This window comes from Loktanella sp. 3ANDIMAR09, from assembly GCF_001420005.1.
In the GTDB taxonomy this organism is placed as follows: Bacteria; Pseudomonadota; Alphaproteobacteria; order Rhodobacterales; family Rhodobacteraceae; genus Loktanella.
Window position 1 is genome coordinate 1 of sequence record NZ_LJAK01000001.1, and the last position, 112,726, is coordinate 112,726.

The 112,726-nt window shown below is 62.4% G+C and carries 117 protein-coding genes and 1 tRNA gene (1 of these 118 cut by a window edge); 42 read left to right on the forward strand and 76 right to left on the reverse strand.

The features are described 5' to 3' along the window. Window positions 1-126: 126 nt before the first annotated feature. Together AN189_RS00005 and msrP are read right to left on the reverse strand one after the other, a co-directional pair. On the reverse strand, window positions 127-768 hold the full coding sequence (locus AN189_RS00005; protein WP_056029134.1) for a sulfite oxidase heme-binding subunit YedZ: 642 nt from the start codon (window positions 766-768) through the stop codon (window positions 127-129). After that, window positions 768-1,670 (reverse strand): protein-methionine-sulfoxide reductase catalytic subunit MsrP, encoded by a 903-nt coding sequence (gene msrP, locus AN189_RS00010; protein ID WP_056029137.1) that lies wholly within the window; start codon window positions 1,668-1,670, stop codon window positions 768-770. Before msrP ends, AN189_RS00005 begins: the two co-directional genes overlap by 1 nt. Window positions 1,671-1,964: 294 nt before the next feature. Between msrP and AN189_RS00015 the strand changes: the two genes are divergently transcribed. Continuing rightward, window positions 1,965-2,447 (forward strand): fasciclin domain-containing protein, encoded by a 483-nt coding sequence (locus AN189_RS00015; protein WP_056029140.1) that lies wholly within the window; start codon window positions 1,965-1,967, stop codon window positions 2,445-2,447. A gap of 67 nt (window positions 2,448-2,514) precedes the next feature. Here AN189_RS00015 and AN189_RS00020 read toward each other — a convergent pair whose 3' ends face one another. The 3 genes from AN189_RS00020 to AN189_RS19455 all read right to left on the reverse strand — a co-directional run bounded on the left by AN189_RS00020 (window position 2,515) and on the right by AN189_RS19455 (window position 7,084). Then, complete coding sequence (locus tag AN189_RS00020; RefSeq protein ID WP_172794822.1) at window positions 2,515-3,246, reverse strand: M48 family metallopeptidase; 732 nt, start codon at window positions 3,244-3,246, stop codon at window positions 2,515-2,517. A 124-nt stretch (window positions 3,247-3,370) separates the two neighbouring features. Next, the gene (gene clpB, locus AN189_RS00025) at window positions 3,371-5,974 is read right to left on the reverse strand and encodes an ATP-dependent chaperone ClpB (RefSeq protein ID WP_056029143.1); all 2,604 of its coding nucleotides are present in this window, start codon (window positions 5,972-5,974) and stop codon (window positions 3,371-3,373) included. Between the two features lie 186 nt (window positions 5,975-6,160). Further along, window positions 6,161-7,084, reverse strand: a complete 924-nt coding sequence (locus AN189_RS19455; protein WP_216597712.1) for a hypothetical protein — start codon at window positions 7,082-7,084, stop codon at window positions 6,161-6,163. 149 nt (window positions 7,085-7,233) lie between these two features. On the opposite strand from AN189_RS19455, the gene pyrF reads away from it, so the two are divergent. Both pyrF and AN189_RS00040 read left to right on the forward strand, forming a co-directional pair. Further along, on the forward strand, window positions 7,234-7,941 hold the full coding sequence (pyrF, locus tag AN189_RS00035; RefSeq protein ID WP_056029149.1) for an orotidine-5'-phosphate decarboxylase: 708 nt from the start codon (window positions 7,234-7,236) through the stop codon (window positions 7,939-7,941). Window positions 7,942-8,064: 123 nt separating this feature from the next. Further along, window positions 8,065-8,277, forward strand: a complete 213-nt coding sequence (locus tag AN189_RS00040; RefSeq protein WP_056029152.1) for a hypothetical protein — start codon at window positions 8,065-8,067, stop codon at window positions 8,275-8,277. Between the two features lie 112 nt (window positions 8,278-8,389). On the opposite strand, the gene AN189_RS00045 is transcribed toward AN189_RS00040, so the two are convergent. The 14 genes from AN189_RS00045 to AN189_RS00110 all read right to left on the reverse strand — a co-directional run bounded on the left by AN189_RS00045 (window position 8,390) and on the right by AN189_RS00110 (window position 19,821). Beyond that, window positions 8,390-8,659: a hypothetical protein gene (locus AN189_RS00045; RefSeq protein ID WP_056029155.1), complete on the reverse strand. Its 270-nt coding sequence runs from the start codon at window positions 8,657-8,659 to the stop codon at window positions 8,390-8,392. After that, window positions 8,659-9,549 (reverse strand): SPFH domain-containing protein, encoded by an 891-nt coding sequence (locus AN189_RS00050; RefSeq protein WP_056029158.1) that lies wholly within the window; start codon window positions 9,547-9,549, stop codon window positions 8,659-8,661. The genes AN189_RS00045 and AN189_RS00050 overlap by 1 nt, the downstream gene beginning before the upstream one ends. Window positions 9,550-9,840: 291 nt before the next feature. Next, the gene (gene pufX / locus AN189_RS00055) at window positions 9,841-10,083 is read right to left on the reverse strand and encodes an RC-LH1 core complex protein PufX (protein WP_056029161.1); all 243 of its coding nucleotides are present in this window, start codon (window positions 10,081-10,083) and stop codon (window positions 9,841-9,843) included. 12 nt (window positions 10,084-10,095) lie between these two features. Next, window positions 10,096-11,025, reverse strand: a complete 930-nt coding sequence (pufM, locus tag AN189_RS00060; protein WP_056029164.1) for a photosynthetic reaction center subunit M — start codon at window positions 11,023-11,025, stop codon at window positions 10,096-10,098. Window positions 11,026-11,038: 13 nt separating this feature from the next. Continuing rightward, the gene (gene pufL / locus AN189_RS00065; protein ID WP_056029167.1) at window positions 11,039-11,872 is read right to left on the reverse strand and encodes a photosynthetic reaction center subunit L; all 834 of its coding nucleotides are present in this window, start codon (window positions 11,870-11,872) and stop codon (window positions 11,039-11,041) included. A 95-nt stretch (window positions 11,873-11,967) separates the two neighbouring features. Further along, entirely contained in the window at window positions 11,968-12,135 is a 168-nt protein-coding gene (gene pufA, locus AN189_RS00070; RefSeq protein WP_056029170.1) for a light-harvesting antenna LH1, alpha subunit, read from the reverse strand. Between the two features lie 12 nt (window positions 12,136-12,147). Beyond that, window positions 12,148-12,306: a light-harvesting antenna LH1, beta subunit gene (pufB, locus tag AN189_RS00075; protein WP_056029173.1), complete on the reverse strand. Its 159-nt coding sequence runs from the start codon at window positions 12,304-12,306 to the stop codon at window positions 12,148-12,150. Between the two features lie 108 nt (window positions 12,307-12,414). Continuing rightward, entirely contained in the window at window positions 12,415-12,636 is a 222-nt protein-coding gene (gene pufQ / locus AN189_RS00080; RefSeq protein ID WP_056029176.1) for a cytochrome PufQ, read from the reverse strand. Next, entirely contained in the window at window positions 12,633-14,084 is a 1,452-nt protein-coding gene (bchZ, locus tag AN189_RS00085; protein WP_056029179.1) for a chlorophyllide a reductase subunit Z, read from the reverse strand. The genes pufQ and bchZ overlap by 4 nt, the downstream gene beginning before the upstream one ends. A gap of 109 nt (window positions 14,085-14,193) precedes the next feature. Then, window positions 14,194-15,792 carry a chlorophyllide a reductase subunit Y gene (bchY, locus tag AN189_RS00090; protein ID WP_253279516.1) on the reverse strand — a complete coding sequence of 533 codons (1,599 nt, stop codon included), beginning with the start codon at window positions 15,790-15,792 and terminating at the stop codon, window positions 14,194-14,196. After that, entirely contained in the window at window positions 15,785-16,789 is a 1,005-nt protein-coding gene (locus AN189_RS00095; RefSeq protein ID WP_056029182.1) for a chlorophyllide a reductase iron protein subunit X, read from the reverse strand. The genes bchY and AN189_RS00095 overlap by 8 nt, the downstream gene beginning before the upstream one ends. After that, on the reverse strand, window positions 16,786-17,721 hold the full coding sequence (gene bchC, locus AN189_RS00100) for a chlorophyll synthesis pathway protein BchC (protein WP_056029185.1): 936 nt from the start codon (window positions 17,719-17,721) through the stop codon (window positions 16,786-16,788). The genes AN189_RS00095 and bchC overlap by 4 nt, the downstream gene beginning before the upstream one ends. 100 nt (window positions 17,722-17,821) lie before the next feature. Beyond that, the gene (locus AN189_RS00105; protein WP_056029187.1) at window positions 17,822-18,949 is read right to left on the reverse strand and encodes a methyltransferase; all 1,128 of its coding nucleotides are present in this window, start codon (window positions 18,947-18,949) and stop codon (window positions 17,822-17,824) included. After that, complete coding sequence (locus AN189_RS00110) at window positions 18,946-19,821, reverse strand: polyprenyl synthetase family protein (protein WP_056029190.1); 876 nt, start codon at window positions 19,819-19,821, stop codon at window positions 18,946-18,948. Before AN189_RS00110 ends, AN189_RS00105 begins: the two co-directional genes overlap by 4 nt. 88 nt (window positions 19,822-19,909) lie before the next feature. On the opposite strand from AN189_RS00110, the gene crtD reads away from it, so the two are divergent. Continuing rightward, window positions 19,910-21,382 (forward strand): 1-hydroxycarotenoid 3,4-desaturase CrtD, encoded by a 1,473-nt coding sequence (gene crtD, locus AN189_RS00115; protein WP_056029192.1) that lies wholly within the window; start codon window positions 19,910-19,912, stop codon window positions 21,380-21,382. 71 nt (window positions 21,383-21,453) lie between these two features. Next, window positions 21,454-22,293: a carotenoid 1,2-hydratase gene (gene crtC / locus AN189_RS00120; protein WP_056029195.1), complete on the forward strand. Its 840-nt coding sequence runs from the start codon at window positions 21,454-21,456 to the stop codon at window positions 22,291-22,293. On the opposite strand, the gene AN189_RS00125 is transcribed toward crtC, so the two are convergent. From AN189_RS00125 to AN189_RS00155, 7 genes are all read right to left on the reverse strand, one after another. After that, window positions 22,290-22,922, reverse strand: a complete 633-nt coding sequence (locus AN189_RS00125; RefSeq protein WP_056029198.1) for an ATP-binding cassette domain-containing protein — start codon at window positions 22,920-22,922, stop codon at window positions 22,290-22,292. The genes crtC and AN189_RS00125 overlap by 4 nt on opposite strands. Next, complete coding sequence (locus AN189_RS00130; protein ID WP_056029201.1) at window positions 22,915-24,624, reverse strand: ABC transporter permease; 1,710 nt, start codon at window positions 24,622-24,624, stop codon at window positions 22,915-22,917. Before AN189_RS00130 ends, AN189_RS00125 begins: the two co-directional genes overlap by 8 nt. A gap of 58 nt (window positions 24,625-24,682) precedes the next feature. After that, window positions 24,683-25,876 carry an ABC transporter substrate-binding protein gene (locus AN189_RS00135; protein ID WP_056029204.1) on the reverse strand — a complete coding sequence of 398 codons (1,194 nt, stop codon included), beginning with the start codon at window positions 25,874-25,876 and terminating at the stop codon, window positions 24,683-24,685. Continuing rightward, a complete protein-coding gene (locus AN189_RS00140; protein WP_056029206.1) occupies window positions 25,873-26,496 on the reverse strand; it encodes a CDP-alcohol phosphatidyltransferase family protein in 624 nt (207 codons plus the stop codon). The genes AN189_RS00135 and AN189_RS00140 overlap by 4 nt, the downstream gene beginning before the upstream one ends. Before the next feature lie 93 nt (window positions 26,497-26,589). Further along, entirely contained in the window at window positions 26,590-26,937 is a 348-nt protein-coding gene (locus tag AN189_RS00145; RefSeq protein WP_056029209.1) for an antibiotic biosynthesis monooxygenase, read from the reverse strand. Continuing rightward, window positions 26,934-28,946, reverse strand: a complete 2,013-nt coding sequence (locus AN189_RS00150; protein WP_056029211.1) for a hydantoinase/oxoprolinase N-terminal domain-containing protein — start codon at window positions 28,944-28,946, stop codon at window positions 26,934-26,936. The genes AN189_RS00145 and AN189_RS00150 overlap by 4 nt, the downstream gene beginning before the upstream one ends. A gap of 167 nt (window positions 28,947-29,113) precedes the next feature. Beyond that, the gene (locus AN189_RS00155; protein ID WP_056029214.1) at window positions 29,114-29,554 is read right to left on the reverse strand and encodes an NUDIX domain-containing protein; all 441 of its coding nucleotides are present in this window, start codon (window positions 29,552-29,554) and stop codon (window positions 29,114-29,116) included. Between the two features lie 25 nt (window positions 29,555-29,579). On the opposite strand from AN189_RS00155, the gene AN189_RS00160 reads away from it, so the two are divergent. Next, entirely contained in the window at window positions 29,580-30,833 is a 1,254-nt protein-coding gene (locus tag AN189_RS00160; protein ID WP_056030600.1) for a DNA polymerase IV, read from the forward strand. 9 nt (window positions 30,834-30,842) lie between these two features. Here the strand turns inward: AN189_RS00160 and AN189_RS00165 are convergent, their stop codons facing one another. Beyond that, window positions 30,843-31,703, reverse strand: coding sequence for an N-formylglutamate amidohydrolase (locus tag AN189_RS00165; RefSeq protein ID WP_056029217.1), 861 nt, complete (start codon window positions 31,701-31,703; stop codon window positions 30,843-30,845). A gap of 130 nt (window positions 31,704-31,833) precedes the next feature. Between AN189_RS00165 and AN189_RS00170 the strand changes: the two genes are divergently transcribed. The 3 genes from AN189_RS00170 to AN189_RS00175 all read left to right on the forward strand — a co-directional run bounded on the left by AN189_RS00170 (window position 31,834) and on the right by AN189_RS00175 (window position 33,463). Beyond that, window positions 31,834-31,908, forward strand: a tRNA-Val gene (locus AN189_RS00170). 80 nt (window positions 31,909-31,988) lie between these two features. Then, window positions 31,989-32,114 carry a type B 50S ribosomal protein L36 gene (ykgO, locus tag AN189_RS18660; RefSeq protein WP_083484190.1) on the forward strand — a complete coding sequence of 42 codons (126 nt, stop codon included), beginning with the start codon at window positions 31,989-31,991 and terminating at the stop codon, window positions 32,112-32,114. Between the two features lie 134 nt (window positions 32,115-32,248). After that, window positions 32,249-33,463, forward strand: coding sequence for a hypothetical protein (locus AN189_RS00175; RefSeq protein ID WP_056029220.1), 1,215 nt, complete (start codon window positions 32,249-32,251; stop codon window positions 33,461-33,463). 21 nt (window positions 33,464-33,484) lie between these two features. Here AN189_RS00175 and AN189_RS00180 read toward each other — a convergent pair whose 3' ends face one another. From AN189_RS00180 to AN189_RS00240, 13 genes are all read right to left on the reverse strand, one after another. Further along, entirely contained in the window at window positions 33,485-34,987 is a 1,503-nt protein-coding gene (locus AN189_RS00180) for a peptidoglycan-binding domain-containing protein (RefSeq protein ID WP_056029223.1), read from the reverse strand. A 10-nt stretch (window positions 34,988-34,997) separates the two neighbouring features. Beyond that, on the reverse strand, window positions 34,998-36,194 hold the full coding sequence (locus tag AN189_RS00185; protein WP_056029225.1) for a phenylacetate--CoA ligase family protein: 1,197 nt from the start codon (window positions 36,192-36,194) through the stop codon (window positions 34,998-35,000). A gap of 139 nt (window positions 36,195-36,333) precedes the next feature. Then, window positions 36,334-37,161 (reverse strand): ABC transporter ATP-binding protein, encoded by an 828-nt coding sequence (locus AN189_RS00190; RefSeq protein WP_056029226.1) that lies wholly within the window; start codon window positions 37,159-37,161, stop codon window positions 36,334-36,336. A gap of 78 nt (window positions 37,162-37,239) precedes the next feature. Continuing rightward, a complete protein-coding gene (locus AN189_RS00195) occupies window positions 37,240-38,523 on the reverse strand; it encodes an ABC transporter substrate-binding protein (RefSeq protein ID WP_056029227.1) in 1,284 nt (427 codons plus the stop codon). 73 nt (window positions 38,524-38,596) lie between these two features. Next, window positions 38,597-39,673, reverse strand: a complete 1,077-nt coding sequence (locus AN189_RS00200; protein WP_056029229.1) for a branched-chain amino acid ABC transporter permease — start codon at window positions 39,671-39,673, stop codon at window positions 38,597-38,599. After that, the gene (locus AN189_RS00205; protein ID WP_056029232.1) at window positions 39,674-39,862 is read right to left on the reverse strand and encodes a hypothetical protein; all 189 of its coding nucleotides are present in this window, start codon (window positions 39,860-39,862) and stop codon (window positions 39,674-39,676) included. After that, a complete protein-coding gene (locus AN189_RS00210; protein ID WP_056029235.1) occupies window positions 39,849-40,844 on the reverse strand; it encodes a branched-chain amino acid ABC transporter permease in 996 nt (331 codons plus the stop codon). Before AN189_RS00210 ends, AN189_RS00205 begins: the two co-directional genes overlap by 14 nt. An 11-nt stretch (window positions 40,845-40,855) precedes the next feature. Continuing rightward, window positions 40,856-41,674, reverse strand: a complete 819-nt coding sequence (locus AN189_RS00215; RefSeq protein WP_056029238.1) for an ABC transporter ATP-binding protein — start codon at window positions 41,672-41,674, stop codon at window positions 40,856-40,858. A 67-nt stretch (window positions 41,675-41,741) separates the two neighbouring features. Next, a complete protein-coding gene (locus tag AN189_RS00220; RefSeq protein ID WP_056030603.1) occupies window positions 41,742-43,700 on the reverse strand; it encodes an AMP-binding protein in 1,959 nt (652 codons plus the stop codon). 214 nt (window positions 43,701-43,914) lie between these two features. Next, window positions 43,915-44,754 carry a YdiY family protein gene (locus AN189_RS00225; RefSeq protein ID WP_083484191.1) on the reverse strand — a complete coding sequence of 280 codons (840 nt, stop codon included), beginning with the start codon at window positions 44,752-44,754 and terminating at the stop codon, window positions 43,915-43,917. Between the two features lie 243 nt (window positions 44,755-44,997). Then, window positions 44,998-47,769: a formate dehydrogenase subunit alpha gene (fdhF, locus tag AN189_RS00230; protein WP_056029244.1), complete on the reverse strand. Its 2,772-nt coding sequence runs from the start codon at window positions 47,767-47,769 to the stop codon at window positions 44,998-45,000. A 98-nt stretch (window positions 47,770-47,867) separates the two neighbouring features. Continuing rightward, the gene (gene yaaA / locus AN189_RS00235; RefSeq protein WP_056029247.1) at window positions 47,868-48,641 is read right to left on the reverse strand and encodes a peroxide stress protein YaaA; all 774 of its coding nucleotides are present in this window, start codon (window positions 48,639-48,641) and stop codon (window positions 47,868-47,870) included. A 72-nt stretch (window positions 48,642-48,713) separates the two neighbouring features. Beyond that, a complete protein-coding gene (locus AN189_RS00240) occupies window positions 48,714-49,397 on the reverse strand; it encodes a YafY family protein (protein ID WP_056029250.1) in 684 nt (227 codons plus the stop codon). Between the two features lie 72 nt (window positions 49,398-49,469). Between AN189_RS00240 and AN189_RS00245 the strand changes: the two genes are divergently transcribed. After that, entirely contained in the window at window positions 49,470-50,087 is a 618-nt protein-coding gene (locus tag AN189_RS00245; RefSeq protein ID WP_056029253.1) for a glutathione S-transferase family protein, read from the forward strand. Here AN189_RS00245 and recQ read toward each other — a convergent pair. Continuing rightward, window positions 50,084-52,123: a DNA helicase RecQ gene (gene recQ, locus AN189_RS00250; RefSeq protein WP_056029256.1), complete on the reverse strand. Its 2,040-nt coding sequence runs from the start codon at window positions 52,121-52,123 to the stop codon at window positions 50,084-50,086. The genes AN189_RS00245 and recQ overlap by 4 nt on opposite strands. 128 nt (window positions 52,124-52,251) lie before the next feature. Here recQ and AN189_RS00255 point away from each other — a divergent pair, with 128 nt between their 5' ends. Then, window positions 52,252-52,896, forward strand: a complete 645-nt coding sequence (locus AN189_RS00255; RefSeq protein ID WP_056029259.1) for a histidine phosphatase family protein — start codon at window positions 52,252-52,254, stop codon at window positions 52,894-52,896. A 57-nt stretch (window positions 52,897-52,953) separates the two neighbouring features. Continuing rightward, a complete protein-coding gene (locus AN189_RS00260) occupies window positions 52,954-54,003 on the forward strand; it encodes a saccharopine dehydrogenase (RefSeq protein WP_056029262.1) in 1,050 nt (349 codons plus the stop codon). A 60-nt stretch (window positions 54,004-54,063) separates the two neighbouring features. Here the strand turns inward: AN189_RS00260 and AN189_RS00265 are convergent, their stop codons facing one another. From AN189_RS00265 to mutL, 8 genes are all read right to left on the reverse strand, one after another. Then, complete coding sequence (locus tag AN189_RS00265) at window positions 54,064-54,702, reverse strand: hypothetical protein (RefSeq protein WP_172794823.1); 639 nt, start codon at window positions 54,700-54,702, stop codon at window positions 54,064-54,066. 162 nt (window positions 54,703-54,864) lie between these two features. Further along, entirely contained in the window at window positions 54,865-55,599 is a 735-nt protein-coding gene (locus AN189_RS00270; RefSeq protein ID WP_056029267.1) for an SDR family oxidoreductase, read from the reverse strand. A 23-nt stretch (window positions 55,600-55,622) separates the two neighbouring features. Further along, window positions 55,623-56,864 carry an MFS transporter gene (locus AN189_RS00275; protein ID WP_056029270.1) on the reverse strand — a complete coding sequence of 414 codons (1,242 nt, stop codon included), beginning with the start codon at window positions 56,862-56,864 and terminating at the stop codon, window positions 55,623-55,625. Beyond that, window positions 56,864-57,616: a DUF1365 domain-containing protein gene (locus tag AN189_RS00280; RefSeq protein ID WP_056029272.1), complete on the reverse strand. Its 753-nt coding sequence runs from the start codon at window positions 57,614-57,616 to the stop codon at window positions 56,864-56,866. The genes AN189_RS00275 and AN189_RS00280 overlap by 1 nt, the downstream gene beginning before the upstream one ends. Continuing rightward, window positions 57,613-58,911, reverse strand: a complete 1,299-nt coding sequence (locus AN189_RS00285) for an NAD(P)/FAD-dependent oxidoreductase (protein WP_056029276.1) — start codon at window positions 58,909-58,911, stop codon at window positions 57,613-57,615. Before AN189_RS00285 ends, AN189_RS00280 begins: the two co-directional genes overlap by 4 nt. Window positions 58,912-58,997: 86 nt before the next feature. Further along, entirely contained in the window at window positions 58,998-59,387 is a 390-nt protein-coding gene (locus tag AN189_RS00290) for a hypothetical protein (RefSeq protein ID WP_056029279.1), read from the reverse strand. A 27-nt stretch (window positions 59,388-59,414) separates the two neighbouring features. Further along, window positions 59,415-60,662 (reverse strand): DNA recombination protein RmuC, encoded by a 1,248-nt coding sequence (locus tag AN189_RS00295; RefSeq protein ID WP_056029283.1) that lies wholly within the window; start codon window positions 60,660-60,662, stop codon window positions 59,415-59,417. Continuing rightward, window positions 60,659-62,479, reverse strand: coding sequence for a DNA mismatch repair endonuclease MutL (gene mutL, locus AN189_RS00300; protein WP_056029287.1), 1,821 nt, complete (start codon window positions 62,477-62,479; stop codon window positions 60,659-60,661). The genes AN189_RS00295 and mutL overlap by 4 nt, the downstream gene beginning before the upstream one ends. Window positions 62,480-62,563: 84 nt before the next feature. Here mutL and AN189_RS00305 point away from each other — a divergent pair, with 84 nt between their 5' ends. Together AN189_RS00305 and AN189_RS00310 are read left to right on the forward strand one after the other, a co-directional pair. Further along, a complete protein-coding gene (locus AN189_RS00305; protein WP_157057326.1) occupies window positions 62,564-62,905 on the forward strand; it encodes a helix-turn-helix transcriptional regulator in 342 nt (113 codons plus the stop codon). Continuing rightward, window positions 62,895-63,362: an SRPBCC domain-containing protein gene (locus tag AN189_RS00310; protein WP_253279517.1), complete on the forward strand. Its 468-nt coding sequence runs from the start codon at window positions 62,895-62,897 to the stop codon at window positions 63,360-63,362. The genes AN189_RS00305 and AN189_RS00310 overlap by 11 nt, the downstream gene beginning before the upstream one ends. A gap of 6 nt (window positions 63,363-63,368) precedes the next feature. On the opposite strand, the gene AN189_RS00315 is transcribed toward AN189_RS00310, so the two are convergent. The 7 genes from AN189_RS00315 to AN189_RS00345 form a co-directional block, all read right to left on the reverse strand. Then, complete coding sequence (locus AN189_RS00315; protein ID WP_056029293.1) at window positions 63,369-64,679, reverse strand: pitrilysin family protein; 1,311 nt, start codon at window positions 64,677-64,679, stop codon at window positions 63,369-63,371. Next, the gene (locus AN189_RS00320) at window positions 64,676-66,016 is read right to left on the reverse strand and encodes a pitrilysin family protein (protein ID WP_056029296.1); all 1,341 of its coding nucleotides are present in this window, start codon (window positions 66,014-66,016) and stop codon (window positions 64,676-64,678) included. The genes AN189_RS00315 and AN189_RS00320 overlap by 4 nt, the downstream gene beginning before the upstream one ends. A 93-nt stretch (window positions 66,017-66,109) precedes the next feature. Continuing rightward, window positions 66,110-66,328, reverse strand: coding sequence for a DUF3035 domain-containing protein (locus tag AN189_RS00325; RefSeq protein WP_056029299.1), 219 nt, complete (start codon window positions 66,326-66,328; stop codon window positions 66,110-66,112). A gap of 52 nt (window positions 66,329-66,380) precedes the next feature. Continuing rightward, window positions 66,381-66,866, reverse strand: a complete 486-nt coding sequence (lspA, locus tag AN189_RS00330; protein WP_056029302.1) for a signal peptidase II — start codon at window positions 66,864-66,866, stop codon at window positions 66,381-66,383. Between the two features lie 9 nt (window positions 66,867-66,875). Beyond that, window positions 66,876-68,465 carry a bifunctional phosphoribosylaminoimidazolecarboxamide formyltransferase/IMP cyclohydrolase gene (gene purH, locus AN189_RS00335; RefSeq protein ID WP_056029305.1) on the reverse strand — a complete coding sequence of 530 codons (1,590 nt, stop codon included), beginning with the start codon at window positions 68,463-68,465 and terminating at the stop codon, window positions 66,876-66,878. Next, window positions 68,458-70,227: a heparinase II/III family protein gene (locus tag AN189_RS00340; protein WP_056029307.1), complete on the reverse strand. Its 1,770-nt coding sequence runs from the start codon at window positions 70,225-70,227 to the stop codon at window positions 68,458-68,460. Before AN189_RS00340 ends, purH begins: the two co-directional genes overlap by 8 nt. 66 nt (window positions 70,228-70,293) lie before the next feature. After that, the gene (locus tag AN189_RS00345) at window positions 70,294-71,565 is read right to left on the reverse strand and encodes an RsmB/NOP family class I SAM-dependent RNA methyltransferase (RefSeq protein ID WP_056029310.1); all 1,272 of its coding nucleotides are present in this window, start codon (window positions 71,563-71,565) and stop codon (window positions 70,294-70,296) included. A gap of 67 nt (window positions 71,566-71,632) precedes the next feature. On the opposite strand from AN189_RS00345, the gene AN189_RS00350 reads away from it, so the two are divergent. After that, entirely contained in the window at window positions 71,633-71,809 is a 177-nt protein-coding gene (locus AN189_RS00350) for a DUF1674 domain-containing protein (protein ID WP_056029313.1), read from the forward strand. Here the strand turns inward: AN189_RS00350 and AN189_RS00355 are convergent. Then, window positions 71,806-72,165: a hypothetical protein gene (locus AN189_RS00355; RefSeq protein WP_056029316.1), complete on the reverse strand. Its 360-nt coding sequence runs from the start codon at window positions 72,163-72,165 to the stop codon at window positions 71,806-71,808. The genes AN189_RS00350 and AN189_RS00355 overlap by 4 nt on opposite strands. A 59-nt stretch (window positions 72,166-72,224) precedes the next feature. Then, window positions 72,225-73,034 carry a 4-hydroxy-tetrahydrodipicolinate reductase gene (gene dapB / locus AN189_RS00360; RefSeq protein WP_056030609.1) on the reverse strand — a complete coding sequence of 270 codons (810 nt, stop codon included), beginning with the start codon at window positions 73,032-73,034 and terminating at the stop codon, window positions 72,225-72,227. Between the two features lie 98 nt (window positions 73,035-73,132). Between dapB and rbfA the strand changes: the two genes are divergently transcribed. The 8 genes from rbfA (at window position 73,133) to AN189_RS00400 (ending at window position 78,336) form a co-directional block, all read left to right on the forward strand. Continuing rightward, window positions 73,133-73,534: a 30S ribosome-binding factor RbfA gene (rbfA, locus tag AN189_RS00365; protein ID WP_056030612.1), complete on the forward strand. Its 402-nt coding sequence runs from the start codon at window positions 73,133-73,135 to the stop codon at window positions 73,532-73,534. After that, on the forward strand, window positions 73,534-74,250 hold the full coding sequence (locus AN189_RS00370; RefSeq protein WP_056029319.1) for a phosphodiester glycosidase family protein: 717 nt from the start codon (window positions 73,534-73,536) through the stop codon (window positions 74,248-74,250). Before rbfA ends, AN189_RS00370 begins: the two co-directional genes overlap by 1 nt. Before the next feature lie 64 nt (window positions 74,251-74,314). Beyond that, entirely contained in the window at window positions 74,315-75,232 is a 918-nt protein-coding gene (gene truB, locus AN189_RS00375; RefSeq protein ID WP_056029322.1) for a tRNA pseudouridine(55) synthase TruB, read from the forward strand. Beyond that, complete coding sequence (locus tag AN189_RS00380) at window positions 75,219-75,743, forward strand: DUF1643 domain-containing protein (RefSeq protein WP_056029325.1); 525 nt, start codon at window positions 75,219-75,221, stop codon at window positions 75,741-75,743. Before truB ends, AN189_RS00380 begins: the two co-directional genes overlap by 14 nt. Beyond that, window positions 75,740-76,630, forward strand: a complete 891-nt coding sequence (locus AN189_RS00385; RefSeq protein ID WP_056029328.1) for an alpha/beta fold hydrolase — start codon at window positions 75,740-75,742, stop codon at window positions 76,628-76,630. Before AN189_RS00380 ends, AN189_RS00385 begins: the two co-directional genes overlap by 4 nt. 90 nt (window positions 76,631-76,720) lie before the next feature. Next, a complete protein-coding gene (locus AN189_RS00390; protein WP_056029331.1) occupies window positions 76,721-77,590 on the forward strand; it encodes a calcium-binding protein in 870 nt (289 codons plus the stop codon). A 111-nt stretch (window positions 77,591-77,701) separates the two neighbouring features. Further along, window positions 77,702-77,971 carry a 30S ribosomal protein S15 gene (gene rpsO / locus AN189_RS00395; RefSeq protein WP_056029334.1) on the forward strand — a complete coding sequence of 90 codons (270 nt, stop codon included), beginning with the start codon at window positions 77,702-77,704 and terminating at the stop codon, window positions 77,969-77,971. Between the two features lie 182 nt (window positions 77,972-78,153). After that, a complete protein-coding gene (locus tag AN189_RS00400) occupies window positions 78,154-78,336 on the forward strand; it encodes a CsbD family protein (RefSeq protein ID WP_056029337.1) in 183 nt (60 codons plus the stop codon). A 69-nt stretch (window positions 78,337-78,405) separates the two neighbouring features. Here AN189_RS00400 and AN189_RS00405 read toward each other — a convergent pair whose 3' ends face one another. Continuing rightward, window positions 78,406-79,950: a sodium:alanine symporter family protein gene (locus tag AN189_RS00405; RefSeq protein ID WP_056030615.1), complete on the reverse strand. Its 1,545-nt coding sequence runs from the start codon at window positions 79,948-79,950 to the stop codon at window positions 78,406-78,408. Between the two features lie 11 nt (window positions 79,951-79,961). After that, on the reverse strand, window positions 79,962-80,399 hold the full coding sequence (locus tag AN189_RS00410) for a universal stress protein (protein WP_056029340.1): 438 nt from the start codon (window positions 80,397-80,399) through the stop codon (window positions 79,962-79,964). Between the two features lie 363 nt (window positions 80,400-80,762). Here AN189_RS00410 and pnp point away from each other — a divergent pair, with 363 nt between their 5' ends. Together pnp and AN189_RS19650 are read left to right on the forward strand one after the other, a co-directional pair. Continuing rightward, window positions 80,763-82,898: a polyribonucleotide nucleotidyltransferase gene (gene pnp, locus AN189_RS00415; protein WP_056029343.1), complete on the forward strand. Its 2,136-nt coding sequence runs from the start codon at window positions 80,763-80,765 to the stop codon at window positions 82,896-82,898. Between the two features lie 298 nt (window positions 82,899-83,196). Further along, window positions 83,197-83,328, forward strand: a complete 132-nt coding sequence (locus AN189_RS19650; RefSeq protein ID WP_301281423.1) for a hypothetical protein — start codon at window positions 83,197-83,199, stop codon at window positions 83,326-83,328. A 43-nt stretch (window positions 83,329-83,371) separates the two neighbouring features. On the opposite strand, the gene AN189_RS00420 is transcribed toward AN189_RS19650, so the two are convergent. From AN189_RS00420 to mutM, 10 genes are all read right to left on the reverse strand, one after another. Then, entirely contained in the window at window positions 83,372-84,781 is a 1,410-nt protein-coding gene (locus AN189_RS00420; protein WP_056029347.1) for a hypothetical protein, read from the reverse strand. Between the two features lie 148 nt (window positions 84,782-84,929). Next, window positions 84,930-87,347, reverse strand: coding sequence for a DNA topoisomerase (ATP-hydrolyzing) subunit B (gene gyrB, locus AN189_RS00425; RefSeq protein WP_056029350.1), 2,418 nt, complete (start codon window positions 87,345-87,347; stop codon window positions 84,930-84,932). Between the two features lie 80 nt (window positions 87,348-87,427). Continuing rightward, window positions 87,428-88,048, reverse strand: a complete 621-nt coding sequence (locus tag AN189_RS00430) for a LysE family translocator (protein WP_056029353.1) — start codon at window positions 88,046-88,048, stop codon at window positions 87,428-87,430. After that, window positions 88,045-88,572 carry a GNAT family N-acetyltransferase gene (locus AN189_RS00435; protein ID WP_056029356.1) on the reverse strand — a complete coding sequence of 176 codons (528 nt, stop codon included), beginning with the start codon at window positions 88,570-88,572 and terminating at the stop codon, window positions 88,045-88,047. Before AN189_RS00435 ends, AN189_RS00430 begins: the two co-directional genes overlap by 4 nt. Further along, on the reverse strand, window positions 88,562-89,680 hold the full coding sequence (gene recF / locus AN189_RS00440) for a DNA replication/repair protein RecF (protein ID WP_056029361.1): 1,119 nt from the start codon (window positions 89,678-89,680) through the stop codon (window positions 88,562-88,564). The genes AN189_RS00435 and recF overlap by 11 nt, the downstream gene beginning before the upstream one ends. Window positions 89,681-89,750: 70 nt before the next feature. Further along, window positions 89,751-90,869: a DNA polymerase III subunit beta gene (dnaN, locus tag AN189_RS00445; RefSeq protein ID WP_056029364.1), complete on the reverse strand. Its 1,119-nt coding sequence runs from the start codon at window positions 90,867-90,869 to the stop codon at window positions 89,751-89,753. 102 nt (window positions 90,870-90,971) lie between these two features. Then, complete coding sequence (gene dnaA, locus AN189_RS00450; protein WP_056029369.1) at window positions 90,972-92,342, reverse strand: chromosomal replication initiator protein DnaA; 1,371 nt, start codon at window positions 92,340-92,342, stop codon at window positions 90,972-90,974. Between the two features lie 568 nt (window positions 92,343-92,910). Then, entirely contained in the window at window positions 92,911-93,174 is a 264-nt protein-coding gene (rpsT, locus tag AN189_RS00455) for a 30S ribosomal protein S20 (RefSeq protein ID WP_056029372.1), read from the reverse strand. A 145-nt stretch (window positions 93,175-93,319) separates the two neighbouring features. Beyond that, window positions 93,320-94,096 (reverse strand): enoyl-CoA hydratase, encoded by a 777-nt coding sequence (locus AN189_RS00460; RefSeq protein ID WP_056029375.1) that lies wholly within the window; start codon window positions 94,094-94,096, stop codon window positions 93,320-93,322. Window positions 94,097-94,170: 74 nt separating this feature from the next. After that, window positions 94,171-95,022, reverse strand: coding sequence for a bifunctional DNA-formamidopyrimidine glycosylase/DNA-(apurinic or apyrimidinic site) lyase (gene mutM, locus AN189_RS00465; protein WP_056029378.1), 852 nt, complete (start codon window positions 95,020-95,022; stop codon window positions 94,171-94,173). A gap of 82 nt (window positions 95,023-95,104) precedes the next feature. Between mutM and ubiE the strand changes: the two genes are divergently transcribed. Together ubiE and ubiB are read left to right on the forward strand one after the other, a co-directional pair. Next, window positions 95,105-95,854 (forward strand): bifunctional demethylmenaquinone methyltransferase/2-methoxy-6-polyprenyl-1,4-benzoquinol methylase UbiE, encoded by a 750-nt coding sequence (gene ubiE, locus AN189_RS00470; protein WP_056029381.1) that lies wholly within the window; start codon window positions 95,105-95,107, stop codon window positions 95,852-95,854. A gap of 3 nt (window positions 95,855-95,857) precedes the next feature. Beyond that, window positions 95,858-97,387: a 2-polyprenylphenol 6-hydroxylase gene (gene ubiB / locus AN189_RS00475; protein WP_056029384.1), complete on the forward strand. Its 1,530-nt coding sequence runs from the start codon at window positions 95,858-95,860 to the stop codon at window positions 97,385-97,387. Here the strand turns inward: ubiB and AN189_RS00480 are convergent. Further along, window positions 97,384-98,061: a flagellar hook capping FlgD N-terminal domain-containing protein gene (locus AN189_RS00480; RefSeq protein ID WP_056029387.1), complete on the reverse strand. Its 678-nt coding sequence runs from the start codon at window positions 98,059-98,061 to the stop codon at window positions 97,384-97,386. The genes ubiB and AN189_RS00480 overlap by 4 nt on opposite strands. A gap of 11 nt (window positions 98,062-98,072) precedes the next feature. Beyond that, a complete protein-coding gene (locus AN189_RS00485) occupies window positions 98,073-99,731 on the reverse strand; it encodes a flagellar hook-length control protein FliK (protein WP_157057329.1) in 1,659 nt (552 codons plus the stop codon). Here AN189_RS00485 and AN189_RS00490 point away from each other — a divergent pair. From AN189_RS00490 to AN189_RS00515, 6 genes are all read left to right on the forward strand, one after another. Beyond that, window positions 99,723-100,010 (forward strand): rod-binding protein, encoded by a 288-nt coding sequence (locus tag AN189_RS00490; RefSeq protein WP_367379423.1) that lies wholly within the window; start codon window positions 99,723-99,725, stop codon window positions 100,008-100,010. The genes AN189_RS00485 and AN189_RS00490 overlap by 9 nt on opposite strands. Further along, window positions 100,003-100,344, forward strand: coding sequence for a hypothetical protein (locus AN189_RS00495; protein WP_056029393.1), 342 nt, complete (start codon window positions 100,003-100,005; stop codon window positions 100,342-100,344). The genes AN189_RS00490 and AN189_RS00495 overlap by 8 nt, the downstream gene beginning before the upstream one ends. Window positions 100,345-100,541: 197 nt before the next feature. Then, complete coding sequence (locus AN189_RS00500; protein ID WP_056029396.1) at window positions 100,542-101,864, forward strand: flagellin; 1,323 nt, start codon at window positions 100,542-100,544, stop codon at window positions 101,862-101,864. 95 nt (window positions 101,865-101,959) lie between these two features. After that, window positions 101,960-102,322, forward strand: coding sequence for a flagellar biosynthesis regulator FlaF (gene flaF / locus AN189_RS00505; RefSeq protein WP_253279518.1), 363 nt, complete (start codon window positions 101,960-101,962; stop codon window positions 102,320-102,322). After that, entirely contained in the window at window positions 102,322-102,726 is a 405-nt protein-coding gene (gene flbT, locus AN189_RS00510) for a flagellar biosynthesis repressor FlbT (protein WP_056029402.1), read from the forward strand. Before flaF ends, flbT begins: the two co-directional genes overlap by 1 nt. Then, window positions 102,723-103,544 (forward strand): DUF1217 domain-containing protein, encoded by an 822-nt coding sequence (locus AN189_RS00515; protein ID WP_056029405.1) that lies wholly within the window; start codon window positions 102,723-102,725, stop codon window positions 103,542-103,544. Before flbT ends, AN189_RS00515 begins: the two co-directional genes overlap by 4 nt. Here AN189_RS00515 and AN189_RS00520 read toward each other — a convergent pair. Further along, window positions 103,524-104,846, reverse strand: coding sequence for a FliI/YscN family ATPase (locus AN189_RS00520; protein WP_056029408.1), 1,323 nt, complete (start codon window positions 104,844-104,846; stop codon window positions 103,524-103,526). The genes AN189_RS00515 and AN189_RS00520 overlap by 21 nt on opposite strands. An 80-nt stretch (window positions 104,847-104,926) precedes the next feature. Between AN189_RS00520 and AN189_RS00525 the strand changes: the two genes are divergently transcribed. The 9 genes from AN189_RS00525 to AN189_RS00565 are packed head-to-tail and all read left to right on the forward strand — an operon-like array spanning window position 104,927 to window position 109,432. Then, on the forward strand, window positions 104,927-105,307 hold the full coding sequence (locus AN189_RS00525) for a FlgB family protein (protein WP_056029411.1): 381 nt from the start codon (window positions 104,927-104,929) through the stop codon (window positions 105,305-105,307). 11 nt (window positions 105,308-105,318) lie between these two features. Then, complete coding sequence (gene flgC, locus AN189_RS00530; protein ID WP_056029413.1) at window positions 105,319-105,699, forward strand: flagellar basal body rod protein FlgC; 381 nt, start codon at window positions 105,319-105,321, stop codon at window positions 105,697-105,699. 8 nt (window positions 105,700-105,707) lie between these two features. Continuing rightward, on the forward strand, window positions 105,708-105,989 hold the full coding sequence (gene fliE / locus AN189_RS00535) for a flagellar hook-basal body complex protein FliE (RefSeq protein ID WP_056029416.1): 282 nt from the start codon (window positions 105,708-105,710) through the stop codon (window positions 105,987-105,989). Beyond that, complete coding sequence (fliQ, locus tag AN189_RS00540; protein WP_172794824.1) at window positions 105,989-106,255, forward strand: flagellar biosynthesis protein FliQ; 267 nt, start codon at window positions 105,989-105,991, stop codon at window positions 106,253-106,255. Before fliE ends, fliQ begins: the two co-directional genes overlap by 1 nt. A gap of 3 nt (window positions 106,256-106,258) precedes the next feature. Further along, on the forward strand, window positions 106,259-106,975 hold the full coding sequence (locus AN189_RS00545; protein ID WP_056029422.1) for a flagellar hook-basal body complex protein: 717 nt from the start codon (window positions 106,259-106,261) through the stop codon (window positions 106,973-106,975). Between the two features lie 19 nt (window positions 106,976-106,994). Further along, a complete protein-coding gene (gene flgG / locus AN189_RS00550; protein WP_056029426.1) occupies window positions 106,995-107,780 on the forward strand; it encodes a flagellar basal-body rod protein FlgG in 786 nt (261 codons plus the stop codon). Beyond that, window positions 107,777-108,193: a flagellar basal body P-ring formation chaperone FlgA gene (flgA, locus tag AN189_RS00555; protein ID WP_056029429.1), complete on the forward strand. Its 417-nt coding sequence runs from the start codon at window positions 107,777-107,779 to the stop codon at window positions 108,191-108,193. Before flgG ends, flgA begins: the two co-directional genes overlap by 4 nt. Next, the gene (gene flgH, locus AN189_RS00560; protein WP_056029432.1) at window positions 108,180-108,905 is read left to right on the forward strand and encodes a flagellar basal body L-ring protein FlgH; all 726 of its coding nucleotides are present in this window, start codon (window positions 108,180-108,182) and stop codon (window positions 108,903-108,905) included. Before flgA ends, flgH begins: the two co-directional genes overlap by 14 nt. Before the next feature lie 17 nt (window positions 108,906-108,922). Then, window positions 108,923-109,432 carry a hypothetical protein gene (locus AN189_RS00565; protein WP_056029435.1) on the forward strand — a complete coding sequence of 170 codons (510 nt, stop codon included), beginning with the start codon at window positions 108,923-108,925 and terminating at the stop codon, window positions 109,430-109,432. A gap of 1 nt (window position 109,433) precedes the next feature. Here the strand turns inward: AN189_RS00565 and flhB are convergent, their stop codons facing one another. The 3 genes in view from flhB to flhA are tightly spaced (at most 41 nt apart) and all read right to left on the reverse strand, a layout consistent with a single transcriptional unit that may run on beyond the window. Continuing rightward, window positions 109,434-110,897, reverse strand: coding sequence for a flagellar type III secretion system protein FlhB (gene flhB / locus AN189_RS00575; RefSeq protein WP_367379424.1), 1,464 nt, complete (start codon window positions 110,895-110,897; stop codon window positions 109,434-109,436). Then, entirely contained in the window at window positions 110,894-111,622 is a 729-nt protein-coding gene (locus AN189_RS00580; protein WP_253279519.1) for a flagellar biosynthetic protein FliR, read from the reverse strand. The genes flhB and AN189_RS00580 overlap by 4 nt, the downstream gene beginning before the upstream one ends. A 41-nt stretch (window positions 111,623-111,663) precedes the next feature. Then, window positions 111,664-112,726, reverse strand: the 3' portion of a protein-coding gene (gene flhA, locus AN189_RS00585; RefSeq protein ID WP_056029445.1) for a flagellar biosynthesis protein FlhA. It continues 1,028 nt past the right edge of the window; only the last 1,063 of its 2,091 coding nucleotides appear in the window; its start codon lies beyond the right edge, outside the window — the gene reads right to left on this strand; its stop codon occupies window positions 111,664-111,666.

Sequence of the window (112,726 nt, forward strand, 5' to 3'; positions counted from 1 at the left end):
CACAATCATCGATTTTTCCATGTTTTCGGTGCCTTAGGGAAATTTCCGTTCACGGACCTAGCGTCCGATCGGAAGATTATGACCCCGCATCAGCGTGACCCCAGACGACTCGGGGGGCGGACATACTTATGACGATGCAGACGCGTTCCGTTTGGCCAGATAATCACGAATCCCGGTCCATTTGATCCGCACGAACAGCAACGCCAGAATCACGGCCATGTAGGCAAAGGGCTCAATCGGCCATCCTTTGACCAGCCAGATGTAATGCAGACCGCTGAGCACGACGATGGGATAGGTGAGCATATGCAGCTTGCGCCACCGCACCGGGCCCAGTTTGCGGATACTGCGGTTGTTCGATGTGATCGCCAGCGGGATCAGCAGGACAAAGGCCGCGAATCCGACGGTAACATACGGCCGCTTGATCACCTCGGTCACGACCCGGCTGACCGATTGGACATCAAGCACAGCAAAGACCAGGAAATGCGCCAGAACGAACAGAAACGCCGACAGGCCAATGGCCCGCCGGTATTTCACGAGGTTCACGCCCGTCCAGTTCCGGATCGGTGTAATAAAGAGACCGGCGATCAACATGATCAGAGCGATTTCACCGTACTGGCGTTCCAGCACGTTGATCGGTTCCACCGCGTATTGGCGCAGACCGTTCAGGGCCAGCCAGAATTCCCACAGCAGGTTCACCACGGCGAGAATGTAGATCGGCCAAGCGGGGACGACCCGCACCCAGCCGTTGATACGCGCAGCAACGGTCATCAGTAGTTCGCCGTCAGGTCCATACCGTCATACAGGCTGGCGACCTCTTCTTCGTAGCCATTGAACATCAGCGTGTCCTGACGGCTGCTGAACAGACCGCCGCCAATCAGGCGTTCGGTCGCCTGGCTCCACCGGGGGTGATCCACGGTCGGGTTCACGTTCGAATAGAATCCGTATTCACGCGCGTTGATGTTGTTCCAGGTGGTGGGCGGCTGGGTATCGGTCAGCGTGATCCGCACGATCGACTTGATCGATTTGAAACCGTATTTCCACGGCACCACCAGACGCATCGGTGCGCCATTCTGTTTCGGCATCGGTTCGCCATAGATCCCGGTGGCCATCATCGTCAGCGGATGACGCGCCTCGTCCAGACGCAGACCCTCGACATAAGGAAAGTCGATGACGTTTCGGCGGACACCCGGCATGTTCTCGGGCTGCACCACCGTTTCAAAGGCAACGTATTGCGCGCCGTCCTGCACACCGACCTTGTCCAGAATATCCGCCAGCTCGACCCCGTTCCAAGGCACGACCATCGACCAAGCCTCGACACAGCGGAATCGGTAGATGCGTTCTTCGGTTTCGAGGCCATCCAGCAGATCCGCCAAGGCATATTCACCCGGGTTATCCACCATACCGTCGATGGTCACCGTCCAAGGGTCGATCACCATTGCACTGGCGTTCTGTGCGGGATCGGTCTTGCCGGTGCCGAATTCGTAGAAGTTGTTGTAGGTCGTGATGTCCTCAAAGCTGTTGGGCACCAGTGCGTCCTGCGCCCGCGCGCCGCCTGCTACGGCAATCGCACCCAGACCTGCCGTGCCCGCGATCAACTGACGCCTGTTCAGGAACAGGGACTTTGGTGTGACGTCTGCGGGTGTCAGGTCGTTCTTCCAGCGATAGGCCATGCGGCGCTCCCTCGGTTTTTGGTGTCACTCTATATACGCACGGATTGACTGAAAGGTTTCTCACGATGCAGCCAGTCACTGAAATGCCGCACAATCAGGCGGTGAATTCAATCACGGAAACTCACGGGCAATCACACAGATGGCATTTGAAAAATAAAACTATCGCAGCTTAGTGACAGGCCTGGGTTTGACCAGTGACATGCTGCCGCAGAAGGCCACGAAACTTTCGCGCGAGAGAGGCATTGAGGGGCATACAGCGCATGACGCTGTTGGATCAAACTAGGAGACGACAAAATGCTACGCCGTACCTTTATGACGACCGCCGCCCTGATGACCTTGGGCACCGGTGCGTTTGCCGCCGCCCACGCCGCTGAAAAAGACATCGTTGATACCGCTGTCGAAGCCGGCAACTTTACCACGCTGGTCGCAGCCGTTGAGGCCGCTGGCCTGGTCGAGACGCTGAAGGGCGAAGGCCCGTTCACCGTGTTTGCACCGACAGATGAGGCATTCGCCGCGCTGCCCGAAGGCACCGTCGAGGGTCTGCTGGCAGATCCCGAAGCACTGGCCGCCGTCCTGACGTATCACGTCGTGCCGGGTGCCGTGATGTCCACGGATCTGACCGATGGCATGAACGCCGCCACCGTGAACGGTGCCGATGTCACGATCACCGTGGGTGATTCCGTGATGGTCAACGACGCAACCGTCACGACCGCCGACATCGCAGCCAGCAACGGCGTGATCCATGTGATCGACACCGTCATCCTGCCGCCGATGTAATCGCCACGTCAGCGACAGAGAAAGGCCCCGGCATTTGCCGGGGCCTTTTGCGTTGCTGGGTGTGGTTCTACAGATCGGCGATAATCGCCTCGATCTGCTGTATCCGCGTATTCGGCGCGGGATGGGTCGTCAGGAATTCGGGGCTGCGACTGCTGGCGCGGCTCATCTTTTCCCAAAAAGTCAGGGCCGCGCGCGGATCGTAGCCCGCTGCATCCATCAATGCGATGCCCAGGCGGTCTGCCTCCAGCTCATTCCGGCGCGAATAGGGCAGCAGGACACCGTATTGCACCCCCATGCCCAGGGCCGACCCGATCTGTTCACGGCCCGCGACCTCGCGTGCCCCCAATGCAGCATCCAGTACGCTCAACCCGATTTCGCTGGCCATCTGGGCCGACACGCGTTCCGCCCCGTGATTCGCCTGCAGATGCGCGATCTCGTGCCCCACGACCGCGGCCAGTTCCGCATCGGTGCTGGCAATCTGCATCATGCCTGAAAACACGCCGATCCTGTTCCCCGGCAGGGCAAAGGCATTTGGTTCGGGATTCTGAAACACCTGCCAGCGCCAACTGGCAGGATTTTCGCCAGCAGCGTCAAGCAGGCGGCGCGTCACCCGATCAAGCCGGTTCTGATAGGCCGCGTTGTTCGACACCGGCACCTGCTGCTGGATCGCATTCCATTCCTGCAATCCCATCTGCGCAACCTGCTGTTCGGACACCAGTGTCGGTCCGTCATCACAGGCCGCAAGACCCAGCGCCGCGATGCTGGCGAAAATCGTGCTGCGAATGGTCATGCTGCGCATGGGGTGCCTCCGTTGGACATGATTGCGTTTCAACACATTGCACCATGGCGCGGTTCCCCGCCATCGCGCCGTCACGGCCCGCATAAACAAAGGGGGGCAGGCAATCGCCCGCCCCCATCCGCGTTCAGTGGACGATTTCAGGTTTGGGTTGCCGGGTCGCGCTGACCCTGTCGCCCACGATCAGTCCATCTGCACCCGCGCTGATCCGGACAGTATCCCCGTCACGGACATCACCGCCCAGGATCATTTCGGCCAGATGGTCCTGAATCGCCCGTTGGATCACGCGCTTGAGCGGGCGCGCACCAAAGACCGGGTCATAGCCTTCGTCGGCAAGCCACTGCCGCGCCGCTGCATCAAGGTCGAGCGAGATGTTGCGGCTTTCCAGACGGCGTTCCAACCGCCGCAACTGGATATCGACGATCCCGCCCATGTCGTCACGGCTGAGCCGATCAAAGATGACGGTATCATCCAGCCGGTTCAGGAACTCGGGCCGGAAATGCGCCTGCACCGCTTGCATCACGTCACGTTTGGCCGCGGCGGAATCAACACCCTCTGGCAATTGGCTCAGCGCTTGCGACCCAAGGTTGGACGTCAGGATGATCAGGGTCTGCTTGAAATCCACGCGCCGCCCCTGCCCGTCGGTCAGGATACCGTCATCCAGCACCTGCAACAGGACGTTGAACACGTCAGGGTGTGCCTTTTCGACTTCGTCGAACAACACGACCTGATAGGGCCTGCGCCGCACCGCTTCGGTCAGTACGCCGCCTTCGTCATAACCGACATAGCCCGGAGGCGCGCCGATCAGACGGGACACGGCGTGTTTTTCCATGAATTCACTCATGTCGATGCGCACCATCGCGTTGTCATCGTCGAACAGATAGTCGGCCAGCGATTTCGTCAGTTCGGTCTTGCCGACGCCGGTCGGCCCAAGGAACAGGAACGACCCCAGCGGCCGCGCCTCGTCGTTAAGACCGGCACGGGCGCGACGCACGGCATTCGATACCGCGCGCACGGCAAATTCTTGGCCGATCACGCGGGCACCCAGCGCCTCTTCCATGCGCAGCAACTTGTCACGTTCGCCTTCCAGCATCTTGGACGTGGGGATGCCGGTCCAGCGTTCGACGACCTCGGCAATCTGTTCAGGGCGCACGGCATCCTCGACCACCTGATCGTCACCGTCGGTTTCCGCCAGCTTGCGTTCCAGCTGGGGGATCACGCCATAAGACAGCTCTCCGGCCTTGGCGAGGTTGCCCTCGCGCTTGGCGATGTCCAACTCGGCGCGGGCGCGGTCCAGCTGTTCCTTGACCTCGCGCGCGCCTTCCAGCTTGTCACGCTCGGCCTGCCAGGCGGCCGTCATTTCCGAAGCGCGTTCCTGCAATTCGGCCAGATCCTTTTCCAGCCGGGCCAGCCGTTCCTTGGACGCGGCATCGTCTTCCTTGCGCAGGGCCTCTTGTTCGATCTGCTTTTGCATGATGTCGCGGTCCAGCGCGTCCAGTGCCTCTGGCTTGCTGTCCACTTCCATCCGCAGCCGGCTGGCGGCCTCGTCCATCAGGTCGATCGCCTTGTCGGGCAGGAACCGGTCGGTGATGTAGCGGTGCGATAGTGTGGCAGCAGCGACCAATGCGGCATCCGCGATCCGCACGCCGTGGTGCAGCTCGTATTTCTCCTTGATGCCACGCAGAATGCTGATGGTATCCACAACGGTCGGTTCCTCGACCATGATCGGCTGGAACCGCCGCGCAAGGGCCGCATCCTTTTCGACATACTTGCGGTATTCGTTCAACGTCGTCGCGCCCACGCAGTGCAGCTCGCCACGGGCAAGGGCGGGTTTGATCAGGTTGGCCGCGTCCATCGCACCATCCGATTTGCCCGCACCCACCAGCGTGTGCATCTCGTCGATGAACAGGATCACCTCGCCTGCGGCGGCCTCGATCTCCTTGAGGATCGCCTTGAGACGTTCTTCGAATTCGCCGCGGTATTTCGCACCAGCGATCAGCGCACCCATGTCCAGCGCCATCAGGCGCTTGTTACGCAGGCTCTCCGGCACGTCGCCATCGACGATCCGCAGGGCCAGACCCTCTGCGATTGCGGTTTTGCCGGTGCCGGGTTCGCCGATCAGCACAGGGTTGTTCTTGGTCCGGCGCGACAGCACCTGCATCGCGCGGCGGATTTCCTCGTCCCGGCCAATGATCGGGTCGATTTTTCCTTCGCGGGCGGCTTCGGTCAGGTCGCGGGCGTATTTGTTCAGCGCGTCATAGCCGTCTTCGGCGCTTGCGCTGTCGGCCGTGCGCCCCTTGCGCACGTCGTTGATCGCGCTGTTCAGACCCATGGCCGTTACCTTGCCCGCGTCCAGCGCATCCTTGGCCTTGGATTTGACCACGGCCAGCGCCGTCAAAATACGTTCGACGGGAACAAAGCTGTCACCGGCCTTGGACGCCAGCTTTTCGGCCTCGTCCAGCACCTTGGCCGTCAAGGTATCGACGTAGATCTGGCCACTGCCGCCAGTGACGCTTGGCAGTTTGGCCACGGCGGCATCGACGGCGGCACGCACTGCCGCAGCATCGCCAGCGGCCCGGGTGATCAGATTGTTGGCCAGACCCTGTTCGTCGTCCATGACGGCCTTCAACAGGTGTTCGGGCAAGACGCGCTGATGATCTTCGCGCATCGCGATGGTCTGGGCAGCCTGTATGAAACCGCGCGACCGTTCCGTGAATTTTTCGAGGTTCATGTCATCTCTCCTGTAAAGCACCCTGTCTCGGCGCCCGCTTTGCGGCACGCCCGTTCTGGGCCTCAGAACAGAAATGGGTGGGGTCAGCAGGTGTTGCAAGTCTGCCGCAGTCGATTTCTACGCGCCTCAAACGCAAAACGCGGCCCGCAATCGGGGCCGCGTTTCGTCAGGTCATCAAGACCTAGATCAGTTGTTGGTCAGCGCATTGCCGTCAGCACCTTCGGGACCGGAAGGTGTCGGAAAGAACGGTGCAGCACCACCGTCCGGATCAGGACCGCCTGCGGCACCCTGATCGGGATCGACGACCTCGTCGATGACCAGACCGCTTTCGGTGGTGACGCTGTCGTCGCCCTCGGTCTGTGCAGGTGCATCCTCGGTTGCGGCCTCTGCATCAGCACCCGTGGGGGCCTCGGCTGCCGTGTCAGACGTCGGGGTGGTCGTGGCATCGGTATCTTCGGGCGTGACGGCATTGCCGCTTTGCTCTTCGACCGCTGTATCGGGATCGGGCGCGTTTTCACCGACGGTGTCACCATCGGTCGCCTCTTCCACGGCCTCGGATGCGGCGTTGTCGCTTGCTTCCTCAGCCGGTGCAGCTTCTTCTTCAGCCGGTGCAGTTTCCTCCTCAACCGGTGCAGCTTCTTCTTCAGCCGGTGCAGCCTCTTCCTCGGCCGGTGCGGCCTCTTCCTCAGCCGGTGCAGCCTCTTCCTCAGCCGGAGCAGCCTCTTCCTCAGCCGGTGCGGCCTCTTCCTCAGCCGGTGCGGCCTCTTCCTCGGCCGGAGCAGCCTCTTCCTCGGCCGGAGCAGCTTCTTCCTCCGCCGGAGCAGCTTCTTCCTCCGCCGGAGCAGCTTCTTCCTCCGCCGGTGCAGCCTCGTCCTCAGCCGGTGCGGCCTCTTCGGTCATGTCGTCTGCGGCAGGCTCTTCCATGGCGTCATCAGCTGTGGCCGGTTCGTCCTCTTCGACGACATCGACCTGCGGACCGGACCCTACAGCCTCTCCGACATGCGGCGATGTCGCCGCGATGGCGATTGCGATCAGTGCCGCGGCACCGACCCCGAGGCCGACAATCATGAAAAACGGGTTGCCGGACATACCGCCAGTTGAATTCGCCATCTGTGTCTCATCCTTCATCTTTCGCCTGATCCGGCGCGTTCATCTATAAATAGGGTTTCGCGGGATGTGGTCAATTCAGACCGGCCCGTCACATTGCCCTTTTTCGGTTCCTTCCCTAAACGACATTTACCCGCAAAAAGGAAGTTGCCATGTCCCTGCCCGCCGATGACCGTCTGATTGTCGCCCTTGATGTGCCCAATGTGATTGCAGGGCTGGAACTGGCGCAAACCCTCGGGGATGCAGTGTCATTCTACAAGATCGGATTGGGCATGTTGACCGGTGGCGGCCTCGCGCTGGCCAACGAACTCAAGCAGGACCAGGGCAAGCGTATCTTTCTGGACATGAAGCTGTTCGACATCGGGGCCACGGTCGAGGCTGCGGTGCGGGGGTTTGCCCAGTTCGACATCGATTTCCTGACAGTCCATGGCGATCCTCATGTGGTGCGCGCCGCCAAACAGGGGGCCGCCGGGAGTGATCTGAAAATCCTTGCCGTGACGATCCTGACGTCGCTGGACCGCGCCGATCTGGACGCGTCCATGATCCGCAGTGGCGCGCTGCCCGATCTGGTGGTCGAACGTGCAAGCCGCGCCTTTGACGCAGGCGCTGACGGCATCATTGCATCCCCCCAAGAGGCCGCAGCGATCCGCGCCCTGCCCGAATCGCAAGGCCGCCTGATCGTCACACCGGGGGTGCGTCCGTCGGGTGCTGCATTGGGGGACCAGAAACGCGTCGCCACACCACAAAGCGCCATACAGGACGGGGCCGACCACATCGTCGTCGGCCGCCCGATCTGGCAAGACAAGGACCCCAAGTCAGCCGCGCAATCGATTCTCGCGCAGATGAATGCCTGCCCATAGCAATCAGGCGATGTAAACGTTTTTTATACGAGCCCGGAACTTTTTCCGCAGACGGCTCGTTACTCTTGCAACAGTCAGGGCCAAGCAACGGAATTCGCTGGCCTTTTGCGCAGGAGTAACACGATGACACAGATCAACCTCGGTTCCGTCAGCTACAACGCCACCGCCGGCGCATTCGAAGCACGCGTCGACATTCGGCGTGCAGGCCAGACGTACCGCTATCCCTGCCAGGTCGCAGGCCCGATGACGATGGACATGGAACGCGTCAAATCCGGCCTTGCACGCCACGCCTTGCGCATGTCCGACAGCGGATCGAACCTGCTGTCCCACGTCTGAACCCCATCCCTTCCGAAGGTTCGGCTGCGATCCCTGCCTCTGTCCCAAGAGTGGTCGCACCCCTTGGCCGACCTTTTACTGTGGGCCCGTCACATCATGGCGGGCCCATTTTTTAGTCATTGATATCGCGGTCCCAGACCTTGGGTTTGGACCCCGGAAGTCCAAAGACCCGGCGCATCGCCAGATAGGCCAGCAATGACAGGACCGCAAAAATCACCAGCACCCAGGCCAGCGCGTTGATTGGCGCAACCAGCAGGATCAGTGCGAGTGCGGCCGCGCCAGCAGCGAAGCCCAGGAAGATATAGCCCGGCACCATCACCTCGAGCGTGGCAAGTGCCAGCGCCGCCGACATCCAGACCCACCAGACAGACCACAACGCCATCAGACCTTGCCCCGCAGCATTTTGAACGCGTTGCCAAAGGCCTCGACCGCGTCGGCGGGCAGGATGATGGTCTGCTTGCCCGGCCCCGACCCCAGCTTGTTCAGCGCCTCGACCTGTTTCAGTGCAACCTGATATTGCGCGGCTTCCAATCCGTTTTCTGCGATGGCGACCGCCACCACCTGCGTGGCATAGGCTTCGGCGTCGGCCAGAACGCGACGGGCCTTGGCCTCTTGCTCGGCGGCGTAAAGGTCGGCATCAGCCTGCAATTCGACCGACCGCTTCTTGCCCTCGGCCTCGGTCACCTGGGCGCGGCGGGCGCGTTCGGCGTTCAGCTGTTGCAGCATCGCGGCACGGGTGGCGGCATCCAGGTTGACGTCCAGAATTTCAGCGCGCGTCACCTCGATCCCCCAGTCATCCACCTGTTGGGCCAGCTGTTCGCGCACGGCGGCAATCACGCTGGACCGGTTGGATTGCACCTGGTCCAGTTCCATACGACCGACCTCTGACCGGACGATGCCTGCGACCGTGGTGCCGATGGCACCGTCCACATCGCGAATCCGGTAAACCGTCTTTTCGGGTTCGATGATGCGGTAGAACACGCTCGTTTCCACCTGCACCAACACGTTGTCCGATGTGATCGCGTCCTGCTGCATCGTGGGCAACTGACGTTCCAGGATGCTGACCTGATGTTTGACCCTGTCCAGGAACGGAATGATGAAATTGATCCCCGGCCCCAGCACGGCCCGCAGGCGGCCCAGGCGTTCGACAACGAATTTTTCGGACTGCGGCACGATCCGGACACCCGCAAGAATGCAGACGATCAAAAAGATCGCAAGCAGGATCAGAACCAGATTGTCAGCCAAAATTTGCAAAAACACGTCCTCGACCATGATCGCCCCCAGATTGTTGCGACAGAGCTATGTTAGCACGGGATGCGTTGCAATGATCCAGTTTGACCCAGCGCGGTCGATTTTACGCTGCTCGCAAATCATTTGACCAAACCGCGGACAGGGTAGAAACTAAAGAACGCCGCCGGACCTGGGTCCGACGACGTTCAGCCCTGTAGCCAACAGGACGGGAACAGGTGCCGCAGCCGGGAAGCGAGGCACCCACCGGACCGACTGGAAACAGTCGACCGATCCCTATGCCCCGGCGCATGACGCGCGCCGGGGAAACACTTGTCAGACCTGCTTCAGATCCGTGATGGACATGTCCCACGACAGCGGCGTGGGGTCGGGTTGCTGCCTGCTCTCTTCGGGCAGGGCGCGTCCGATCAGCGCGATGATTGCGATCACCGCCCAGATCGACAGAACCACGATCGCGGCATAGCCTGCCCCCTTGAGCATCAGCATCAGCACGTCACCAGCCAGCCGGGACTTGTTGCTGACGCCCAGCAAGTTGGTCGAAGTTTCGTCGCTACTCATATCGCACGCTCCTTAGTTGACTGGCGCATAGCCGTGGATCTGTGCCCAGGCGAACCAGTTGTCGACAACCGTGCCGGTCAGCAGGATCCCGATGCCGCCGGTCAGCGGCGTCAGGACAGCGAACCACCAGGCCCAGCGGTGAATGCCTTCCATCGTGGCGTTGAACCCCATGGTCCAGCGCCAGAACAGGGCGGCGCGTTCCGTGGCCGTGCCGCGGTCCACGATCTGTTCCAGCTCTCGGTCGCCGCCGAAACGGCTAACGGCCAGAATGGTTGCGCCATGCATCGCGAACAGCAGGGCAGAGCCATAAAGGAATGCGATCGAAAGCGCGTGGAACGGATTGTAGAACAGGTTTCCGTAGGTGATCGAAAACAGGTTGGTCCAATCGAGGTGGCTGAACACGCCGTAGGGGACGCCTTCGGACCAGCTGCCCATGGCAATCGGACGAAAGAAGTTCAGCACAAAGATCAGCCACAACAGTGCCGCAAAGGCCCAGCTGACGTGGTGTCCCATGCCCAGCGCCGTGGCGCGGGTATAGGTGCGGATCCACCATGCGATGCATCCCACCCCAAAGAAGAAGCTGGAAATCAGCCACCAGCCGCCTTCGTCCAGCGGGGCAAAGCCCAGACCATAATCGGCCGACGGCGGGTCCAGCGACAGCCAGAACAGATCGCGCAAGAAGATCCCCGGCGAATAATCCGCCTGATCCCAGAACGCCATGCCGATGATAAAGAACCATGCAGCAAATCCGATGACCGCGACCAGACCGTATGGCCCCAGATGAACCGGGCCGATCTGGGCGTTGCCGAAAATACCCGCCAGCGTCGAAAAGCCCGCCTTCTTGGACCGTTCGAAATCGGTGGTCAGATCGCCTTCGCTGACGCCCATTTCGGGAGGACCCTGAACCTGGACGGCCGTAAAGATGTTTTGATACTCAGGCATGTCTCATTCCTCCTTACAGGTTCACCCACCAGGGCAGTTCGTAATACCAGTCCCACCAGACGATCCATTCCTCGAACCAGATGGTGCCGGAAATCACGATGCAGACGGCCGACCAGAAACCGGCCATCAGCGCCAGGAACAGGCCCAGACGGTGGATGCCCAGCGGCCCGATCGAATAACCGATGAGATCGCGGAAATAGGTGTCTTCGTGATCGGGCGAACGCACGATGTCGCCCTTGCGCGCGGGGTTCATGGCCGACAGGATCAGCGATCCATGCAACGCCAGCGCCAGCGCCGTGATCCAGAAGAAGCTGATCGCGACCATGTGGGCGGGGTTATAGTGGAAGTTGCCGTAGGCATATCCCACGTTGTTGACCCAATCGAGGTGGCTGAAGATGCCGTAGGGAAATCCGTGACCCCAGGCGCCCATCAGGACGGGGCGGATGATGACCAGTGTGACATAGGCGAAAATCGCGACGCCGAATGCGAACGGCACGTGATAGCCGATGCCCAGCTTGCGACAGATTTCGACCTCTCGCATCATCCAGCCGACAAAGGCGAACACGGCGCAGATGGTGATGATCTGCCACAACCCGCCTTCCAGCAGTGGCGCGGCCCCAAGGCCCACCTCCAGGCTGGGTGGATCGATGGAAATCAACCACGGGTTCCAGGTCGGTCCCTGGCTTGCACCGTAGAAAATCAGAATTGTGCCCAAGGCCGAAAAGAAGAAGGTCACGACCCCGAAGAAGCCGACATAAAACGGCCCCACCCAGAAATCGAACAGGTCTCCTCCGACAAGCGTCCCGCCGCGGACGCGGTATTTTCGCTCGAAGCTGAGTTGCGCCATTATGCGTCCCCTCGTTGCGTGACGCGGCCCCCATGGCCGTATCGTTTGTTGTTTACCGAGGGCGGGTCACCCCGCCCTCGGCGAAGTTTCAATGCTTATTCAGCGGCCATTTCGCTACCGAATGCACGGTTGAACCAGTTCGTCTCCGGATTGCTCAGCAGGACGAGGTGAATCATCGCTGCCAGCAGAAAAAGGAAGACGCCCTGTGCCACGAAAACGCGGCGCGGATCGAAAATGAGCCAGATCTTGTAGAACTGTGCCATGATAGGTCTCCTTTAGCTCCAGTTGAACCAGGGCAGTTTGATGTACGTCAGTACGTGAGCGACGACTGCGACCGCGGTAAAGATCGCAAATCCGCTCATGTAGACTGTGTGCAGCTCCTGCGCTTGCTCGTCTGTCAGACCTGTAAAGGACAGGTCAGTTTTATCAGCCATCGTTAGTCTCCAACTTTGAACTGACGCCGCGCACCCCGGCGGCCGGGTCTTACGAGGGCTCCTCCCTCGTGGTATCCGCAAGTCCGGGGACCGGCGAAATTCGAAACGCTAGGCACTGAAGATGTGCGGCGTGATGATGCGGGCCTGGCTCCAGGCGCTGGCGATGGGGCCCTTTTCGGGCAGCTCCATCCGGCGCGCGGCCTTCAGCACCCATGTCAGCAGCGACAGCGGCAGCGTCGCCGCAAAGATCAGCGCGAAATACGCATAATACTCGCGTTTCGGCGGTGCCGTGCGGTCGCGGACCATCTGGTTTGTGGTGAAGTCAGTCATGTCTGTCCTCCTGATTGAAGCGCCGCCACGGTGGTCAGCACCACGCGGTCGTCCCCGTTGTCGCGGGCCGATTTTTCAGCGGCGTCGCGCAATGATTTGGCCGCCGAGATCCGGGTCAGGATCGGATGGCTGGCCACGATTTCATCCAGACGCGCCTGTGCGTCGGCATCCCACGGCAATTGCCGTGTGGTGGTCGGTGTCGCCGGGCCCGCGTCCATGTCGGACCCCAGCGGCAGGATGTGGAACAGGGCATCGAACAGCCCGTTGCAAACCTCTTGCAGCAGGTAGGTCGCGCCCGCATAGCCCATGAACGGCGTGCCGGTGTGCCTGCGGATTGCGGCCCCGGGAAAACTGGCGGGAATGAACGCAGGTGCCGGACCAAACCCGGCCTTCATCTCGGCCATGTACATTTTCTCGTTGATCGAACCCAAGACGATCAGCGGACGTTTGGTGTGCATCATGTGCCGCACCTCGTCGTTGTTCGTCTTTTTCCCGCGCACACGGGACACGGCAAAGGCACAGGGAAACCCCAAATCGGTTTCCAGGTAATTGCGGATACCGCGGGTGTAGGTTTCGTTCGCGACCACGGCGAATTCGCATGTCGCAAAAAAGTCCTGCGTGACCGACCGCCACAGATCCCAGATCGGTTTCAGCGTGGAATGCTTTTCCTGCTCAATAAATGGTTCAGGGTCGAGGCCCAGCAAACCACCCAAAGTGCGCAGAAATTTCGTCGTCTGTTCGATCCCCATGGGGGCTTGCAGATATGGCTTGCCCAGCACCTCGCACAAACCGCGACCGAATTCGCGGTACATGCAAATGTTGACGTCGGCATTCACAAGGTTGCGCATCTCGGCCAGATGGCTGCCCAGTGGCATGACCATGTTGACGTCAGCGCCGATGCCTTCGACCAGACGCCGGATTTCGGCCAGGTCGGACGGCATGTTGAACGTGCCGTACATCGGACCCAGGATGTTGACCCGCGGGGCCGCACCCTCTTCGCGCTTTTTCTCGGGGGGCATACGCCCCTTGGTCTGGCCGAATTCGGTGAACAGCCATGTCATCGCACGGTCCGCCGATTCCCACTGATCCTCGTCAATGGTGCGCGGCAGGAAACGCTGGATATTGGTCCCCTGCGGCGTGACACCGCCCCCGATCATCTCGGCAATGGACCCGGTCACGACAACCGCGGGCAGTGCCGGATCCAACACCTGCCAGGCGCGTTTCATCGCCGCTTCGGTGCCTTCGCCCATCTCGGTCTCACCCAGACCGGTGACGACGATCGGCAGCTCGTGCGGCGGCAACCCGTCTGTGTAATGCAGAACAGAGGTCACAGGCAGGTTTTCACAACCCACAGGACCGTCAATGACAACCTGCAGACCCTTGGTGGCGCAGAACGCGTAGACAGCCCCCCAATACCCGCCTGCCCGGTCATGATCCGTGACTAGCATGGGGCGGCCCTCCGCATCATCTTGCCCGAAATACTCCGGGGTCCGGGGCAGCGCCCCGCGAGGGGTGGGTGGGCGGGCCCACCCACCACATATGAACGGGATGCAGACATCATATCATCTGCTCCGCTTTGGCGGCGCGGGCCTGTTTATCCAGCTTCTTCTGGTGCTGGGCACGAAAATCGGGTCGCAGGTTGGGTGCGCCTTCCCAGACACCGGCTGTGTCGCCATGGCCCACACCCTCGAAAAAGCCCTTCATCCTGGCCATCCGGTCGGTATTGCTCATCGCGGCGGTGACAACCTGTTGCAGGCTGCCCGCCCCGGCAGGCCCCATCAGGGGCCGGGCGGAAATCAGGTTGGTGAAATACAGCGCCGGGATGCCCAGCTCCTTGGCCTTTTGCACGACCGGCGTCGTGCCGATCGCAAGGTCGGGACGCACGCCTTCCATGGCCGACAGATCATCCTCGAGGCTCGCACGGAATTTGACTTTGACGCCCTTCGCCTCCAGCCAGGCTGCATCATCGGCAGACCAGGGCGTCTTGGGGCAAGCCGTGCCCACGTAGGGCACATGTGCGCCGCTTTCGATCAGCAGCCGTGCGACCAGCAATTCAGAGCCCTCATAGCCCGACACCGTGATCGTGCCCTTGACCTGCGCCCCGGACAGAGCGCCCTTGATCGCAGGCAGGAAAGCGTTTTGTGCAGCAGCGATTTTGTCAGCAGCGATACCGTAAGCGTCGCCGATACCCGCCAGCCATGCGGCGGTGCCATCCAGTCCGACTGGTGCAGAACCGACAACCCTGCGGCCGGCGGCCTGAAATTCGCGCACGCTTGCGGTGTAGAACGGATGGATCGCCGCCGCGACGCCACAGTCGAGTGCTGCGTAGAGCTCACGCCATTCACGGGTCGGGACAGTTGGACCGGCAGACAGGCCCATCGGGGCCAGCATGGCACCGATCATCATCGGATCGGCGGGGAACATTTCGCCCAACAGGGCGACGGCGGGCAGATCCGATGCTGCGCGCTCGGGGCGCGCGACGGGTCCGGCCTCTGCCTCGGCACGGGCATAGTTCAGCATCGCCCCTGCGAGAACGTCCTTTGCCTCGGCATGGGTGGGGATGCCGAAACCGGGCACATCGATTCCGATGATGCGCACGCCGTTGATGTCCCTGGGCAGCAACCGCAGCGGCACACCGGACGCGGTCGGCACGCAGAGGTTCGTCACCACGATCGCGTCGTAGCGATCGGGATCTGCCATGTCGTGAACGCTTTCGCGGATGTCCTCGAACAGCTTGCCCGTGACCAGCGATTCAGAATTGAACGGCACATAACCAACAGACCGGCGCGCGCCGTAGAAATGCGACACGAACGTCAGGCCGTAGACGCAGCAGGCAGAACCCGACAGGACCGTCGCCACGCGTTTCATCCGCAAACCGACACGCAGCGACCCGAATGCGGGGCACATCGATTGTGGCTGGTCGTGCGGTCCCTTGGGATAATCGACCGCATATTGGTCGAGAATGTCGGATTGGCCCGCATTGCGCGCGGCGGTGTCCAGTTCGGATTTCGATGCGCACAGACCTGCGTCAGCAGGGGGCTCTGCCCCCGATGCTATCGCATCTCCCCCGGGATATTTTTGACCAGAAGAAGCCGGGGCCGCGGTCACCATGACCGCGCCGGAAGCGTCCTTGCTGACGTGAAATCCCTCACGCATCGTCATAGATGACCTCGAGGCTGTCCTTGATGGCACCATGCTTGCCGCGCATGTCCGTGTCGGTGGCGGGCACCAGTTCATAGTCGCCGCCCGTGTCCTTGCTGTCGAACAGGGCGAGCAGGCCGTCCTGATCCAGCGGCGTCGGGCGGACGGGGGGCGCGATGCCCACGGCCTCTGCCAGGCCCTCGAACATCGGGCCCCACTGCGATTTATGCGTGCCGACAATCTGATAGTTCGCCGATTTCTTGCGCAGATCATCGTCTTGGGGGATGGCGGACAGGACCGGGATATCGACGGCCTTTGCAAAGGCTTGCGCCTCACCGGTGCCATCGTCCTTGTTGATCACGAGGCCCGCGACCCCGACGTTGCCGCCCATCTTGCGGAAATATTCCACTGCAGAGCAGACGTTGTTTGCCACATACAGAGATTGCAGGTCGTTGGACGCCACCAGGATGACCTTTTGCGCCATGTCCCGTGCGATGGGCAGACCAAATCCGCCGCAGACCACGTCGCCGAGAAAATCGAGCAGGACGTAATCGAAATCCCAATCGTGAAAGCCGAGCTTTTCCAGCAGTTCGAACCCGTGGATGATACCGCGGCCACCACAGCCGCGACCGACCTCCGGCCCGCCGAGTTCCATCGCAAACACGCCGCCGCGCTTGAAACAGACGTCACCGATCTTGACCTCTTCGCCGGCCAGTTTCTTCTTTGAAGAGGTTTCGATGATCGTGGGACAGGCCTTGCCGCCGAACAGCAAAGAGGTCGTGTCGGATTTGGGATCGCAGCCGATCAGCAGCACGCGTTTGCCCATTTCGGCCATCATGTGCGACAGGTTCGCCAGCGTGAAGGATTTGCCGATGCCACCCTTGCCGTAGATCGCGATGATCTGCGTCTTGGACGTGGGTTCCCCCTGAGGCACCTCGAGCGTGGCCTCTGCATTGGCCTCGTCGCGCAGGGTGCGATCGTAATCCTTGAGGTTCGGGATTTCGTCTTTCATGCGGCGTTCCAATCGAGGATCATTTTCAGGCAAGCGGTGTCGGTAAAGGCCGTATGATAGGCCTCTGCCGCGTCACGCGCCGGGCGCGTGTGGGTGATGAGGTCGGACAGGTTCAAAAACCCGCCCTCGACCAGGTCGCGGGTGGCGATCATGTCGGAGGCCTGCCATTCGGCGGCGATGCGGATGCGGGCTTCGCGCATGAAAGCCGGGGCAAAGGCGAACTGGATCGGATCGGTATAGAACCCGGCCAGCGTGATCTCGCCGGCCTTGGCCAGCCGACCGATGAGGTCCGGCAGCAGGCTGGCCTGGCCGGACGCGTCGTAGATCGCGTTGTAATCGCGGCGCTGATCGGTGGCGGGATCGAGGACATCATACCCCTGCGCACCACCACGCCGCGCGGGGTCGATGTCCCAGACGGTCGGGGCGGGAGCGCCAGACAGCACGGTCAGACGGGCCAGCAGGCGACCCAGAGTGCCGTGGCCCACAATGAGGTCAGGAGCGGATTTACCAGCGCCCGTCATCGCGTGATAGGCGGTCGCGGCGAGGGCCAGCAAGGCACCGGCAGGCCCGTGGCCTGCGTCCATTTCCGTGACCCGCGCAGCCGGTGTGACCAGTGTCGCTGCAGAGGCCCCGAACAGACCATGCGCATCGCGGTAGCAGGTGGCACCGGGAACAAAGACGGTTGCACCGACAGGCACTGTCGGGTCATGCGATTCGACGACCTCTCCCGTTGCCTCGTAGCCGGGCACCAGCGGGTAGCCCATGCCGGGAAACGGCGGCATCGCACCGGACCAGAACAGCTTTTCGGTTCCGGTGGAAATGCCCGAGTGGCGCACAGCCACGACAACATCCCCGGCAGACGGCGGCGTCAAGGCCACCGATTCGACACCGATACGGCGCGGCTCATGCAAGAGGATGGCGTCAGTATTCACGAAGCTTTCCCACGTTTCCCACAGGATCGTTGCGACCTTGGGGCAACTGTCACTTTAACCTGACGCGGCGTTGTGTCAACCCGGTTAGACATTACATGTGTCAACTTGGGTTTACACCCGTCACGACACCCGTGACGAAGGGCCGCGCGGATCGTGGCATCCGGACATCCCCGAATCCGGCCTGCACCAAGAGGTCTGACACCTGCCCCCGAGACCGCGCCGCACCCGTGCGCATCGCCTGGCAATAGAGCGCAAAATAAGCATCTCCGGCACGCGTCGGGCGCGGGCCCCCGGTCATGGGCTCTGACACGATGATGCGTCCGCCCGGCGGCAGTGCGCCCCGGATCGACCGCAGCAGCGCCACCACCGTATCGTCCGCATGGTCGTAGAGAACCCGCACAAGGGTGATGACATCTGCGCCTTTTGGCAGCGGATCGTCGCGGAATGATCCCGCATGGATTGTCGTGCGCGCCGACAGCCCGGCCTGCGCGAATCTCTGCCGGGCGGCGGGCACGACGGCAGGCAGGTCAAACAGCATCAGCTGTGGCGCAGCGTGCCGCGCACCGACTGCCGTCAGAAACGCACCCGTGCCACCCCCGACATCCATGATGCAGCGCGCGCGCCCCAGATCCACCGCATCCAGCGTATCCTGCGCCACCAGCGACTGACTGTCAGCCATCAGCTGTGAATAGGTCTGCGCCACGGCTGGGTCAGCCGCACCGCCCGCACCAAAGACATAGGGCCAGAAATCCGCGAGCTCTGTGGTCACCTCATCGCGGAAAAAGGCGACCGGGTCCGACAGGTCGCGGTAGAGGACATCGTGGTGCGCGATCATCTGCTGCAACCCCGGCACACCGGCCAGCGCAGCCCCCCGCGTCGTCAGCTGCCACAGGCCGCGCCTCTGCCGCAGCAGACCCAGACTGGCCGCGCCATTCAGCAACAGCGTCATGTTGCGCAGCGGGACCGAGGCACGTTGCGCCAGCGCCGCCGTCGGTGACGGGGCGTCGAGCAATTGCGCCGGTATGTCGAAACGCACAAAGGCCTGCAAAATCTGACTGTGGCAAAACCCGGCGACCAGATCGAACATCGCCTCGCCTTCGCGCCGGACAAGGCGACGCAGCAGCGGAATGCGGGCACAGCGCGCCTGAAACACAGGATCAGCCATCAGGCGGGTCCAGCGCGAGGTCCGCATACCCGGTCGCGCAGGCCGGTCGTCGATCGCCGTCATTCGCCCGGCACGGGTTGTCTGGCGACCGCAGGCACCAACCGGTCAGCATAGGCGCGCACCATGCCCGCCAGCGCCGCCTCTCCGGGGCAGGCCGGGATTGATGCGATGGCACCGCCCAGAACGTCGTCGAACCGCGCCACAGCCCCCCGCACCCCTAGCGCCGCAACGGCGTTCGGCCGTCCGTGCAGATCGTCCTGACCGGCAGGTTTGCCCAGATCAGAGGCGCTGCACAGCGCGTCGCGCAGATCGTCCGCAACCTGAAATGCCTCACCGATCCGGTCGCCCAGTTCTTCCCACGGCTCCGCCTCCTGGCCCGCCGCGATGGCACCCATCGTCGTCGCCGCAATGAACAGCGCACCGGTCTTGGACCGGTGATAGGCCGCGAGGTCGATGGCGTCCTCGCTCTCCCACCCTTGTCCTGCGCAGATGCCGTCCGGCATCCCGGTGCGTGTCGCCAGCGCGTCGATCAATGCAATCGCGCGCGCGGGGTGCTGTGCCGCCGCACGTGCGAGGGTCTGAAACCCCATCACGATCAGGCTGTCACCCGCCAGAACTGCCAGCGGCTCGGAATAGGCGCGATGGACCGACGGCTTGCCCCGGCGGGTGTCGGCATCGTCAAAACAAGGCAGGTCGTCATGCACGAGGCTGGCGCAATGGATCAATTCAAGCGCGGCCGCAGCCGCATCCGCGAGCGACGGCGCATCATCGCCACAGGCGCGCGCGACGGACAAAAGAATCGTGGGCCGGATACGTGCGCCCCCCGGCGCAGTGGCGTAATCCAGCGCCGCAGCAAGCCGCGTGGGTGCCAGCCCGCCCCGCCCGGTTGCGATGGCCCGCTGAATAGCGGTTTCGATCCGTTGGGTCAGTGGCATTGGACGCACTCCGCAGGTTGTCATTTATTTCTGACAGCTTTGTGTAAATCAGACTGGACAGTTTTGGGCCTGCTGTCAACAATGCACCATGACATCGCGCACGACCCCACCCGTCATTGCCATCGTCGGCGCCGGTATCGGCGGGCTGGCCGCAGCATTGCGACTGGCACAGGCCGGCGCACGCGTGACGGTATTCGAGGCGCAACCGACCCCCGGCGGCAAGATGCGCACGATCGCCAGTGCGGCCGGCCCGATCGACGCAGGACCCACCGTGCTGACAATGCGCGGGGTCTTTGACGACCTGTTTGCCGCAGCCGGGTTGCAGCTGGACGACCACGTCACGCTGACGCCGCTGGATACGTTGGCCCGCCACTATTGGCCGGACGGCACGATGCTGGACCTGATGGCCGATCCCAACGACAGCCTGGCGCGGGTGGCCGATGTCTTTGGGCCGCGTGCCGCTGATGAATTGCGCCGGTTTTCGGCCCGTGCGGTGCGGCTCTTTGATGCCTTCGAGGGCCCGATGATGAAAACCGCCGCACCCGGACTGGCCGCCATGGCGGGACGTGTCGCGCGGCAACCGGGCCTTGCGCTTGACATGGCCCCGCATCTCTCACTGGCTGGGCTGGTGCGGCGCAGCTTTGGCGACCCGCGGCTGGCGCAGTTGTTTGCACGCTACGCCACCTATGTGGGCGGCGCGCCGCAGCAGTCACCCGCATTGCTGTCGTTGATCTGGGCGGCAGAGGCACGGGGGGTGTGGACCGTCACGGGCGGCATGCATCAACTGGCCGTAACGCTCGCGCGACTGGCACAAGAGGCGGGGGCAAGGTTTCACTACAACACGCCTGTCCACCGCCTTGCGGCACAAGGCGGCAGGGTCGCCAGACTGGAATACACCGGCGGCACCCTCGACGTGGATGCGGTCTTGTTCAACGGCGACCCGCAGGCCATCGCCCAAGGCCTGCTGGGTCCGGCAACGCGTCCGACCGTCAGACCCGAAAACATCCGGCCGCGCAGCCTGTCCGCCCATGTGGCAAGTTTCGCCGCCACACCTCGGGGCCTGCCACTGGCGCATCACACCGTGCTCTTTGCCGACACGCCCAACGTCGAATTCGATGAGATCGCCAAGGGCCGCACCCCCGCAGATGCCACGCTCTACCTGTGTTCGCAGGACCACGGCCATGTCGCCGCCGATGCGCTGCACCGGTTTGAAATCATCCGCAACGCACCGCCCCTGCCCACCGACAAGAAGGAAGACGACCAATGCAAGACCATGATGTTCGATCGGATGCGGCAGTTCGGCCTGACCTTCAGTCCGGGGCCGGTGACGATCACCGGGCCGCAGGAATTCGCGACGCTGTTTCCGGCCAGCGACGGCGCGTTGTACGGGCGATCCCCGCAGGGGACGATGGCGGCGTTTCAGCGCCCGACCGCGCGCACGACCCTGCCGGGACTGTACCTGTGCGGGGGCGGGGCGCACCCAGGGGCGGGGGTGCCGATGGCCGCACTCTCCGGCCAGCATGCGGCAGAGGCGATGAAACACGACCTGTCTTTGACCTAGAGGTTCCACCCGACGGCTATGCCTGGTGGTATGTCGATGGCGTCAGCCATGACGGCAAACGGGCCGTCAGCGTGATCGGATTTATCGGATCGGTGTTTTCGCCGTGGTACAAATGGTCTGGCCGCCGCGATCCTGCGAACCACTGCTGCATCAATGTCGCCACCTACGGACCCGGTGCCCGGTTCACCATGACCGACCGAGGCCGCGCGGCCTTGCGCACCACTGACGACGCGCTGACCGTCGGCCCTTCATCCATGCATTGGCAGGACGGCAAACTGGAGATTTCCCTCGACGAAATCAGTGGTCCCCCCATCATCAGCCGGGTGCGCGGCACGATCACGCTGACGCCGCAAGCGGTGACCGGGGTGGAATTGCCGCTGACCACGGACGGCGCGCATATCTGGCGCCCCTTTGCGCCCATCGCCGATATTACCGTCGATCTGGAGGCCGATGGCTGGCAATGGGACGGTCATGGCTATTTCGACGCCAATTTCGGCACCCGCGCGCTGGAGGCGGATTTCGATTTCTGGACATGGGGGCGATACCCGACAGCCACCGGAGCCACGTGTTTCTATGATGCGACCCTGCGCGATGGCAGCGGGTTCGAAACCGCAATCGCCTTTGACCGTGATGGCGGTGCGGCCCATGTCGCCGCCCCCCCGCTGACCCCGTTCAAACGGTCCCTGTGGCAGGTGAAACGTGAAACGCGGGCCGATCCCGGTGTCACGCCGAAACAGCGGTTGAACATGCTTGATGCGCCGTTCTATTCGCGCAGCACCGTGGACACCGTGCTGAACGGCGAAGCCGTCACCGGCGTGCACGAGGCGCTGGACCTGACCCGCTACCGGCAACCGCTGCTGAAACCGATGCTGGCCTGTCGGGTGCCGCGCCGCGCGGGCTGGACGTTCTAGCCCAGCGTCACGACAGCACCACCCGCCGCGGCCGCATCCTCTGCATCATGCGTGACCATCAGCACGGGCAGATCGCGGTCGCGCGCGCGGGCAAAGACCAGATCGCGGACCTGCGCGCGCAGCGCTGCATCCAGACGGGAAAACGCTTCGTCCAGCAGCAGGGCACAGGGATCTGACAGCAGCATCCGCATCAAAGCGACCCGCGCCTTTTGCCCCCCCGAGAGCGTTGCGGGATCGCGGTCGGCAAAACCCGCCAGATCGACCTCGGCGAGGGCCGCATCCACCTTGGCGCGGCGCTGGCTACGGCTGCCGCCGGGCCGCAGGCCAAAGGCCAGGTTTTCGCCCACGCTCAGATGGGGAAACAGCAGGTCGTCCTGAAACAGGATACCGATCATGCGTTGGTGCGGTGCGGCGTCCGTCACGTCGCGGCCATCCAGCAGGACGCGCCCGGTGGCGGCAAAGGCAGGGGGAAGCGTGCCGGTGACAAACGACAGCAACGTCGATTTGCCCACACCGGACGGCCCCATGACCGATAGCACCTGCCCCGGCCCGATATGCCAGTCCAGCGACACCATCGGCGCGCCGTTTTTCGAGATGCGGACATCCTGCAGGGTCAGCCCCTTATCCATGTTGCAGTCCTTTGCGGTTGCGCCAGATCAGCGCGGGTATGCCAAGGGCCAGCGCGAATGGCACCAGCGCCGCCGCGGTCTGCATCAGCCCGTAGGTCGCGATGGCCCGTCTGTCCCCACCAGAGGCAAGTGCCACCGCCTCGGTCGTCAGGGTCGATACCCGGCCGCCGCCGATCAGCAGCGTGGGCAGATATTGTCCGACACTGACCGACAGGCCAATGGCCGTGGCCGTCAGCAACGGGCGCAACAGCATCGGCAGGCGCACGCGCCACAGCACCCTGTCGGGCGAGGCCCCCAAGGCCGCCGCAACGGTCGCGTTGCGCACGTCCCATGCGCGAAACGGATCGGCCAGCGACAGGTAGACATAGGGCAAAACGAAGACAAGATGCGCCAGCATGACCGGTGCCTGCCCAGTGTCTGCACCCGCATTCAAGAGCAAGGTCTGAAGCCCCGGCAAAAACGCCGTCTGCGGAATGATCAGCGGCAGATACAGCAACCACATGCCGCGCCGCGTCATACGCAAACCGTGCCGATGCTCGGCCTCCAGACAGCCGATCGTCAGGACCAATGCCACGGCAGTGACGCTGATGGCGATCACGGCGGTCTGCGTCAGTGCGTCGCCCAATCCGGCGGCATGGCGCATCCAGTTTTTCAATGTCAGCGCGTCAGGCATCGCATCGGGGAATCCCCAGAACCCCGCAAACGACCAGACCACCAGCACGGCAATTCCCCCAGCAATCGCAAAGGCCGCGGTCGCTGACAGGCCCAGTGCCGTGGCGGCGATCGCGCGGTCACCGCAAAACCGCCCGCCAGTAGCGATCCAGCGCCGTCCCGCCCAGGCGACGACGCCTTCGGCCAGCCGCCAGACGGCCAGTGCCGCGATCACCAGCGCCAGTTGCAGCAGGGCCCCCGCATTGGCCAGCAGGCGGGCCGCGAAATCCGGCTCTCCCATCCAGCGGACAATCTGCACGGACAGCGGCGGCGGCGTGTTCGGCCCGAGGATCACCGCCACGTCAACAACGCTCATGCCGTAGGCCAGCACGACATAGACCGGCAGACGAATCTGCGCATAGACGCGCGGAAAGACGCATTTCAGCCACCCCGTGACGCGCCCATACCCAAGGGACGCGGCGATCGTGCGGGCGCGAGGCGCGTCGGTCTGCCCCAGTGCTGCCAGTGTCATCAGCAGCAGGAACGGAATTTCCTTGATGACCAGGCCCGCCGTCATGGTCAGACCCCACGTGTCCTGCACGATCAACAGGTCGGGCGGCCGGTCCCACCCGGTCAACCAGGGCGAGGTGGCCCGCGCCACCCAGCCCGAGGGCGCGATCAGGAACGCAAGGCCAAAGGCCGCCGCCGCATGCGGCACCGACAGCAGCGGCGACAGCGCGCGTTCCAGCGCGCGGAACGCCGCCGTGCCGGACCAGCCTGCAACCAACCCCATGACGATGGCCAATGCGATGGCCGTCGTCGTGATCCCTGTTGTCAGCGACAGCGTCACCGCACGCGGCAACCCCGGCCAGTCAAACAGGCCGCGCATCGCCTCCAGCGACGGGCCGGTCAGCCCCGCTGCGGGCAGATGGCCAAAAGCAGGCAGCACGGTGCCATAGAGACCCGCCACCACCGGCCCCAACATTGCAACCAGCGTCAGCGCCGGCAGGACCGGCAACAACCGCCGCCGGGTCACAAGACGACCCGGCATGTGCAAACGCCCCCGAAAGGGGGCGCTGCGATCACCTGAAGCCCTGGCAAAGCCACCGTTACTGCGCGACGCCGTAACGGGTGACCCAGTCATCGGCGATGCGGGTCATCCAGCTGGGATGCGGTTCGGCCTGAACGGTGCCCAGTTCAGCGGGCGACAGCGTGGCCACGCCCAGTTCCAATGCGTCAAAGGCCGCGCGCTGATCGGCGTCCAGTTTGTCCATGTCCAGCACCGTGCCATAGCCCAGCACGTCGGGGTCCTGCGCACGGGCCTGCGCCTCGGGCGACATCAGGAAATTCGCGACGACCATCGCGCCCTCTGCACTACCGGAATTATAGGGGATCGCGACAAAGCTGGCGTTGCCGATGGTGCCCTTGTCCAGAACAAAGGTCCGCACGGTGTCAGGCAGCTCGGAATTTGCGATCGCAGTCGATGCTGCACCCGGCGAAAAGGAAATCGACAGGTCCAGTTCCGCATCCGCGATCAGCGGGAACATGGCCGTGCCGGTCGCGGGATATGCGCGACCTTCGCGCCACAGGGTCGGCGTCAGCGCATAGAGGTAATCCCACAGCGGAGCCGTCACGGTATCGTAATTTTCATCCGTCGCGGGCGATTGCAGTACGCTGGGATCGTCCAGCGTATCGACCAGCACCTGTTTCAGGAACGTGGTGCCCAGAAAATCCGGCGGCTGCGGATAGGTGAACCGGCCGGGGTTGGCGGTGGACCAATCCAGAATGGCCTGCATCGATCCCAGCGGTTCCATGTCGGCACTGTCATAGACGAACACGACCTGCGCCATGGCCCAGGGGGATTCGTAGCCTTCGACGGGGACGGTGAAATCGGTCTGAACGGTCTTGCCGTCGACATCGACATACTGCCAGTTCGGTAGCTGTTCGGCAAAGGGACCGAACAACAGGTCAGCCTCTTTCATCGCGGCGAAATTCGCGCCGTTGATCCAGATCATGTCGATCGCACCGTCGGTGTCGGTGCCGGCCTGCTTTTCGCTGAGCACGCGGGTCACGGCATCGGCGGTATCCGTCAGCTTGACGTGTTCCAGCGTGACGCCGTAATCCTCGGCCACACGCTCTCCGACCCACGCGATAAAGTCATTGGTCGTCGTGGAACCACCCCAGGCATTCCAGAATACGGTCTGCCCCTGTGCGGCAGATGTCACGGCATCCCAGTCGGCGGGGTCAGCCTGCGACCATGCGGGCGTTGCCGCAACAGCCGCGAGTAGAGCGAGATATTTCATGTAGAGGGTCCTTTATCCACAAAGATACGCGACGCGCCGTAAATCCGAAGTCCGGCGGTCAGAAAACACAACATTCCAAACATCCACGCCAGCGCAGGAAACGCTGCCGGGAACATGCAGATGACAACAAAGAACACGATGGTCTCGGTGCCTTCAAGAATGCCATTTGAATAATACAAGGATTTGATCCCTTGTGCGCGGGTTTCCAGGCCGTGTTTTTCGGCCAGGATGGCGTAGCCCAGAAAACTGGTGCCGTTGACATAGAACGCAAACAGCAAGAACGCCCCGGCCAAGGTGTTTTGCGCGGGGTCCAAAACGACAAAGGCGAATGGCACGGCCCCGTAGAACATGAAATCGGCAGCAATATCGAGGTAGCCCCCGAAATCGGTGCCTTTTGTTGCGCGGGCGACAGCCCCGTCCAGACCGTCGGCGATGCGGCTGGCCAACAGCGGGATCAGCGCCAGCAGCGGCGCGCCCAGCGCGATGACCAGTGCCGACAGCACGCCCAGCGCCAGCCCCAGCAAGGTCACACCATTGGCCGTCCAGCCCGCAGCGGCCAGACGCGCGCCTGCGCGGTTCAGCGGCGGGTCGATCAGACGGCGTGCGGCGGCGTCAAACATGGTCGGGGGTCTCCTCTTGGGACAACCTGACGCAGGTCGCGTGGACTGACAACGGACCTGACGCTAACGTGAGGGGCTGCAACGTGGCGGCCTCTAGGCCCCGTGCACGTCGCGGCTGTCGGCGGGGGCCTGATCGCGGTCGAACATGCCATAATCCCGGATCACCCCGGCCACTCGCAGACGGTAATCCGCGAACATGCCGTCGCGCCCGGCCTGCTGGGCACCCCGATGGGCCGTCAGCCTGCGCCAGTCGTCCAGTGCCTTTTCATCCCGAAAGAACGACACCGACAAAAGCTTGTCAGGGTTGGTCAAACTCTGGAACCGCTCGACCGAAATGAAACCGTCGATCTGTTCGACCAAGGGGCGCATCTTTGCGGCCATGGCCAGATAATCGTCCTTTTTGCCGGGCGCGGGCGTGACCTCGAAAATAATGCCGATCATGTGTTTTCCCTTGCGATGCGGGGGCGGCCACGTGCGGTGACACGGATGGTCGCCCCGTAGAATATGTCCGATCCCTCGACCTCGGCGCGATTGATATCACGCACGACAGCGACTTGCGGGTCACTAACCCCGGCATCGGCCGCGCGGGCCGTCACCGTGGCGGTCAAATCCGCGATCAGCGCATCCATCGCAGTATCAGGGTCGCTGTAGGACACCGGACCACCCGACAGATGCGCGACAAACCGACCGCCCCCCGGCGCGCTGACCGTCCCGGTGGCATGCTGCGACACCTGCCCCACCACAGCACCGATGGCATTGGCGACATCGGCGTGTTCCGGCACGATCACCCGGGTGTGCAACGCATCCCCCACCGCGCCATAGTAGCTGGCGGCAGATGCGCCCAGTCCGATCACCGGCACCGCCAGCGACAATTGCGTGGCGATCAGACCATTGTGCCGCGCCAACCCGGCCCGGGTCAGCGGGTGCCGCGCCAGCGCATCCGGTGTGGCATCCCCCCAGGCGCCCGGATCGTCGGCAAAAGCCGCCTGCAGCAGGCAATCCGCCGTCTGTGCCGTGACCTGATCGATGATCCGCCGCGCCAGCGCGCCTGCATCCGCTGCACAGCGGCTGCCATCGCCACGCCTGCGCCGGGCAAAGAGCGTCAACGCCTTTTGGGCAGCGGTCCCATCCCATTGATCGGTCAGGCCCAGCACATGCGCCGCATCCGATGGTGTGACACCCGCCACCATGACCAGCCCGCGTGTGACAAGCCGTGTCAGCGCCGGTGCCTCCATCCGGCTGAGAACGACATCACCGGTGCGGCGCGGCCCCTCCGCCAGGCGGCTCGCGACCAATGCCTCGCGCTTGTCCAGCCCCACGGGTGGGGCCGACCACAGCGGCACGGCAAAGGTGCCGCCATCCAGCGGCGGGCCGATCGCCGTCAGCGCAAGATCCAGCGCCGCGTGCACAAGTGTCGGATGGCTGACGGCCAGCAACGCAATGGGCATCACCCGGCGCGGCCCCAGGCGCAAATCGCCCGACAGCCCGTCTTGCAGATGCACCTCGCTGTCGCCGCCCAGCCCCCAGGTCCGCATCGCGACCGCCTCGACCATGGTGCGGAAACCACCCACCAGTGCACCCTGCGGGTCGATCCGGGGCCGACCGTCGGTCAGCTGGCAGATATCCGTCGTGGTTCCCCCGATGTCGGACACCAGCGCATGGGACGTCTCCGTCAACCATGCAGCACCCGCGGCGGATGCGGCAGGCCCCGAAAGGATCGTCTCGATCGGGCGGCGACGCGCCAGATCAGCCGGGATCAGTGCCCCGTCGCCGCGCACCACCATCAGGCGCGCACCGGTTCCAATCGACGCCAGATGCGCCTCGACCGCATCGATCAGCGACGCGATCATGCCGATCAGTCGGGCGTTCAGCACCGCCGTCAGGGCACGTTTCGGACCACCAAGGGCCGCCGACAGTTCGAACGAACAGGTCACCGGCAGTCCGGTCTGTGCCCGGATCGCATCGCGCACGGCACGTTCATGCGCGGAGTTGCGCGTGGCAAAACGCGCAGCGACGGCGAAACCGGTGACACCTTCCAGCGCCGCGACCTGCGACGACAGCGATTCAAGGTCCAGGGGTGCCACCTCGGTGCCTGCGTGGTCATGTCCACCCGCCAGCGCAATCACCGGATCGCCGTTCAGCGCCGCATCCAGACCGCCGCGCGACAGCTCTGCCGAATCGAACCCGATGAAAACGAGCGCGACGCGCCCGCCCTGCCCTTCGACCAGTGCATTGGTGGCCAGGGTCGTCGACAGCGACACCATGTCGATCTGTGCGGGGGTGACGTCTGCTGCGGCCAGCGCGGCATCAATGGCGGCCGCGACTCCGGTGGACAGATCAGGCCGCGAGGTCAGCGCCTTGGCCCGGCCCAGCACGCGGGTCGCAGCACCGTCCAGAACAGCCGCATCGGTATAGGTCCCGCCCGTATCGATCCCCAGCAAGTGGCCCATGTCACGCTCTCCTTTGCGCGGCCTTGTGCCAAGGATCGACGGCGCTGTCAGCAGCGATGTGTGCAGGGGGCTGTCTGCCCCCGCGGCTGCGCCGCCCCCCGAGGAATATTTCTGACCAGAAGAAGCATGCGACCGGTGCAACCTGTGCTGCCTTTGCACCGGCCGCGTCAGACTGGTGGTGCCGCAGGCGGGACGTCGCACGCGGCCTGCCCGGCCAGCCAGTTGGCCAGCCGTTTTTGCAACTGCCCCGCGACGTCTGGCCAGTGCAGCACCTCTGTCACGGTTGCCAGCCGCCAGAACTGACCCTCGTCGCCGAAGGTGACCCGGGCATCCCCCGGCAACTGCGCCACGAAAAACCAGACCACCCCCCTGTCGGACTGGTCGCAGGTTTGCCAGCGGATGTCGGCAGGTGTCAGGCACAATCCGACCTCCTCCAAGGTTTCGCGCACGATGGTCTGAAACGGTGTTTCGTCCCCTTCGCGGCCGCCACCGGGAAAATCCCAGTGATCGGGATACGCAATGTCGGGTCTGTCGTCGCGGCGGATGACCAGCAACCGATCGCCGATGAACAGGGCGACCTTTGCCCCGTCGAAACCCGTTGTTGTCATGCGCCGTGCCCCTTATCTTGCGGCCATGCCCAGCCTGTGCCGCGACTGCCTGACGACCTTTGACGACGCGCGGCGCTGTCCCGCGTGCCGGTCACCCCGTATCCTGTCGCATCCCGAACTGTTCGATCTGACGATCGCGCACATGGATTGCGACGCATTCTACGCCAGCGTGGAAAAACGTGACAATCCCGCGCTGGCCGACAAACCCGTCATCATCGGGGGCGGCCGGCGGGGCGTCGTGTCGACCGCCTGTTACGTTGCGCGCATCCGTGGCGTGAAATCCGCGATGCCGATGTTTCAGGCGCTGAAACTCTGCCCCGATGCCGTCATCGTGAAACCGCGCTTCGACGCCTATGTCGCCGCATCCCGCGCCATCCGGGCGATGATGGACGACCTGACCCCCGTGATCGAGCCTTTGTCGCTGGACGAGGCGTTTCTCGACATGACGGGCACCGCCCGGCTTCACGGCGCACCGCCTGCCGTGATGCTGGCCGGTCTTGTCAAACGCATGAAAGACGAACTTGGGCTGACTGGTTCCATCGGACTGAGCCACAACAAGTTCCTGGCAAAGGTTGCCAGTGATCTGGACAAACCGCGCGGGTTCTCCGTGATCGGCAAGGCCGAGACCACGGCATTTCTGCGCCCCAAACCCGTGCGGATCATCTGGGGGATCGGTACAGTCGGGCAGGACCAGTTGGCACAGGCCGGCATCCGCACCTTTGACGATCTGCTGCGCTGGGACCGGCGCGACCTTGGTGATCGCTTTGGCGGCATGGGCGACCGGCTGTGGCGGCTGGCGCGCGGCGAGGACGGCAGGCGGATCAGCGCCCACACCCCGGTCAAGGGCCTGAGCAACGAGACCACATTCAACGAGGACACATCAGACCCCGACATCCTGGACGGGCATATCTGGCGCATGGCCGAGAAAGTGTCTGACCGCGCCAAGGCCAAGGAAAAGGCCGGGCGCGTTGTCACGCTGAAGCTGAAACGCGCCGATCACAAGCTGATCACCCGGCGGCAATCGCTGCGGCATCCGACGCAATTGGCCGACACGATCTATCGCACCGCGCGTGGGTTGTTCGACGGGGCCGCACCGCATCCGGCCTACCGTCTGCTGGGGGTCGGCATTTCCGACCTGACAGGCGTGACCGAGGCCGACCGCGAGGGCGACCTGCTGGACCCCGGTGCCGCAAAGCGCACACAGGCCGAGCGCGCCGCCGACAAGATCAGGGCCCGATTCGGAGCAGAGGCAATCATCAAAGGTCGGGCGCTGCGCTGACGCGCCCTGTTATTCCGCGGCCAGCTGCCCGGCCTGCGGTGCACCGATGGCCGCAATCCGGGACAGGACGCCCGTAATCAGCGCCTTGAAATCCTCAAAATCTGGGCGCAGCGTCAGCGTTGTCTCGTCCATGTAGAGCGCACGGTCGACCTCGACCTGGATCGCGTGCTGATGCCGCGACGGGCGGCCATAGGCCTGGGTGATATAGGCCCCGGCAAAGGGGTTGTTGCGCGCGACCCGCAGACCAGCCGCGACAAAGGCAGCCTCGACAGCCTCGACGATGCGGGGCGATGCGGCCGCGCCAAAGCGGTCCCCGATCACGATCTCTGGGCGTGTGCCGTTCTGGCTGGCCTGGTCCAGCGCCTCGTGCGGCATGGAATGACAGTCGATCAGGATGCCCATGCCGAAATCCCGGCGCGATTCGTCCAGCAGAGTCTGCAACCGGTCATGATAGGGACGCCAGTAGGTGCTGATCCGGTCGTGGGCATCTTCGATCGGAATCCTGCCGCTGTAGATTGCACGCCCACCGGCCACCACACGGGGAATCACACCCAGACCAGACGACACGCGGGGGTTCTGACTGATCCGGCGCACCCCGGCGATCAACGCGGGGTCCAATTCCTCTGGCGCACGATTGAGGTCGACATAGGCCCGCGGCGCAAGGGCGGTCAGAAAAGGCGCGCCGAAATCCGGTGCCCGATCCCAGAGCAGATCGACAAAAGCATCCTCTGACGACCGGATTGCCAGCGAATCAAGCCGGCTGGCAGCGAGAAAGGATTCAGGATAGGCCCGCCCACTGTGGGGTGAGGCGAACACCACCGCCGTGGTGCGCCGTTGCGGCAATGCAATGGAATAGGCGTCGGACGGCATCCGTGGCTCCTGTTGAGAGGGAACAGATAGTGCGATTGTCGAAACCTTCAAAAGGCGCTTGATCCCCTCGCGGTCACCTTCTATAGACCGCCTGACCGACGCAAGGGGCTCGCGCCTCTGTGGCCGGAATGGATGATTAGCTCAGCGGTAGAGCACTTCGTTGACATCGAAGGGGTCACTGGTTCGATCCCAGTATCGTCCACCAGAATTCACCGGGCCTCCGCTGGCCCAGACCGTAACCCAAAGGCGCATCGCCGCGCCGCGACGACAAGAAGGAGACTTTCGATGAAAGTTCGCAACTCCCTCCGCTCGCTCAAGCAGCGCCACCGCGATTGCCGCATCGTGCGCCGTAAGGGCCGCGTCTATGTGATCAACAAGACGCAAGGTCGGTTCAAGGCTCGTCAGGGCTGAACCACCCCGATATTTCGGAATGCAAAAGCCGCGCCCGGCAACGGGTCGCGGCTTTTTCTTTGCGTGGCACACTAGCCCAACGGCCGGGACGTGGCCTAGGGTAGCGGCAACGACACGCAACCCACAGGATCATCATGACCCGCTTGATCGCCACATCCGCCATCGCTCTTTGTGCAGCGTCACCATCGTTTGCCCAGGACGCCGCCTGCCCCGCAGTGAGTGGCACCGGCCAATGGATCGGCGGATCGGCGGCAGCCTCAGATATCGCGACGACAGACAGCTACGGCGAACAGATGGCGCTGGTACTGAATGGCAACCGCTATGCCAGCGTCTTCAGCCTCAGCGCGCCGACCGCGACCCGGATCGAGGCGCAGGGCCGCGCCAACGGCGATCCTGTGCTGACGCTGTATGGGCCTGCGGGCGACGAAATCCTGACGGACGACGATTCGGGCGGCAACGGGGCAGCCCGGGCCGAGGTCGATCTGGACCCAGGCACCTACTGCGCCGTGATCACCAGCTACGACGGCGGACCGATGACCGCCTTTGTGCGGATCGGCAGGACCGAGATGGAACCGCTGACCGAAGGGCTGGGCAACACATCTAATCGCGGACCGGATACCGCCAGTGCGGGCTGTCAGGATGCGGTCAATTTCGGAACACTGGCGCCCGGGGGTGCCCCCCTGTCGATCGCCACAGCCGCCGGGGCGACCGGCTACCTCAGCTTTGACCTGACCGAACCGATGCCGGTCACGATCACCGCCGAAAACGAAGACGCGGACCCACTGATCAGCCTCAGCGGCCCTGACGGCACAAACCTGGGCGAAAACGACGATTTCGACGGGCTGAACGCGCGGCTGGACATCGCCGCCCCACTGGCACCCGGCACCTATTGCATTGCTCTGGACGCGCTCAGCGATGAGGCTGCACCGATTGATGTGACCGTCGCGGGCTATGACCCCGAGGCCGCGCTGATGGGGCTCTATGCGCGTGGCGAGGCAGCCCCGCCGCTGGATGGCAGCGTTCAGATCACTGATCTGGGCACGTTGGAAACCGTATTGCGCGCCGATATCGATGTGGGGTCGGACACCCAGTGGTTCCGCCTCGACGTGCCGTCGGCAGGGGTCATGCTGATCGAGGCAAATGCGATCGGCCCAGCGGGTGATCCCTGGCTCGTTGTGTATGACGTGGCAGGCCGCGAGATTGCGCAAAACGACGACACGCCGTCCGGCACAGACGCGCAGGTAATGCCGCGCGTGAACGCCGAAACCTACCTGATCGGTGTGAAACAGGTCGGAGACCGTCAGGGGTTTGTCCGCCTGCTTCTGGAACGGTTTGTGCCCGCCCAGTGATACCGGACGGGCAGTGCGCCGCTAGCGAAAGGCGTCGACCAGCATCTGACTGACCGTCGCCTGATCCAGATACCCGGTTGCACTCAGATTGCGGTCACGCTGATAGCGGCGGATCGCTCTGCGGCTGTCGTCGTCCAGCTGGCCATCAACCCGACCGGGGTCAAGGCCAAGCTGCGACAGCCGCGCCTCGACCAGCTGCAGGCTGATGGCATCCAGTGACAATTGCGCCTCGCGGGCAGCGGCGGCGGCATTGGTTTCGGCAGCCGCACGTGCGCGGCCCAACCTCTCGTTCGCCTCGGCTGCAAACAGACCGTCAGGGAACCGTTCCAAATAGGCGCGCAGATTGCGCTCGCCGCCGGGGACGCCGGTTTCCTGCCAGTATGCCCGGTCACGACGTTCCAGTTCCGCCCGTGCGGCGGCGGCCTCTGCCTCGCGCTGTGTGGCGCGGGTGGTCGCCTGCGCCGACAGCGTCGCGATCTGATCGCGCGTCAGGAAACCATTGGCCGTGATTCCGTTCTGTTCCTGCCAGCCCGTGATCGCGCCCCGCGTCCCCGGTCCAAATATCCCGTCGATGCCGCGGGTGTCGAAACCCATGATCTGCAAATCGCGCTGGATCGCTTGCCGTGCCTCGGACGACAGGCCCAGCGCATTTTCCGCATCACGCAGCGGATTGGGTGGATTGCGCCGCAATTCGGCCAGCCGGGACACGGCATTCGCCGCATTCGCGCCCTGCGGATAGGCGTCCAGATACCGCGCATAGCTGTTTTCGGTGTCGGCAGCGCGGGCCGCCGTCCATGCGGTTTCCTCGCTGTCAGATGTCGCGGCCGTCAGTTCGGGCGGCAGGGTGACACGCTCTGTCGGAACTGCGGCCGCATCGCCGGGGACCAGTGTCAGGCGGTCGGGCACGAAACCGGACAGATCAACGCCGCGGGTCCGGCGTGCGGTGGCAATCACATCGCCTCCGCGCACGGCCAGCGCGTAACGCATCAGGCCTTCGATCGCCTCGGGCGAGCCGCGCACAACCGTGATATTATTCGGTATGTCCAGCGGCCCGACCCCCGCCGACAATCCCGTATCATAATCGGTGTCGGCCCCGGTCTCGCCCAACAGCAACACGGCCTCCTGGGATGCCTGCGCCAGCGCATTCAGCGCCGTCTGAATCAGGATGCCCTGCTGGCCAACCGTAAAATCCTGCGGCGCGGGTGCGTCCTGCCCCATGAACCATGTCAGTGCACCATCTGTCGCGAATTGACCGGACAGCGCCACGACGATCCGGTCTGCATCCTCTGCATCATCCGAAAAGATGCGCGCCTGCGCAAACAGATCATCCACATCGAGGTTGCGACCACCTTTGACGGCAAACCCGTGTTCCCTCAGGGCGGCACCCGCTGCGACCAGACGATCCGCCCGCGACACGTCGGACAGGTCGTCATACTCCGAAATGCCGACCACAAGGGCCGCATCCTTTGCTGCGGCCATCGCCGCGGTGCAGATCAGTGTCGTCACAAGAAGGAATTGCCGCATGTGAGATCCTCTAGGTATCGTAGCTGCGACGGTCCTCGATCACGAGCCCGTCGCGGGGAAGCGTGCCGGGCGCATGAAGCGTGACCGTGCCGCGCAATTTCAGAATATCCGTCACCGCCTTGGACGCCGCTTCGGCGTCAAGGTCCAGCCCTTCGAGCTGGATCGCCATCGTATCGGCGTCACCCTGCCGGTCGGCGATGACGCGCGCCCGATCTGCACCAGTGGCCGTCACCAGTGCCGCGACCTGTTCGGGCCGCACGAACATGCCCTTGATCTTGGTCGTCTGATCGGCGCGGCCCATCCATCCCTTGATACGGGCATTGGTGCGCCCGGTGGCACTGGTGCCGGGCAGGACCGCACTCAGATCACCGGTGGCGAAACGGATCAGCGGATAATCCGGGTTCAGCGTGGTGACGACGACTTCGCCGACCTCGCCCGGTGCGACGGGCGTGCCCGTGCCCGGTGTCACGATCTCGACGATAACGTGTTCGTCCAGGATCATCCCGTCGTCCACCGCGGCCTCATAGGCGATCAGGCCCAGATCAGCGGTGGCATAGCATTGCAGGCAGGTGATCCCGCGATCGGCATAATACTGGCGCAGTTGTGGAAACAGCGCGCCGCCCGACACCGCAGCCTTGGTGATCTTCAGCGCAACACCCATCGCGTCGGCCTTTTCCAGGATCACCTTGAGGTAGTCCGGCGTCCCGGCATAGGCCGTCGCACCCAGCGCATGGGCGGCCATGACCTGCTGCTCGGTCTGACCCGTGCCTGCCGGAATGACCCGCGCACCGACCGCCGCCGCACCGTTTTCGAACATCGTGCCGGCAGGTGTCAGGTGATAGGCGAAACAATTCTGGACAGTGTCACCCGGACCGATACCGCAGGCGTGCAGAAACCGGCCAAAGCGCCACCAGTCAGGCGCATTGCCACCGGGTTCGTAGATCGGGCCAGGCGATTGAAAGACATGGCTGATGTGCGACACCGGAATGCCGCCAAATGGCGGAACTTCGGCCTGCATGCGCCCCAGATCGGATTTGCGCAGCACCGGCAGGCCGGGCAAATCGTCCATTTCGGCGACCACCCCGCCGCTCAGCCATGACGCGTCAGACCCTGCAACGCGGTCAATCTGCGACTTCAGGCCCGCCAGCTGCGCGCGCTCGCGCGTCTGTGCATCGCGGGTTTCAAGATCGTCGAAATAGATGGTCATGGCGGTCACTCCTGTCCGGGGGTTGATGGGGGTCATCCGCGGACACGTGTCATCCCATGGCCGCGGGAGGGCGTTATGCAATATCAGTCATGGGTCATGGGATCGCGGCGATGGACGGCTGGCAGCAGCCGACCCCGCCTCAGGCCAGCCAGCGCTTGCGCCGCCGGTAGCTGCGCACATCACGAAAGCTCTTGCGGCCTTCGTCGGACATGCCGAGGTAGAACTCCTTGACGTCCGGGTTTTCGCGCAGTTCCGCTGCCGGTCCCTCCATCACGACGCGACCGGACTCGAGGATATAACCGTGATGCGCAAACCGCAGGGCCACATTGGTGTTCTGTTCCGCCAGCAGGAACGACACGCCCTCCCGCTCGTTCAGATCCTTCACGATGCCGAAAATCTCTTCGACCAGCTGCGGGGCAAGACCCATCGACGGCTCATCCAGCAGGATCGTCTCGGGCCGCGACATCAGCGCGCGCCCGATGGCGCACATCTGCTGTTCCCCACCCGAGGTATAGCCCGCCTGGGATTTGCGCCTCTCGCGCAGGCGCGGGAAATAATTGTAGACCATCTCGAGGTCGGCACTGACAGCGCCGGACCCGTCGCGGCGCGTATAGGCACCGGTCATCAGGTTTTCCTCGATGGTCAGATGTTCGAAACAATGCCGGCCTTCCATGACCTGGATCACGCCGCGCTGCACCAGATCAGTGGGTGTCAGGTCCTGCACGCGGTCACCGCGATACTTGATCGACCCTTTTGTCACCTCGCCACGTTCGGATTGCAGCAGGTTGGAAATCGCCTTGAGCGTGGTGGTCTTGCCCGCACCATTGCCCCCCAGAAGGGCCGTGATGCCCCCCTTGGGCACCTTCAGCGACACGCCCTTCAACACGAGGATCACGTGATTGTAGATCACCTCGATATTGTTGACCTCCAGCAAGGTCTCGGTCGCGGTCTCGGTGGTGTCCAGCATGGCGCGGTGTCCCCTGCATCATCTTGCCAAAAATACTCAGAATCGGGCGGCCCCGGCAGGGGCCGCCCGACATCAGGCTTACAAACAGCCCGGCGTGATGTTGTTTTCTGCCGCAAAGGCCATCGCGTCCTCGGTGATCAGCGGATCGATGACGCTGTCGTCGGGGGCGATGAAATCGGTCAGCGGCACGAACACACCGTCAGCGGCGTTCCACTGTTGCACCAGACCTTCACCCGAACCGCCGTGGTTCTGACAGTTCACGCTGAATTCCGGCCCGATTCCGCCCATGCCCAGCTCGGTCATGCGCGCCTCGGTGATTTCCAACGCTTCCATGCCGTCGCGCATCATCGCAGGCGTGATGTCGGACACGCCGTGGATTTCCTGCGCCTTGGCTATGGCCTCGGCCGCCAGCATGGCCGCATACATGCCGCGCACGTACAGCACCTTGCCCAGGTTGTCGCCCGCACCAGCCGCAAGGCCGGCATCCACGACCAGCGTCTGGATCTCATCCAGCACCGGATAATCCTGGATACGGTTCATGTTCAGCGATTTGTAGCCATCAGCCGCAGCACCCGCGGGTGTCACGTCATGTTCGGCACCCGCCCACCAGTTACCGATGAAGTTCTCCATCGGGAAGCCGACGTTCGCTGCCTCTTGAACCGCGACCTGGTTCATCACGCCCCAGCCCCACATGACAACATAGTCGGGACGCTCGCGGCGGATCTGCAACCACTGCGACTTCTGCTCCTGACCGGGATGATCGACGGCCAGCGTGCTCAAGGTGAACCCGTGCTTGGCCGACAGCTCTTCGAGGGTGCGGATCGGCTCCTTGCCGTAGGCACTGTTGTGATAGACCAGCGCGATGGTCTTGCCGGACAGATCGCCACCGTTCTCGTCCAGCAGGTAGTTCACCGCAACGGATGCCGCGTCCCAGTAGTTGCCGGGATAGTTGAACACCCAGTTGAACACCTCGCCTTCGGCCGCAGACGTGCGGCCATAGCCCATCGTATGGATCGGAATACCGTCCGCCGTTGCCTTGGGGATCAGCTGATAGGTGATGCCAGTGGACAGCGGCTGATACACCAGCGCGCCTTCGCCCTTGGTTGCCTCGTAGCATTCCACCCCTTTTTCGGTGTTATAGCCGGTCTCGCATTCCACGATTCGGACAGGCTCGCCGCCGATGCCGCCATCACGCGCATTCAGCAGGGCAAAGTAGTCCTGATACCCGTCCGAGAACGGAATACCGCCCGCCGCATAGGGACCGGTGCGATAGGACAGGTCGGGGATGACCAGTTCTGCCGCCGCGGTATTGGCCGCCATCAGACCCGCGATGGCCGCGGCCGAAAATGTCGTAAACTTCATTGTCTTCCTCCCAGTTGTGAAATGCCGGGCTTTGCCCCGGTCTTTCGATAAACCCGCGCCTCCTCGCACGAGCCTAATACGGAAACGGCCAAAGCCGCAGCTTCTCCTTGATGTGGCGCCACATCTGCGCCAGCCCGTGCGGTTCCTTGATCAGGAAAAACATGATCAGTGCACCGACCACGACCAATTGCAGGTGGCTGACGATCTGTGTGGGCCAGCCCAGCACATCGACGCCCAGCACCTTGAGCGCGACAGGCAACAGCACCAGGAACGCCGCCCCGGCAAAGCTGCCGAACAGGCTGCCAAGGCCGCCGATGATGCACATGAACAGCACGAGGAACGACTTGTTGATGCCGAATGCCTCGCCGACCTCGACGGCCCCAAGGTAGACCGCAAAGAATAGCGCGCCGGAAATACCGATGAAAAACGATGACACGGCAAAGGCCGTCAGCTTGGCCTTCAGCGGATCAACCCCGATGATTTCAGCGGCGATGTCCATGTCCCGGATCGCCATCCACGACCGACCCACCGTGCCGCGCGTCAGGTTGCGCGCCAACAGCGCGCAGCCGGTCACGAACAGCAGGCAGATCAGGTATTGTGCCGCCGGTGTCGTGTTGGCCCCCGTCACGGCATGTCCGAACACGAACCGTTCCGGCGCATTGATCTGACCCGAGGCCGAATAGTTGTAGAACCAGGACACCTTGTTGAACAACCAAACGAGGAAAAACTGCGCCGCCAGTGTCGCCACCGCCAGGTAGAACCCCTTGATCCGCAGGCTGGGCAGGCCAAAAGCCGCGCCCACTAAGGCCGTGATGCCACCCGCCAGCATGATGTGAACCAGCATCGACACGTCCGGAAAGGACGTCATCAGCTTGTAGCAGGCGTAGGCACCGACGGCCATGAAACCGCCTGTGCCCAGGCTGACCTGTCCGCAATAGCCCGTCAGGATGTTCAACCCGATCGCCGCAATCGCATAAATCAGGAACGGCACAAGGATGGCGTTCGCCCAATAGTCATTGATCACGAACGGGATCACCAGCCAGGCCACCGCCAGCACCGCCCAATACCGCCAGCGGTCGAATGCGATGGGAAAGGTCTGGCTGTCGGCCTTGTACGTCGTCTTGAAATCGCCTGCTTCGCGGTACAGCATCTATTCGTCGCCCTTTTTGTAACGCAAGAACCCGACCTTGCCGTAAAATGCCCCCGCCGCCGCACCGGTCAGCAACAGCAACGATTGTTCCTGGATCGCCAGCACCGAAAACAGCGCACAGGTCGCGGCTCCACAAACCGCCGTAATCAGCCCGGCGCGCGCGGTCTTGATTTCGTTAAACCCTTTCAATGATCTTCTCCCCGAACAGGCCCTGCGGTCGGAACACGAGAAAGATCAGCGCCAGCACATAGGCAAACCAGTTTTCCGTCGCCCCGCCGATCATCGGACCGATCATGTATTCGAACAGTTTCTCACCGACCCCGATGATCAGGCCGCCGACAATGGCACCCGGGATGGATGTGAAGCCACCCAGCATCAGCACCGGCAGCGCCTTGAGCGCGATCAACGACAGCGAAAACTGCACGCCGGACTTTGCACCCCACATCACGCCAGCCACCAGTGCGACCAGACCCGCCAGCGACCAGACCAGCACCCAGATATAGTTCAGTGAAATCCCGACACTTAGCGCTGCCTGATGATCATCCGCCACGGCACGCATGGCGCGGCCCTGCTTGGTGTATTGCGCAAACCCGATCAGGGCCGCGACCAGCACGATGGCGACCAGCGTGGCGACCATGTCCAGTTTGTCGATGAAGAATCCGTAGAAATCATCGCCACCCAGCCCGGCGGTCAGATCCTCGACGAACAGCGAACCGCCCTGCGGCAGGCCGACTGCCAGCGTCTTGATGTCGGACCCCCACATCAGATCGCCCACACCTTCGAGGAAATAGGCCAGACCGATGGTGGCCATGAACAGAATGATCGGTTCCTGACCGACCAGATGCCGAAACACAAAGGTATGCACCGCCCAGGCAAAGAATATCATCACCCCCAGCGTCACCAGAATTGCCGCGAACGCCGGGACGGTCCAGCCAAAGTGATGGATTTCCGTGCCGAATACGGCGTTGATCAGGTGGCTGAACGGCACCTGGCCCTCCATCACACCGACCAGTGTCAGGGCCGCAAACAGGGCCATCACACCTTGTGCATAGTTGAAAATGCCGGACGCCTTGAAGATCAGCACAAACCCAAGGGCCACCAGCGCATACATGACGCCCGCCATGAGGCCGTTGATCACGACCTCGATCCCGTACAGAAAATCAGCTGACATATGCGTGCTCCTTAGTCATGGGCGACCCCCAGATAGGCGTCGATGACATCCTGGTTGTTGCGGACCTCTGACGGGGTGCCGTCACCGATTTTCCGGCCGTAATCCATCACGACGACCCGGTCGGAAATATCCATGACCACGCCCATGTCGTGTTCGATCAGCGCCACGGTCGTGCCGAATTCGTCATTCACATCCAGGATATAGCGGCTCATGTCCTCTTTCTCCTCGACGTTCATGCCCGCCATCGGTTCGTCCAACAGCAGCAACTTCGGCTCTGCCGCCAAGGCACGGGCCAGTTCCACCCGCTTTTTGAGGCCATAAGGCAGACGGCTGACCGGTGTCTTGCGGATGGCCTGGATCTCCAGAAAATCGATGATCCGTTCCACCGCCTCACGGTTCTCGGTCTCTTCGCGCTCGGCCTTGCCCATCCACAGGGCCTGCGCCAGCATCCCCGATTTCATGTGGGTCAAACGGCCGGTCATGATGTTGTCCAGGACGCTCATCCCTTCGAACAAGGCGATGTTCTGGAATGTGCGGGCGATGCCCTGCCGCGCCACCTGGTAGGGTTTCATCGGCGGGCGCTTTTCGCCCCGGAACCAGACTTCGCCTTCCTGGGGGTGATAGAAACCCGAAATGACGTTCAGCATCGACGATTTGCCAGCGCCGTTGGGGCCGATGATCGCGCGGATTTCACCCTCGCGGATGTCGAAACTGATGTCCTTGATCGCCTCGACACCGCCGAACCGCAGGGTGATGCCGCGCATGTCCATCATCACGCCGCCGATGGTGCGCCCGTCCTCGGTGACGTAACTGTCAACGGTATCCTTCATGCATCTCCCCTTTCACGGGATGGCGGGCGGGGCACCTTTTGCGCCTGCGCAAAACAGCGTCGTCCCGTCATTCCGCAGCCATCCGCGCCGCGTTCACGACGACCGCGTCGCGGATATCCAGCGTCGCGCGCAGCTTGCCCTTGCGTCCGTCCTCATAGGTGACCTCTGTTTCGGTCGCGATGGTGTCCGACCCGTCATAGAGCGCGGTCACCAGGTCATTGAACTTGTCACCCACCACCGCACGACGCACCTTGCGCGTGCGGGTCATCTCGCCGTCGTCGGCGTCCAGCTCTTTGTGCAACACCAGAAACCGGTGAATCTGGCAGGCCGCCAGCATCGGGTCCTGTGCCACGCTGGCGTTGACCGCGTTCACGTGATCCGCAACCTGATCCAGCACGCGCGGATGTTGCGACAATTCCTGATAGGACGAATAGGCGATATTGTTGCGTTCGGCCCAGTTGCCCACGGCATTGAGGTCGATGTTGATGAAGGCCACACAACGGTCACGGCCCGCGCCGAACACCACCGCCTCGAGGATGTTGGGATAGAACTTCAACTTGTTCTCGACGTATTTGGGCGCGAACATCGCGCCATCAGCCATTTTGCCCACGTCCTTGGCCCGGTCGATGATCCGCAGATGGCCACTGCCTTCTTCGATAAAACCGGCGTCGCCCGTGGCGACCCAGCCGTCCGGGTCCTTTGTCGATGCGGTGCTTTCGGGGTTCTTGTAGTAGGCCTCGAACGTGCCGGGCGAGCGATAGAACACCTCTCCCCGGTCGTCGATCCGCAGCTCGACCCCCGGTGAGGGCACGCCGACCGTGTCGGATCGTACCTCGCCGTCGGGTTGCTGGGTGATGAAAACCGTCGCCTCTGTCTGGCCATAGAGCTGCTTGAGGTTGATCCCCAGCGACCGGTAGAAATCGAAAATTTCCGGCCCGATCGCCTCGCCTGCGGTGTAGCCCACGCGCACGCGGCTCAGGCCCAACGTGTTTTTCAACGGGCCGTAGACCAGCAGATCGCCCAAACGGTAGCGAATCCGGTCCAGCAGGCCCACCGGCTTGCGATCCAGCAGATCGGGCCCCACGCGCCGCGCCAGCGCCATGTAGTGATCAAACATCGCCTTCTTGATGCGGCCCGCGTCCTCCATCCGGATCATCACGGTCGTCAGCTGGGTTTCGAACACCCGCGGCGGAGCAAAGAAATAGGTCGGACCGATCTCGCGCAGGTCGGTCAACATGGTGTCCGGGCTTTCGGGGCAATTCACGCAGAATCCAGTCCACATCGCCTGCCCGATGGAAAAGATGAAATCCCCCACCCAGGCCATGGGCAGATAGGCCAGCACCTCGTCACCGGCACGCAGCCGGTCAAATTCTGCCGAATTGCGCGAGGTCGCGATGACATTGCGGTTCGACAGAACCACCCCCTTGGGACGGCCAGTCGTCCCAGAGGTATAAAGCATGACACAGGTATCATCGAGGGTGCGCGCCTGCGTCAACGCCTCCATCTCGGCGCGGCGGGCGCTGGCGCGGCCAGCGGCCTGCGTGTCGGCAAAGCTGGACATTGCCGTATGGTCATAACGTCGCAGCCCCCGTCCATCGACGTAAATCACGTGCTTCAGGGTCATGTTGCCGGCCTGCGCGTCGATCAGCTTGTCGACCATTTCCTGATCGCCGACCACGGCGAACCGCGCACCCGCGTGATCCAGCGCGTAGGCGATCTCTTCGACGGCGGCATCCTGATACAGCGGGACGGGAATGCAGCCGATCTTTTGCGCGGCCACCATCGCCCAATACAGCGCCGGACGGTTGCGCCCCGTGATCGCGATATGGTCGCCGACCTGCGCGCCCAATTCCAGCAGACCCAGCGCAAAAGCATCTATTTCCTCGGCGGCCTGCGCCCAGGTCCAGCTCTGCCAGATGCCGAATTCCTTTTCGCGGTACGCCGGCTTGTCGCCGTGGCGCGCGACATTGCGCGCCAGCAAATGCGGAATGGACCGTGCATCGTCGCCAATGGCACCGCTGTTCATATCGGTAATCCTCCCCTCGACATGGCCCACCGGACCAATGGGCCGCACCTCCTCAAGCGGACCCATGCTTCATCTTGGATAAGAACGACCGTCGCGGTCAAATTCTTTTTTTGAACACTTGTTCAATTAAGTGGCATTTTCACGAAAAAGGGCGGTGGCTTGCGCCACCGCCCTCGCTTCACTGACAGTCTTCGGGAATGCAATCCGAGTGAGATCAGTTGAAGTTGTAGACGACCGAAACACCCAGGGTGTTGTTCGCATCCGAAAAGCTGCTGTCGGATTCGTCGTTGTAGATCGTGGTCAGCGACGTGCGCAGCGCCAGCGCGTTCGTCATGGACACGTTCAGCGCCAGTTCGTTCTGGATCTGCGCGTTCGCATCCGAGAAGATGACGTCGGTATCGTTCGTCAGATAGGACGTTTCGGACAGCGAACGGTAGTAGTTCGACGACACGGAACCTGCGACTTCACGCACGTCTTCGCCGTTGACCTGCTCTGCGTAGCGGTAGCCCGGACCAGCCTGGATCGACCACTGCGAGGTTGCGTCGTTCAGGATGCGGTAACCCACACCGGCACCGGCAAAGATATCGGTGTCATAGGAATCTGCATCCGTCACAGCCGAATCCAGCAGCACGTCCAGCTTGCCGTAGGCAAAGAAGGCACCCGACAGGTCGCGGCGGTAGTCGGCACCAGCCAGCAGGCGGTTCGTTGTCTCGTCACCGTTGTCGGACGCGTAGTCGTACTTGGCCGACACGTCGATGCCGTTCACGCCGTCAAAAGTGCCGTAACGCAGGCCGACGCCGACGTTCGAGTTGTCGTCGTTGTCGTTGCTGTTGGCTGTGGCGCGCAGTGCGACAGAACCGTAGGACCCGACGATGCGGCCTTCGTTGCCGAACTGGTTGAAATCACGCTCGGCATCCTCGGCGATCTGCTCTTGCAGGTCATCGACGGCGTCGACTGCGGCGTCTTCGTTTGCAAAGACGGTGGTCTGCGCAGCAGCGGCACCAGCAATCATGGATGCGGTCGCGGCAGCTACGAAAATATTCAATGTTTTCATGGTCTCTTTCCTTGTGTCCCGCTGTGTGCGGTGTCGGGGTTAAATGCCCACGCGCGACAAAAGTTCGAGACCCACCCGGCCATTTGGACACGGCTACGGGGCACCTGTTTCATCACAGCCACACCCCACAATCGCGTGATATTTTTTACTAATAAAAACAAATTATTACAGGAAACACAGAAACGTGTTCACGCGAACCGGGCAGGTTTCGACTTTGTGATGGAACTAAAACACGCCTTCTGGTTACCCGGCCGCCTGTGACGCCTTTTCGACGCGCACGGCCGCGTATTTGAATTCGGGGATCTTGCCGTCGGGATCGATCGCGGGATTCGTCAGCAGGTTGGCCGCCGCTTCGACATAGGCAAATGGCAAAAACACCATGTCGCGGGCCACCGCCCGATCCGCACGTGCCATGACGGTGATACGGCCGCGACGGGTGGACAGGGTCACATATCCGCCGGCCTCGACCCCCAGATCGCGCAACGTATGCGGATGCAAGGAACAGTTCGCCTGCGGTTCCACCGCATCAAGCACCGTCGCGCGGCGGGTCATTGCCCCCGTATGCCAATGTTCCAACTGCCGTCCGGTGGTCAGAACCATGGGATATTCCGCATCCGGCTGTTCGTCCGGCGCGATCACATCCGCAGGGGTGAATCGCGCACGACCGCCTTCACGGGGAAATCCATCGGCAAACAGGATTGGCTGGCCGGGGTCGTCCGGACCGCTGGTCGGATATGTGACGGCCTCGTTTTCCAGCCGTTCCCAACTGATGTGGTTCAATGACGGCATTGTGCTGGCCATTTCGGCATAGACGTCGCGCGGGTGGGTATAGGTCCAGTCCAGCCCCAGCCGCTGGCCCATGTCGATCAGGATGCGCCAATCCTCGCGCGCCTCGCCCGGTGGCGGGACGGCGGGACGCCCCATCTGCACCTGACGGTTGGTGTTGGTCACTGTCCCGGTTTTTTCGGCAAAGGCCGAGGCAGGCAGGATCACATCCGCGAAATTCGCGGTTTCGGTCAGGAAAATGTCCTGCACCACCAGATGATCCAGCATCGCCAGACCGGCACGGGCGTGGTCCAGATCCGGGTCTGACATGGCCGGGTTTTCGCCTTGGATGAACATGCCCTTGATATGGCCGTCGTGGATGCCTTGCAGGATTTCCGTCACGGTCAGGCCCTTTTCAGCGGCAACGGTGCCAGCACCCCACAGCGCGTCGAAACTGGCGCGCACCTCGGCGCTGGTGACCGACTGGTAATCCGGCAGATACATCGGAATAAGACCTGCATCAGACGCACCCTGCACGTTGTTCTGACCGCGCAACGGATGCAGCCCGGTGCCGGGTCGGCCGATCTGCCCCGTCATCAGCGCGAGCGAGATCAGGCAACGCGAATTGTCGGTGCCATAGGTGTGTTGGCTGATGCCCATGCCCCAAAAGATCATCGCCGATTGCGCCCCGGCAAAGGTCCGCGCCACATCGCGCAGCGCATCGGCGTCGATGCCGCAGATCTCTGACATCGCCTCTGGCGTGAACCGTTTCAGGTGTTCGCGCTCTGCGTCCCAGTTTTCGGTATAGCCGTCGATATATTGCGCATCGAACAGCCCTTCGGTGACGATCACGTTGCAGATGGCGTTCAGCATCGCGACATCGGTGCCCGGTTTGAACTGCAACATGTGCGATGCGTGCCGTTTCAACGCCTGACCGCGCGGGTCCATCACGATCAGCTTGCCGCCGCGCGCTGCGAACTGCTTGAAATAGGTGGCCGCGACGGGATGGTTTTCGACAGGGTTCGCCCCGATCACGATCGCCACGTCAGCGTTTTCAATCTCGTTGAACGTCGCGGTGACGCCGCCAGAGCCTACGTTTTCCATCAGCGCCGCAACGGATGACGCATGGCACAGCCGCGTGCAGTGATCGACGTTGTTGTGGCCGAACCCCTGCCGGATCAGTTTCTGGAACAGATAGGCTTCTTCGTTGCTGCATTTCGCAGACCCAAAGCCCGCGACGCTCTGCCCGCCGTGGCTGTCGCGCAGCGCGGACAGCCCGCCCGCCGCACGGTCCATCGCCTCTTCCCAGGTCGCCTCGCGGAACACGTCGCGGTAATTGCCGGGATCGACGTTCATCCCCTTGGCAGGCGCATCATCGCGACGGATCAGCGGTTTCGTCAGACGATGCGGGTGGTTGATGTAATCGAACCCGAAACGCCCCTTGACGCACAGCCGGTTCTGGTTGGCAGGACCGTCGAGCCCTTCGACATATTTGATCTTGCCGTCCTTGACCTTGAGGCTGATCTGGCAGCCGACCCCGCAAAACGGGCAGACGCTGACGACCTCCTTGTCAAAATCCTTGCGGTCACCGACCTGGGCGGTATCGACGACGCTGGCCTCCATCAGGGCACCGGTCGGGCAGGCCTGCACACATTCCCCGCAGGCCACACAGGTGCTGTCCCCCATCGGGTCGTCCATGTCGAAGACCGGATAGGCGTCATGCCCACGCCAGGCCATGCCGATCACGTCGTTGACCTGCACCTCGCGGCAGGCGCGGACACACAGGTTGCACTGGATACAGGCATCCAGATTCACGCGCATCGCCACATGGCTGTCATCCAGCAGCGGCACGTGATCCAGATCCTTGGCCGGGAACCGCGACGTGGTCACGCCCTCGGCCTGCGCCATGTCCCACAGGTGGCTGGATCTGTCGTGTGCCACATCCTGCGCAGGCTGATCGGCGACCAGCAGTTCCATCACCATGCGCCGGGCCTGCCGTTCGCGCGGCTGATCAGTCGTGACGACCATACCCTCGGTCGGCGTGCGCAGGCAGGACGCCACAAGGTTTTTTTCCCCGTCAACGGCCACCATGCAGGCCCGACAATTGCCGTCCGGGCGGTAACTGGCGGCATCCTTGAAACACAGGTGCGGGATCACCAAACCGCGGCCATGCGCGACTTCCCAGATGGTCTGACCGGCGGCGGCCTCGACCCGCTGGCCATCGAGGGTAAAGGTGATCGTATCAGTCATCGGGTCGCTCCATCGGTGTTGAACCGACCCTAGCGCGTGGATCGCACCCCGTCACATGACACAGACGACAGATTGCCGATTTTTTGCGCCAGTTTGCCCTATTGGGTCGGATAATCCCGCACGAACGCCCAGGTGTCACCCTCTGACAGATCGGGGTCATAGGCATAGCCACCGCTGTTGAACCCTTTGACATCGTCGATTGCAGTCAGACGGTTTTCCACCACGTAACGCGCCATCGCACCGCGCGCGCGTTTCGCGAAAAAGCTGACCATGCGCGGGCGGTCGTCCTTTACCTCAAGGAACTTGGGCGTGATGACCCGCAGTTTCAGTGCGGGCGTCTGGGCTGCATTGAAATATTCCTGACTGGCGCAATTCAGCAGCGCATCGGTGCCACGTTCGTCCGCACGGGCATTCAGTGCCTTGGCAATCGTATCGCCCCAGTAATCATAGAGGTTCGCGCCACGCCGCGTTTTCAGCCGACTGCCCATTTCCAGCCGGTAGGGCTGGATCGCATCCAGCGGGCGCAACACACCGTACAGACCAGACAGAATGCACAGGCATTCCTGCGCAAAGGCCAGATCGTCCTGTGACAGCGTTTTCGCCTCTAGCCCCTGATAGGTGTCACCATCGAACGCCAGCGCCGCGGGTTTCACCGCATCCGCTGCCGGGTCGTCGGCAAAGGCCTTGAACCGGTCACGGTTCAACCGCGCAAGGTCGTCCGAAATGCTCATCAGTTTGCGCAGATCGCCCAACGTCTGGCCGCGCATCGTCTTGGCCAGCCGCACGGCGTCGGCCTGAAACGCAGGTTGCGTCGGGGTGACATCGACGGGATCAAGGTTGAGCGATTTGGCGGGCGAGAGCGTGACGAGCATGGGACCTCCGGACAGTGTGCGCGACGTTGTAGCATCCCAGCCACCGGGCGCCACCCGGCGGCGTGTCGCATCCTACCGCGCCGTCAGGATCGCCACGTAATCCCGCAGCAGCGCGGTGCGGCGAGGGCGGAAACTTTCGTCTGTTGCCGAAACATCCTGAATGCGGTCCGCCATGAACTTGCGAAAGTCCTGCCGGAGAACACACCACGCCAGGATCATGACCCCGCGATCAACATAGACGGTCGCAAGCGGCAGGATACGCCGGTCTGACGGGGTGCCTGTCGCGTCCACATAGCTGATCCTGACCGCCGTTTCGTCCCAGATCGCCGCCCGGATCAACGACAGGTCAGCCAGTGGTGCGGCAGGTCGTTCCGCGCGCCGCACCATCACGGCAGCATGCTGCGCCTGGCGTTGCTGGCGGTCGGGCAACGCGGCGATGATCTTGCCAAGTGCTGTTTCCGCAGCCTGCGCCAGCGCACGGTCACCGCGGTGCGGCACCTCTGCCAGTCCCAGCAACAGCGCCTCGATTTCCTCGCGGGTAAAGGTCTGGGGTGGCAAGGCCGAATCCTCGGTCAGGGTATAGCCATAGCCCGGCGCACCATCAATCAGGGCACCACCCGCGCGCAGAGTGTCGATATCACGATACAGCGTGCGCTCAGAAACCCCCGTTTCATCGGCCAGCCGCGCGGCAGTCACCGGCTGCGGCAGACGCCGCAGGGTATCGAGCAGGCGAAACAAGCGATCGGTGCGGGCCATGAACATCCTGACGGAAACTGGCAGGAGTGTTCCCCTATTCAGGCTGCATCGCAACCCTGAAAGGAAAAACCGATGTTGACCCTCTATCATGCCCCCTACACCCGTTCCTCTGGAATCATCCAACTGCTGATCGAACTGAATGCGCTGGACCAAGTGAATGTGCGCGTCGTGGACGTCGCCCGCCAGGACGGCGCAGGTGCCACCGATCCCGCCAATCCGCATCCCGAAGGCAAGGTCCCCCTGCTGGTCCACGATGGCGTCACGATCCGCGAACGCGGCGCGATTATCCAGTATTTGACGGAACTGTTCCCCAGCGCACTGGCTCCAGCACCGGGTGACCCTGCACGCGGCGCGTATCTGTCCTGGCTGGCCTACTATGGCGCCGTGATCGAGCCGATAATGGTCACGACGCTGCTGGGTCTGGATCACCCCGGTCTGCATGCCAATTTCCGTGGCAAGGCCGAGATGAGCGATGCACTTATCAACGCGCTCACCGACCAGCCCTATCTGTTGGGTGACAGGTTCACCGCCGTGGACCTGCTGGTCAGCTCGCCTTTTGACTGGTTGCCGTCCTTTGCGCCGACGGAACAGGTCGTGCAGGACTGGCTGGCGCGCTGCACAGATCGGTCAGCCTATCGCGCGGCCCAGGAATATGATGCCCGCCTGATGCCCGGCACCAAGGCGGGTTAATCCACACCCTCGGCCAGGACCGCCAGGAAGGCGGTACCAAACCGCTGCGCATGGCGTTCGCCGATCAGCCGGGCCAGCGCATCCGCATCGGGGCTGCGCAGCTGTGCCACCTTGGCCAGTTGCGCAGCCGTGCAGGACATCGGCTTGTCCGCACCGTCCGGGCCGCGTTGCAGGTCAGCCTGCACGGCCAGCAACCGGTCATAGACCGCGCCCTCTGCCCGCCCGGCCAGTTTCATCCGCGCGGGGTGCACCTGTTCGACGGCCCCCGCGATCACCTCGAGGAACGCACGGCCGTAGCTGTCCAGCTTTTTCGCGCCGACGCCGCTGATGCCGGCCATCTGATCCAGCGTGCGGGGTTTGCGTTCCGCCATTTCGATCAGCGTCTTGTCGTTGAAAATGATATAAGCCGGGCCGCCAGCCGCCTCTGCCAACGCGCGGCGCTTTGCCTTGAGCGCGGACAGCAGCGGCGCATCCTCTTCGGATACCATCTGGCGGACTGCGGGGCTGAACTTGGCCGCCTGCACCGTATCGCGGCGCAGGGTGATCTGCGCCTCGCCCCGCAGGATCGGCAGTGCGGCATCGGTCATCCGCAATGCGCCGTGCCGCGCAGGATCGGGGCGGAACAGATCCAGCCCCATCATCTGCCGGAAAATCGCCTGCCATTGGCGTTTGGAAAATTCGCGCCCGACGCCGAATGTCGGAAGCGCATCATGCCCGCGCTCGCGGATCTTCGCCGTATCGGCACCCATCACGATGTCGATCAGGTGACCCGCGCCAAACCATTCCTCGGTGCGCAACGCCGCGGACAGGGCCATGCGCACGGGCGTCGTGGCGTCGAACACCTCTGCCGGGGTGTCACACAAATCGCAATTGCCGCAGGGCTGCGGGTCCTCGCCAAAGTAGCGCAACAGGTTCTGACGACGGCACACCTGCGCCTCGGCCAGCCCCAGCAGCGCGTTCAACCGGCCATGATCGGCCGCACGCCGTTCAGGTGGGGCCAAGCCTTCGTCGATCTGCTGCCGGCGATAGCGCACATCGTCCGGCCCATAGAGCGTCAGCGTCTCGGCCGCAGCACCATCGCGCCCAGCGCGACCGATTTCCTGGTAATAGCTCTCGATCGACTTTGGCAGGTCGGCATGGGCGACCCACCTGATGTCCGGCTTGTCGATCCCCATGCCAAAGGCAATCGTGGCGCAGACGATCAAGCCGTCCTCTTGCTGGAACCGCCGTTCGATGTCGCGCCGCGCCTCGGCCTCCATCCCGCCGTGATAGGCGCAGGCCGAATGTCCTGCCTGCCCCAGCGCCTGTGCCAGCGTTTCCGTCTTGGCCCGCGTGCCGCAATAGACAATCCCCGACTGCCCCTTGCGGGCAGCGGCAAAGTTCAGGATCTGCGCCCGTGGCCCGTCCTTGACCGCAAAGGCCAGATGAATGTTGGGCCGGTCAAACCCGCGCAGAAACGACTGCGGCTGCACCCCGCCGAACAGTTTCTGCACGATTTCTTCGCGTGTTTCGGCATCTGCGGTCGCGGTGAATGCCGCCAGGGGCACATCCAGTGTTTCACGCAGTTCGCCGATCCGCAGGTAGTCGGGCCTGAAATCATGCCCCCACTGGCTGACACAATGCGCCTCGTCCACCGCGATCAGGCTGACGCCCGCCTCGCGCAGCATCCGCTGGGTGCCGAATGACGCCAGCCGTTCAGGGGCCATGTACAGCAGTTTCAGCGATCCATCCGCCAGGGCCTGCCAGACGGCGTCGGTTTCTTCCTCTGTATTGCCAGAGGTCAGCGCGCCAGCGGCGACCCCCGCCTCACGCAGGCCGCGCACCTGGTCACGCATCAGCGCAATCAGTGGCGAAATGACGACGGTGACACCCGGTCGCACCATCGCGGGCAACTGAAAACACAGCGATTTACCACCACCCGTCGGCATGATCGCCAGCGTGTTCTGACCCGCGACGACAGCATCCACGATCTCTTCCTGGCCGGGGCGAAAGCCATCGAACCCAAAGACATCCCGCAGGATATGTGCCGCTTGCATCGTCTGCCCCCAACCGTGCCTGAGGGTGCTTCATTCCACATGAAGAATCGGTAAACAAGCGCCCCGCGCCCGCGACCGTTGCCAATCGCCGCCCGCTCGCCTACCCAATCACCGCAAAGGAGACCGACATGGGCGAAATCACACTGGTCCGGCACGGGCAGGCCAATTCCGCAGCCACGAACGAGGCGGACTATGACCGTCTGTCTGACCTCGGCCACCAACAGGCCAAGTGGCTGGGCGACTGGATGCGCGACCACGACCGCCCCTATGACGTCGTGCTGTCCGGGACGCTGCGCCGCCAGCGCGAAACGCTGACCAATCTGGGATACCCGGATGCCGACCGCGACCCACGCCTGAACGAAATCGCCTACTATGACCTGACGGACGAGATGACCCGCGTCCACGGATCAGGTGCCCACGACCCCAGTGATTTCGTGACCCGCTTTCCGGCCACCCTGACGGCATGGCGCAAGGGCGAGATCGGTGGTGCGGAAACCTATGACACCTTTCGCGACCGTGTGCGCGACGTGATGGATATGGCCGCCCAGCCTGGCAAGCGTGTGCTGTGCGTCTCGTCCGGGGGGATCATCGCGCAGGCGGTGTCCGACATCCTGGGGCTGGACATACCGCAGATGGCGCGGATTGCCCTGCCGATCTTCAATACCTCGGTCCACAGGATCCACGTCACCGACCACGGCCCGCTGCTGGTCAGTTTCAACAGTGTGCCGCATCTCGACACCGCGGACCGCGCCGACAATCGCACGTTCTATTGACGCGCGTTCCGCGCCCGCTGACCTGAACCGCAACGCTCACGAAAAAGGACTGCCGACATGACACATCTCTGGGTGCGCGCCGAATCCCGCGATCACGAGGCACGGGTCGGCATCATGCCACAGGGCGTGGCCCAGCTGATCGCGGCGGGTGTGCACGTCACGGTCGAGGATTCACCCGACCGCATCGTGCCAACGGCCGACTATGCGGCGACCGGGGCAGATATCGCGCCTGCCGGTGCCTGGACCGACGCGCCCGAAGATGCGCTGATCTTCGGGCTCAAGGAATTGCCCGCCGACGGCACCCCCCTCCGCCATCGCCACATCATGTTCGGCCATGCGTTCAAGGGTCAACCGGACGGTCTGCGCCTGCTGGACAGGTTCAGGGCCGGTGGCGGCACGCTGCTCGATCTTGAATACCTGACCGATGACCAGAACCGACGCGTTGCCGCATTCGGCTACTGGGCAGGCTATGCTGGCGCGGCCGTGTCGTTGATGTGCTGGATTGCGCAGCAGCGCGGCCACGACATGGGTCCGATCCGCGCCGTCCCTTCAGCCGCGCATCTGCTGGCAGACCTGCAAAGCGACCTTGTCACGCTCGGAACCCAGCGCCCGACCGCCCTGATCATCGGGGCCAAGGGACGGGTCGGCACCGGTGCTGCGGATCTGTGCCGCGAAATGGGTGTCGCCACCACCCGCTGGGATATCGAAGAAACCGCGCACGGCGGCCCCTTTCCGCAGGTGCTGACCCACGACCTGTTTCTCAATTGCATCCTCGCGCGGCCCGGCACGCCGGTTTTTGTGCCCGCCTCGACCAGAACGGCTGCGCGCAGATTGCGCGTCATCGGTGATATCGCCTGCGACCCCGACAGCGATTTTTCCCCGATCAAGGTCTATGACCGCGTCACCACATGGGACACCCCCGCGCTGCGGGTGCACGATGATCCGCAGCTGGATGTCACCGCCATCGACAACCTGCCATCCCTGATGCCGCTGGAATCCTCGCAGGACTTTGCAGACCAGCTTTTGCCGCACCTGGCCGCCCTTCCGGACAGCGACGTCTGGGCGCGCGCCGCACAGATCTTTGACCGGGCGATCAGCCGCCGCTGATCCCTGCGCTGTTTTCGAAATATCCCGGGGGTCCGGGGGCAGCGCCCCCAGACGTGGCCATCAGCGCCTGCGCCGCCTGCGGGACACAAGGATCAAGACGCCGGCGACGACGATAAAAACCAGAATACACAGCAGGAAAAACCAACCGGGGCACAGAAAGGTGATCGTGACCACCGTGGCACCGGCCGCAGCAGCAGCCGACAGGCTTTTGCCCTTCGCGCCCGGTGGCAGACCGTTGAACGACCGGTTGAGATCCTCGATCGCTTGCGCGACACAATCGCGGCTCGCCTCCAGCGCCTCGCGGAACTGGTCGTCTTTTTCAGCGCGTGCCGCGATTGATTTGACCAGACCTTCCGCGCTTTCCATCTCTTGGACGGCGGTCAGAATATCCTTGCGCAGGGCGGTCCCCGCCGACGCACTATCGGGCAGCACCCGCAGCGCACGGCGCACCGATGGTCCGTCAACATCGTCCTGCAACCCGTCGTAAAGCGTCAGGTGCAGATAGGACAACAACAGCGACTGCGCCTCCCCCACATCCGGGATCGCCTTGAAATCAATCCCGGCCTCAGCGCCAGGATCGAGCCGGAAATCCCCGATGATTTTCTCGATCAGCGCCTCGGCGCCCTCGGGTGGCTCGCCCGGCCTGTCGGCATGCAGATAGGTCTGCACCGCCTCGACCAACAGGTCGGGTTGAAACATCGCACGTGAAAACGCGTCTTTACCAATTACACTGGTGATATCATCGAAATGCATGCCGATCTCCCAAGTCAGAGTAAATTGCGCCCGGTTCGGGCACGATAACTCTGCCTTGGGTTGTGATTCGTTTCTACAAAAACCGCCCTACGCGTCTCTCGGGCCGTTTCAGCGACCGAAAATCGGATAATAGAGCGCGTCGGGCAAGAACTGCCCCAGCCGAAAGATCGACCCGAGGAAGCGCGGAAATGTCTTTTTGAAATTCGCGCTGTCCATCAGTTCGAACATCTCGCGGGCGGCCTCTTCGGGCTCCATGATCTGGGGCATCGAAAAATCATTCTTGTCGGTCAGGCGTGTCTTGATGAAACCGGGGTTGGCGACCTGCACCCTGACACCCGTCTTGCGCAGATCCGCGTGCAGGCATTCCGCCATCGACAGGATCGCCGCCTTGGACGAGGTATATCCGATGGATCCCGGCAGCCCCCTGTAGGCCGTCAGCGAAGAGGTCAGAACGATATGGCCTGCGTCCCGCGCGGTCATGTCGCCGATCACGGCACCCACACAGCGCTGCGCGCCCAGGAAATTGACCGTGGCCATGGTATCGGCCTTTTCCTGATCCCATTCGCCCGCCGCCATCGGCCAATAGACACCGGCCAGATAGACCATGCCGTCGATCTGCCCAACCTGTTCGGCCGCCGCCTGAACGGAACCCAGGTCCGCCACATCGACCGTCACATATGACGCCTTGCCCGGCAGTTCGGCCACCAGATCCCTGAGCCTGTCTTCGGACCGGGCGGATACGATCACCTCGGCCCCGACCTTGGACAGCTGATGCGCCAGCGCGCGGCCCAGCCCTTCGGATGCGCCGACCAACCAATACCGTTTGCCCTGCCAGTCACTCATATCTTTCTCCTCTGCGTTAGAGGTCAGATAGGGTCGCGCTGCGGGTCCTCAAGCGACAGCCGCGCCAAAAGCGCGATCGCCAGCAGTTTCAACCCGCATGGCACCCCCGCATAGAGCCATGTCAGCAGCACAAGCGCGCTGTCGGGACTGTCGCCCGTGGACCGAAACCCGGCCTGTTCCAACAAGGGCAACAGGGCCGCTGCGGCAAAGGCCAGCGTCAGCTTGTTCACCAGACTCCACAAACCGAAACCCTGACCGCCATTTGGCGACACCCGCGCCATGCGACGCGCGAACAGCGCAGGCAGCAATGTCAGGTCGGCCCCGATGGACGCACCCGACAGCACGCAGACCACGGCGAATGCCACCTTGTCACCGGCCCCCAGCGTCAGGGTATAGCCAAACGACAGCACCGCCAGGACCATCGCCACCAGCAAGACGCGCTTGGCCCCCCAGCGCCGCGCGGCGGCAGACCATGCCGGCGATGACAATGCCGCCGCAAGAAAGAACAGCACCAGCAGCGGTCCTTCCCAGCCGGGTGCCTGCAACCGGCTTTCGACAAAGAACAAAAACAAAGTGGACGACACCGCCAGCGGGGTCGCATTGACCAGTGCCAGCAACAGCAGACGGCGGGTGATCTCGTCCGACAGGATGGTGCGGATCGGCGTGGTTTCGGCCTGGGTGCGGCCCTTCCATTCGGGCCACATCACGATGGCGGCGACGACCGCCAGTCCCGCAAACCAGAACGCAAACACGGCAAATGGCGCATCGACCAGCCCCATCAGGGCGGTGGGCGCAATGGCGGCAATGCAGATCCCCAGCAGACCACCGCTTTCGCGCCAGGCGGCCAGCCGGACGTGACCATCATCCCCCGGTCCGGCCTTGGCCACGCCCTGTGCGTAGAAATTGATCGTCAAAAAGCTGAAGGCGCTGAACAACGCCGTAACGGTCAGTCCGAACCACCACAGCGGGGCAATGGGCGGTGCCACGGCGAACAGCCCCAGCATGGCCAGCGCCAGCACCAGAACCCCCGCGGTCACGGCCAGACGCTTGCCCTTGTCCAATCTCTCGCTGACCCACCCCAGTGCGGGGTCCTGCACCACATCCACCAGCCGCAGCGCAGCCAACAGGGCGCCAAGTGCGGTCAGGCTGACACCGTAGGTGTCGGCATAATATTTGGGTGCATAGATATAGATCGGCAGTCCGGCCGCGTTGATGATCGCGGCGAACAACGCATAGGCAGGCAGGCGCTGGGACCAGGCGTTCATCAGGTGACATCATCCTTGGGTGGCGGCGTCCATGGGCGAAAGGTGGCACCCTTCCACCACAGCTTCAACGCCTGCCAGTGGATCAGTGCCAGCACGCGCCGCGATCCGAAGGGCCGGCGCAAGGCGGCGGCCAGAATACCGCGATTGGTCAGTGGCAGCCGGGGTCCCTGCAGCGTCGCGATCAAACCACCCGCATCGCGCCCGTAATCGATCCGGATATCGACCGCATCCGCCGTGATGTCGAAATGAAAGGTATAGTCCCCGGCAATCGGCTGGAACGGCGAGACATGGAAAACCTTGCGGGCGTGCAGCGCATCGCGCCCGGTGATGGGGGCCAGATCGTCGTGGTGGCACAGATAGCAATGCCGGTCGCCAAAGGTATTGCCGACCTCTGCGATCACGACGCGCAGCACGCCGCCCGCGTCATGGCAAAGCCAGAACGACACCGGGTTGAACACATGGCCAAGCACGCGCGGCTGCGCCAGCAGATAGATGTCGGAGATCCCATCCAGTTCAGCCGCCGCCAACGTCTGGCGGACCCAGGCGGCACCGCTGCCCTGCTGCACGACGCCGCCATGGTCCGCGTCCCACAGGGACATCAGGCCGCGCCGGTTGCGCCCGAACAGACCGGGGCCCGTCACATCGGCCTCGGCATCGCACATCACGTAGTCGATGGAATAGCGAAAGGCGTTTTTCACAGCCCCTTTGCGACCGTGATAGGTCTGACCCGGGATATGCTGAATGCCTGTCACTCTGCCGCGATCCGTCGGGTATGGGCGGCATTCAGCTGGTCAACCACGTCATAGGCGCTGGCAAGGCCATCCTCGTGGAACCCGTTCCGCATCCATGCACCACAAAACCAGGTGTTGTTGGTCCCGTTCATGCGTGCTGCATCCTTTTGCGCGGCAAGTGCGGCGGTATCATAGACCGGATGACGCAGGTTGGTTTCGTCCCAGATCAGGTCCTCGCGGATCGTGCGGGTCGTGTTCAGTGTCACCATGTAGTCCTGACCGGTCAGCCAGGGTTGCAGGCTGTTCATCCAGTAGGTCAGGTCAATTTGATCGGACCGCTTGTTCGCGGCCTCGGTATAGATCCAGGACGCCCAGACCTTGCGGCGCTGGGGCATGATCGCGGTGTCCGAATGCAGCACGACACGGTTCCCCTGGTAACGCACGGCACTTAGGGTCGCGGCCTCTTCGGCACTGGCATCCGCCAGCAAGGCCAGCGTATCGTCGGAATGGGTGGCGAACACAACCTCGTCAAACGTTTCCCACTCTGCGCCGATGGCCCGCACCTGCACCGCGCCGTCCGTGCGCCGGACACCCTGCACACCGGCCCCAAGGCGCAGGTCCACACCGCGCTTTGCCATGTCGGCACCCAGTTTGGCCACATATTGCTGACTGCCGCCCGCGACGGTGTACCACTGGTGCTGGCCATGTGTGTTAAGCAGCGCGTGATTGTCAAAAAACGTCAGCAGCGCATGGGCCGGAAAATCGAGGATCTTTTCCTTGGGCGTCGACCAGATCGCACCGGAAAACGGCGTCAGGTAATGGTCACGGAAATAATCCGACAGGCGCAGCTTTTTCAGCAGGCCGGCGATGGTCAGGCTGGTGTCCTGTGCGGCGGCCAGACCGTGTTTGTTGAAATGCAGGATGTCGCGCACCATCCGCAGGAATTTCGGGTTGGCCGCGTTGCGTCGCTGCGCAAACAGGGCATCCAGCGAATGCAGCGCATATTCCAGACGCCCCCCGTCGAAAGATGCGCCAAAGCTCATGTTGCTTTCGACGGTATCGACACCCAGCTCATCGAACAAACCGACAAGGTTCGGATAATTCGCATGGTTGAACACGATGAACCCGGTGTCGACAGGCGTATCCGCCTGCGGTCCGGCCATCCGTGTGCGGGCATGACCGCCCAGCCGCTTCGCCGCTTCGAACAGGGTCACATGATGATCACGGGCCAATGCATGTGCGGCACCCATGCCGGATATACCAGCGCCGATCACCGCGATGCGACGCGGCGTGGGGGCTATTCTGGGCAGGGTCATTGCAGTCTCCGTCGTGGTCAATGTCGTCAGAGCCACGATACGTAGCGCAGATCAGTTGCAGGGCAGTGCGTATGAATTGTCGCAGGTCAGTCCCAGGCCAGCGGGATCATCTGGCCGCGCTCTTGCAGAAACCCGTCACCGTTGCGATCCAGAAAGAACGTCAGCCCCGGATAGGCGTTCGCGACGACGTATTGACCGTCGATGATGGACGACTGGCCGACGGGGCCATTCTCGGACCCGCCGCAGACCTCGGTGTTGTTGCGGCAGGGTGCCAGCGTGAAGGTGCGCATCACCTGCAAAGGATCGGCGTCCTGAACCAGAATACGGATCGGGCCGTCATCCAGTGGCGTGTCGCCAAAGGCTTCGGTCAGGGCTATGCCCGATTGCGAAACACCATCCGAAAACGGCGCGGGGTTCATCGGATTCGTGCAGGCGGCCAGTCCAAGACTGCCGAGGATCATCAGGCGGGAAAACATCTATGGTGTCCTTTTGTCGTCTTGGCGTCAGTCTTGGCCGTCAGAACCATTGGCCGCAAGGGGCAATGGCGCCTGCGCCTGTGCTGCCAGTTCCTCAAAATCGAAATTGTCCAGCCTGTCGGCGCGTTTGCCGGCCCGCGTCGCGGCCGTCAGGATTCCGGATACATCTTCGCCTGCCTGCCGCAGATGCGTTTCCAGCTTGCCCGCCCGATCGCCGATCAGCTGCACGTCGCGGTGCAGCTGTTTCAGGCTCTTGCGGATTGCCCCCGTCTGTTCACGCATGCGTGCGTCCTTGAGAATGGCGCGCATGGTGTTCAGCGTCGCCATGCAGGTGGTCGGGGACACGATCCAGACCCGCGCGTCAAAGCCGTCACGCACCACGGCAGGCAGGCGGGCGTGCAGCTCTGCATAGACGGCCTCTGACGGCAGGAACATGATGGCACCATCCGCCGTTTCGCCAGCGATGATGTATTTCTCGGCAATCGCCTTGATGTGGACCCGGACCGCTGCCGCCAATCCCTTCAGCGCTGCGTCCTGCTCTGCGCGGGTCTCGGCGCGGGTCAGCGCCTCGTAGGCTTCCAGCGGGAATTTCGCATCCACCACGATGGGTCCCGGCGGGTTGGGCAGATGGATCAGGCAATCCGCACGTTTCCCGTTCGATAGCGTGGCTTGCAGGGCATAGCTGTCGGCAGGCAGCGCCTTGCTCACGATATCGGTCAGCTGGATTTCACCAAAGGCCCCGCGCGTCTGCTTGTTCGACAGAATGTCCTGTAGCGACAGCACGTCGCCCGACAGTTTTTCGATATTGCTTTGCGCGCGATCAATGGTGGCCAGACGCTCTTGCAACGCAGCCAACTGCTTGGTCGATTTTTCCGAACTGCCCGCCAGCGTGTCCTTCATCCGTTCCTGCAGGTCGGCCAGACTGCGTGCGGACCGCAGCGCGTTGTCGGCCAATCGTTCGGCGACCTGCGCATTCACCTCGGCCAGGCGCTGTTCCATGGTCTGCATGATGCGGGCCTGACCGGCGGTCTGGCTGTCGGACACGGTGCGCAGGTTTTCGCCAAGGCGTGCCTGATTTTCGGCCAGCGTCTGCATGAACCCCGATAATTGCCCGACCTGACCTGACAGCGCATCCACCGCCTGTCCCGACCGTCCGGCCCGGCGCACGGTGGCGATCAGCAGCGCAAAGAGTGCCGCCAACAGCAGCAACGCCGCAGCCGCCGCCCACAGACGCGGATCATCCAACGCAAACTGCGTGTCACCCATCTGGATCACGTGCGGCCGAACAGCCGTTCGATGTCGGTCATCGACAATGTCACCGATGTCGGGCGCCCGTGGTTGCATTGTCCCGACAGCGGCGTTGCCTCCATCTCGCGCAGGAGGGCGTTCATCTCTGGCGCAGACATGCGGCGTCCCGTGCGCACCGACCCGTGACAGGCCACCCGGCTGAGGATCGCGTCGATCCGCGCCTTGAGGGATCCGGTGTCGCCGCCGTCCTGCAATTCGTCCAGCACGTCCAGCACCAGGCGACGCGCATCCACCGTCCCAAGGATGGCGGGTGTTTCGCGCACGGCCACAGCGCCGCCGCCAAAGGGTTCGATTCCCAGCCCCAGACGCGCCAGATCATCGGCCTGCGACAGCAGCAGATCCGCCTCTCCGGGTGTCAGTTCGACGATTTCAGGGATCAACAGCGCCTGCGCCGTCACCCCGTTGTCGCGCATCTGCGCCTTGAGCCGTTCGTAAACCAGCCGTTCATGCGCGGCATGGGCATCCACGATCACCAGACCGTCGGCGGTTTGCGACAGGATATAGTTTTCATGAAGTTGCGCCCGCGCCGCCCCCAGCGGCCGGGCCTCGTCCGCGATGGTCTCTGGCGTGTCCGGGACCGGATCAATCCGGGCCGACGGTATTTCCGCAAAGCCGGACTGAAACGTCATGTTTTGCGCGGTAAAGCGCGGCGTCGGACGGTCCATCTGGTAAACGCGCGGTTCGGTCACGGGCGTCATCGCCCCTAAGGTCGCCGTGCTGACGGTGGTGGACGACCGATGCCCGGCCTCGGCCAATGCATGACGGATTCCGCTGACGATCAGACCGCGCACGACGGCCGGATCGCGAAACCGCACCTCGGATTTCGCAGGGTGCACGTTGACGTCGACCAGCGTGGGATCGCAGTCGATAAACAGACAGGCCACCGGATGCCGGTCGCGCGACATCACGTCCATGTAGGCCGCGCGCAATGCGCCCAGCAGCATCTTGTCCCGCACCGGGCGACCGTTGACACACAGGTATTGCGCGACGGCAGCCCCCTTGGAAAAGGTCGGCAGCGCCGCGTAGCCGGTCAGGTGAAACCCATCGCGTTCCGCGTCCAGCCGCAACGCATTATCGGCAAAATCGCGCCCGATGGCGGCCCGCAGACGGCGGTGCAGCGCGTCGAACATGTCGCCGGTTTCCGCATCCGCGCGGTAGAGCGTGCGCGCCTCGCCGTTGCTGCTGTCGCGCAGAATGAACGTGATGAACGGTTCCGCCATCGACAGGCGTTTGATCACATCGGTGATTGCCTGCGTTTCGGCCCGGTCACTGCGCAGGAATTTCAGGCGCGCGGGCGTGGCATAGAACAGATCCGCCAGATCGACCTGTGTGCCGCCCGGATGGCCTGCGGGCCTGACAGGGTCCATGCGTCCACCTGCGACGCGGATGCTGGACCCCTCGTCACCGCAACGGGACGTGATGGTCAGCCGCCCGACCGCACCCAGCGATGGCAGCGCCTCGCCCCGAAAACCGAACGAATGGATATTGAGCAGATCACTACCGTCAATCTTTGACGTGGCATGCCGCGACAAGGCCAGCGGCAAATCCGCAGCCGTCATGCCGCAGCCGTCATCGCTGACGCGGATCAAGGTCTTGCCACCATCCGCGATGGTCACATCAATCCGCGTGGCACCGGCATCAATCGCGTTCTCGACCAGTTCCTTGACCGCCGACGCGGGCCGTTCCACGACCTCGCCTGCCGCGATCCGGTTGATTGCGGCGTCATCCAGCTGGCGGATCACGGGTGTGGCTGGTGTCTGTATCTGGGGTGAAGTCACTGTCATGCCACAAGAGATAGCATCAAAACGGTTGATTCTGCGAGGGGCGAATTCAAGGACAAAACATACGATCCATGTTATATAACAAATATGTTAATCGAATCGCTCAACCCCGCCGTGCTGGCCGCACTCGCTGATCCGATCCGCCTTCGGATCGTCGATCGCCTTGCATCGGGCGAATGCACGGTCGGCGAATTGGCCGCCCCGTTCGACGTGTCGCAACCCGCCATTTCACGCCACATCCGTGTGCTGACAGACGCGGGCATCGTCGTGCAACGGGTCGATGGTGCGCGCCGACCGTGCCGGTTGGCACCTGAATCCCTGGCCGCGCTGGACGCCTGGCTGACCCAATTGCGCAAGACATTGAGCGCGCAATACGACCGACTTGATGCCGTCTTGGCCGAACTGGAGGATGAGACCCATGACCCTTGAACTGACCTTGGTGGGGGACACGCAGATCGTCGCGACCCGCCACTTTGCAGCCCCGCCGTCGCTGGTGTACCGCGCGCATATCGACCCCCAGATCATCCGCAAATGGATGATCGGGTCAGACGGCTGGACCATCGACACGATCAGCGTGGATGCGCGGGTCGGCGGTGAATTCACCTATCGCTACAACGGGCCTGACAACGACAGCTTTGCCATTACCGGCACGTTCATGGAACTGGACCCCGGTCGGCGCATCCTGCACGTCGAACGCATGTTGTTCCCGGACCCGACACCAGACAACCGGATCGAAACGGTGTTTGAAGCGCAGGGCAGCGGCACGTTGATGACCATGACGATGACCCTGCCCGATGCCGAAACGCGGCAGATGTTGATGGACATGGGCATCCAGACCGGCATGGAAGGAAGTTATGCCGGCCTTGACGCTGCTGTGTCCGCCTGAAAGCGATCAGTTCGTGCTGGTCAGGCCCTCGGGCTGGCCCACGACGACAAAATGCAGATCCTCGGGCCGGTAGAGGCCGGCCGCCACGCGGTTCACGTCCTCAAGCGTCACCGCCTCGATATAGTCGTTGCGGTTGACGACGTAATCACGCGGCAGGCCGATCATCTGCATCCCCACAAGGATGCTGGCGATATTCGCATTCCCGTCAAACCGCAGCGCGTATGACCCGGTCAGGAACAGCTTGACCCGGTCCAGTTCCTCTTGGGTCATGCCGTCCTGCGCGATCTTGGCCCATTCATCGCGCACGACCGCGATCGCTTCGGCAATGGTGTCATTGGACGACGCCAGTTGCCCCAGAACCATGGGGGCATGATCCTTGGGAACAAGGAATGTCGACACACCATAGGTCAGGCCACGCTTTTCCCGCACCTCGTCCATGAGGCGGGATTCAAAGCCGCCTGCCCCCAGCGCCTCGTTCAGGATCGTGGCCGCGAAATAATCGGGATCATCGCGTTCCATGCCCGCATGGCCGAACAGTGCGACCGATTGGGGTGTCGGGAAATCGACCACCGTGATGCCGCCATCCAGCGCGAATGTGGTATCCGCGGGAAGTGGCGGCCCCTCGGCGGGCAATTCACCCAGCAGGGTGTCCAGCACCTCGCCCAGCGCCTCTGGCGTGATGTCACCGACTGCGCCGACATAGATGCGATCACGCGTCAGCGCGTTTTGCCACGCCGCCACGATGTCGTCACGCGTCAGTGCCGCGACACTCTCTGCGGTGCCGGTGATAGACGATCCATAGGGATGGTCCGGAAACGCCCCTGCATTCAGCGTATCGCCTGCGATGGCATTGGGCGATTTTGCGTCGGACGCGATGCCGGACAGGACCTGCGCGCGGACCCGGTCAATCGCCGACTGGTCAAAGCGCGGCTCAATCAGTGCCTGCCGCAACAGGGCAATGCTTTCGTCCTGATTTTCCGTCAGGAAACGGGCAGAGATACTGGTGACGTCGTCACCGATATCGAAACCGAATCCCGCTGACAGTTCTTCGCGACGGGTCTGGAACGCCTGTGCATCCATGTCGGCTGCACCTTCTTCCAGCAGGCCCATCATCAGATTGCTGGCACCGCGCTTGCCGGGCAGGTCCAGCGAGGCACCGCCCTCGATCCGGATTTCCAGCGCGGTAAAGGGAATGCTGTGATCCTCGACCAGCCAGGCGGTGATGCCACCGTCAGAGGTCACTTCCTGAATTTCGACCGCGGCCCAGGCAGCGGTTCCGGCGAATGTGGCACAGATGGCCAGAACGAAGCGAATCATTGGGCCTGCTCCTCGTTTGCGACAACCCAGCCGGTCACCGACTGGTTCAGGTTGAACACCTCGGCCGCTGCGGCCTTGATGTCCTCTGCGGTGACGTCTTGCAGTATTTGCGGCCAAGCGTGCACGTCATCGACGGTCAGCCCCTGGGTCAGTGCGGCACCGTAGCGTTGCGCGCGTCCCTGCGTGCTGTCCATCGCATAGATTTCAGAGGCGCGGATTTCGGATTTGATCCGGTCAAGGGCCGCCGGATCGATATCCTTGGCCATGAAATCGGCGATGACCTGATCCATGGCCGCCTCGGCCTCTGACAGGGTCACACCCTGCGCAGGCACCACCGAAACACTGAACGACGTGTCATCCAGGCTGCTGCCGCGATAGCCTGCACCCGCATAGACGGCGATCTGGCTGTCGAACTGCAACGCACGCCCCAATTCCGAGGTAAAGCTGGACCCACCCAGCAAATCGGCCAGCAACGTCAGTGCAGCGGCCTTTTCCTGCGCACCGCTGTCGCGTTCGGGCGCAAGGTAGCTGCGCACCAGATAGGGTTCACTGACCCGTTCGTCAGTGAATACGATCCGGCGCGGTGCCAGCTGTGGCGGCTCTGACGACCGGATGCGTTCAGGCAGATCGGGTTCGGCCGGGATCGGGCCATAGTTTTGTTCGGCCAGTGCGCGCACCTCGTCGGGAAACACGTCACCGGCCACGATCAGGATGGCGTTGTTGGGGGAATAATACAGATCATAGAACGAAAGCGCGTCTTCCAGATCCAGCTCTTCCATTTCGTGTTTCCAGCCGATGATCGGCACGCCATAGCGGTGGTTCTGATACAGGGCCGCGTTGAACTGTTCGCGCGCCAATGCCCCCGGCGAGGATTCCGTGCGCTGGTTGCGTTCTTCGAGGATCACGTTGCGTTCGGTGGCAATGTCGTCCTGATCCAGTTGCAGATTGACCATGCGGTCGCTTTCCATCTGCATCATCAGCGGCAGGCGGTCCGCCGCGATCCGCTGGAAATAGGCGGTGTAGTCATAACTGGTGAACGCATTGTCGGTCCCGCCGTTTTTGGCCACCGTGGCGCTGAATTCACCCGGTTCCAGTGTCTCGGTCCCCTTGAACAACAGGTGTTCGAGGAAATGCGCGACACCTGATTGTCCCACCGGTTCGTCAGCGGACCCGGCGCGATACCAGACCATATGGACCACGACCGGGGCGCGGTGATCCTCGATCACCACGACCTCCATCCCGTTATCAAGCGTGAATGACGTTACATCGTCGGGGGCGACCTGCGCCATCGCAGTGGTCGCGAAAACAGTCAGGGCAGCGGCCAGAGATCGGATCATGGGGTGCCTATGGTTGGATATGTTCCGATCCAACGTAAGGAGCCGCGCCCGACTTGCAACATCCCGTCCGGGGATGTCACGCAGCTGTCAGGTTCAGGGCCTCCCGCCCATCGCGCGGATGGCCAGTTCCTGCGGATCCAGATCGGCGGGATTGGTGCCACCTGGGCGCGGTGCCGGCAGCGCGTTCGTGGCCGGAATAATCAGCGGATTTTGCGGAATGACCGAAAATTCGTCGGGTCCGCCACCACCGGTTCCACCACCGCAACCCGCGAGTGCGGCACAAAGTATCACTGGCAAAATCACGTGACGCATGGTGGTCCCTCAACTGGTATCGGCGCTGTTCTAACGCAGTTCGGTCGCGGCGTCACGCGCCCTTGCGCGCCTTGGTCTGCCCGGCATCCGGCCCCGGCAGAAACGCGAGCCCGATGGCACCGGCAAAAATGGCGATGTCCGCGATGTTGAACGCATAGGGGTTGGAAAACCCGCAGCAGCTCATGTTCAGGAAATCCGCGACGGCACCATACAGCACACGGTCAACCACGTTGCCCAGCGCACCGCCAACCAGCAGACCGGCTGCGATATACATCCACTTGGTGCCACCACTGCGCCAGAGCCAGACAAGAACGCCGACCGAAATCGCAAGTGCGACACCGATCAGCACCCAGCGCATGTCGGCTGCCGCGCCCAGTCCGAAGTTCACGCCACGGTTCCACGCCATCTGGAACACCAGAAACGGCGGAAAGACCTCGATCCGCTGACGGGTCATCAGGTCCAGCCAGTGAACGATGGCGTATTTTGTCGCCTGATCCAGAAGGAACGTCCAAAAGCCCGCCCAGAAAACCAATCGCATTCCGTGATCCTAGTGCTTGAAGTGGCGCATGCCGGTGAACACCATTGCAATCCCGGCCGCGTCGGCGGCCGCGATCACCTCGTCGTCGCGCATCGAACCACCGGGTTGGATGACGCAGGTGGCACCCGCGGCCGCAGCCTCCAGCAGGCCGTCGGCAAAGGGGAAAAACGCATCGGACGCAACCGCGCTGCCGATGGTCAGCGGTGCGGCGAGGTCCATCGCTTCGGCCATGCGTTCTGCCTTTTTGGCGGCGATCAGGGCGCTGTCCAGACGGCTCATCTGGCCTGCGCCGACACCGACGGTTGCACCGTCCTTGACGTAGACAATGGCGTTGGACTTGACGTGCTTGGCAACCTTCCATGCGAATTGCAGGTCGGCCATCTGGGCATCGGTCGGCTGCACCTTGGTCACGACCCGCAGGGCATCCGCTGCGACACGGCCCGTGTCCTTGTCCTGCACCAGCATGCCACCCGCGACCTGACGGTAGGTCGTCACCGGGGCTGCGGGGTCAGGCAGACCGTCCGTGGTCAGCAGGCGCAGGTTCTTTTTCGCGGCAAAAACAGCGCGTGCAGCATCGGACGCACCCGGTGCGATCACGACCTCGGTAAAGATGTCGGCGATCGCCTTGGCGGTATCCTCATCCAGCGGCATGTTCAGCGCGACAATGCCACCGAATGCACTTGTGCGGTCACAATCGAACGCCTTCTTGTAGGCCTCCAGAAGCGTGGCACCACGGGCCACGCCGCAGGGGTTGGCGTGTTTGATGATCGCGACGGCGGGACCATCGGCGGGGTCGAATTCCGCCACCAGTTCGAACGCGGCATCGGTGTCGTTGATGTTGTTGTACGACAGTTCCTTGCCCTGATGCTGGGTTGCGGTCGAAACACCGGGGCGATTGCTGCCGTCGGCGTAGAAACTGGCGGTCTGGTGCGGGTTTTCACCATACCGTAATTCCTGCCGCACGGTTCCGGCAAAGCTGCGGCGGCGCGGCGTGTCCAGATCAATGGCACCTGCCATCCATGTGCTGACAGCCGTGTCATAGGCAGCGGTGCGCCCGTAGGCCGTCTGCGCCAACCCCTTGCGAAACGCGAGCGAGGTCTGACCGTCGTTGGCCTCGAGTTCTGCCAGCAGGGCATCATAGTCGGACACATCCGTCACGACGTTCACAAAGGCATGGTTTTTCGCAGCCGACCGGATCATGGCCGGGCCACCGATGTCGATGTTTTCGATGCAGGTGGCGTAATCCGCACCCTTGGCGACGGTTTCCTCAAAGGGATAAAGGTTCACCACCAGCAGATCGATACCGCCGATCCCGTGTTCGTCCATGGCGGCGACGTGGGCATCGTTGTCGCGCACCGCAAGCAGACCACCGTGCACCACAGGATGCAGCGTTTTGACCCGACCATCCATCATTTCCGGAAAGCCCGTCACCTCTGCCACGTCCTTTACGTCCAGGCCCGCATCGCGCAAAGCCTTGGCCGATCCGCCTGTGGAGAGCAGTTCAACACCGCGTGCGGACAACGCTTGTCCCAGTTCGATCAGGCCAGTTTTGTCGGAAACGCTCAGCAGCGCGCGGGTCACGGGAATAAGGTCAGTCATGCTCGTCCTCGAATGATGCATCATCGTCATCCGTTCGGGCGGGTGCCAGGTCGCGGACAACATCTGGGGTGTCCTGCGCCTTGGTCAGGGACCAACGGATGCGCGTCGCATAAGACAAAGCGACGCCGGATAAAACCACCTGTTGTGCCGCGCGCGGCTTCAACCGGCCTGTTTCAAGGTAAACAGACGGTGTCAGCGCCAATTCTGCGTGACCGTCATGACGGAACACCCAGATTTCACCGGACTTGAGCGCCATCGATACCGCAGCACCGCCAAGATCGACATGCGCCTCGACATCGGGATGCAGATGGAACCTGATCGCGAACGGCACGGACCCACCGGTCAGGCCGCAGGCCCGTTCGAACCGTTCCTTGTCCAGATCATTCAGGGTGGTCAGCAGATCCTCGCCCACCAGACCGCGCCCATCCAGTGTCATTTCCAGAATGCGGGCGTGGGTCTGGCCATGGGTCAGGCGAAACCCGTCGTGCGACAGTTCGGCCCTGTGACCGTCATCCATCCGCGTAATGATGCATTGCACATCGGTCGGCGTGTCGATCAGGGGTTCGGCCAACACGCCACCGACCAGCTGCGCAGGCCCCAGCCGAGAGGAGGAATACCCGGCCATGCACAATGTCGAATGGCTGGGCGTGGCCCGGCCCGCGCGACGCCAGTCCGCGCCAAAGGTCACGCCTGACCCGCAATTCACCACCAGCGGCCGCCGACCGGATGTCAGCTCGAACGCAAGTGTTGCAGCATGGGCGTTGTAGGACGCCGCGTGTTGCGGCGGCACGGCCCCGTCCACGATGACACTGGTGCGACCCGCCGCGATCCGGGCATAGCCCATGCCCATGTCGGCAACGCCCCGCCCTGTCGCGCCCAACCGGGCCAGCGCCTGATCCAGCCGTCCATCGACACCGCGCCCGCCGCCATGAAACCGTGCCAACCCGCCATCCGCATGCCGCAGGCTGCGCAGCGTCGGTGCGATCCGCCCAAGGGCATCCGTCAGCGCGGCAGGCACGGGACGCGCGCTTGCCTCCAATGCATCCTGCGCCCAGAGCAGAAGTGTCAGGATATCCATCAATTCTTCGGGGTTGCGCGATGCGATTCCCCCGTCGGACCCGACATGATCCGCGCAATCACTGGCCAGCGCCGCAATCGCCGGATCGGTCAGATACTCCATGCCTTCCAGTGACAGGCCCGCATAGATCATGCCGGCCAGCGCCTCGAACCGCGGCAAACCTGCGCGCGCGGCCCGCCACCTGCGCGACAGAAACAGCGTCTGCTGCCCGAGACTTTGGAAAAAACGGTCCTGCGCATCACGATCAAGACCGCGCAGCAGCATCAACCCGTGCGAGATCCATCGGATCAGGCGACGCCCTGTCAGGTCAGGTGTCCAGCCCGGTCCCGTGCCATCACCGAAATCGTCGATCCATTCCGCAACCCAGGCCTGCGCTGCGGCCCGCGCACGACCATCTCCGACAGCGGCCAGGTCATCGAGCCATGCAAAACCATGCAATTCATGGTCCACCAGATCGCGGTCGCCCTGCGCATCCCAGATTGAACCGTCAGGCGACGTGGTCAGGACGCCCGCAAACAGAAAATTACCGGCCAGAAGCTGCTTGCCCCGCGCAAAAAGACCGATGCTGCGGGGTTCCGGCTGCGACACGAACCCGGTCACAGGTTTGGCACGCGCGGCGCGGCGCGCATGATACTGATGCAAATACGTCGTAAGACGTGCCTGCCAGGATGGATTTTGTGCCACCTGCTGCCCCGGTCTGCGATTTCGCATTCTTGTTGGGCGCAAGGTTAGCGCAGGGTCAGCGTTCTGTCACGCGGGCTTTGTCAGCACGGCCATATAGAACCCGTCCATGCCGCCGATATCCGCCCAGATGTCCGGGCGCAGACGCAATCCGCCTTCTGGCGTGATCCAGGATGGATCAATGCCGGGCCGGTCCAGGGCCGCGCGGTCGACCGTCAGCGCAGGGTGGCGTTCCAGCGCCTCTTCGATCTGGACCTCGCCCTCGTCCGGCAGCAGCGAGCAGGTGCAGAACAGCAGGCGTCCGCCGGGTTTTACCAGCGTCAGGGCGTGGTCGATCATGGTTTCCTGTTGCGCGATCAGATCGCCGAATTCGGACCCGTCCTTGGCATAGGGCAAATCCGGGTGCCGTCGCATCGTGCCAGTCGCGGAACAGGGCGCATCCAGCAAAACCACGTCCCATTGCCCCGTCACGTCAAAGGCGTCATCGGTGCGCACATCCGCCTGCAACCCCATGCGCCGCAGATTTTCACCCACCCGCGCGATCCGCGTCGCGGAATTGTCCACCGCCGTCACTGTGGCACCGCGTGCGGCCAGCTGCATCGTCTTGCCACCCGGTGCCGCGCAGAGGTCCAACGCGGACAGGCCCGCGATATCCCCCAAGAGCTGGACCGGGATTGCGGCAGCCGCGTCCTGCACCCACCAGTCGCCGGTATCGAAACCGGGCATCTGGCTGACCTGCCCCGCACCCGCGACGCGCACCGAACCGGTTGGCAAGATCTTGCCGCCCAGCGCTGCGGCCACAGCATCCGCGTCACCCTTTGACGTGACGTCCAGTGGCGGGGCGACAGCCTGAACGGCCTCCATTGCCGCGACATCGGACCGCCCCCAGGCGGCCACCAACGGCTGACGCAGCCAGCCCGGCAGCAACGGCTGGGCCATGGCGTTCCATGTGTCCGGCCCGGCGGCGGCAATCTTGCGCAGTACTGCGTTCGTAAGCCCCTTGAGCCGCCCGACATGCGGATTGCGGCCGACAATTTCCACGTAGGCGTTCACGACACCATGCGCCGCCTCGCCCTGTCCCAGCTCTACCGTGCCCAGTCGCAGCGCGTTCATGACGTGATCTGCGGGCGTTTGCCGCAGGTGCGGTTTCAGCATCCGGTCGGCGCGATCCAGCATCCGCAAGGTATCCGTGGCCAGCCGCTGCGCGCGCGCGCGGTCCTGTGGTTCAAGATGATCCAGCGCGCCTGCGCCGATCAGCTCGGACAGCAAACGGCCCTCTGTGGTGACCTGTTGCAGCAGATGATGGGCGGCGCGACGCGGCGCCAGACCGGAAGTGTCCATGAGCAAAGCCTTGTAGGGTGCGTGTCGCGACGTATATCAGCAGGGACGGACCGACAAGGACCCAGCCATGACAGACACCCATGACGACCTGCCACCCGCCGCGAAACGCGCCCTCGCCGAGGCCGCAGAACGCCGCAAAAAGGCCCAAGAGCTTGCGTTACCGCCCGAACTCGGGGGCCGCAACGGACCCGAACCCGTGCGCTACGGCGACTGGGAAAACAAAGGGTTGGCGATCGATTTCTAGCGTAGACGCAGGCTGGCTGCGCGGCCCGCACCCTGATCGACGGTAAATCGCACCTCGTCACCGCGCGCCTCGACCAGCTGGCAATTGTAGCCCAGATCGTCACCGCCCCAGTCCAGGCTGCGGCAGAAATAGCCGTCCTGCCACGTCCATTCGCCTGTCACGTCCCAGCCCATGGCGTCACCCTTGATCACGCCAGATGGGGAAACCGCGATGTCGATGTTGTACAGCAGATGGGTCAGTCTTTGACCGCCAACCAGGTCGAGGAAAACATCCTCGTCGGAAATGCGCTGCCAGTCCTGCGCCGCAGCCGCGACAGGCAAAAACAAGAAAACGGCAAACAGGCGAAACAGGGTCATCGTGGCGTCCTCCTCTTACGAAAGCTAAGATAGGTCGCCCGCACACAGATCAAGACAGGCTAAAGCCCCAGCACATTCAACATGTCGTAATGTCCCGGCGCACGATCCTGCCCCCAGAGCGCGGCCTTGAGCGCGCCACGCGCAAACACGCTGCGGTCGGTGGCACGGTGGCGCAGGGTGATCTGTTCGCCATCGGCGGCAAAGATCACGTCATGGTCGCCCACCGTATCGCCACCCCGGATTGCATGAAAACCGATATCGCCCCGCTTGCGCGCGCCCGTGATCCCGTCGCGTCCCGAATCGCGCACATCCGCAAGGTCAACGCCGCGCCCGGCGGCGGCGGCCTCGCCCAACATCAGCGCGGTGCCCGAGGGCGCATCAACCTTGTGGCGGTGATGCGCCTCGACGATCTCGATGTCGTAATCAGCGTCCAGCGCCGCCGCGACCTTTTGCGCGAGCACGGTCAGCAGGTTCACGCCCAGCGACATGTTGCCCGCCCGCACGATCACGGCGTGATGGGCCGCACGGTCGATGGCGGCGATGTCTTCGGGGGTCAGGCCGGTGGTGCCGATCACGTGGACCGCGCGTGCCTGCGCTGCCAGACCTGCGAACTGCACGGTCGCGGCGGGGGCCGTGAAATCAATCACGGCCTGCGCCTTGGCAAATGTCGCGACCGGATCATCGCTGACTGTCACGCCCAGTGCGGCCCCGCCCATCGCTGTGCCGATGTCCTGACCGACCCAGTCATGGCCGGGCCGTTCCAGCGCGCCCACCAGACGGCAGGCGTCCGATGCGGTCACGGTCTGCACCAGCATCTGGCCCATCCGCCCCGATGCCCCGGTGATCACAATGCCCGGCAGATCTGTCATGGTCTCGTCCCCTTGATATGCCCCGCCCTGATAGCGAGGTCGCGCCGTCACGAAAAGCCTTGCTTGGAAATCCCGCGCCCCACGGTTAGATGAACCCCATGGCAAAGAAAAACTCTTCGGGCGGTGCCCCAAATCAACGACAGCTGCGCGTGGGCGAATTGATTCGCCGCCGTTTGTCGGAATTATTGCAACGGGGCGAAATCCACGACCCCGACCTTGCACGCATGATGATTACCGTGGGCGAGGTGCGCTGTTCACCCGATCTGTCGGTCGCGACCGCCTATGTGCTGCCGCTGGGTGGCAACCACAAGGAAGAGGCGCTGCTGGCCCTGCGCAAATCCCGCCACGAAATCCGGCGCGAGGTCGCAAAGGTCCTGAACATCAAGTTCGCCCCCGAAATCCGGTTCGAGATCGACGATACCTTTGACCGCATGGACGCGACCCGCGCCCTGTTTGCCGAGGAAAAGGTACGCCGCGATCTGGATCAGGACGACGAGTGATGCGCGCGCTGCTTGTCGGTCTGCTGCTGGCTGCCAGTCCCGCCGCCGCCGTCACCTGCGAGGATATCACGTTCGAAGGTGCGTCCTTTACCGCCTGCACCGTTGACGCCGCTACCGAGGATCTGCGCCTGTTTCACCGCGACGCGGCAGGCGCGGTTCTGGGCACATTCAGCAATATCGAAACTGCGATTGCGCCGCGCACCCTGGCGTTCGCGATGAATGCGGGCATGTATCACGAGGACCGCCGCGCGGTCGGCCTGTACATTCAGGACGGGGTGCAGACAGCCGGGATCGTGACATCCGACGGGCCCGGCAACTTTGGCCTGCTGCCCAACGGGTTGCTGTGCCTGACCGACGACAGCGCACGGGTCATCGAATCGCTGACCTATGTGGCAACGCAGCCCGATTGCCGTGACGCCAGCCAATCCGGGCCGATGCTAGTCATCGACGGCGCGCTGCATCCCGATTTCATCCCCGATAGCGACAGCTTGAACATCCGCAACGGTGTCGGCACCAGCGCCGACGGCACCCGTGCCGTCTTTGCCATCGCCAACCAGCCGGTGAATTTCCACACTTTTGCGCGGTTTTTCCGCGACCGGATGGAAACGCCCGACGCGCTGTATTTCGACGGTCGCGTTTCACGGATGCTTGCGCCGCAGCTGGGGCGGAACGATTTCGGCCTGCCGATGGGGCCAATGGTCGGCGTGGTCGAATAGACCAGCCGCTTGACCCGGCGGCGCACGGGGCCTAGCACGCGCCTTCATCTATTCGGAGCATGACATGGGTCGTCGCAAAAAGGGTCGCAATATTTCGGGCTGGCTGGTCGTGGACAAACCCGCCGGGATTACCTCGACCAGCGTCGTGAACAAGGTGCGCTGGGCGCTGGACGCCAACAAGGCTGGCCACGCGGGCACCCTCGATCCCGATGCAACCGGTGTTCTGGCCATCGCCCTGGGCGAGGCCACCAAGACGGTGCCCTACATCACCGACGCGCTGAAGGCCTACACATTCACCGTGCGGCTGGGTCAGGCCACGAACACCGACGACGCCGAGGGCGAGGTCATCGCATCCTCTGACGCACGCCCGACGGATGATGAAATAAAGGCCGCTCTGGGCGCATTCGTCGGTGACATCGAACAGGTGCCGCCGCAGTTTTCCGCGGTCAAGATCGACGGTGAACGCGCCTACAAACGCGCCCGCGACGGCGAGGCGATGGACATTGCGGCGCGCCCCCTCTGGGTCGACAGCCTGCTGATGGACGACCGCCCCGACGCGGATCACGTCACATTGGAAATGGTCTGCGGCAAGGGCGGCTATGTCCGGTCCATCGCCCGCGATCTGGGTCAGGCGCTGGGCTGCTACGGTCACGTGCGCGAGTTGCGTCGCATCTGGTCCGGCCCGTTCAAGGCCGAGGATGGCCTGACGCTGGACCGGATCGACGCGCTGGCCCGCACCCCGGAACTGGACGCCCATGTGCTGCCGCTCGAGGTGGGTTTGCACGACATGCCAGAGGTCACCTGCATGACCGCAAGTCTGGGACCGCTGCGCAACGGCAACGCAGCCACGGTCATCGCAAACGGTATCGACTACGGAACCGAAGTCTGGGCATCGCACGATGGGAAGGCGGTTGCGGTCGGCCGCCTGATGGGGTCTGAAATCCATCCCAGCCGCGTCTTTGTACGCCATGACGACGCCTGACGGCACGGTTTCACGGCATTTCACGGCACCCGATGGCACCGTGTCCACGGCGGTCTATTCGCTCTGCGACACCTACCGCTATGCGCTGAGGCGGGTCTGGGGCGATGCCCCGGCGCTTGCCTTTGTGATGTTGAACCCGTCCACCGCGACCGAGGCCGCGAACGACCCCACGATTGCACGCTGCGAGGCGCGCGCCCGCGCTGGCGGTCATGGTGGGTTGATCATCGCCAATCTGTTCGCCTTTCGCGCAACCGATCCGCGCGACCTGCGCGCCGCTGCAGCACCCATCGGCCCCGACAACGACCGCCTGTTGCTGGACATGTGCCGCAATGCCGGATTGATCGTCGCGGGCTGGGGCGTCCACGGTGTCCATCTGGACCGTGCTGCGACCGTGCGTGCGCTTTTGCGTGACAGCGGAGTGCGGCTGCATACACTGGGCCTGACAAAGCACGGCCACCCGCGCCACCCGCTCTATGTCAGCTACGCCATCCAGCCGGAGCCCTGGACATGATCAATGGATTTGAACAGACCCGCGTCGCCTGTGGCGATGTGTATTTGTCCGTGCACCGCGCCGGGCAAGGCACGCCGCTGATCCTCTTGCACGGCTATCCGCAAAACCACCATTGCTGGGCCAAGGTCGCCCCGACATTCGCCCGACACTTCAACGTGATCGTGCCCGACCTGCGCGGCTACGGCGACAGCGACGCCCCCCCGGACAACGCGGAACACAGCACCTATTCCAAACGGACCATGGCCGCGGATATCGCCAACATGATGAATGCGCTTGGCATTGATCGGGCGCATGTGCTGGGTCACGACCGGGGCGCACGGGTGGCCTACCGCCTTGCCCTCGATCATCCTGACCTGATCGACCGTCTGGGTATCATCGAGATCGTCCCGACCGGGGATTTCTGGGGCGCATGGAACGCCGATCTGGCGCTGGCGGCCTATCACTGGACGTTCCTCGCCCAGCCCGCACCCTTGCCCGAACGGATGATCGGCATGGACGGCGCGGGCTACGCAGACTGGACGCTGCGCGCCTGGACACTGGCAAAGGGGTTGGACGATTTCACCCCTGCTGCACTGGCATCCTACCGCGCGCAGATGGCCGACCCGGCACGTGTTCATGCGATGTGCGCCGACTACCGTGCCGGTGCATTTTTCGACCGGCAACTGGACGAGGCAGACCGCGCAGCAGGCGCACAGATCGCGGCACCGCTGCGATTTCTCTGGGCGGAAAGCGGATTTCCCGCGCGCACCGGTGACCCGCTGGACCTGTGGCGCCGCTGGGCAAGCGATGTCACCGGCAACGCCTGCCGGTCCGGCCATTTCGCGATGGAGGAAAATCCACAGGCGGTGCTGGATACCTTTTTGCCGCACTTCGGGGCGTTAACCTAAGAGTCAGTTCACCCATAGGCCTGGCCGTTTTTGATGGTATCCCCGGCGTCGCGACTGGACCGGGGGCGTTCCAATTCAAAGGATGTCAGAATGCTTGGGTTTCTTGGACTGTTCGGCCTCGCCATGGGTGGCCTTGTTTTCTTGCAGCACGATAGCGATGACGACGACCAGCCAGTCAGCGGTGCCGCTGCTGACGACACCGGCCAGATGGCTGGACTTGACCAGATGCTGGATGCCAGCGGCACCGATGTTCTGGCCATGGTGCAGGTCGACGAAACCGCAGGGGATGACGCAGGCGGGGGCGATTATGTCCCCCTTGACGACGGAACGCAGAACGATCCCCGCTGGATCGCGATTGCCCGGACCCAGGGCACCGATGACGATGATGTCCTGTCTGGAGAAGAGACCAGCGACACCATGGACGGTGGCATTGGCGACGATACGATCATCGGAAAAGGTGGTAATGACAGCCTGTCGGGCGGCGATGGCAGTGACTGGATCAACGCAGGTCAGGGGGATGACTCGGTGTCCGGCGACGCTGGTGACGATATCCTTCAGGGTGGATGGGGCAACGACACCCTGACCGGAGGAGAGGGCCGTGACACCATGTTCGGTGGACGCGGTGACGATCTGATGAACGGCGCCGACGATGACGGCGCGCAGGATTTCCTCAATGGTGGCGACGGCAACGACATACTGATTGCGGGTCAGGACGATATGCTGCACGGCGGTGACGGCAACGATCTGTTTGTCATGGATGTCGGGGCGGGTGCGACGATTTCGGACTACGACGCGGCGCGGGATACGATCGAACTGACATACGACAATTCACCGCCAGACCTGTCGACCCAGACCGATGACGACGGCTTGACGCTGTTCGCCGATGGCACACCGGCGGCGCGTCTGCTGGGGGTCACCGAACTGGACCTCGATACCGTGGTCCTGACACCTGCTGCATAAACTGCTTTTCTTTTGGGCGCGTGCTGACTATAGGCACGCATCCACCCTCCACGGGCCTTTCTGGACGACATCCCGGATTGCGCCATTCACCCTTTTACACAGGAGACCCCGATGTCGATTACGCCCGAAGAAAAAGCACGGATCATGAAAGAGTTCGCAACCAAGGAAGGCGACACCGGTTCGCCCGAGGTTCAGGTTGCGATCCTGTCCAGCCGCATCGCGACCCTGACAGAGCATTTCAAGACCCACAAGAAAGACAACCACGGCCGTCGCGGCCTGCTGAAGATGGTTGCCCTGCGCCGCAAGTTGCTGGACTACGCACGGTCCAAGGACGAAGCCCGCTATCAGGACCTGATCAAGCGTCTGGGCCTGCGCCGCTAAGCGCACGACGCCTGTCGTATCGACAAACGCCCGCTGGTTATCCAGCGGGCGTTTTGCGTTGCAACGGCATGCATTGGCCTAGTCAAAGTTCCGGTGAAACCAAAACGCGCCCTGCGCGTTATCCTTGCAAGCAGCGTGTCGCGACGATCACCGTCGCACCTGCAACACACAGGAGAATTCACATGGGTGAACTCACAGACAAGGCAAAAGCAGCTGGCAACAAGGCCGCAGGTTCCATCAAGGAAGCAGTGGGCAAAGCCACCGACAACGAAGAACTGGAAGCCGAAGGCAAAGCACAGCAGGTCAAGGGATCTGCGCAGGACGTGTCCGGCACCGTCAAGGGCGCGCTGGGCGACGACGTCTGAACCGCCCTCGACCAACAAAGAACGCCCGCCGGTCATCCGGCGGGCGTTTTGCGTGACATCAGACCGGTCTTAGTGCTCGAACTTGCGGATCTCGCCCGACTTCAGTCGCGTGCCATAGCTGATCAGTTCCTGACGCACGATCTTCATCAGGAAATACAGGGCAAAGATGTTCACCACGGCCATCGAAAAGATCGCAGCATCCGAGAAGTCGATCACGGGACCAAGGTTGGCCGACGCACCGATCACGATGAACAGGCAGAACACAACCTTGAACGCGATTTCCTTGTTCTTGCCTTCACCGACCAGGTAGGTCCATGCCTTCAGCCCGTAGTAGGACCAGCTGATCATCGTCGAGAATGCAAACAGCACCACCGCGATTGCCAGCACATAGGGGAACCACGAAATCGTCGACCCGAATGCGGCAGAGGTCAGTGCGACACCCGTGTTGCCATCAACTGTCTGAATTGCCGTTCCTGCCTCGTTCAGAACGAACAGGCCCGTTTCAGGGTTCATGATCAACTGGCCCGAAATCGTGATGACCAGCGCCGTCATGGTGCAGATCACGACGGTGTCGATCAGCGGCTCCAGCAGACTGACGAAACCTTCGGTGATGGGTTCCTTTGTTTTCACGGCCGAATGCGCAATCGCGGCGGACCCAACACCTGCCTCGTTCGAAAACGCGGCACGGCGGAATCCCTGGATCAGCGCACCAACCAGACCACCTGCAACACCCAGACCCGTGAACGCCCCGGCAAAGATCTGACCAAAGGCCTGACCGATCAGGTTGTAGTTGGCGATCAGGATGATCAGCGAAGCGCCCACATAGATGATGCCCATCAGCGGAACGATCTTTTCCGTAACGCGCGCGATGGATTTCACACCGCCCACGATCACCGCAAACACGATCAGCGCAAAGATGATACCCGTGATCCAGCCCGGATATTCACCCGTGATCTGCGTGATCTGCACATGCGCCTGGTTCGCCTGGAACATGTTGCCGCCACCCAGCGCACCCAAGATGCAAAAGACGGAAAAGAGCACCGCCAAGACACCACCGCCGGGCAGACCCAGTTCAGCAAAGCCCTTTTTCATGTAATACATCGGACCACCGGATACGGTGCCGTCAGGGTATTCGTTTCGGTATTTCACACCCAATGTGCATTCGGTGAACTTGGCCGCCATGCCCAACAGACCCGCAAGGATCATCCAGAACGTGGCACCCGGTCCGCCGATGCCCACGGCAACCGCAACGCCTGCGATGTTGCCCAGACCCACGGTGCCCGACAGGGCCGTGGCCAAGGCCTGGAAATGGCTGACCTCGCCCGCGTCATTGGGGTCGGAATAGTCACCTTTGACCAGCGAAATCGCATGACCGAAATAACGGAACTGCACGAAACCAAAGTAGATCGTGAAGACGCTCGCCCCGATGACGAGCCACATCACGATCCACGGGAAATTGGTCCCCGGAAAGTTCGAAAAGATCAAGGACACATAAGGTCCGGTTGCATTCGCAAACGCCTGGTTGACGGTTTCGTCGATGCCCTGCGCGCTGGCCGGTGCCGCGAACATCAGCGCCGACAGCGCAATCAAAAATCGGGAATAGAGGTATTTCATCATCTGCCCTTTCAGTTGACGACGGTAACGGGCACGCGCGCCTGCATCACCAGGTTGGATGTCGAGCTGCCGAAAAATCGCGCGCCGATCCCTGTGTCGGCAACCCGACCCACGATGATCTGCTCTGCTTCGTGTTTCCGGGCGAGCCTGTCCAGCGTATCGGACACGTTGCCGTGCTGGACCACGCCGCTGGCTTTTTGGCCATCAGCGATGACCCGCGCCACTGCGGGTTCGACGATCCGCGATTTGGCCAGGTCGATTTCTTCCTCGCGCCGTTTGTGGCGTTGCGCGTTTTCCTCGGCGGTCTGGAATGCGAACGGCGACCATTCGATCACATAGGCGATAACCAGTTCGCAGTCCCCGATCAGTTTCGCCAGCGCCTGTGCATGTTTCAATGCCCTTGCGCCGCTGTCATGGCCATCAAGACCGACCAACAGTTTTGTTGTCATTTGGTGTTCCCCAGCTAAGGGCTGCGACATCGCAACCCATTCCTGATAGTATCGCCATCAGCAGGTAGATGCGCCCAAAGATATCGCGCCAGACAGAAAATTCGACTGCGAAATACAACCATGACGGTCCAATTGAATGAAATCACGCAACTGCTTTGAAATTCATCAGAATGAAAACTGCCCCTGCGTCACTGCAGCAAAGTCCACGATTCGCCGGACCCTTCCCAAGTGGGCGGAATTCGGATAAGGCCCGAATATCTTGAGGAAGACAGGCGCCCGGACCCCAGCGCCGAACAAGATACCGGGGTCAGGGGGAATACGCCCCCTACGCAACAGGGCCAAACGCCCGATAAGGAAGAACTGATGTTCAAAGAATTCAAGAAAAGCATGCAGTGGGGCGAAGAGACGCTCACACTCGAAACCGGCAAGGTTGCCCGTCAGGCCGACGGCACCGTGATCGCCACGCTGGGCGAAACCTCTGTCATGGCCAACGTGACCTTTGCGAAAAAGCAAAAGCCGGGTCAGGACTTTTTCCCGCTGACAGTGCACTACCAGGAAAAGTACTATGCCGCAGGCAAGGTGCCCGGCGGTTTTTTCAAGCGTGAGGCACGCCCCACCGAAAAAGAAACACTGACGGCTCGACTGATCGACCGTCCGATCCGCCCGCTGTTCGTCCCCGGCTTCAAGAACGAAGTGCTGGTGATGTGCACCGTGCTGTCCCACGATCTGGTCAACGACCCCGATATGGTCGCCATGATTGCAGCCTCTGCCGCACTGACGATTTCCGGCGCGCCCTTCATGGGTCCGATCGCGGCCTGCCGCGTGGGCTATACGGATGGTGAATACATCCTGAACCCCGAAATCGACGACATGCACAACCTGCGCATGAACCCCGAGCAGCGTCTGGACCTGGTCGTCGCCGGCACCAAAGACGCCGTGATGATGGTCGAATCCGAAGCCTACGAGCTGACCGAAGACGAGATGCTGGGAGCCGTGACATTTGCCCATGACGCGATCCAGCCCGTCATCGACCTGATCATCGACCTGGCCGAAGAATGCGCCAAGGAACCGTTTGATTTCCAGCCGCCGAACTACGACGATCTGTATGCAGCCGTGAAATCGGCAGGCGAACAGAAAATGCGCGACGCCTACGCGATCCTGGACAAGCAGGAACGTACCGCTGCCGTCGCACAGGCCAAGCAGGACATCATCGACGCCCTGACCGAGGAACAGCAAGAAGACGCGAACCTTGGCCCGGCCCTGAAAAAGCTGGAATCAGGCGTTCTGCGTGGCGATGTCGTGAAAAACGGTCGCCGCATCGACGGACGCAAACTGGACGAGATCCGCGACATCGTGTCGGAAACCGGCATTCTGCCGCGGACCCATGGTTCGGCCCTGTTCACCCGCGGTGAAACGCAGGGTCTGGTCGTCACCACGCTGGGTACCGGCGATGACGAACAAATGATCGACGCGCTGACCGGCATGTATAAATCCAACTTCATGCTGCACTACAACTTCCCTCCCTATTCGGTGGGTGAGGTTGGCCGCGTGGGCTCTCCGGGTCGTCGTGAAATCGGTCATGGCAAACTGGCATGGCGTGCATTGCAGGCCGTTCTGCCAGCTGCGACCGATTTCCCGTACACCATCCGCATCGTGTCCGAGATCACCGAATCCAACGGTTCCAGCTCGATGGCATCGGTCTGCGGTGGCTCCTTGTCCATGATGGACGCCGGTGTGCCGTTGAAATCGGCTGTTGCCGGTGTGGCCATGGGTCTGGTGATGGAAGACGACGGCGACTATGCCATCCTGTCCGACATCCTGGGTGACGAAGATCACCTGGGCGACATGGACTTCAAGGTTGCTGGCACCGAAAACGGCATCACCTCGCTTCAGATGGATATCAAGATCGCAGGCATCACGCCCGAGATCATGAAAAAGGCGCTGGAGCAGGCCAAGCAAGGCCGTCTGCACATCCTGAACGAGATGAGCAAGGCACTGACCGGGGCCGCTGAATTCAGCGTCCACGCGCCCAAGATCGAGACGATGCAGATCCCGACCGACAAGATCCGTGAAGTCATCGGTTCCGGCGGCAAGGTCATCCGCGAAATCGTTGAAGTGTCCGGCGCCAAGGTCGACATCAACGACGACGGTGTGATCAAGCTGGCATCCAACGACGCCGAGGCGATCAAGAAGGCCTACGACATGATCCACTCGATCGTGGCCGAACCCGAAGAAGGCGTGATCTACAAGGGCACGGTCGTCAAACTCGTCGACTTTGGTGCTTTCGTGAACTTCTTTGGCAAGCGTGACGGTCTGGTCCACGTGTCCCAGATCGAAAACCGTCGCCTGAACCACCCCTCTGACGTCCTGAAAGAAGGACAGGAGGTCTGGGTCAAGCTGCTGGGCTTTGACGATCGCGGCAAGGTGCGTCTGGCCATGAAAATGGTCGACCAGTCCACCGGCGAAGAGCTGAAGAAAGAGGAGGGCGACGCAGAGTAAGCGTCCTCTCTTCGACACCAAGAACAGGGCCCCGGCGGAAACGTCGGGGCCCTTTTTTTGGTCGGCAACGTGACAAATCGCCGGCGCGGTTTAGCTTTTGGGACACACAAACCGGAGAAACATCATGCGCATTGCCATTTGCCTTCTTGCAACACTCACTCTTGTAGCATGTGGTACAACGACAGGCATGACGACGCCTGCCGCGATCGACGCCCCCAGCGGGGCTGACGCGGAAACTGCAACCCTGGGCAACACCGTCATCAACTAAGACGGAGACCCCGACCTTGAGGAAACGAGCATGACAAAGATTATATTGACCGTCGCGGCACTGGCCGCACTGACAGCCTGCGCCCGGAACGTGCCAACCGGCAACGGCACCGTGGTGATCCCCACGCCCATCATGGCCGAACCCACGATGAACAAACTCTGACACGACCGCCGGGCGACCCCGCGTCGCCCGGCTGTGCTGCTCTTTAGAGCAGTTTCAGCGCAATCAGGACCCAGACCGACAGGACCACGCCGCAGGTCAGGGCATAACCGCCATTCCATCGCAGGCCGACGTGGCTTGCCGATACTTTGCCGTATTGTGCGATCAGCAGGGTGGATGCGGTATAGGGCGATGTTGCCCCGCTTAGCGCCCAACCGCCCGTGATTGCGACAATGAACGCCGCAGGCGCGGCACCGATTTCCGCCGGGGCGGGCAGCAACGGCGCAAGCAGCGATACCGACAGGATCGGGTTCATCCCGAACTGTCCTGCCAGTGGAATGGTCCAGAACAGGACCAGCAGCACCACCGGCGCAGGCACCGATGACAGGTCGATGCCGGACGACGCGATAACAGGCGACAAAAGGGCAGCGCCCAGCGACCCGATGAAACCCGCCATCGCCAGCAAGACGATTTCCGACCTGTTTCCGGGCAATTCGGTCATGGCATAATCCCGCGCCCGTCCCGCGACATGCAGCACCGGATGCCGGTGATGGTTCAGCACGTCCTGTTCCCCCATCCATAGCACGGCGATCACAGGCACAACGATCATCACGACCCCGACCACGCGGACCCCGGTCCACAAATGCAGGCCCAGCGTCACCGCCCCGATGACCAGCAACAATGTCAGCAAAGGCATCAACCGACGCAACCACGTGCCCTCTGGCGGGTCGAATGTCGCCGCAGGGCCACTGATGCGCGGCTTGAAGATGCTGTCCATCGCCCATCCGATGCAAACCAGAATCACACCCGACACGGCGCAGGGCAGCACGGCCCCGGCCCAGGTCGCGCCGGGGATCAGCTGGGTCGAGATCGCCATGGAAAACGCCAGCGGCGACCAGGGCAAGGTTGCGATGAACCCGCGCTGGATCGCGACCAGCATGCGGCGCAAACGATGCCCGCGGCGTTCGGGATTCGGTTCCGACGTCACGCTCTGCGCGGCAAGCCCCCCCAAGAGCTGGATCGCGCCGTACATCAGGATCAACCCGAACAAGCCGCCGCCAGCAGTCAGCGCCAGATAACGCCGTCCCGGCGGCTGAGAAGCGAGAAATTCACCTGTCTTGACGATCGGGGCCGAGGTCAGCGCCGCACTGCGCAGTGTTGTCAGCGCAGCAAAAAACCCGGTGATGAAACTGACCAGCATCACCGCCTCGGTGATCGCCCTGCGGCCATCCGGCAAGACCACCAACGCGATCATCGTCAAAACGATGCCGATGATCAGGAACACCCGCCGCGACCATGGAATATGGGCCGCGAACAGGGCCAGCGCCGCCACGCTGGACACCATCGAGACATGCAGAAAAACATCGCCGCCACCCCATTCGTAGGTGCCGCGCGCGATCATGGTCACGATCAGCAGCAGGCCACCAATCGCATCTGTCAGTATGAATCGTTGCATGGGTGCCTGCCTCTGGGTCAGGCTATGGATAGACGGGATAAATGCCGATCAAAACCCCGCATGAATAGCGACGCTGCCCCGAACATTCCGACGCCGTGACAGACACGGGTTTCGGACCGCGCAAGATGTTGCGCGGTCCGACAAGCGATCAAAAGTCGAGGTTTTCGACGTTCAGCGCGTTGTCCTGAATGAATTCGCGGCGTGGTTCGACCACATCGCCCATCAGCTTGGTGAACAGGTCGTCAGCCTCGGCCACGTCCTGCACCTTGACCTGCAACAGCGTGCGCGCATCCGGGTCCAGCGTGGTTTCCCACAACTGGTCCGGGTTCATCTCGCCCAGCCCCTTGTAGCGTTGCAACGTCAGTCCACGCTCACCTTCTTCGAGGATGGCGGCCAACAGGTCCAGCGGTCCGTTGATCAACTGGTGACGATCCTTGCGATGCAGCGTCGCGGGCAGTTCGTAGACATCCCGCAGCGCCTGCGTGAACGTGCCTGTCTTGCGGGCCTCACCGGACCGCAACAGACCACCGTCCAGCGTACGGACCTCTTCGACGCCGCGCAGAATGCGGGCCAGACGGATGCCGTGATCCTGCGTGATCCGTCCCTGCCAGCCGCGTTCCCATTCCAGCGCGATCAGGTTCAGGCGGGCCGCGACCTTGTCCGCGACACCTTGCAGGTCCTCGGACACCGCGCCGGGCGCAAAGGCCCCCGCGATGGCAGCCTGTTCCAGAATGTGACGCGGGTAATGGGTCGGGAACGCGTCCAGCACGCGGCGCAGACTGCGTGCATCCTCGACCACGCGACGCAGGTCCTGCCCGGTGATTTCCTCGCCGTTGCCCTGCCGGAGCATGGCGCCCTCGATCCCCTGTTCGATCAGGTATTCGTCCATCGCGGCCTGATCCTTGAGGTAGACCTCGGACTTGCCGCGCTGCACTTTGTATAGCGGCGGCTGCGCGATATAGAGGTAACCGCCCTCGATCAGCTCGGGCATCTGGCGGAAAAAGAACGTCAGCAGCAGCGTGCGGATATGCGCGCCGTCAACGTCAGCGTCGGTCATGATGATGACCTTGTGATAGCGCAGTTTGGCGATGTTGAATTCGTCACGCCCAATCCCGGTGCCCAGCGCCATGACGAGGTTGCCGATCTCCTGGCTGCCCAGCATCCGGTCGAACCGGGCGCGTTCGACGTTCAGGATCTTGCCCTTCAGCGGCAGGATCGCCTGCGTGCCACGGTCACGGCCCGTCTGGGCGGATCCACCGGCGGAATCACCCTCGACCAGAAAGACTTCGGTCTTGGTCGGGTCCTTTTCGGAACAATCCTTCAGCTTGCCCGCAAGAAAGTTCACGTCCATCGGGTTCTTGCGCCGGGTCAGTTCGCGCGCCTTGCGGGCCGCCTCGCGCGCCAATGCGGCCTCGACGATTTTGCCGACAATGACCTTGGCGATCTGGGGATTTTCCTCGAACCATTCGGCCAGTTTTTCACCGACAAGGTTTTCGACCGCGGGCCGCACCTCGGATGACACCAGCTTGTCCTTGGTCTGGCTGGAAAACTTGGGGTCGGGCACTTTGACCGACAGGACGCAGGTCAGACCTTCGCGCGCATCGTCACCGGTAAAGGATACCTTTTCCTTTTTCGCGATCCCACTGGACTGGGCATAATTGTTGATCGTGCGGGTCAGCGCGGCGCGGAAACCGGCCATATGCGTGCCGCCGTCGCGCTGCGGAATGTTGTTGGTGAACGGCAGCACCATCTCGTTATAGCTGTCGTTCCACCACATCGCGACCTCGACACCGATGTCGTCACGCTCGCCCTTGACGTAGATCGGCTCTGGCAGGATCGAGGATTTCGACCGGTCGAGGTATTTGACGAATTCCTTGACGCCGCCGTCGTAGTATAGCTCGGTCCGCAGAGGCTCTGCCGGGCGCTCGTCCTCGACGATGATGCGGACACCGGAGTTCAGGAACGCCAACTCGCGCAGACGTTTTTCCAGCGTGTGAAAATCGTAGTCGCGGTTGCTGAATGTTTCCGTGCTGGCCAGGAACCGCACCTCGGTCCCCTTGCGCCCGTTCGCATCGCCGACCACGCGCAGGCTCTCGGTGGTGTAACCGCCCTCAAACCGGGCGAAATGTTCCTTGCCGTTGCGCCAGATGCGCAGCTCGAGATAGTCGGACAGCGCGTTCACGACCGACACACCGACACCGTGCAGACCGCCCGACACCTTGTATGAATTCTGGTCGAATTTGCCGCCGGCATGCAGCTGGGTCATGATGACTTCTGCCGCTGACACGCCTTCTTCCTTGTGCATGTCGACGGGAATGCCGCGCCCGTTGTCGCCCACGGAAATCGATCCGTCGGCGTGAATTTTCACATAAACATGGTCGGCATGACCGGCGAGCGCCTCGTCGATGCCGTTGTCCACCACCTCATAGACCATGTGGTGCAGGCCCGACCCGTCATCGGTGTCACCAATGTACATGCCAGGGCGTTTGCGTACAGCCTCCAACCCCTTGAGAACCTTGATGGAATCGGCACCATAGGCGGTGTTTTCAGCGTTGTCGTCGACCATGCGGAATTATCCTTGTTCTTATCCGCAAAATATATGCGTTTTCGCAGGTCCTGTCACCCGCAAACCCCCATATTTTGTGGTCAGACAAAGGGTATCGCCAGTCCCACGGCGATCAGCAAACCGCCTGCTATCCGGTTGGTCCGGCGCAGTGCGACAGGCGAAGTCAGCAGCGCCCGCGCTCGCCCGAAAAAGAACGCCAGGATCAGGTTGCCCATCAACGGCACCACAAAGGACGCGGTGCAGATCGCGACCACGTCCCAGCGCGTCAGCGCCCCCAGATCAAAGAACCCCGGCAGTACCCCCATGTAGAACAGTACCGCCTTTGGATTGCCCAGGATCACGGCCAGCCCCGCCAGAAACCCCGCCCACATGCCTGGCCGTGTCAGCCGAGAGTTCGACGCCACGCCGCTGCCCGCGTTACGGATCACCAGCCACCCCATCACCAGGAACGTGATGCAGGCCACCCAGCGCAGGACGGTCATGAAATCCGCATAGACCGACACGACCCAGGACACCCCGAGGATCGCCAGCAAGGGCCACAGCACGTCGCCCACGACAACGCCCAGCGCCAATGGCCAGGCCGCGTTGAACCCACCCGACATGGTGCGCGCGATCAATGCAACCCAGACCGGTCCCGGCGTCAGGAACAACGCAAAGAGCGCGCCAACATAAAGCGCCATGTCGCCAGCCGAGATCGTCAAAACAGATGGCCCACCAGATCGACCCGGGCCTGGAAATCCCATGTCTTGCCCCGCAGCGGCAGGATCATCAGCCCGTCATCTACCCGTGACTTCATCCCTTGGGTCTGCGCGTCGTCCAGCAGCGCGTAGATCAGCGTGTTGTTGGCCCGCAGAAACCCGTGGCCCGCGTAGATCGGCCGGTCACCGAACAGCAGGACAAATTCCGCAAGCGACGCACGCGCCTGCGTCACGGCCTCTGCCAAGAGCGCGCCTGCAATACCCTGCCCGCGACATGCGGGATCGGTCGCCACCTCGGCCAGGCCGATGATCGGCACCAGCCGTGGTCCCAGCCGGATGTCGCGCATCAGCAGCGCCACATGCCCCAGGATGTCGCCATTCCGGCGCGCCACGATCCGCAGGTGGTGGCGCTGCTTGAAAAATGAGCGCCCATCGAAACCGGGCCCGAACGCACGGTCAAGCAGGGCCGCGATTGCGCGGTCATCCTGCGCGGTCAGCGCCATTTCGGGAATGACATCAATCTGCATGGCTTGCCTCCGGTATCACCGCTGACGCACCATCGCTGTCGGTCACGCGCAGGTATTGCCCGCGCGCGCCCAGCGCGTCAAACAACCCCGGTTCCGTTCCCGTCATCCAGGCCTGTGCGCCCAGCGCACAGATCTCGTCATAGAGTGCCGCCCGCCGGTCCGCATCCAGATGCGCCGCAACCTCGTCCAGCAGCAGGATCGGCGGCTGCCCGGTATCGCGGGCCAGCGCACGCGCATTGGCGAGGATCAGACTGATCAGCAACGCCTTCTGCTCGCCCGTCGAACAGTCGCGCGCTGGCACCCCCTTGGCCGCATAGATCGCATCCAGATCGCTGCGGTGTGGCCCCGACAACGTGCGCCCTGCCGCCATGTCACGCCCCCGCCCGTCCTGAAACGCCGCCAAAAGCGCCTCTGCACCCTCGGCCATGATCTCTCCGGTATCCGCCAGTGCCAGTTCGGCAATCGGAAATGCCGTCGCGGCCCCGTCCTGTGCGGCAATCAGGGCCGCAACACAGATCGCGCGGTTGGCCTGCACCGCGGCCCCGGCTTCGGCCATCTGCTGTTCCAGCGCGCCATACCAGTGGGCGTCGCGCACCATGTCTTTCAGCAGGCGGTTGCGTTCACGCATCGCACGCTCGTAGCGCAGGCTCGCCTCGGCGTGGTCAGGGACGAACGACAGCGTTGCGCGATCCAGAAACCGGCGACGTCCCTCGGCCCCTTCGATCCACAATCGATCCATTGCGGGGATCAGCCACAACACGCGCAGAACCGACGCCAGCGCCGTCTGCGTCGCGCTCTTGCCATCGATGGTGACGCTGCGCGACGCCATCCCCTCGGCCCCGGTGACCAGTTCGGTCACATGGCCGCGGCTGGTCAGCTCTGCTGTTACCTTCCAGCCCAGTGCCTCGGGCTTGCGCGCCACATCACCCGTTTGTGCCCGCCGCAGACCGCGGCCCGGCGACAGATAGGAAATCGCCTCGATCAGGTTGGTCTTGCCCGCACCGTTCGGCCCGTGAATGGCCACGGGGCGTGGATCGACCCGCAGCTCTGCCCGCTTGTGCGACCTGAAATGCGACAGCCGCAAATGCGTGACCGCCAGACTGCTCACGCAGCACCCCCGGTTCTTCTGGTCAAAAATATCCCCGCCGGAGGCATCGGATAATCGTCAGATTATCCGATCAAACCCGCATCGGCATCACGACGTAAACCGCAGAGGTGTCGTTCCCTTCGCGCATCAGGGTCGGATCACCGGACGAGTTGAACAGGAACACCGCGTTCTCGCGATCCACCTGGCTTGCGATTTCCAGCAGGTATTTCGCGTTGAACCCGATTTCCAGCCGCTCGTCGCTATAGGCCACGGCCAGCTCTTCTTCGGCGTTGCCGCTGTCGGGGGCATTCACCGACAGGATCAGGCGATCCTCGTCCAGTTGAAGCTTCACGGCACGCGACCGCTCGGAACTGACGGTCGCAACCCGGTCCACCGCCTTGGCAAACTCAGAGGCATCGACTTCCATCTTGCGGGTGTTGCCGGTCGGAATGACGCGGGTGTAGTCGGGGAATGTCCCGTCGATCACCTTGGACGTCAACGTGATGTCAGGGGTGGCGAACCGCACCTTGGTCTCGGACACCGACACGGCCACCTGCAAATCGTCGTCATCCAGCAGCTTGCGCAGCTCGCCCACGGTCTTGCGCGGGACGATCACACCGGCCATGCCGGATGCGCCCTGTGGCAGATCCGCGTCGATGCGCGCCAGCCGGTGACCGTCGGTCGCGACACAGCGCAGAACCTTGCCGCCCTCGCCATCCGCCTCGTGCATGTAGACACCGTTGAGGTAATAGCGCGTCTCTTCGGTCGAGATCGCGAATTTCGCCTTGTCGAACAGGCGACGCAGCACGGGGGCCGGCGCGCTGAAGTTGGTGGTGTAATCGGATGTCGCCATCACCGGGAAATCTTCGCGCGGCAGCGTCGCCAGCTGGAAATTCGAACGGCCTGCCTGAATCGTCAGACGTCCGGAGGCCGTATCCTCGGACAAGGTGACCAGCGCCCCGTCCGGCAATTTGCGCACGATCTCGTTCAATGTGACGGCAGCGACCGTTGTCGCACCGGCGCGGTCAACCTTGGCAGGCGCGCGATCCACCACCTCGATATCGAGGTCGGTCGCGCGGAACTGCACGGTGTCGCCTTCGGCCTCGATCAGGACGTTGGCCAGAATCGGGATGGTATTGCGCCGCTCGACGACCGATTGCGCCTGTGCAACCGCCTTGAGTAGGCTGGCCCGTTCGATGCTGAATTTCATGGTCGTCCCCGTCGTTGACCGGCCACCCGCGGGCCGGACCGTGACGCTACTGCTTTTCGGCTCCGACTCAAGGGTTTTTCAAACGATTTATCCGCTGTGTGGCTACTCTTCCAATGCGCGGCGCAGGTTTTCCAGATCATCCGCGATCTGGCTATCGGTTTGGGCCAGATCCTCGATCTTGCGCACCCCGTGCATCACGGTCGTGTGGTCCCGCTTGCCGAACCGGCGCCCGATGTCGGGCAGCGACCGGCTGGTCATGGTTTTCGACAGATACATCGCCACCTGACGCGGCCGGGCAAAGCTGCGGACGCGTTTCGGCCCCAGCATGTCGGACAGGCGAATGTGGTAGTAATCGCTGACCTTGCGCTGGATTTCCTCGACAGTGACCTTGCGGTCGTTGGCACGCAGGATATCCGCCAGACAGTCGATCGTCTGATCCATGTCGATATCCAGCCCCACCAGGCTTGCGTGGGCGAACAGACGGACCAATGCGCCCTCCAGAACACGCACGTTCGTCGTGATCCGCTGGGCCAGGAATTCCAGTACGCCGGGCGCAACCTTCAGTTCAGGATAGATGTCCTGCTGCTGGGCCACCTTGGACTGCAACACGCCTAGGCGCAGTTCGTAATCCGTCGGGTGCAGGTCGATCACCAGACCGCATTGCAGGCGCGACCGCATGCGGTCTTCCATGTTCTTGATTTCACCGGGCGCGCGGTCGCCGGACAGAATGACCTGCTTGCGCGCGTCGACCAGCGCGTTGAACGTGTGAAAGAATTCTTCCTGTGTCGAATCCTTGCCGCCCATGAACTGGACGTCATCGACCAGCAACACATCGACAGACCGCAAAAGATGCTTGAATTCCATCATCTTGCGTTCGCGCAATGCGGTGATGAACCGATACATGAACCGTTCGGCCGACAGATACAGCACGTTCAGCTCTGGCTGGCGCAGGCGAATCTCGTTGGCGATGGCGTGCATCAGGTGGGTCTTGCCCAGGCCGACGCCGGAATACAGGAACAGCGGGTTGAACGTGACGGGACCGCCCTCGGCCACACGGCGTGCAGCGGCATGCGCCAGCTCGTTGGGCTTGCCCACGACGAAATTGTCGAATGTCATCTGCGGGTCCAGCGGCAGGCCCAGCGGGTCTGAATCGTGGCCGAAATCGGCGGTCGATGACTTGGCAGTGGCCGCCTTGACCGGTTGCGCCTCGGACGGGTTCGCCTGACGATCGGCATTCACGCCAAACCGCAGGCGGCTGACCTCTTGGCCGTTACGGTTGAAACTGTAGATGATCATATCGCCGAAATGCTGTTCGACGTAATTTCCGATAAAGGCCGTCGGCACATCAAAGGACACGACGCCATCGGAAACACCCGCATATTCCAAAGAGGCAATCCAGCTTTGGAATTTTGCCTTGCTCATGCTGTTCCGTAGATCGTCCTGTACCCGTCCCCACGCGGTCGCTTCGCCCATTTTGCCTGCCCTGTTTCCCAAATCATCTCGACAGGGTCTCCCTGCCGCGCCGCACATCAGACCGAGGCGGATTGCGCAACACCAAGCGCCTAACCTTGGACATCACGCCATCGCCGTCTTGTTCACGCCAACGGATCGGATGATCCGTCACCGCCTTGCGTGGGATACACGGACTGTGCAGACGCGGGTGCGCAGAGCACCCGGACACAGACACAGAACAAGCGTTCGCACGAAATGAATTTCGCGCGCTGATCCTCGCTTTTCTGTCGAAAGCACGACGCCTAAGGAACACATCGCTGGGCCGCCGCATACCGGCGCAAACCCGTTCCTGTTTGGTCGCGGCCCTCCATGTTCCCCCCGGAACGAAGTGAATCGCTGGGTGAAGTTAGCAAGGTGTCAGAGGGCATCACAACCATAACAACGCGCTTGACTCACGACTCCGTGCGAAAGAATCCCTGACCCCTTTGAAACGTCACAAATTTTTTACAGCGGCGACTCAGGCATGAAAAAAGCGCGCCCCGGCAGGAGCGCGCTTGATCGTCGTCAATGGGCCACAGCGGCCCCAGAATCAGCCCAGAGCTTTGACGCGGCTGGCCAGGCGGGACATCTTGCGTGCCGCTGTGTTCTTGTGGACGACACCCTTGGTGACGCCGCGCATCAGCTCGGGCTGTGCGGCCTTCAGGGCAGCAGCAGCAGCGGCCTGATCGCCAGAGGCGATGGCCTCTTCGACGGTGCGCAGGAATGTGCGGATACGCGAACGGCGCATCTTGTTGACGGCAAAACGGGCTTCGTTCTGTTTTGCGCGCTTCTTGGACTGTGGTGTATTGGCCATGCTGGGCTTCCTTCGGGTCGATCAAATACTGTTATAGCGCCTGAACGGCCCGCCCGGGTTTTCACCTACCGGGTTGATCTGCCAAAGCGGGCATCACGCGCATGTAGGGCGGCGTATAAGGGGCGCCGCCCCGTTTGGAAACCCCTTACTTGTCGCGGAACTGCGCCTCGCGCTTTTCCTGAAACGCCGCCATGCCCTCTTTCTGGTCCTGCGTCGCAAACAGGCCATAGAAGGTGCGCCGTTCGTAATTCAGGCCCTCGGCCAGCGAAACCTCGAAGGACCGGTTCACCGTGTCCTTGACCGCCATGGACGCAAGCAGCGACTTTGCCGCTATTTTGGCCGCGGCACCGCGCGCCTCGTCCATCAGCTTTTTCGCAGGCACCACACGGCTGACCAAACCAGAGGCCAGCGCCTCTTCGGCATCCATGAACCGTCCCGTCAGGTTCATGTCCATCGCCTTGGCCTTGCCAACAGCATGCGCCAGACGCTGCGTGCCGCCCATGCCGGGGATGACGCCCAGGTTGATTTCGGGCTGACCGAACTTGGCCGTATCGGCCGCGATGATGAAATCGCACATCATCGCCAATTCGCAACCGCCACCCAACGCATAGCCTGCAACAGCGGCGATCACGGGCTTGCGGATCGCGGTGATGCGTTCGGACTGCGCCTGGAAATAGGCCTGGCCGACCATGTCGACATAGGACTTGTCTGCCATTTCGGTGATATCCGCACCGGCAGCAAAGGCCTTTTCCGATCCGGTGACGATGATGCAGCGGGTCTGGTCGGACCCATCGGCCTCTTCCAGCGCCTGGCACAATTCCTGAAGCAATTGCTGATTGAGGGCGTTCAGCGCGTCAGGACGGTTCAATGTGATAACCGTGATGTCATCGCTGGTGTCGACTGTGATGGTCTCAAAGGCCATGCGGCACTCCGTTTGATCGGGTCATTTGGTCGTGTCAGGCAACCGTGTTGCTTCAAACGCGCGCGGCGATCAAGCTATCTTTGACAGCCCGGGCAAAAGAACGAGGACCGCCCGGACTGGACGATACGGTCAATGACGCCGGGGCAGCCGTCACGCGTGCAGGGGGCGCCCTCGCGGTCATAAACGGCAAAGCCATGCTGAAAATATCCAAGCTCGCCATCCGCTTGGCGGTAGTCGCGCAGACTGGACCCGCCCGCTGCGATCGCCTCTTGCAGCACCTGCCGGACCAGCGGCACGAGGCCCGCAATCCGCGCGGCCGAGATGCGCCCTGCCTTGCGCGCGGGATGGATTCCCGCCCGGTGCAGCACCTCGCACACGTAGATATTGCCCAGACCCGCGACGATTCGCTGGTCCAGCAATGCCGATTTGATCGGCGTGTTCCGCCCCTTCAACCGATCAACCAGGTATGTTTCGTTGAACTGGTTGGAAAAGGGTTCCGGCCCCAGATCACGCATCAGCCAATGCGCATCCGCCTCTGCCGTGGGCATCAGGTCCATCGCCCCGAACCGGCGCGCGTCGTTGAACGTGATCCGCGCGCCCTGCCCCATGTGGAACACAACGTGATCGTGTTTTGCCGGAGCCGGATGGGGGTGATGGAATTCCCCTACCGTATGGCCCGAAATCAGCATTCGACCCGACATCCCCAGATGGATCAACAGTGTTTCGTCACTGTCCAGATCGGCCAGAATATATTTTGAACGCCGCCGCAAACCACGCACGGTCGCCCCTGTCAGCCGGTCCGCCATCCTGTCGGGAAACGGCCAGCGCAGGTCCGGGCGATTGACCTCGGCCCGCTGGATCAGCTGGCCCTCCATCACCGGGGACAGCCCGGCGCGCACGGTCTCGACTTCTGGCAATTCGGGCATGCAGTGTTCCTATGTGTCGCACGACGTTGTAGGTGGGTTGCGGCGTCCTACATCTGGGGCGAGACGAGAAGGACGACAACCCATGACCGACGGACCCAATACCACGCATTTCGGCTTTGAAACCGTCGATGAGGACCAGAAGGCGGGCCGCGTCAGGGGTGTGTTTTCGTCTGTCGCATCGAAATACGACATCATGAACGATGTCATGTCAGGCGGAATCCATCGCATCTGGAAGGATGCGATGATGGACTGGCTGGCCCCGCGCGCCGGTCAGCGACTGCTGGATGTGGCAGGCGGCACCGGCGATATTTCGTTTCGATTCCTGCGCCGCGCGGGGTCTGGGCACGCCACCGTGCTCGATCTGACCGAACCCATGCTGATCGAGGGCCGCAAACGGGCCGAGGCGGAACGCATGGCCGGTCAATTGGACTGGGTGGTGGGCGACGCGATGGCGCTGCCGTTCGAGGACAACACCTTTGACGTCTACACCATCAGTTTCGGCATCCGGAACGTGACCCGCCCCCAAGAGGCCCTGAACGAGGCATACCGCGTCCTGCGCCCCGGGGGCCGCCTCATGGTGCTGGAATTCAGCCAGCTGCCGAACCCCATGATGCAAAAAGCATATGACGCCTACAGCTTTAACGTCATCCCGCGGATGGGCCAGATGATCGCCGGTGATCGCGACAGCTATCAGTACCTTGTCGAATCGATCCGCAAGTTTCCCGATCAGGAGACATTTCTGGGGATGGTGCGGCAGGCAGGGTTTGAAAACGCCAAATATCGCAACCTGACGATGGGTGTCGCTGCCCTTCACTCTGGCTGGAAACTCTGATCCGTGCGCGGCCCGCATAACATCATCCGCCTGATCCGCACCGGCGCCACGCTGGAACGCACCGGCGCGATGCGTGTGATCATGGACGCATTCGAGGTCGGACCACTCTTGCGCGGTGTCGTCCGCGGCGTGGTCTGGCCGTTCAAATGGCTGGGCTACAAGGGTGACGTGACCATGCCGCCCGCGCCGCGCGCTCTGACGGCACTTGGCCCCGCCTACATCAAGTTCGGACAGGTCCTGTCGACCCGACCCGATGTCGTCGGCAATGAAATGGCGACGCAACTGCGCGTCCTGCAGGACAAATTGCCGCCGTTCTCCCTCGCTGAGGCCCGCGCCGAGGTGCGCCGCGAACTGGGGGTCGAGGTCGAGGATATTTTTTCCAGTTTCTCCGACCCGGTTGCCGCCGCGTCCTTGGCGCAGGTGCACAAGGCCACGCTGGCCGCCACCGGCGAGGATGTCGCCGTCAAGATCCTGCGCCCGGGCATCGAACGCGCCTTTCGCCGTGACATTGACGCGTTTTATTTCGCTGCACGCTTTGTCGAGGTGCTTTCGCCCGCATCGCGCAGGCTGAAACCGATGGACGTGATCACCCATTTCGAAGGTGTGGTCATGGGCGAATTGGACCTGCGCCTCGAAAGTTCGGCCGCGGCGGAATTTGCCGCCAACACCGAAAACGACGCCGGGTTTCATGTGCCGCGCATTCGCTGGGACCTGTCGGGGCGCCGCGTGATGACGCTGGACTGGGCCGAAGGCATCGGGGCCGGCGATATCGACGCACTGGACGCCGCAGGGCTGGACCGCAAGGCAATCGCTGACCGCGTGCTGACATTATTCCTCAACCATGCGCTGCGCGACGGTTTCTTTCATGGCGACATGCACCAGGGGAACCTGAAAATTCGCGCCGATGGCACGATCATCGCATATGATTTCGGGATCATGGGCCGGATCGACAGCTATACCCGAAGGGTCTATGCGGAAATCCTGTTCGGCTTTATCCGGCAGGACTATCAGCGCGTGGCCGAGGTCCATTTCGAGGCAGGTTATGTCCCTGCCGACAAGGACGTGGATGAATTCGCCCGCGCCCTGCGTGCCGTCGGAGAGCCGATTTTCGGTATGGACGCCAGCCGCATCTCCATGGCCCGACTCTTGTCTTACCTGTTCGAGGTGACCGAACGTTTCGGGATGGAAACCCGGACCGAACTGATCCTTTTGCAACGCACCATGGTCGTCGTCGAAGGTGTGGCGCGCACCCTCGATCCCAACATGAATATCTGGCAGTCGGCCAAGCCCGTGGTCACCGATTACGTCAGCAAAAGCATCGGGCCGCGCGCCCTCCTTGATGATCTGCGTCGCACCGCGATCATCCTTGCGCGGTTCGGGCCGCAGTTGCCCCGCCTCGCCGAAGAGGCGCTGATCCGTCTGAACAACCCACCGCCACCGCCGCGTCCGCAACGTCGCATTGCGCGCATCTCTTGGGCCGCGCTGGGTGCAACGATCGTTGGTCTGCTCTGGCTTGCAGAGAGCATCCTTTAACGCGGCCGAATCGCAGGATCACGCACGGCGGTCACCTCTGCTGCGGGAACCTTCTGCCCCGAGGCGAGCAGGATCATGTTCTGACCGTTTTCAACCCGCACTTCGGCAATGGTCCCGTAAATTCCGACAGGGTCCTGTGACAACACCTCGCCGCCACGCAGGCTGACCGTTTCGAAACTGTAGCGCCCGTTTGGCAGCGGCGCACCGTCAGCCGTAGCGCCAGCCCATGTCAGCGGATCGTTCCCAACGGGAATGGGGATGCGCTGTAGCTCATTCCCACTGACATCGCGGACAATCAGCCGCGCGTCCTGCGCCCCGCCCGGCATGATCGGATTGATCGTGATCGGTGTGCCGTCGAACAGGACCGCACCTTCGGTCCGCGCTTCCAAGCCGACCCAGCCTGCGAGTTGCGACAAACCGCCGGCGGCCAATTGTCCTGTCATGATTCGCAGCAGATCGTTGGTCTGAACCTGCTGTTCGACCCCCGAAAACGTGGCAAGCTGCGTCGCGTAGTCGGCCGAATCCACCGGGTCGAGAGGGTCCTGATTCTGCATCTGCACCGTCAACATCTTCAGGAACGTTTCAAAATCCGCGCTGATTGCGGTCTGCTCTGCCGCAGGCACGGCAGTCGCCGCCGTCTGGAATTGCTGGGACGTGGTTTGCGAAATTTCCATTCTACCTACCTTCAGAGCCTGAGGTCCAAACCGCCGATGCGTATCGGCGTCGGCTGTGGCTGGATCGGTTGATTGCTGCTCGAAACGGTCCCGATCTCGCTTGCGTTCTGCAGGTGCTCGGGCTGTCCCCTCGCGCGGTCATGCGCTGCACCGCCCGCGTCGAAATCCAGTTTGACCGATGTGTACCCCAAGGCACGCAGCTCTTGCTGCAGGACATCGACATGGCGGCGCATCAGGTCTGATGTTTCAGGCCGTTCCGTCAGCACATGGATCATCATGCCTTGATCCTGTGCGGTCAAAGTCATCCGGACGCGTCCCAGTTCAGCCGGGTTCAACGCCAACTCTACCGTGCGCTCGGCGGCCTGATTGATCGTGACCGCGATCTGCTGTGCCACCGACCCCGCAACCGGCGGCGCGACAGGCGGCCTTTGAACACTCTCTGCTTGCGTGTCGCCCACGCCAAAGCGAGCAGGCGCGAACGTCGTCATCAAGTCGGATCGGACGCCGCTCTCCGACGGCAATCCTGAATGGGCGAATTTCCAAAGGTCGATGGAATCAGGCGCGCCCCCAAAGGTCGAGGTGATCCCCTCAATAAGGCTATTTTTATCATATTGGTTTGAAATAGGAATTTCTTGGCCTTCGATCGACCCCTGTCGCTGTCCCGCCAGCGCGCGCTGGATGACCTGTTGGTCGATTGCCGACGGCGCGACGATCATATCGCCTGAAATTGCACCGATCAGAGGTGGCACGATGGGCACAGTCTTTGCTGCGTGCAAACCGACCGCAGACTGATCGTCCGGGTGCAAACGCAGGTCGGCGCGCGGCGAGGACGTTTGCGGCGTGGTCGCAAAACCGACAACTGTCTGCGCGACCGCACCTGCACTTGGGTTGAAAATGGTGGCCCCGGGTCTGATTTCATCAACAGTCTGAAAACGAACGCTTTTGTTCGAATCGCCCCCAAGAGATGGATCATTCTGCCTGTCCGATACTGCGACCTTTGGCACCGTTATATCGGCCAGGATCGATACTGGTTGTCCCGTCGATTCCTTTGACTTGGCAGTTGGTGCCTCAATGCCTTTGGCGGACGACAAGACTGCCGGATCGCCGTCGGAATCGATACGTTGCGCAGTCATGCCTTCTGCCGCGCCGGACCTGGGGCGGGGATCAACACGCACGGCACCGTCATGCGTGCTCGATAGTATTGGCATATCGGTGGATTCAGTCACCGCAGGCCGCGCCAAAGAGGCTTCGGCCGTTTGACCTTCTTCCTCGTTTTTTTGCGAAAGCAGCGACACCTCTTGATGAGCTGGTGTCGGCAGAACAACCTGCGGAACATGTCCGGATGCATCCGCATCAATGACATCGACCAAAAGAGCGGGCTCAGCTTCGTCGCCCGCCTCGACCACAGCGACCTTTACCTGACCTGGCATCGGCCAGACCTCGACGCTAACGGTCAGGAATTCGTCAAACGCAGGTGACGGCACCCTGACATCGCTGGCTGACAACACATCAGACAGCACCTGCCCCCTTGTCGTGCCAGGCCCTAGAGCGATCTGCATTGCGTCCTCCTTGTGAATATTGCGCTGTGATGAACCACAGAAGTTAGCAAATGTTTTACCCCGCTGCGCTTTGTTGGACAGATCGCAACAAGAGGTGCCATCGTGATCCACACCGCTATTCCACCCGTTCCGCCCAGGCAGTTGCCAGCCGCGACTGGTCAGGACGCCGATCTGATGCAGGCCGCCCGCAAGCTGGAGGCCACATTCCTTTCGGAAATGCTCAAATCCATGCAATTCGACGGGGCAGCCGGCCCATTCGGGTCCGGGCCCGGTTCCGATCAATTTTCATCGTTCCTGCGCGACGCACAGGCAGAAAAGATGGTGGCAGCCGGCGGCATCGGCATCGCCGAATCGCTCTTTCATGCCATGAAGGCACGCACCGATGACTGACCGGATCACCTCGCGTTGCGAAAACCTCCTCAAAGAGGAGTGGACCGCCTTGCGAACCGGCGATTTTGAAAAATTGCCCGGCCTGACCGCACGCAAGGATGCGCTGATCACGGAATTCATACAGCTTGCGCCCAATGGCGCGGCCCTGGCCCGAATGACCTGGTTGATGGACCGAAACGGCAAGCTGCTCGCGGCACGATGTGCGGGGATCAGGGCCGCGGCCGTGCGACTGGCCGAAACCAGATCCGTCAAGGACGGCCTCAGCCTCTATACCCAGTCGGGCCAAAAGGAACGAATCGATGCGTCAGGCCCACTCATGGAACGGCGCGCCTGAGTCTGGGGTGACCACAAAATTGCCCTGAAAAAACCTTGGGTCATTAACGCACCGTACATGGAATTCAGGGCATCAAGTCAAAGTTCAGAATGAACGGCCCTTTCCGGTTCTCGTCAGAATGACACGTCACTGGCCCTGAAAACGGGGCTCACTCTCACCAGAGGGCGGCAAAAGCCGTCGCCAAAAGGACAAAGCATATGTCAAGCATTCTGACCAACAACGGCGCAATGGTCGCGCTGCAAACGCTCAAATCCATCAATTCCAACCTTGGCAAAACCCAGGAAATGATCTCGACCGGCAAGGCCGTTTCCTCGGCCAAGGACAATGCCGCAGTCTGGTCGATTTCCAAGCAGATGGACTCCGACGTCAAGGGATTCAAAGCCATCTCGGAAAGCCTGGGCCTGGGTCTGTCCACCGTGGCCGTTGCACGCAACGCCGCCGAAACCGTCACGGACCTGCTGACCGACATCAAGGGCAAGATCGTCGCAGCCCAAGAGGAAAACGTCGACCGCAACAAGATCCAGACAGACATCACGGCGCTGACCGACCAGATCAAATCGGTTGTGGGCGCGGCACAGTTCAACGGCCTGAACCTTGTGGACGGCTCATCGACTGATTCCGTCGACATCCTGTCATCGCTCGACCGCGGGCTGGACGGCTCCGTCACCCCGGCAAGGATCGAGGTGTCGCGCAGCAACCTGTCCGTGACCGAACCGGCGACGGCAGCGGTCTATGGCGGCTCGACGTTCGGTACCGAACCAGAAGCTGCCGCGCTGATCTCGGGCACCGGCACCACTGAATTCGATGGATCGGCACCGGACGGCACCGACCTGACGACGGTCGCCGCATCGGGCGGCACCGAGGCGATCACGATCGGCGAAACCTACGAAGGTGCCAGCTACCAGATCGTCCTCGACGACATTGCGGTCAATGTCGTAGGCGGCGGGACAACGACGGGCTCCCGGACATTCGAATATGTCGCGAGCGCGACTGACGGCACCGCAGACGTGGCACGTAACCTGAATGCGCAGATCAGTGCCTTCTTCGGGGCTGCAACCGATCCAGCCGACGCCTATTCCGTCGCCATCGATCCCAACGACAGCAGCAGCCTGATCATCACCAATGGATCATCAGCCGGTATCGTTGTGGGCCTCGCTGCAGAATTCGGCGGCACACCCGGCTCATCGACCGCAACGGGTGGTCTGGGTGCGCTTGCAACACTCGACGTCACCACTGACGGAGGTGCGACAGGTGCATTGGCGGCAATCGACGACCTGATCGAAAAATCCATCGACGCCGCCGCATCTTTCGGTTCGGCACAGGGCCGGATCGAAACGCAGTCGAACTTCATCAGCAATCTGACCGACTCGATCAAATCCGGGATCGGCACACTGGTGGATGCCAATATGGAGGAGGCATCCGCCCGCCTTCAGGCGCTTCAGGTGCAACAGCAGCTGGGCGTTCAGTCCCTGTCGATCGCCAACCAGGCACCACAGTCGATCCTGTCGCTGTTCCGCTAAGAAACCAGGCCGGGGATGCGCGACCGCACCCCCGGCACCAGCGCCATGCGTGGTAAAACCACGCTCCGTTCTCTCTCGTCCCGAAAGGACACATCGTGAACGTCATCGACAAAGCTCGACATGCCTATGCCCCCTCACGCACGATGCTGCGCACCGGGCGCGCCATCGAGGCCGAACTGCTCAGCGAGGTGACTGGCCGACTGCGCCGGTATGGGCAGGATTTCCCCAAGGCCGCCGCCGCCGTGAATGACAATCGCCGTATCTGGTCGGTCCTTGCGGCAGACGTTGGCGCTGATGGCAATGAACTGCCACAGGCCCTGCGTGCCCAACTCTTCTATCTCGCTGAATTCACTCATTTTCACAGCGACCGCTTCCTGCGGAACGAGGCAGGTCTCGAGGCGCTGATCGATATCAATACCGCCGTCATTCGCGGCCTGAACGCACAGGGGGCAAGCTGATGTCTGGCCTCGTCTTGAAACTCAATCCCTACGAAAGGGTGCTCGTGAACGGCGCCGTGATCGAAAACGGCAATCGACGCAGCAAGCTTTCGATTGTGACTCCCAATGCGAATATCCTGCGTCTGCGCGATGCATTGCGACCGGATCAGGCCAATACGCCAGTCAGACGTGTCTGCTATATCGCACAGCTTGCGCTGTCCGGGGACGCCGACCAGACCGACGCCCGGTCGCAATTGCTGAGCGGGATTGCCCAGCTTGGCATGGCTCTGATCGACCAAGAAAGTCAGCAACATCTGCGGGATGCGCAGCAGGCAACCCATGATGGTGACTGCTATCGCGCGCTCAAGTGTCTCAGGCGGCTTCTTCCCATCGAAGACGCCTTGATGGCGATGCCGATGTCATGAGTTTTCAGCCGGTTGTTCCCTTCGCAGGCTATGCTGGCTGGCGTTTTCTGCAGCGGACGCTTGTCGTTCAGCAAGAAACCTTTGCGAACACGCCCCAGGTCAGCCGGGCAACCGACTACTTCAAGGCCAACATCGGATCGGTCTCCAGCGCCGCCGATCTGGTAAAGGATCGCCAGCTTTTGCAGGTCGCACTCGGCGCTTTCGGCTTGGACGAGGATATCTACAACCGGTTCTTTATCGAAAAAATCCTGCGCGAGGGGACCAGCAGCCCTGACGCCCTCGCGAACAAGCTGTCTGACAAGCGCTACGCTCGACTTGCATCGGTGTTTGGTCTGGATGGTTCTGCTTTGCCGCCCGCCTTGCGTCCAACGCTGGGCCCGCAGATCGCAGATCAATATGATCGCAAGCAGTTCGAGATTGCTGTCGGACAGCAGGACAACAACATGCGCAGCGCACTGAACCTCGACAGTGGCCTGCAAAATGTCCTTGGAGCCGCGCGATCAAATAATGCGCGTTGGTTCAGCATCATGGGCGATCCGCCCTTGCGGGCGGTTTTCGAACAGGCGCTCGGGCTTCCGTCGTCGCTCGCCCGGATCGATCTTGATCAGCAGTTGGACACATTCAAATCACGCGCCCGCACAGTATTTGGAACAGATGATGTCAGCCAATTGGCAGACTCTGACCGTCAAGAGGACGTGATCCGTCTGTTCCTTGTCAGGGCAGAGGCCGCGCAATCGGCACAGACCACATCTGCGTCATTGGCGCTGACGCTGATCCAATCCATCCCGCGACGGTCATCATTGCCCCGGTTTTTCTGACATTGCCAAACGGAGTTGCGCAAAATGCGCCTCCGCATCGCGACGATCCTTGATCGTCAGAAACGTCTCAAGCGCATCTCGGCATTTGACCGCAGCATCAAGCTTTGGGTCAGCGCCAGACTGGTACAGGCCGGCCTGTATCATCGTCTCCGACCTGTCATAAATTGCCAGGCGTTCACGCGCATCACTGATCAACTGATTTTCTGAACGACTCGCCGCTGCCGGCAGCGACCGCGAAACACTGGCCGGGACGTCGATCGCCGGAAAACGGCCTCTTTCAGCGATTGTCCTGCTCAGCACCACATGCCCGTCCAGGACACCGCGCACCATGTCGGCAACGGGTTCATCCATATCCGACCCGGCAACGAGGACCGTATAGACTGCGGTGATGTCGCCCATGTCGCCTACACCGGGGCCCGCGCGTTCACATAGCCGCGCGATCGCCCCGGCCGCAGATGGCGGATGGCCACGCAGGTTGGCAGCCTCCCCGGCGGCGACCGCAACCTCCCGATGCGCCTCGCAAAAACGCGTCAATGAATCGACCAACAGCAGAACGTGCAGCCCTTGATCGCGGAAATATTCGGCCACGGCCGTGGCCGAAGCGGCGCAGCGCCGGCGCGTTTGTGGTGCCCGGTCGGATGTGGCCGCGACAATCACCGCGCGCGCCATGCCCTCTGGTCCCAGCGTATCCTCGACGAAACCGCGCACTTCGCGTCCGCGTTCGCCCACCAGCGCGATCACCACCACATCAGCAGCGACGCCGCGTGCCAGTTCTGCAAGGAGTGATGATTTGCCCACGCCAGACCCGGCAAAGATACCAATACGCTGCCCCCGCACGAGGGGCAGGATCGTGTTGAATACGGCCAGACCAGTGGACAACCGCAGCCCGAGTGGTCTGCGATCATGCGCAGGCGGCGGGCAGCGTTCGAGACGAACGCCGCCTACCTCGGGCAAGAGCGGCAGCCCATCAAGTGGCTGACCATCCGGATCGACGACCCGTCCGATCCAGTGGCGGCCGGGGGAAAATCGGCCCGGCCCGACCGGGCGCACCCGGTCCCCGACGGCAAGCCCTGTCGCCTCTCCGTCCAGGACAGCATCTGCCGACACCCCGTCCAGCCGGATGACTTCGGCCATGATCGGCTCACCTGCCGGCATCACCACCACGCGATCACCCAGTCGCAAACAATCCGCCAGACCCACGATCCGAATCCCACCCCCAAAGACGTTCGAGAGACGTCCGACGGGGGTCACCGCCTTTAAATCATGCAGTGCGGCGGTCATGCGGCTCAATATGTCTGTCATCTGGCGATCCTTAGGCAACTCACGTTCTTTTAAGGAATCACCCTTAATCCTTCGTGCATCACCACGAGGGAGAATCCCCGATGTATCAAACGCTCGCCCTGTTCAGGATGTCTTCGGACATGGCCCGCCATGCGGGTCAGGCGCAGGCCCAGATTGCCCGGAATGTCGCCCATGCCGATACGCCAGGCTATCGCGCGCAGGCCCTGCCCGATTTTGCCGACACGCTGCGCCCCGGCCCCCAAACCGCATTGCGCCGGACACGACCCGGTCATGTCATGCACGACACATCGCACGCGCGTGCACGTCTGGTTGATCGTGGTTCGGAACCCGCCCCGAATGGCAATTCGGTCTCGCTCGAGGATGAATTGCTCGCCTCTGTCGATGCTGGCAGCAGCCACCGTCGGGCACTCGCCATCTATAGCCATACGATGACCGTGCTGCGCACGACCCTTGGCCGCTAGGAAAAAACAACATGACAGATTTCAGCGACGCCCGTGCGGTTGCAACCAGCGGCATGCGGGCTCAGGCAGCCCGATTGCGACATGTCTCCGAGAATATCGCGAATACCGACACCCCCGGTTATCGACGCAAGACCGTCAGCTTTCAGTCGGCGATGGACGGCCCCGGCATCCGTGTCGGCGCGGTCCGGCTGGACCAATCCCCCCTGACCGAAGTGTTCGACCCTGCGCATCCGCTCGCCAATCAGACCGGTTATTACGACGGCTCAAACGTCAACCTGCTGATGGAAATCGCCGACGCCCGCGAGGCGCAGCGCAGCTACGAGGCCAACCTCAAGATGTTCGACCAGGCCCGGCAGATGGGCCAGGGCCTGCTCGACTTGCTCAGAAAATAGGAAATTCCATGGATATTCGTTCCGCAATCGTCGCTCAGAACTATGCAAGCAACCTTGCTGCCACCAAACCTGAACCAAACGCAGCCACAGCCGTGGCCGGTGCCGCGCAAGACTTCATGGCGACACTCAACGCCAGCGAGGCTGCAGCATTGCAGTCCATGTCCGGCGCGGGCGATCCGCACACGCTGGTGCAGGCGTTGGCCCAGACCGAACTGGCCGTGCAAACGGCCGTCACCGTCCGCGACAAGGTCGTCGAAGCCTACCAGGAAATTCTGAGGATGCCGATCTGATGTCCGAGGCCCTGTTCTACGACACCCTGCGTCAGGGGCTTTGGATTGCCTTTCTGATCTCGCTGCCGGTGCTGACGGTCGCCCTGATCGTGGGCCTGGCCATCGGCCTGTTTCAGGCACTGACCTCTATCCAGGAAATGACACTGACCTTCGTGCCGAAACTGGGGGCCATCATCCTCGTGTTCTGGATCACCATGAACTTCATGACGGACACGCTGGTGGACTTCTTTCAGGACACATTGCTGGCGACGATCGCGGGGGGCTAGGTCATGGATAACGCCACATATGCAGCACTCACCCGGCAAAGCGGGCTTTTGTCCGAAATGCAGATTGTCGCGCACAACATCGCGAATGCGGCCACAACCGGCTTCAAGGCCGAGGGGGTCGCATTTTCGGAATACATTGCCGACATCGGACGCGATGCGCCGGTCCTGTCCATGGCCGCCGCGCGCATTCAGCTGACAGATCAGACCCAAGGCACGCTGACCCAAACGGGGGGCACATTCGACCTTGCGATCGAGGGGGACGGCTATTTCACGGTCGACACCCCCGACGGGCCGCGACTGACGCGTGCCGGCAGCTTTGCGCCAGATGCGATCGGCACCTTGATGACCCATGACGGCAATCCGGTTCTGGATATTGGCGGTGCCCCCGTCTTTGTGCCTGCCGGTGCGGGCCAGATCGGCATTTCCGCCGACGGCACGATCAGCGCCGACGGTCAGGCCATTGGTCAGATCGGTCTGGTGGTGCCCAACGACCCGACCGAACTGCGGCGTCAGACCGGAACCTTGTTTGATGCGCCCGCGGGCTTTGGCCCGGCACCCAACGGGCGCATGCTGCAAGGGTTTGTCGAGGACAGCAACGTGAACCCGATCCTTCAGGTCGGTCGCATGATCGCGGTGCAACGGGCCTATGAACTGGGTCAGAATTTCCTGCAAAGCGAAGACGAGCGCATCCGCGGCGTCATCCAGGCCATCGGCCGCTAACCCCAGAAAGGAGCCTGCCATGCGCGCACTCAAGATCGCTGCCGCCGGCATGACCGCCCAGCAGATGCGGGTCGAGGTCATCTCGAACAACCTCGCGAACATGTCGACGACAGGCTACAACGCCAGACGCGCCGAATTCGCGGACCTGCACTATCAGCAAATGGCGCGCCCCGGCACGATCAACGCTGCCACCGGCGCGGTGCTGCCAACGGGTATCCAGCTTGGGCTGGGCGTTCGGCCGACCTCGGTCAGCATGCTGATCGAACAGGGCACCCTCGCCGCAACCGGCGGCGAACTTGACGTCGCCATCGAGGGACTTGGCTATCTCGAGGTAACCTTGCCCGACGGCACCCCGGCATACACCCGCGATGGCGCATTGAAACTGACCGGCGAGGGGCAGATCGTGACCGCGGACGGCCATCCGGTCGTTCCCGACATCACCGTTCCCGAAGATTCCCGTTCCTTGTCGATCAACGCCCAGGGCGAAGTCTGGGCTTATTTTCTCGGGCAGGTGCAACCTGCCTTGCTTGGCCAGCTGTCACTGGCCAACTTTACCAATCCCAAGGGGTTGGAGGCGATTGGATCGAACCTTTTTCTGGAAACCAACGCCTCTGGTCCCGCCACGGTCTCGATCCCCGGCGACGACGGTCTTGGCACCTTGCGCCAAGGGTATCTGGAAGAAAGTTCCGTCGATCCCGTCAAGGAAGTCACCGATCTGATTGCCGCGCAGCGCGGCTACGAGCTGAACTCCAAGGTGATCACGGCCAGCGATCAGATGCTCAGCTCGATGGTGCAGATCCGATGACCCGCTGGCTGATCATGGCGCTGCTCCTTGCGGCGCCCGCACAGGCGGAAACAATCGTGGCGGCGCGGAATATCCCGGCACAGACGCTGATCGGCCCTGATGATTTGCTGGTGTCCCCCATTGATGTGCCAGGCGGAACCGACGATCCCCTCCTGCTAGTCGGGATGGAGGCCCGGACAGCCCTCTATGCCGGACGCCCAGTGCGTCCCGCCGACGTAGGCTTTCCGGCTATTGTCGACCGCAACCAACTGATAACACTCATCTACGACGTCGGCGGCCTGCTTATCTCGACAGAGGGCCGCGCATTGGGCCGCGCCGGCGAGGGCGAGGTCATCCGCGTGATGAACATGGCGTCACGGGCGACGGTATCCGCACGCATCTCGGCCGAAGGCACCGCCCATGTCGCGCGTTAACCTGCTGCTTCTGGCCCTGCTGGCCGCCTGTTCGACGACCAAGGTTGGCCGCGCCCCGGAACTCACCCCGATTGCGGCGACAGCCGACAGGACGGCGATGGTGACCTACGCCCTGCCCCAGACACTGGACCGCGCGCCGCAACTGCCCGGTGCCGGGGCCTCGCTGTGGACCGGGGACCGGGGATCGTTGCTGGGGGACAGGCGCGCGATGCAACAAGGCGACATTCTGACCGTCGTGATCGAAATCGACGACAGCGCAAATATTTCGAACTCTGGCGACCGGTCACGATCTGCCAGTCAGAGCATGGCCGTTCCCAACCTGCTGGGGCTGCCCCAAAGCCTGGACAAGAAACTGCCCCAAGGGGCCAGCCTTGGGACCGCCGTTGGCATCAATTCTTCAAGTGCTGCGCAGGGCCAGGGGTCGGTCAGCCGGACAGAGCAACTGGAATTGCGGATCGCCGCGACAATCGTCGATGTTTTGCCGAACGGCGTGCTCTCGATCGCTGGTCAACAAGAGGTGCGCGTAAACTTTGAACTGCGCGAACTGCTCGTGACAGGGTTCGTGCGACCGGCCGACATCACGCGCCAGAACGAAATCACCTACGATAAAATCGCCTCAGCCCGTATTTCCTATGGGGGCCGGGGCCAGATCACCGACATGGTGCAACCGCGATACGGCCAGCAAGCGCTTGAATCCGTTCTCCCCTTCTGAATGAGAAAGTCATTACCATGAAGAAACTGATTATCCCTTTCGCCATGGTCATCATCGGGGCTGGGGCCGGGGCCGGCGCGGCCTTTTTCACGCGGCCACCGCTGCCGGAGGCAGGCGCTGACCTCGCCGAAACAGACCCCTGCGGTCCAGCCCAGACGACCGTTGCGGAAAATGCCGACCCGCAGCCGATCGAGACAGGGCAGGATTCGGAATTCGCCGTGCTTGGCAAACAGTTCATCGTGCCGGTGATCGAGGGTGAGGCACTGACGGCCATGATGCTGGTTTCCATCAGTATCGAAGTGCCGACCGGCCAGACAAACGACATTTATGACCGTGAGCCACGTTTGCGCGACAGCATGCTTCAGGACCTTTTCGCGCACGCGAACATCGGTGGGTTCTCAGGGAACTATACCGAAAACAGCAAAATGCAGATCCTGCGCACCGATCTCTTGCGCAGCGCACGTGATATCGTGGGTGAAACAGCGCTCGATGTTCTCGTCCTTGACATCATCAAGCAGGACGTCTGATTCACCAATCGGTCCGGCGCATGCGATCCTTTTTATGCTGAGCCTTCGCCTGAACATGCAGCGTCTCGATCGCAGTGCGGCGACCGAAACTGCCACGGAGTTTTTCAATCTGGGCGGCCTTGCGTACCAACGTTCGCGCCAGCTCTCCGTTAAGATCCGCCTGCCTTGTCGCGATCCAAGTTTGCCACAGCGCATCTGACCCGGAAAGAAAAGCCGCATCTGGTGGGGTCGCAGCACGATCATGCAATCGCGCCTGATCGGTGGCAAGGCAATGCAATTGCTGGCGGATTGCCCTTTCGGTCCGCGCAAGCTGCGCCATTTCCGCCTGATCCGCCTGATAAATCGCCTCGGTGACGCGCATCATCGCATCATATGCACTGTGCCGCATCACGTGGTCGCCGCCTTCTTGCGCATTCTTTGCGCAAATCGAATGGCTGTCGCGACTGCCTGAAAATGCTCCGCCGCGATCTCTTCGCCAATACCAACGGTTCCATGCAGCGCGCGCGGTGGGCGGGTCGGAATGGATCGGCACCTGGTGCTCCATCGCGATTTTTCTGATCCGTGCTGCGATTTCGTCCACACCTTTGGCCACGCAGACCGGTGCCCGACCGCGACCGCCTCCCCACTGCAAGGCCACCGCATAGTGGGTGGGGTTTACGATCACCACACTGGCCTGCGGCACGTCCGCCAGCATCTGATGGGTTGCAATGTCCATGCCTTTTTGCCGGCGGCGTTGTTTCATCGCCGGATCACCTTCGGCGTTTTTCATCTCGTCCATCAGCTCCTTGCGAGACATCCGATGCTTTCGCAGGTGCTCTGCACGCTGAAACAGGAAATCAACGACACCCAGACTGACCGAGATGCACAGAACGATCGCCAGCAACTTGATCGTCATCTGCCCCAAAGCGACAATGATCACGGCCGGATCCGATGTGACACTTGCCAACACCTGCGCGCGTTCCGACTGCAGGTACAACCCCAGGACCACAGAATAGAGCATCAGTTTCAGAAAACTCTTGGCGAATTCAAACAGCCCTTGGCGACCAAATTTGTTTTTGATCCCCGCGAGCGGTGAAATTCTGTTCCACTTGGGTGCAAGCTTGGTTGGGGCCACGACGAAGGCCTGCTGCGCAACAACCGACAAGAGCGCAAAGGCGGCAGGCAATGCAAACCATGGACCAAGGGCCAGAACAACGGCCCCCGCCGTCCCGCCCAGTACCGGTTGCAAGCCACCATCGCGCGTGAGTTCGGCCAAACGGTCCGCCTGTTCGAGGAACAGTCGCAGTTGCGTGCCTACCGCAACCATGCTCGCCCCGCCCCACACGACCAACGCTGTCAGCAAACCAGCATAGGCGGCTGCCGTGATCAGGTCGGTTGATTTTGCGACTTCCCCCTTGCGCCGCGCATCATCCAGTTTTTTCTGACTGGGTTCGTGTTCCTTATCGTCCGAATTTTCATCGCTCATGGAAATGCTCCATCAGGATCGCTGACAAGCCGTTCCATCGCTGCCAACCAGACCTCCAACATCACGGGCGCACTCAGAAATAACAACAAGAGCCCACCGGCCGTGATGGCAGGCGCCCCGACAAAGCTGACCATCAACTGCGGCATCGCCCGGTTGATCACGCCCAGTGTCAAATTATACATGAGCGACGCCATCACGAATGGCCCCGCCAGCGTGAAACCCAAGGCAAAGATGCGTGCCACCGCTGCCAGACCGACCTCTGCGATGACCGAAGGTTCAAGCAGCACCCCGATCGGGGCAAGCGCATAGGTTTCGATCATATAAGACGCGAAATCCGTGTGCAGCCCCATCAATGCCACGAGCGCCAGACCGGCGACGACCAGAACCTGGCCGATTGCGGGCTGTGGATCGACCCCGGCCGTCCCTCCGAAAATCTGACTCAACGATGTGGACTGTGCCGCAATCATGCCCGCAATCTGAAGTGCGAACACGAAAAACCGCAAAAGCAGGCCGAAAAACAGTCCTGCAATTACCTCCGGGGCCAATATGGCCGCGGCTCCCTGTGGCGTCGCCGGGATTGCTCCCACCGTCCCAACCATTACCGGCAGGACGATCAGGGTGAACGCGACCGCGATACCGAAACGCACTCTGACGGGGATGGATTGCTCCCCGAATGCGGGCAGGATTGCGACCATCGCACCAATTCGCAAAAATACAACAGCCATGGCCCATAAGGTCGTTTGCGAAAGCGTCAGCAGCGCATCCATCAGGCTGCCACCAGCCCCACCAGTGACGGCCTTGCCTCGATACCGATCTCTTCGAATGACAAAACGGGGTTCATGATGCCCCGCGCGGCCATCACGGTGCGCAGGAACTTGCGCCGACGTACCGATGTAACGACTGCCGCCAGAGTGCCATGTGCTGCGGCCTGTTCCAGTTTGGCTGCGATCCCATCAGCCAACCTGTTGAATTCATCCGGCGGCAATGCCACGTCCGCAATCCCGCCGCCTCGGTCGCTTCGTACCTCAAAGGTGCTGAATGCCTCTTCCCACTCCGGAGCAAGCTGCACCAAGGGTATCGTGCCGTCGGGCCTTCGGATTTCGGCCACAAGCTGAAATCCAAGCCGTTGCCGGACCTGTTCCGTGATAGCCTCGACCGACTGCTGGCCTTGGCGGGCCTCTGCGATTGCTTCGAGGATCAAGGGCAGGTTGCGGATTGATACACGTTCTTCAAGTAGTTGTCGCAATACAGCCAGCAGGATATCCATCGGGACCCTGTCGGGCATCAGTTCATCCAGCAACCTTCGGTTTGCCTCTGCCCGCGACTGGTCGGACAGCTGCACCATCTCGTCCAGCCGTCGGCGCAGTGCCTTGTGCGAGAGCAAACGCGCAAAATTCCGTTTCACGATCTCGAGCAGATGCGTGGCCAGCACCTCTGCCGGTTGTACCGTGGTCAATCCGGCAAAGGCGGCCTCTTCTTGCCGGGCCGTATCGATCCAGCGCGCAGGAGCACCGTAAACCGGTTCGGCGACCGCCTCGCCAGGCAAGGAGGTTCCCCCCTCGGGCAGCAGGGCAAGCAGCTTGTCTGATCGCAGGACATCCCGAACCTGTTCAACCCCCTGCACATGGATCACGTAACTGCCCGCCGGCAAGCTCGCATTGTCCGTCAGCCGCACCTCAGGAAGCAAAACGCCGTAGGTCGTCGCGATATGTTTGCGCATGTTGATGATGCGCGCATCCAGCCCCGTACCAGGATCAATCACCATATCCACAAGATCAGGCGCGAATTCGACATGGATATCATCGAGATCCAGAAAATCACCGATTGAG

What these genes read in the sequence shown, in the direction of transcription:
- AN189_RS00005 (WP_056029134.1), bottom strand. Translation starts at nt 768, where the DNA reads ATGACCGTTGCTGCGCGTATCAACGGCTGGGTGCGGGTCGTCCCCGCT.
- msrP (WP_056029137.1), bottom strand. Translation starts at nt 1,670, where the DNA reads ATGGCCTATCGCTGGAAGAACGACCTGACACCCGCAGACGTCACACCA.
- AN189_RS00015 (WP_056029140.1), top strand. Translation starts at nt 1,965, where the DNA reads ATGCTACGCCGTACCTTTATGACGACCGCCGCCCTGATGACCTTGGGC.
- AN189_RS00020 (WP_172794822.1), bottom strand. Translation starts at nt 3,246, where the DNA reads ATGCGCAGCATGACCATTCGCAGCACGATTTTCGCCAGCATCGCGGCG.
- clpB (WP_056029143.1), bottom strand. Translation starts at nt 5,974, where the DNA reads ATGAACCTCGAAAAATTCACGGAACGGTCGCGCGGTTTCATACAGGCT.
- AN189_RS19455 (WP_216597712.1), bottom strand. Translation starts at nt 7,084, where the DNA reads ATGGCGAATTCAACTGGCGGTATGTCCGGCAACCCGTTTTTCATGATT.
- pyrF (WP_056029149.1), top strand. Translation starts at nt 7,234, where the DNA reads ATGTCCCTGCCCGCCGATGACCGTCTGATTGTCGCCCTTGATGTGCCC.
- AN189_RS00040 (WP_056029152.1), top strand. Translation starts at nt 8,065, where the DNA reads ATGACACAGATCAACCTCGGTTCCGTCAGCTACAACGCCACCGCCGGC.
- AN189_RS00045 (WP_056029155.1), bottom strand. Translation starts at nt 8,659, where the DNA reads ATGGCGTTGTGGTCTGTCTGGTGGGTCTGGATGTCGGCGGCGCTGGCA.
- AN189_RS00050 (WP_056029158.1), bottom strand. Translation starts at nt 9,549, where the DNA reads ATGGTCGAGGACGTGTTTTTGCAAATTTTGGCTGACAATCTGGTTCTG.
- pufX (WP_056029161.1), bottom strand. Translation starts at nt 10,083, where the DNA reads ATGAGTAGCGACGAAACTTCGACCAACTTGCTGGGCGTCAGCAACAAG.
- pufM (WP_056029164.1), bottom strand. Translation starts at nt 11,025, where the DNA reads ATGCCTGAGTATCAAAACATCTTTACGGCCGTCCAGGTTCAGGGTCCT.
- pufL (WP_056029167.1), bottom strand. Translation starts at nt 11,872, where the DNA reads ATGGCGCAACTCAGCTTCGAGCGAAAATACCGCGTCCGCGGCGGGACG.
- pufA (WP_056029170.1), bottom strand. Translation starts at nt 12,135, where the DNA reads ATGGCACAGTTCTACAAGATCTGGCTCATTTTCGATCCGCGCCGCGTT.
- pufB (WP_056029173.1), bottom strand. Translation starts at nt 12,306, where the DNA reads ATGGCTGATAAAACTGACCTGTCCTTTACAGGTCTGACAGACGAGCAA.
- pufQ (WP_056029176.1), bottom strand. Translation starts at nt 12,636, where the DNA reads ATGACTGACTTCACCACAAACCAGATGGTCCGCGACCGCACGGCACCG.
- bchZ (WP_056029179.1), bottom strand. Translation starts at nt 14,084, where the DNA reads ATGCTAGTCACGGATCATGACCGGGCAGGCGGGTATTGGGGGGCTGTC.
- bchY (WP_253279516.1), bottom strand. Translation starts at nt 15,792, where the DNA reads ATGCGTGAGGGATTTCACGTCAGCAAGGACGCTTCCGGCGCGGTCATG.
- AN189_RS00095 (WP_056029182.1), bottom strand. Translation starts at nt 16,789, where the DNA reads ATGAAAGACGAAATCCCGAACCTCAAGGATTACGATCGCACCCTGCGC.
- AN189_RS00105 (WP_056029187.1), bottom strand. Translation starts at nt 18,949, where the DNA reads ATGACGGCGATCGACGACCGGCCTGCGCGACCGGGTATGCGGACCTCG.
- AN189_RS00110 (WP_056029190.1), bottom strand. Translation starts at nt 19,821, where the DNA reads ATGCCACTGACCCAACGGATCGAAACCGCTATTCAGCGGGCCATCGCA.
- crtD (WP_056029192.1), top strand. Translation starts at nt 19,910, where the DNA reads ATGACATCGCGCACGACCCCACCCGTCATTGCCATCGTCGGCGCCGGT.
- AN189_RS00125 (WP_056029198.1), bottom strand. Translation starts at nt 22,922, where the DNA reads ATGGATAAGGGGCTGACCCTGCAGGATGTCCGCATCTCGAAAAACGGC.
- AN189_RS00130 (WP_056029201.1), bottom strand. Translation starts at nt 24,624, where the DNA reads ATGCCGGGTCGTCTTGTGACCCGGCGGCGGTTGTTGCCGGTCCTGCCG.
- AN189_RS00135 (WP_056029204.1), bottom strand. Translation starts at nt 25,876, where the DNA reads ATGAAATATCTCGCTCTACTCGCGGCTGTTGCGGCAACGCCCGCATGG.
- AN189_RS00140 (WP_056029206.1), bottom strand. Translation starts at nt 26,496, where the DNA reads ATGTTTGACGCCGCCGCACGCCGTCTGATCGACCCGCCGCTGAACCGC.
- AN189_RS00145 (WP_056029209.1), bottom strand. Translation starts at nt 26,937, where the DNA reads ATGATCGGCATTATTTTCGAGGTCACGCCCGCGCCCGGCAAAAAGGAC.
- AN189_RS00150 (WP_056029211.1), bottom strand. Translation starts at nt 28,946, where the DNA reads ATGGGCCACTTGCTGGGGATCGATACGGGCGGGACCTATACCGATGCG.
- AN189_RS00155 (WP_056029214.1), bottom strand. Translation starts at nt 29,554, where the DNA reads ATGACAACAACGGGTTTCGACGGGGCAAAGGTCGCCCTGTTCATCGGC.
- AN189_RS00160 (WP_056030600.1), top strand. Translation starts at nt 29,580, where the DNA reads ATGCCCAGCCTGTGCCGCGACTGCCTGACGACCTTTGACGACGCGCGG.
- AN189_RS00165 (WP_056029217.1), bottom strand. Translation starts at nt 31,703, where the DNA reads ATGCCGTCCGACGCCTATTCCATTGCATTGCCGCAACGGCGCACCACG.
- ykgO (WP_083484190.1), top strand. Translation starts at nt 31,989, where the DNA reads ATGAAAGTTCGCAACTCCCTCCGCTCGCTCAAGCAGCGCCACCGCGAT.
- AN189_RS00175 (WP_056029220.1), top strand. Translation starts at nt 32,249, where the DNA reads ATGACCCGCTTGATCGCCACATCCGCCATCGCTCTTTGTGCAGCGTCA.
- AN189_RS00180 (WP_056029223.1), bottom strand. Translation starts at nt 34,987, where the DNA reads ATGCGGCAATTCCTTCTTGTGACGACACTGATCTGCACCGCGGCGATG.
- AN189_RS00185 (WP_056029225.1), bottom strand. Translation starts at nt 36,194, where the DNA reads ATGACCATCTATTTCGACGATCTTGAAACCCGCGATGCACAGACGCGC.
- AN189_RS00190 (WP_056029226.1), bottom strand. Translation starts at nt 37,161, where the DNA reads ATGCTGGACACCACCGAGACCGCGACCGAGACCTTGCTGGAGGTCAAC.
- AN189_RS00195 (WP_056029227.1), bottom strand. Translation starts at nt 38,523, where the DNA reads ATGAAGTTTACGACATTTTCGGCCGCGGCCATCGCGGGTCTGATGGCG.
- AN189_RS00200 (WP_056029229.1), bottom strand. Translation starts at nt 39,673, where the DNA reads ATGCTGTACCGCGAAGCAGGCGATTTCAAGACGACGTACAAGGCCGAC.
- AN189_RS00210 (WP_056029235.1), bottom strand. Translation starts at nt 40,844, where the DNA reads ATGTCAGCTGATTTTCTGTACGGGATCGAGGTCGTGATCAACGGCCTC.
- AN189_RS00215 (WP_056029238.1), bottom strand. Translation starts at nt 41,674, where the DNA reads ATGAAGGATACCGTTGACAGTTACGTCACCGAGGACGGGCGCACCATC.
- AN189_RS00220 (WP_056030603.1), bottom strand. Translation starts at nt 43,700, where the DNA reads ATGAACAGCGGTGCCATTGGCGACGATGCACGGTCCATTCCGCATTTG.
- AN189_RS00225 (WP_083484191.1), bottom strand. Translation starts at nt 44,754, where the DNA reads ATGAAAACATTGAATATTTTCGTAGCTGCCGCGACCGCATCCATGATT.
- fdhF (WP_056029244.1), bottom strand. Translation starts at nt 47,769, where the DNA reads ATGACTGATACGATCACCTTTACCCTCGATGGCCAGCGGGTCGAGGCC.
- yaaA (WP_056029247.1), bottom strand. Translation starts at nt 48,641, where the DNA reads ATGCTCGTCACGCTCTCGCCCGCCAAATCGCTCAACCTTGATCCCGTC.
- AN189_RS00240 (WP_056029250.1), bottom strand. Translation starts at nt 49,397, where the DNA reads ATGGCCCGCACCGATCGCTTGTTTCGCCTGCTCGATACCCTGCGGCGT.
- AN189_RS00245 (WP_056029253.1), top strand. Translation starts at nt 49,470, where the DNA reads ATGTTGACCCTCTATCATGCCCCCTACACCCGTTCCTCTGGAATCATC.
- recQ (WP_056029256.1), bottom strand. Translation starts at nt 52,123, where the DNA reads ATGCAAGCGGCACATATCCTGCGGGATGTCTTTGGGTTCGATGGCTTT.
- AN189_RS00255 (WP_056029259.1), top strand. Translation starts at nt 52,252, where the DNA reads ATGGGCGAAATCACACTGGTCCGGCACGGGCAGGCCAATTCCGCAGCC.
- AN189_RS00260 (WP_056029262.1), top strand. Translation starts at nt 52,954, where the DNA reads ATGACACATCTCTGGGTGCGCGCCGAATCCCGCGATCACGAGGCACGG.
- AN189_RS00265 (WP_172794823.1), bottom strand. Translation starts at nt 54,702, where the DNA reads ATGTTTCAACCCGACCTGTTGGTCGAGGCGGTGCAGACCTATCTGCAT.
- AN189_RS00270 (WP_056029267.1), bottom strand. Translation starts at nt 55,599, where the DNA reads ATGAGTGACTGGCAGGGCAAACGGTATTGGTTGGTCGGCGCATCCGAA.
- AN189_RS00275 (WP_056029270.1), bottom strand. Translation starts at nt 56,864, where the DNA reads ATGAACGCCTGGTCCCAGCGCCTGCCTGCCTATGCGTTGTTCGCCGCG.
- AN189_RS00285 (WP_056029276.1), bottom strand. Translation starts at nt 58,911, where the DNA reads ATGACCCTGCCCAGAATAGCCCCCACGCCGCGTCGCATCGCGGTGATC.
- AN189_RS00290 (WP_056029279.1), bottom strand. Translation starts at nt 59,387, where the DNA reads ATGTTTTCCCGCCTGATGATCCTCGGCAGTCTTGGACTGGCCGCCTGC.
- mutL (WP_056029287.1), bottom strand. Translation starts at nt 62,479, where the DNA reads ATGACAGTGACTTCACCCCAGATACAGACACCAGCCACACCCGTGATC.
- AN189_RS00305 (WP_157057326.1), top strand. Translation starts at nt 62,564, where the DNA reads ATGTTAATCGAATCGCTCAACCCCGCCGTGCTGGCCGCACTCGCTGAT.
- AN189_RS00310 (WP_253279517.1), top strand. Translation starts at nt 62,895, where the DNA reads ATGACCCTTGAACTGACCTTGGTGGGGGACACGCAGATCGTCGCGACC.
- AN189_RS00315 (WP_056029293.1), bottom strand. Translation starts at nt 64,679, where the DNA reads ATGATTCGCTTCGTTCTGGCCATCTGTGCCACATTCGCCGGAACCGCT.
- AN189_RS00320 (WP_056029296.1), bottom strand. Translation starts at nt 66,016, where the DNA reads ATGATCCGATCTCTGGCCGCTGCCCTGACTGTTTTCGCGACCACTGCG.
- AN189_RS00325 (WP_056029299.1), bottom strand. Translation starts at nt 66,328, where the DNA reads ATGCGTCACGTGATTTTGCCAGTGATACTTTGTGCCGCACTCGCGGGT.
- lspA (WP_056029302.1), bottom strand. Translation starts at nt 66,866, where the DNA reads ATGCGATTGGTTTTCTGGGCGGGCTTTTGGACGTTCCTTCTGGATCAG.
- purH (WP_056029305.1), bottom strand. Translation starts at nt 68,465, where the DNA reads ATGACTGACCTTATTCCCGTGACCCGCGCGCTGCTGAGCGTTTCCGAC.
- AN189_RS00345 (WP_056029310.1), bottom strand. Translation starts at nt 71,565, where the DNA reads ATGGACACTTCCGGTCTGGCGCCGCGTCGCGCCGCCCATCATCTGCTG.
- AN189_RS00350 (WP_056029313.1), top strand. Translation starts at nt 71,633, where the DNA reads ATGACAGACACCCATGACGACCTGCCACCCGCCGCGAAACGCGCCCTC.
- AN189_RS00355 (WP_056029316.1), bottom strand. Translation starts at nt 72,165, where the DNA reads ATGACCCTGTTTCGCCTGTTTGCCGTTTTCTTGTTTTTGCCTGTCGCG.
- dapB (WP_056030609.1), bottom strand. Translation starts at nt 73,034, where the DNA reads ATGACAGATCTGCCGGGCATTGTGATCACCGGGGCATCGGGGCGGATG.
- rbfA (WP_056030612.1), top strand. Translation starts at nt 73,133, where the DNA reads ATGGCAAAGAAAAACTCTTCGGGCGGTGCCCCAAATCAACGACAGCTG.
- AN189_RS00370 (WP_056029319.1), top strand. Translation starts at nt 73,534, where the DNA reads ATGCGCGCGCTGCTTGTCGGTCTGCTGCTGGCTGCCAGTCCCGCCGCC.
- truB (WP_056029322.1), top strand. Translation starts at nt 74,315, where the DNA reads ATGGGTCGTCGCAAAAAGGGTCGCAATATTTCGGGCTGGCTGGTCGTG.
- AN189_RS00380 (WP_056029325.1), top strand. Translation starts at nt 75,219, where the DNA reads ATGACGACGCCTGACGGCACGGTTTCACGGCATTTCACGGCACCCGAT.
- AN189_RS00385 (WP_056029328.1), top strand. Translation starts at nt 75,740, where the DNA reads ATGATCAATGGATTTGAACAGACCCGCGTCGCCTGTGGCGATGTGTAT.
- AN189_RS00390 (WP_056029331.1), top strand. Translation starts at nt 76,721, where the DNA reads ATGCTTGGGTTTCTTGGACTGTTCGGCCTCGCCATGGGTGGCCTTGTT.
- rpsO (WP_056029334.1), top strand. Translation starts at nt 77,702, where the DNA reads ATGTCGATTACGCCCGAAGAAAAAGCACGGATCATGAAAGAGTTCGCA.
- AN189_RS00400 (WP_056029337.1), top strand. Translation starts at nt 78,154, where the DNA reads ATGGGTGAACTCACAGACAAGGCAAAAGCAGCTGGCAACAAGGCCGCA.
- AN189_RS00405 (WP_056030615.1), bottom strand. Translation starts at nt 79,950, where the DNA reads ATGAAATACCTCTATTCCCGATTTTTGATTGCGCTGTCGGCGCTGATG.
- AN189_RS00410 (WP_056029340.1), bottom strand. Translation starts at nt 80,399, where the DNA reads ATGACAACAAAACTGTTGGTCGGTCTTGATGGCCATGACAGCGGCGCA.
- pnp (WP_056029343.1), top strand. Translation starts at nt 80,763, where the DNA reads ATGTTCAAAGAATTCAAGAAAAGCATGCAGTGGGGCGAAGAGACGCTC.
- AN189_RS19650 (WP_301281423.1), top strand. Translation starts at nt 83,197, where the DNA reads ATGACAAAGATTATATTGACCGTCGCGGCACTGGCCGCACTGACAGCC.
- AN189_RS00420 (WP_056029347.1), bottom strand. Translation starts at nt 84,781, where the DNA reads ATGCAACGATTCATACTGACAGATGCGATTGGTGGCCTGCTGCTGATC.
- gyrB (WP_056029350.1), bottom strand. Translation starts at nt 87,347, where the DNA reads ATGGTCGACGACAACGCTGAAAACACCGCCTATGGTGCCGATTCCATC.
- AN189_RS00435 (WP_056029356.1), bottom strand. Translation starts at nt 88,572, where the DNA reads ATGCAGATTGATGTCATTCCCGAAATGGCGCTGACCGCGCAGGATGAC.
- dnaN (WP_056029364.1), bottom strand. Translation starts at nt 90,869, where the DNA reads ATGAAATTCAGCATCGAACGGGCCAGCCTACTCAAGGCGGTTGCACAG.
- dnaA (WP_056029369.1), bottom strand. Translation starts at nt 92,342, where the DNA reads ATGGGCGAAGCGACCGCGTGGGGACGGGTACAGGACGATCTACGGAAC.
- rpsT (WP_056029372.1), bottom strand. Translation starts at nt 93,174, where the DNA reads ATGGCCAATACACCACAGTCCAAGAAGCGCGCAAAACAGAACGAAGCC.
- AN189_RS00460 (WP_056029375.1), bottom strand. Translation starts at nt 94,096, where the DNA reads ATGGCCTTTGAGACCATCACAGTCGACACCAGCGATGACATCACGGTT.
- mutM (WP_056029378.1), bottom strand. Translation starts at nt 95,022, where the DNA reads ATGCCCGAATTGCCAGAAGTCGAGACCGTGCGCGCCGGGCTGTCCCCG.
- ubiE (WP_056029381.1), top strand. Translation starts at nt 95,105, where the DNA reads ATGACCGACGGACCCAATACCACGCATTTCGGCTTTGAAACCGTCGAT.
- AN189_RS00480 (WP_056029387.1), bottom strand. Translation starts at nt 98,061, where the DNA reads ATGGAAATTTCGCAAACCACGTCCCAGCAATTCCAGACGGCGGCGACT.
- AN189_RS00495 (WP_056029393.1), top strand. Translation starts at nt 100,003, where the DNA reads ATGACTGACCGGATCACCTCGCGTTGCGAAAACCTCCTCAAAGAGGAG.
- AN189_RS00500 (WP_056029396.1), top strand. Translation starts at nt 100,542, where the DNA reads ATGTCAAGCATTCTGACCAACAACGGCGCAATGGTCGCGCTGCAAACG.
- flbT (WP_056029402.1), top strand. Translation starts at nt 102,322, where the DNA reads ATGTCTGGCCTCGTCTTGAAACTCAATCCCTACGAAAGGGTGCTCGTG.
- AN189_RS00515 (WP_056029405.1), top strand. Translation starts at nt 102,723, where the DNA reads ATGAGTTTTCAGCCGGTTGTTCCCTTCGCAGGCTATGCTGGCTGGCGT.
- AN189_RS00520 (WP_056029408.1), bottom strand. Translation starts at nt 104,846, where the DNA reads ATGACAGACATATTGAGCCGCATGACCGCCGCACTGCATGATTTAAAG.
- AN189_RS00525 (WP_056029411.1), top strand. Translation starts at nt 104,927, where the DNA reads ATGTATCAAACGCTCGCCCTGTTCAGGATGTCTTCGGACATGGCCCGC.
- flgC (WP_056029413.1), top strand. Translation starts at nt 105,319, where the DNA reads ATGACAGATTTCAGCGACGCCCGTGCGGTTGCAACCAGCGGCATGCGG.
- fliE (WP_056029416.1), top strand. Translation starts at nt 105,708, where the DNA reads ATGGATATTCGTTCCGCAATCGTCGCTCAGAACTATGCAAGCAACCTT.
- fliQ (WP_172794824.1), top strand. Translation starts at nt 105,989, where the DNA reads ATGTCCGAGGCCCTGTTCTACGACACCCTGCGTCAGGGGCTTTGGATT.
- AN189_RS00545 (WP_056029422.1), top strand. Translation starts at nt 106,259, where the DNA reads ATGGATAACGCCACATATGCAGCACTCACCCGGCAAAGCGGGCTTTTG.
- flgG (WP_056029426.1), top strand. Translation starts at nt 106,995, where the DNA reads ATGCGCGCACTCAAGATCGCTGCCGCCGGCATGACCGCCCAGCAGATG.
- flgA (WP_056029429.1), top strand. Translation starts at nt 107,777, where the DNA reads ATGACCCGCTGGCTGATCATGGCGCTGCTCCTTGCGGCGCCCGCACAG.
- flgH (WP_056029432.1), top strand. Translation starts at nt 108,180, where the DNA reads ATGTCGCGCGTTAACCTGCTGCTTCTGGCCCTGCTGGCCGCCTGTTCG.
- AN189_RS00565 (WP_056029435.1), top strand. Translation starts at nt 108,923, where the DNA reads ATGAAGAAACTGATTATCCCTTTCGCCATGGTCATCATCGGGGCTGGG.
- flhB (WP_367379424.1), bottom strand. Translation starts at nt 110,897, where the DNA reads ATGAGCGATGAAAATTCGGACGATAAGGAACACGAACCCAGTCAGAAA.
- AN189_RS00580 (WP_253279519.1), bottom strand. Translation starts at nt 111,622, where the DNA reads ATGGCTGTTGTATTTTTGCGAATTGGTGCGATGGTCGCAATCCTGCCC.